A 115,343-nucleotide genomic window follows, 5' to 3' on the forward strand; every position below is an offset into this window, starting at 1 on the left:
TCTTTCGTGATATGAGGAGCTCCGAATTTTCTCTCGATTACAACATTACGACCTTTCGGGCCGAGGGTTACTTTTACTGCATCTGCCAACTCGTCAACGCCCTTTTTCAGTAAGTCGCGGGCTTCCATATTGAATTTTATCTCTTTTGCCATAACGATTTTTATTTAAATTTTGATTTACGATTTGAGATTAGAGGACAACCAAAACGTCCGTTTGATTCATTACTAAATATTTCTTATCATCGATGTGAAGTTCTGTTCCGGCGTATTTTCCGAATAAAACGGTATCGCCAACTTTAATTTCCATTGGTTCATCATGTTTTCCATTACCTGTTGCGATGACAACTCCTTTTTGTGGTTTCTCTTGTGCTGAATCCGGAATGATAATTCCAGATGCTGTCTTTGTTTCTGCCTCTACCGGCTCTACGATGATTTTGCTAAGAACAGTCTTTAGTGCCATAATTCTTATCGTTTAAAAGTTTATATTAATTATTTCGATTCGTTTTTAATTACGACAGGAAACTTGCATTTTCCGTGCCAAACAAAAAAATGTCAGCATGACTGACATACTGACATTTTTACTTTACGAGTTTTGTCGTTATAATGTTTCCTATTTTTCTTCCGGAGTGGTAGTTTTATTTTCTTCAGACGGATTTGACGTATTATTGTCTGTACTTCCCGTTGAAAAGTCGGGCATGGACTGTTGTATTGGAACGGCCATATTACCGATTTTTTCCTGAATGGCAGATTTACCTCCCTGTTCTTCTCTGGGGATAAGCATTGAGGCTGCAACACATAGAACCAACATGGCTCCTGCTAATGTCCAAGTCGCTTTCTCCAAAAAATCCGTTGTTTTTCTTACGCCCATAATTTGGTTTGAGGAAGCAAAAGTGGAAGATAACCCGCCTCCTTTTGAATTTTGCACCAAAACAATCAGTATAAGTAAAGCGCAAACAATAAAGATCAAAACAGAAATAGCTATGTACATGATGAATTCGTATTATTATTTATTATCTCTTTAATTTTTTCGATTTGGTTTGCAAAGTAAATACTTTTTTCCGGATATTTCAAACTTAATTTTAGATAAGTTGCGACAGCCTTGTCATATAGTTTTTGTTTCACGTATATTTTAGCTAACGTTTCTGAAAAGAAACTTTCGTTTTCTTCTATGGCAATCCCGGAGTTTTTACTCGTGTCTTCCGGGTCTTTCAGGATGGGCCTGTTCTTTTGCTCGGACCCTTCAGTGGGAAGATCCCGGTTTGTGTTTTTGTTTTTTGAGGGCTTTCTTAATACATGTGCAATCTCGCTTATCGGCAAGATTTCTTCATCGGGAAATTCGTTTTCGATTCGATAAGGTATCAGTAACGGTGTCGCGGACGACGAGGGATCTTTTTTCAGGTTGATCTCCTCCGTGTCTTTGATGAATTCAATGGCCATGTGGTTTTTTGCGTCAGACTCAAAAAAGGTAAATGCCATTTTTTCCTCTAAGGGGATCATATCATGCAGAAACCGGTAAAATTGTTTGTGATCAGGGATATAGATGGTGTTTTGCTTCAATTTTTCAGTGTAAGCGATTTGTCCTGAAACATGCAATAGTTTCAGGTATATCATCCGGGGAAGGGCGAAGTAAGGAAATTTTTCTATTAAGCTCTCCAATGCTTTTAGTTTTTCGTCTTCTGCCTCCTGCGAATGAATGAATCCGATTAGTTCGTTCAAATTCACCGATCTGTTAAATGTTACCAGTTGACAAATGCTTTATTGTATACGTCTTCGATAATTTCATCAACGATTTTTTTGATTAAATCGGCCTCGATAGCATCATAATCTTCATCGATACCGTAGTTTTGATAATGGGAAAACCGGGAATCGAAATTTGATTTGCCTGTTTCGTCCTTCGTGTTGGTATATTTTACCCGTATCTCAATGGTTAATCGGTTGGAGGCTGCCACTTCGTTGTTCTGTATCTCCATCGGACGTTGGGAGAACCCGACAATCTGCCCTTCGAAACGTACGTCTCCGTCATTGTTGGTTACTTCTGTCAGGTTGGTTCTGGAACGGAGGTAACTTTTCAATGCTTCTGTAAAATTTGATCCCAAATCCGGAGCGAACGCGGTTTTGTTCGAAAAATAATCGACGGAAAATGTTTTCACGTCGGGAGATATCTGGGCTCCGGTAAATGAATAGCTTACGCTCGCTAACTTGCAACCGCTAAAACCAATAGCCAATAATAATACAGGTATAATTTTTTTAATCATAAGCAGTTTATAAAACTTAGTGAACAAAAGTAATAAACTTTTCCAAGAATCAATTTTCGATATTGTATTCTTTCAATTTTCGATATAAGGTCCTTTCCGAGATACCGAGATCTTGTGCCGCTAATTTTCGTTTCCCGTGGTTCTTTTCCAGAGCCTTTATAATCATCTCTTTCTCTTTTTCTTCTAAGGAAAGAGATTCTTCAATAACAGCTTCGGTGTCTTCGATGTGTTCTTCCTCTTTAGGGAAAATTTTTGTAACGGACGGTTTCCCGAGTTCTGCCGGGGCCGTATCGTATAAATTCCGAAGAACAATAGAGGTCGAAGGTTTGATATCTGTTTTTTCTATCTGCTCTTTTTGCATGATGTCATACACGAGTTGCTTTAAATCATTCATGTCTTTTTTCATGTCGAAAAGAATTTTATAAAGAATCTCTCTTTCATTGGCAAAACTCTGATCGTTCTCCGGGAGGTTGGTAAGAGTCGGAAGGTTGTTACCCTGTTGGGGAAGATACTCTTTTAATGTTTGGGCATCCACGATTCTTTCCCGTTCCAGGATAGAGATCTGTTCGGTAATGTTTTTCAATTGCCTGACATTACCCGGCCAGGAGTAATTTTCCAATACGAAAGCGGCTTCCTCTGAAAGTTTAATCGCCGGCATGCGGTATTTCTCGGCAAAATCTGCCGCAAATTTGCGGAAAAGTAGGACAATATCTTCTTTACGTTCCCGAAGCGGGGGAATTTGAATAGGGATGGTGCTGATCCGATAATAGAGGTCTTCTCTGAATTTACCGTTTTTTACTGCCGAGGGGAGATCCACGTTGGTTGCCGCGATAACTCTCACGTCGGTTTTTTGCACTTTCGAAGAACCGACGCGAATGAACTCTCCGGCTTCGAGTACGCGTAACAATTTAGCTTGAGTGGATAGAGGCAATTCCCCTACTTCATCCAGAAAAATCGTTCCCCCGTTGCTTACTTCGAAATATCCCTTCCGGTCTGCCAACGCTCCCGTGAACGAGCCCTTTTCGTGTCCGAACAGTTCGGAATCGATAGTCCCTTCGGGGATAGCTCCGCAGTTTACTGCAATGTATTGAGCGTGTTTACGGCTACTGTAACTATGAATAATACGCGGGAAGATCTCTTTCCCCACTCCGCTTTCTCCCGTTATCATGACGGTGAAGTCCGTGGGGGCGACTTGTATAGCTTTTTCTATTGCCCTGTTTAATTTTAAATCGTTACCGATAATTTCGAATCGTTGCTTAATGGCTCTTATATCTTCCATTTTCCAATTTCTGTTTTAGAATTATGCCTATCTGCAAAATTAGCAGTTTTTACTGACATAATTACATTGTCAAAAATAGTTTTTATCATCTTTTCCGTTTAACGGATAACTTTGGAAAATGACTTACGTAAAAGTAAAAGTTTGAACTCGGTGACGTGGATAGAATATTTTATTAATCTGATTTTTTTTTGGAGTTAAATTTATATATTCGTGACAAATTAAAAGCACAGAAACAATGAGAAACACATTAATGATTGCGGCACTCTTGGCCTTTGTTTTGGCCGGATGCCAACCCAAGGTTCAAAATCTGAACGTTAAGCAGGATCATCTGTCTCATACGACAGGTGATTGGAGTATCGAAGTAAAGCATTCGGTTTTCTCCTCTTCGACTCCGGCCGTAAACAAGAGTTGTGAGGTTTTGAACGGAGAAATCCAGAAATGTTTAAACGGTTTGATCGATAGTTTGAAAGCAGATGCGACCGATTTTTTTAATACCTTTGTAACGGATACGACAAATCGTCCGGTATGGAGTTACGAGTTGGTTGCGGGCGATAGCGTATTCATGGCGACAGACGAATACGTGAGCGTTCTTTTAACGGTCTATACTTTTACGGGGGGAGCGCACGGAATGACTAACTTTTATGCCTTTAATTATGATGTGAAAAATCAAAAACTGCTGTCTCCGAAGGACATTGTAAATTATTCCAAGGAGAAAGCAATCAATACCCTGTTAAAAGCACATTTTAAAAATCCGGATGATTGTTTTACTACGGACCCGACATTGGATGCCGTAACGGTGATTAATTTTAATCGGAAGGAGTTGTGTTTTACTTATGCGCAATATGTATTAGGAGCTTATGCTTGCGGTGTGGCGCAAATAAATGTTCCCCGGACGGAGTTGAAAGGAGATTTATTCATTCATTAGCATATTGTAATTGTCTCTTTTTACCTTCAATCTCCCGTAAGAACCGAGATCGGGTAAAAAGAGACAATTTTATTCTGATGGGTTGAATTACTCCGACTTTATTCATATATTTGTGGAAAAGAGTGTGTAAGCGTGATTCCTGTAGATAAATATAGAAGTGATGAAGAACTTTTACAGCTGTATTGTAAGAGCGGGAAACTTATTTATCTAACCGATCTGTACAAGAGGTACATGCCTTTGGTGTACGGTGTCGCGTTAAAGTACCTCAAAAAGCCGGAGGATGCTCAAGATGCTGTCATGCAGTTGTTCGAAAATACGGTGGAAAAAGCTAAAAGTACGAAAATAGAAGTCTTTAAATCTTGGCTTTATACCTGTACGAGGAATTATTGTCTGATGGAGTTGCGAAAAAAAACATGGAATGTTTCTTTAAATTTAGATCATTCGTTTATGGATTTCTGTGAAGATTTGCATCTTGAATTCGATGGAGAGAATGAAGAGCGGGAAAAAGCGGTGCGGGAGTGTATGGAGGAGTTACCCGAAAAACAGAGAATTTGTATTAATCACTTCTTTTTTGATGAACTTTCCTATAAGGAAGTGGAGATGCGAACAGGATTCTCTTCTAAGAACGTGAAGAGTTTTATTCAGAACGGAAAACGGAATTTGAAGCTTTGTATAAATCGGAAAGGCTTGGGTTTCTATGACAGGGAGCAATGACATAAAAGAGTATCTTCGAAGTAATCGGAAAGGTCAGGCGGCTAATCGCCTGGAAAAAGATGCTTTGTCCGATCCTTTTTTGTATGAGGCGATGGAAGGATTGTCGCAGATTTCCGATCCTATGGATGGTTTGATACGTTTGGAACGGCAACTCGATGACCGGGCTTCGGTGGGGAATCACTTTAGGCAACGGGTATGGGGAATCGTTGCCGGAGTCATTGTCGTTACGGGTATTGCATTGTGTTTTTTATGGCCGGTCGACGAGACGGAACAGAATGTGATGTTGAGCAAGGGTGGCGAAAAGGCTGATGTCCCGGGGGGAAAAATAGAGAATCCTGTCGCGTTGTCGAGAAGTAGGAAGCCGGATTCTTTGGTAGAAAATGTAAAGCCGGTCATAATGGCCGATGCGGAAAGAGCAGATACGGTCAATACGGAGAAAGAAGATGAGAAGATGGATCGTGCCGTTGAGAATATCAGGGCAAAAGAAAGTAAAATGAAAAGGACTGTAATGGGGAGTTCGGTAAAAGTTGATTCCGGAATGCAGAAAACGAAAGGAGACTCTCTTATGGCAGAAAATGTCATCCGTTTTAATCGCTACGCGGAAAAGAATTTGAAATACCCGAAGGAAGAGGTAGAGGAAAATAAAACCGGAGAGGTCCGACTCTCTTTCGAGATTAATCAAAAAGGCGTACCTTCCCGTATACGGATAGCTGATGGTTTTTCTTATCCCGTGAATGATGAAATCATCCGTTTGCTCGTCGACGGTCCCCGGTGGAAAAAGGTCGATGGGATAGGAAGGGTGGAAGTGATTGTCCGTTTCGAATTAGGAAAAGAACGAAAGGATGATCGTGCTGTTTTACGTTTGGTAGACTTCGTTGAAAAATGAGCGGATGTCTTCTTCTATTTTCAGGATGGCCGGGTAAGCCCCAAAATGTAAATTTTTTTTCAATTGTTCGTCGATACTGTTTCTATAACCGAAAAGATTGATTTTTGAAATCTCTTTGCCGGATGATTCCCGGGCTGATCGTAAAATCTTTTTGCAGACCTCTTTGTGCAAAGAGTAGATCAGATCGTAAACATTATGTCCCCTGACGAAAAAATAGGTATTCTCCGGGACTAAGCCTAAGTTTTCGTATTTTTCCTTTAGCATATCGAGATCGGCTTTGGGATATTTACGGTGTAAATAATTTGTTTTCTGTCTGATACGTTGTTGTAGTTCTTGAAGCAGTCGTTGGGCGTTATGCCGGATGTCCGGATGGGGACCTCTCCACCGGGGAGTGATCAATTCGTTGAATTCGGAAATTGGAAAACGTTTGGGATCTGCAACGAGAAAATAGAGATGCCATAAGAAAAGTTCGTAAATAATACGGGAAAATGCCTTTATGAATCGGTCGAAATCAAAAATCGTATTGGGTAATGTGGTGATGCGTTGGCAAATTTCATTTAATCCCTTTCCGTAACAATGGTGGTTTTCGAAAGAATAAGTATAGGTTTGAAAGACAAAATGCTTTATGCTCATTTCCCGTTCTTGCAGTAAGTAGCGGTAGTCACTATCGATGCAGATAAAAAATTTGGGTCCTAAAAATTTCAGGTATTTCAAGCATTGAGTTACTCCTTTCGTTTCGTTTCCCCTTTCGTTTCGGGAGCCTGCGATGAAGTGAAAACGGTCCCGGGGACGAAAATGATTGAATATTTTACTCCAAAACAGGATATCATCTTTATCTTCAACATGTATGGCGGCTCGACAGCGTAACATTTGTGCATCCATCATAAAACGTTTGGCCGCATGATAATAATATTTCTCTTTATTAATATCGACAGTAGGGAACATGTAAATTAATGCTTTAGGTGGTTTTCCATGATTTTTATTGAGCGATCAGGTCCTCAATAAATACCAGTTTATCTCCCCATCCGTCGCCGAACAAGCTGGGCGAATGGGTAGACGTAATGATTTGACAACAGGGATTTAATTTTTGTATCTCTTCGAACAGCCGGTATTGCCATTCGATATGAAGGGAGATTTCCGGCTCGTCCATCAATAGCACGTAAGGTTGTCCGTCCATCAGGAAAACACGCAATAGAATAATCAATAGTTGCTTTTCTCCGGAAGAGAGTTTATGAAGGTGGATGGTCTCTTTGCCGTCTTTGAAGATCAGCTGATTGGTCATGGGATCGATCTCTATGGTCTTCCCCGTTCCTGCAAAAAGGTGGTTGACCGTGTCATAAAAATGCCGGATCCGGGTATTTATCTCTTCCGCTTGTTCGGGGAAATTGGTCGCTTTTAGCCGGTAATCCGAAAAAGAAGCATTATTCTCTCCTACGCTGTAAACAATCTCTTTCAATTCGCTTAATAACGGGCTATCTTCTTTTCCCATTTTTCGGCGGTCCTTCAATGGAACATCGAAGGTGCTTATTTTCATGTAGTTGAATCCGGATAATTTTTGTTTGATCTCGTTTGGCGTCGTTTGGCGATTGTAGAGAATGGCAATGTCGTCGATGATGATTTCCGCCTCGATATTGTAATTTCTCAGCCTCTTCACGTCTGCGGATAGTAATGCGTCCATTACGTTGAAAAAGGTAGTTTTCCCGCTACCGTTGATTCCGGTCAGAATGTTAACATCCGGATTGAGGTTTTCCCATCGGAAATTGTATTTCCCCCAGACATTCCGTATCTCGATTTTTTGAATTTTATTGGCTTTCATGACAAATGGCGATTAAAAATGAACTTTGCTCCCAATCATTATCAACAAAGGTAATAAAATTTATATTTTTGTGCTGCTTTGAGGGAGATTATCGTCTATATGTCGAGAATATAAATGTGTTAACAAGAAGAAAATGAAAGGGGTTTATACGATCGGATTACTTTTGGTGTCTAATATGTTTATGACTTTTGCCTGGTACGGACACTTGAAATTGCAAGAGACAAAAATAATTAGTCATTGGCCGCTTATCGGCGTAATCCTCTTTTCATGGGCGATTGCTTTTTTCGAGTATTGTGCTCAGGTTCCAGCCAACCGGATCGGTTTTGAAGGGAATGGCGGTCCTTTTTCGTTGATGCAGTTAAAGGTTATTCAAGAGGTAATCACATTGGCGATATTTATCCTTTTTTCTATGCTATTCTTCAAAGGTGTTACCTTTCAATGGAATCATTTGGCGGCCTGTATCTGTCTCGTTTTGGCCGTCTATTTCGTGTTTATGAAATAAATCACGGTATACGGGAAGGGTCTAAGGGGCCGGGCGCCGTTCTATCTATCGGGTTTTCGGCCTTGCCTGTTCAAACATGAAAAACTACTTGGTCAAATCGAAACAAATGGTTACATTTGGAAGCAGGGATCGAATTTCGCAGAAAAGAATGAAACTAAAGAGATTTTAATAACGTTTATTCTTGCTGAAAATAGGAGTTATGTTTTCAACGGAAATACAATATCAATTTAGAAAATTTTACCGGATAACAAAAACGATTTTGGAGGGAGCGGGGCGTGTCGTGTTGTTTATGGCTTCATTTGTGGCTATCTTTTTAGTCGTTTATAAATTCGGTTTTAAGGGAGCTTCGGCGTATCAGGAGGAGATTTATAGCATGTATAAGGGGATAACCAATCTCTTTTTTATTTTTCTTACCATCCGGTTCCTCCTTAATTTTAAATTGTTGCGGGAAGAAAAAGGCTTCTGGTTAGAGGTCTTTTTTTTGATTGTTTTACTTGGTTTGATTATTGCCGAATACCGGTTTTCGATCCCTGAGGTGATAACGCGGAATCCGGTACTGTATCGGTTGAATCGAATCGTAACCTATACGGTCGTTTTGATTCTGAGCACGATCTATCTTTCAAAAGAGTTCTTTGTCGTGCTCAAAAGTAATGTCCGTCCCGAAATGATGTTCGTTATCAGTTTTCTGATGTTGATTTTGATCGGGACCTTCTTGTTGAAACTACCCACGGCTACTTACGAGAAAATCAGTTTTATCGATGCCCTTTTTACGGCGACAAGTGCGGTGTGCGTAACGGGATTGACGGTACTTGATACGGCAAAAGTTTTTACCCCGACAGGGGATGTGATCCTTTTATTGTTGATTCAGTTAGGCGGGATCGGGGTGATGACGTTTACCAGTTTCTTCGCCATGTCCTTTTTGGGGAAAACGACGTTCCGGGATCAGTTAGCTCTTAAAAACTTGTTGAACGAATCTTCCCTGAATAATATTTTCAGAACCTTGTTTTACACGGTAACGACAACCTTACTGATAGAGGCTGTCGGGGTGTATATAGTCTATCTGCAAATTCAGGATGTGGAAGGAATTCAGGATAAGTTTTTCTTTTCCCTTTTCCATGCCGTTTCGGCATTTTGTAACGCTGGTTTTTCTACTTTGCCCGGAAATTTGTATGATCCTTTGGTTCGAAATGTTTATGGATTACAAGTTTGGTTAGGTCTTCTGATCGTTTTCGGCGGCCTGGGATTTCCTATATTGTTTAATTACGGAAGTTATTTTAAATATAAGATACGGTGTTTTTTAGTGTATTTGTTTCATGGAAAACGAAAAGTTGAGTATAGGGCTCATATCGTGAGCACCACTACTCGGATCGTGTTGCCGACAACCTTGGTCTTATTGGTGTTGGGAATGGTGTTCTTTTTGTTTTTTGAAGATGGTAATACCCTGGAAGGTCTATCCTGGCAAGGAAAGTTGGCTACCTCGTTTATGGCTTCCGTGACGACTCGAACGGCAGGATTTAATAATGTGGATATGGCTGCGTTACATCAGGCTACGATTTTTCTATTTATCTTATTGATGTGGATCGGAGCCTCTCCGATGTCTACGGGCGGGGGAATAAAAACGACTACCTTCGTTATCGCTTTAAAGAATGTTATCGCTATTCTCCGGGGAGAAGATAGGGTGGAGATCGGTAAGAGACAATTAACCCGTTTAAATGTGAATCGGGCTCAGGCGATTATCTTTTTGTCTTTGGCGTGGACGGCTTTGGCCGTTATGCTGCTTTCGATACTGGAACCTCAGGGGAGGTTCGTTCAAATCGTATTTGAAGTTTTTTCTGCTTTGGGAACGGTAGGGCTTTCGTTGAATTTTACCCCGGCTATGAGTGATGCGGGAAAAATAATCATTAGTCTCACGATGTTCGTGGGGCGGGTAGGATTGATCACGTTGTTATCGGGTGTTGTCAAGCAGCGGCAGGAGAAGTTGTACAGGTATGCGGACGATACGGTGATATTATAAGTATGAATGAAGTTAATGTTTGAATGATATGAAGTGCATTGTTATCGGTTTAGGACATTTTGGACTGGCTTTGTCACAGCGTTTGACGGCTTTGGGACATGAGGTGATCGGAGTTGACAACGATTTGAATAAAATCAATCAGTACAAGGACAGCATTACGACGACCATTGCCTTGGACGTCCGGAGCGAACAGGCTTTGGGATCTCTACCTTTGAAAGATGTGGATATCGTGTTTGTGGTCATCGGTAAGGATTTCGGTACCTCTTTGTACGTACTTGCCCTGTTGAAACAATTTGCAGTCAAGCGTATCGTTGCCAGAGCCATGTCGGAGGTTCACAAAACGATTATGGAGACGATGGGTATTACGGAGATTATCAATCCGGAGTGGGAATATGCCGATTTTTTTGCCCTGAAGGTAGAGTTGGCAACGACCATCGATTCTTACGTGGTCGATACCGATCACGTGATTATCGAATGGGAAGTTCCTGCCGGATTCGTCGGTCGTAAATTAGGCGATGTGGATTTCGAGCGGGAGTTCGGTTTGAAATTGATAACCCTGAAACGTTTGCAGGAAAAAGAGGATAAGCCTACGGTTCTTCCCGAGCTGCCAAGTGATCTGATACTTGAAAGAAGAGATATTCTGGTGCTTTTTGGATTGCACAAGAACTTCCGGAAGTTAGGAATTCAATTGCAATAAGTAATTTTTTAAGATATCCCCATTCCGGAACTCCTGTAAAAGAAAAGGATCTTTTTCGAACTCCTTTTTTACATTTTCCAGTTCCTTTTCCGTTTGTAAACCCGGAATAACGGTTGTCCGAAAAAGATACTCTATACCTGAAGCCCGAATGATACGAATAGACTCTTTTATTTTGTCCAGCAATTCGGAACTTATATTGGGGCTTATTTTCCGGTAGGCAGTTAGGTTTAACGCGGATTTTATGTCCATGGCAATTGCGTCGATCCGTTTCCCGGCAATAAGTTCTCGGAGAAGGTCGGGATTGCTCCCGTTCGTGTCCAATTTTATGTCGAACCCTAACTTTTTTATTTTTTGGACAAAAAGAATAAGGTCAGGTTGAAGGGTTGGTTCGCCTCCGGAGATAACAACTCCGTCCAACCATTGTCGGCGTTTGGACAGAAACGAAAATAGTTCCGCTTCCGTCCATTTTTGATTATTCGTAAAAAGTTCCGGTAGGACAAGGGAGGGATTGTGACAATAACCGCACCGGAAATTGCATCCCTGGGTAAATATAACGGCGGTCACTCTCCCTTCCCAATCGATCAGGCTCTGTTTAATCAATCCTCCGATTCGCATATCGCAATTTCTTCCGTGATACTGTTGTCAAAATGTTTCCGGTCGTCAAACTCGGCCCGTTTTCCGTTGTTCCATTGACTCACTGGACGCATGTAGCCGACGATCCTGCTGTATACTTCCGACTTCGCTCCGCATTGGGGGCAGGTAAAATGTTCTCCGGCTATGTAACCGTGGGAGGGACATATGCTGAAGGAAGGCGAGAGCGTGATATAGGGTAACCGGAATGCGGAAGTTACTTTCCGTATCATGTTTTTAGCGGCTTGGGCGGAAGTCCGGTGTTCCCCGGTAAAAACGTGGAAGACGGTTCCTCCGGTATAAAGGGTTTGAAGCTGATCCTGTTGTTCGAGTGCTTCGTACAGGTCTTCCGTAAAATGTACCGGTAAATGGGTGGAATTCGTGTAATAAGGTTGTGCTCCTTTTTCGAATTCTTTCCGGTTGGCCACGATAATGTCCGGATATGCGGCCGTGTCCAGTAAAGCAAAACGATAGGAGGTACTTTCTGCCGGAGTGGCTTCCAAATTATAGATGTTGCCGGTCTCCTCCTGAAATTCGGTTAAAATGTCCCGCATGAAAAGCATTGTTTTTTGAGCGAATTCTATTCCGTCCGAATGGGTGATAGGTACTCCTAAGAAGTTGAGGCAGCATTCGTTCATTCCGTTTATCCCGATGGTAGAGAAATGGTTTTTCCAGAAACAGTCGTAACGTTCGTGTACGTGTCTGAGGTAGTATTTGGAGTAGGGATAAAGTCCTTTTTCGGTATAACGTTCAATGACTTTTCGTTTGATCTCCAGGCTATCTTTAGCGATTTCCATCAAATAACGTAGACGTTGATAAAAGTTTTCTTCCGATACGGATTCATAACCTAAACGGGGCAGATTGATAGTAACGACACCCACGGACCCGGTAAGCGGGTTGGCAGCAAACAGTCCTCCTCCCCGTTTCATCAATTCCCGTTTATCCAAGCGTAAACGGCAGCACATGCTGCGGACATCGTCCGGTTTCATATCGGAATTCACGAAATTGGAAAAATAGGGAATCCCGTATTTGGCCGTCATCTCCCATATCCCTTCGTATTCGGGATTGTTCCAATCAAAATCCGGAGTGATATTGTAGGTCGGGATAGGGAAGGAGAAGAGACTGCCGGAAGCATCACCTTCGTACATTACTTCGGCAAATGCTTTATTCAGTAAAGTGACCTCCGCTTGGAAGTCGCCGTATACTTCTTCCTTGATTTCTCCGCCGTGAACAATCGGTTCGTTTTTTAAGAAATCCGGAACAGTTAGGTCCATGGTAATGTTGGTAAAAGGGGTTTGGAAGCCGACTCGTGTCGGTACGTTTAAGTTAAACAGAAACTCCTGTAAGCATTGTTTTATCTGTTTGTAATCCAATTGATCGTAGCGGATATAAGGGGCCAGGAAGGTATCGAAATTGGAGAAGGCCTGAGCCCCGGCGGCTTCTCCCTGCATGGTATAGAAAAAGTTGACAATTTGTCCTAAAGCTGTCCGGAAATGTTTGGCCGGTTTACTTTGGGCTTTTCCCTCAACTCCCCTGAAACCGACTGTTAGTAAGTCTTTCAGATCCCATCCGACACAATACACGCTTAAAAATCCGAGATCGTGAATATGAAGGGCCCCGCTTTTGTGAGCTTCGGATATTCTCTCCGGATAGAGATTGTTTAACCAGTAATTGGACGTGATCTGGGTGGAGATATGTTGGTTTAACCCTTGTAGAGAATAGGACGAATTGGCACTCTCTTTTACTTTCCAGTCGCTTAAAGTCAGGTAATCGTCCATCACTTCGATATTGGTAAGCAATACCTTGGAATTCCGGATCTGTTCATGTTGTTTCCGGTAAAGCAGATAAATTTTCAATAAATTGAAATCTCCGTGTTGCAAGAGTACCTGTTCAACCGTGTCCTGTACGATCTCCACGTGGGGAATGACTCCTTCCGGGGTGTCGGTTTTTAGAATTTCAATCACCTTGTTGCAGAGTTCGCGTGCTGTTTTACGATGAGGGTTTCCCGTTGCTCGCGTAGCTTTAAAAATCGCTTGTTCGATTTTTTCCGCTTTAAAATCGCAAATCTCCCCGTTGCGTTTTACAATTTTTGAAAAAGAGCTGTTTTCGTTCATTCTTAAAGGTTTTAGTAATGAATAAATAAATTTACTATAACCTTGGGTAAAATGAGAATAGTCCGATAGGCAAGCCTTCTCCTCGCTTTTCACCCGAAAGTTACGGATATATCGCAATCGGCAGGTCTTCTGACTCGCTATTTTCGACCTCCTTCCCATCGGTTACCCGACAGTGGATCTTTTGATCGAAAAACAAAAAAAGCTTACAGCTACGGGTATAGTCCCGGATTTTCACCGGATTCCCTATTAATCACAAACGTGAACCGAATGCATGACGAAAGTAAATAAAAATAAGATAGGATATATCGTAATTTTTGTTTTTAACAATAATTCTAAGTGAGATATATTGTTAATAAACTTATATTAAGTTGTTTGTGTGTATGAATAGGAAAATTTTGTATGATATTTATTTAATAAAGTTTTCATTTTTGGGAAACATTTTAGTCTGAATATTCTTTTTGGCAATCCTTGCAATGAGATCCCGGTGCTTCAAATTCCAACGTGGCATGAATAATGCCGATATGCTCCAATTCATGTTTCAAATCGCATTTTACGGTTTCCATTTGGGACATGTCATCGATGACGACGTGTACGGTAAGAGCGGTTTCGGTCGTGCTTAAAGCCCAGATATGCAAATGATGAAATCCTTTTACCCCGCGGGCAGAGGCAATGGTTTTTTCGACCTGTCTGTAATCGGTTCCGGCGGGAACCCCGTCTAAGGACAAGCGAATACTGTCTCGCAGCAATCCCCAAGTGGAATAAACGATGATGACGGCAATTCCGATCCCGATAAGCGGATCGATGATATTCCATCCCGTGTTGGCGATAATCAATCCGGAGACCAAAACACCGATGGAGACCAAGGCATCTGCTGCCATATGTAGATAAGCTCCTTTTACGTTCAGGTCCTTTTCTTTATCTTTCATAAACAGCCAGGCCGTGATCCCGTTGATGACTACTCCGACTCCGGCAACCCAGGCGACGGCGTCTCCGTCGACCGGCTGAGGATGGAATAGTTTGTTGATGCTTTCTCCCAAGATGAAGCCTACGGCAATCAACAGGATGACGGCATTTAAAAGGGAGGCTAAGACCGTGCTTTTTTTGTAGCCGTACGTGTATTTGGTATTGGCTTGTACGCGGGAAAGCCGGAAAGCCAGCATGGCCAATACAAGACTGAAGACATCGCTTAAGTTGTGTCCCGCATCCGAGAGTAATCCCAAAGAATTAAACCAGAATCCCGCAACGAATTCAACGACCACGAAAGCCGTGTTTAACGTGATCCCTATGATAAAAGCTTTATTTAGACTGGTGATTCTATGGTGGTGATGTTCGTGCGTATGTTCCATATCTTTTTGGTTATGCCAATAAAATTAAACTTAAAGCCATGATTCCCATTCCGGAGATAAGTCCGTAGATGGAGATGTGGTGTTCTCCGTATTCCCGGGCGGCAGGAAGTAATTCATCTATGGAAATAAAGACCATGATACCTGCGACGGCTGCGAAGATACATCCCATCAGGACGGGCGACATAAAGGGCATGAGTACTAAATAAGCCAGAAGAGCACCGGTCGGTTCCGCCAGGCCGGACAGAAGGGAATAACGAAATGCCTTTTTACGATCTCCGGTTGCATGGTAAATAGGAACAGAAACGGCAATACCTTCCGGGATATTGTGGATGGCGATAGCGACGGCTATTGCAATTCCTAAAGTCGGGCTTTCCACTGCAGCCGTGAAAGTAGCGATACCTTCCGGGAAGTTATGGATGCCGATGGCCAGGGCCGTCATCAGTCCCATGCGCATCAATTTTGTATCCTTGGGGGGAGGGGTATCCATACTTTCTACGGAACGAACTTCGTGAGGATTTTCAAAGGAAGGTACCAGACGATCGATGATACCGATCAATGACATTCCCGCGAAGAAGCAGAGGACCGTCATGGTCATACCGTATTTTGAACCTAACTCGGCCGTAAGGGAAGTTTCCGCCTGTTGGAAGATTTCCACGAAAGAGACGTATATCATTACTCCCGCGGAGAGTCCCAGCGAAAAGGAGAGAAAACGTTTGTTCGTGTGATGGGTGAAAAAAGCGATCAGGCTACCGATACCGGTTGCCAATCCTGCAAGTAAAGTCAATAATAACGGAATAAATAAACTTTCTTTCATGAATTCGATATTATCCGGGTTATACCCGATGTTTTCCGGAGATTTCGTTTGGTTTATTTTACAAAGATAGATTTTTTACGGGTATGAAAAAGCCTCGGTAAAGAAAATGAAAATTCATTTTTTGGGACATGGGATGGACGTTTTCGGAGTGCTGCAGAGGACCATCGTTTCTCGGGAAGGTTTAAGTTAGGGTAGGGATTTTAAAAGATCGGTCAATTCTTCGAACGAGTGTACGGGGATTTTTTCTCCCCCGGAGGGAAGAAAACTCATCTCCCGGGCCGTTTTTAGTTTTAATATCGGGTAAAGAGTGGAAGGGTAGGGATAGAAAAGGCATATGTAATGGTTTCTGTTTAAAACGTTGATCGCCCAATGTTTTAAGGTTTCGTCTTCCGCCTCGACGATGATATGGCGATCTCCCCGTATGGGCGGATAATAGTTTCCCTGGGTAAGGTCGAATTTTATTTTTTCCCGGTCGAATAGCGTATCCATGCTGTTATCGAAAATCAGGTCTTCCGTTACCCCGCAACGTAATCCTTCCGTTTTCGATAGCAACCATAGCCGATCCGCCAGAATAAGGGCTTGTTCTATATCATGGGTGGATAACAGAATCGTTTTTTGTTGTCGGTAAGCAAGGGTATGCAGGAGTTGCATGATCTCTATTCGGCTCGTTACGTCTAAAAAAGCGGTGGGTTCATCTAAAAGAATTACCGGACATTCCTGGACCAATGCTTTGGCTATCATCGTTTTTTGTCGTTCTCCGTCGGATAGTTCGGCAACGTAATTATTGAATTTGTTTTCTATCCCCACGGAACTCATAGCCTCTTCGATGATTTTGTGGTCACGTGCATGGAGTCGTCCGAAAAATCCGGTATGCGGTTGACGTCCTAAAGAGATTAATTCATAGACGGTCAATCCTCCGGCCTGTGTCCGGTCCGTGAGTACTACCCCTATTTTTCGGGAACGCTCTTTTTCCGAATAGTCGGATAAAGGTTTCCCTTCGAGTTGCACTTCTCCCGTTAATGGGGGTTGGAATGATGCGAGTGTACGTAAAAGCGTGGATTTACCGGCCCCGTTGGGTCCCAACAGACAAACTAATTCTCCTCTATGGAGTTCGAAAGAGAGGTGTTGCTGGATTGGATTCGTCTCTTTCCGGCCTTTCCTGTATCCGATGGTCAGGTCCCGCGACCGTACGATGGGATTATTTTGCATATTAGTTGAAGTATTGGATCTTGCGTTGTTTAATGATGACGTAAATGATCACGGGGGCTCCCAATACCGGCGTTACGGCATTTAACGGGATGATGCCCGATTCCCCCGGTAATACGCATATCAGATTACATAATAGGGCAATGGCCCCTCCCAGCAGCATGGTGTTCGGAAGGAGAGAATTATGGTTCGAGGTGCCCAACAGGAGTCGTGCGACATGAGGAACAGCTAAGCCGATAAAAGCGATAGGACCGCAAAAGGCCGTTGTGACTGCTGTTAATAGCCCGGTAGCGATCAGTAGCATATGACGGATACGGCGGATGTTTATACCTAAGTTCTCGGCATATCGAGTGCCTAACAGAAGGGCATTCAGGGGTTTTGTCAATGATAAGGAGAGGAGCAATCCGATGAGACAGGTAGCGGAGAAAAAGGGCAATTGTTCCATAGATACTCCGCCGAAATTTCCCATCCCCCATATAATATAAGAGTGTACCCCTTCCGCCGTGGCAAAAAAGTTCAACAGAGCAATGACGGAAGAAGCTATATAGCCGATCATAATACCGATAATTAACAACATGATATTGCTTTTCGTCAGTGTAGAGAAAAACAGAATCATTCCCATAACTACCATGGAACCGATAAAAGCTCCCAGAATGACGGAAAAAAAACCGGATAAGTTGAATGCGCCCGCTGAAATAATGCCTCCTCCCAATAACATGACAAGGGCGACTCCCAAGCTGGATCCGGTCGTAATTCCTAAGATGGAAGGGCCGGCTAAAGGATTGTTGAAGGCTGTTTGTAACATCAAACCGGAAGCCGCTAATGCCGCTCCGCATAATAGGGCCGTAATACATTGGGGAACGCGTGATTCCCAAATAATAAATCTCCAACTCGCTTTTTCGACTTCCTGTCCGCACAAGATGTCCCAAACGGCATCAACGGGTATATGGACGGAACCTATGATCAAATTACCATACAACAACACCAGGATGGTGCCTGTTAGTAATATTCCGAATTTTCGGCCGGGAGATGTCATGTGTGAGGTATTCATTCCGTCAGTTTTTGGAAATAATATGCTTGATAATCTTTCACTAATTCAGGATGAAAAATACTTATCAGGTCTTTTAATAATAATTCGGGGTGGAAGGGGGACTCCTCGTAAAAAGCGACCTTACCCGTGTTGCATCCGTACACGTTCTTCTCTTTGAAGGCTTTGAATTTGGCGTAGGGAGCGTAGTCCGATTTTAATTCGCGAAGAGTCTTGTCTGTTTGCTGATTGTATTTTATCAGCCAAAAATCGGCCTCGTGTCCCTGGTCGAAAACAACTTCGAAGGCCAGGGGAACAGATCCGCTCCGGGGGTCGTCGCTCCATAGATAGCGGGCGCCGGCATCCGAATACAGTTGTCCCATCGTGCTTTTTCCACCCGGCACGTACCAGGCCGATCCGCTTCTTAGTTCGCTGATAACGGAGGGTTTTGACGGTGCCGTCAAGGCCAATTGACATAATCGCTTATACTCTTTTGTTACCGCTGAAAAGAGAGAGTCTGCTGTTGCTGCCTGTCCGAATAGTAATCCGTAAAAGCGCATCCATTCCGCCCGTCCCAAGGGAGAGGTTTCCATGTAATCGGCACATTCGATGACCGGTACGTCCAATTTTTCAATTCGTCCGTAGCCGCCGCTATTTTCGAAAGGAGAGAGTAAAATGGCATCCGGGTGAATATCGATGATTTTTTCGATATCGGGATTCATGCTGCTTCCCAAATCGGCGATTTTCCCTGAGGAACATCCTTCTTGTATTTCCGGTATTTTGATATACTGGAGATCGCAAACGCCGACGATACTTGTTATTGAACCCAATTGCCGAAGCAGGCTGCAATGGACGGAAGAGTAGACGATCGCCTTAGACAACGGGATTTTCACTACGGTTCCTTCCGGGAGATGAGTCGGAACTTTTTTCTCTTTCGGAACCAAAATGTAAGTATGTAATATTTTAGTAGTATCCCAGGGATTACGCAGTTGGGCTATCGTGTAGTCTTCAATCGGGAACAGCACGAGATTCTCGGCGTGTTTCAGGGGGATCGGAGCCCCGGCTGCGTTTGAACCGGATGGTTGGTTTTTGCAGGAAAAACAAAGAAGAATAAGACCGACGAATAGGGTATGAATTTTCATAGATATAAAAATAGATAAATATAATGTGATTGTCCTGCCCGTTTTTTCAGGCAGGACTTTTCTATCAGGGTTTATCCCATAAGCCATTTTCCATATCTTGGTAAGTCGGATCGTATCCGTTGCCGGAAACCTTCCATTGGGCTGCTTCCAAAGAGGAGATGACGCCTTCTATTCCTTTAAATGAGGTCAACATCATGTTGTGTTGAATTTTAATACTGCCTACACTCTTCAAGGAACTGAAACCGTTTAGGTCGGTTATGTATTTGTTGCTGTAATAAGAGCTGAAACCGCATAAGGCAAACATGCCGCCCACGCTTTGCAGTTTGGGAGCCTGAACATCTGACATATTGCTTTGATAGTTTGCCGTGGTTATATTGAAATCACCTTTTACCGTTTCCAATACCGGGAGTGCTAAGATGTCGACGTTGACTCCTTCTGCTTTTAAACTTCCTAATTTTTTCAAAGCGGATAAATCGAGCGTGATCTTATTCTGAATTTGGATATCCAGCTTTCCGCCGATTTCCGTTAACCGGGGTAAATTAAAGCTTCCTGTAAGGCCGTAGACCAATAACGTGAAATCGCCGTTTACTTTTTCAATATCCAATGTCCTGTCCTGATCCGGTATATTGATGTAATACCTCAATCGGTCGACCTCTTTAATCCCTTTTATAAGGATATTGGATGTGGTGACATTGATATAGCCCGGGAAAATTTCTTTACCGGTTAAGGTCGCTTCATTTTTTATCCCTTCGAATTCCATTGAAGTAAGATTTTCCAAATTCGAAATATTTACATCTTTCAGGGCATCATTATTTTTGATAGCCAATCTGGGAACTCTTTTTAATGAGGAGAAATCGGAGAATGACTCAAAAGGCACGGAGTAAATAGTTAAGGTACCTCTTACCTCTTTAAGAGAGGAGAACCCGTTTAAGCGGGTAATCAACGGGAGTCTGTACATCCAAAAATCTCCTCCCACGTAAGAGAGCGCTTTCAATCCGTCTAAATTTTCCACTGCCGATAGGTTATCCAGAGTGAATTTTCCACCGATGAATTCCAGCGCTTTCAGTCCGTCCACGTTTGTGATCTTACTGATGTCGGAAAGATTCAACTCTCCGTCGACTCTTTTTAACGAGGATAGATCCAATTCGACCAAAGAACGATCGGAAGATAGATTCAATGCACCCCAAATCTTTTCCACCTTAGGTGCTGAAAGGGTTTCCAAGGTCGAGAGCGATCCCAAAGTAACACTTCCCCCAATATTGGTTAACTTGGGAAAGTTTATGGTTGCGATCTTACTCTGACTGCTTTCTACATATAACGTTTGGGCGATATCTTTTAATTGGGGGAGGTTTACCTCTTCCAGTCCGGTCCCTTTGTTGATGCGTATGGCCCCGACCGATTCTAAATTTTCCAATCCTTCTAAATTCGTCCCGCCGTATGTAGAGTTGATGATGAGGTCGTATTTTACTTTCCGAAGTTTGGCCAAGGGAGCCAGAGAGGTGACGGTTGCCTCGCCTTCTGCTTCTCCGATGGTCAGACTTCCGTTTACTTCATTTATGTCCTGTGCGGCGAAGGCTTCCAGGTCGGCTTGGGTTGCCAATACGACATTGCCTTCATGAGCGACGGATCTCTTCTCTACGACATAAGTATAGGTACGTTTACTCCCGTTATACGAAGTAACCGTAAACGTCTGTTTGATATTCCATGCCTGTACTTCCGAAAGGGACGGAGAGAGGGTAGCGTTTTCACTGGTCGTAATGGCGGCGGAAATGCCGTCGAAAGTAAAGTTTTCGGGAACGACCAGTTTGATGCTGTCCCCGTGAATTGTCGTGTGCAGTAAAGCTTCTCCTTGTTTCAGACGAAAGGAGGTTATATAGTTGTCTCCTCCCGTAAAATCACTTTCGTCGTCGCTACAACTCGTCACGAGAAGCGGGATAAACAAAAAGAAAAAAACTCTTTTTATAGATAACAGTTGCATATTCTTTTTCATTTACGAATTAAACTTCAATTTTGGTTGGGTTCTGTCCATTGGCCGTTTTGTAACATTTCGAGTGTCGGATTGTACTTGTTTTTCTCCGTTTTTAAACTGGAAATGCCCGGAATCGCCTGTTTTAAGCCTAAAAATGATACCAATGCTGCCTGACTGGTGATCTCGACCTCTTTTACGCTCGCAAGAGCAGAGAATCCGTCCAGATGGGTCAATGCCTTATTGGTATAATAACTGCTGCTCGTGTTCAGTGTCAGTTTATTACCAATGCTTATTAAAGCCGGCATTTCGATAGAGGCAAAAGAGTTGCTATAGTCGGCCGTTGAGATGGTCATGTCTCCGCCTACTGCTGTTAAGGCCGGTATTTTCAGGGCGAAGTTTTTGGAGAAATTGTTGATCTTCAAATTCGCTCCGACCTTTGTAAGCAAGGGTACTCCGAATTCGGTTAAGCTACTCAGGCTTGACTTTAAGGTAAAATTTCCGGATACCTCTGTCAGATGCGGGAATTTTAGTGTCTTAAGCGAACTTGTATTTGCAGTAAGATCCCCGTTGATTTTGGTTATGCCTTGGGCGTCGATGTTGTATAAGGCATATCCGTTTAAATCCAAGCCTCCGATCTCTTCTATACCTTCCAATAAGGGAAAGAGATTATCTGTTTGGGAGATAGAGGAGGTGCATTCCAGACGAAGGATACCGTTGAATACCTTGTCTCCGATTACTTTAGCGGTGGCTAATGTTTTGTTCAACAGGTTGAGCGTCGCGATGTCCAAGCCTTTGATATGGATCTCGGTTATATGATTCAGATTGGATAACTTTAGTTCGTTGATTTTCTTTAAAGTTGCCGGGGCTTCGAATTTTTCAAAATGGGTTATGGACTGAATCGTGAATATGCCTCCGATCGATGCCAGAGCCGGGAACCCGTCTAAATTTTCCAGGTGGGACAAGCTTTCGAGGGTTAGGTTACCGGTTATTTCGCGGAGGAGAGGAAATTTGCATGTAAGAATGGAGTTATTTCTTAATTTGATCTCTGCAACCTGTTCCAGTACGGGCATCTCCAGTTCGAGGATTTGACAATACCTGATATCCAGTGTCCCGGAAATCTCTTTTAAAGCGGGAGTGTTTAATATCTTAAGCATGGACTTGGAAGTATTGGCAAAAATAGACATTCCTCCGCACTTTTCTAAAGCGGGTAGATCGATCCGCTCCACCTTTTCCAGTTTTTCGATGGAGAAGTTGTCTCCGATTCGGACTAAATTAGGGAAATAGATAGTCGGAATCAAAGAGAGAGAACCTGAAGAGGTATAGGTCAGGCCTCCTTCTATTTCCTCCAACGCGGGGAACTCTGTTTGAGCTAAATTTCCTGAAACATTCAAATGACGTCCGATACGGTTTAACTTGGGACACACGATTTGTTCTACCTTCGCGTGATTTACCGTAAAGTCTTTTCCCACGGAAATCAGGTGCGGAAACTCTATCAGTTCGAGGTTCTTGCCTGCCTGGATCGAGACTCCTCCCACTTTCTCCAAATTCTCTAATCCTAACAGATCTTTTCCGGTATACCGGTCATTGACGATCAAATCGTATCGTATCTCCCGAAGGTTATGTAACGGAACTAAAGAGGTGATCGAGTCTTCGCCGGAAGTCGATGCAATGATCAGATTTCCGTTGATTGCCGTGATTCCGTTTGTTTCGAATGCATTTACCTCCTCTTGTGTCGTGAGTTGTATGCTTCCTTCCAGTACGGATTGTTCTTTTTTTACCAGATAGTAATAGACTCTTTGTTCTCCGTTCGAAGCATTGACTTTAAAAAGCATTTGTTCGTCCCATTTGTCGATCTCTTCCGGGGAGGGTGTAATACGTGCCCGTTCGCTCAAAGTCAGTTCTGCTTTGGCTCCTTCCAGTGAAAGAGCCGCGGGGGCTGTGATGATGATACTGTCGTTGATCAATTCTGCCTTTAAAGAGGTACTGCCCTGTGTCAAAATAAAAGAGGTGATGTAATTATCCATTCCGTTAAAGGGATCGTCCTTGTCGTTACATCCCGTGATTCCGAGTACGGCAAAGAGCATGAAAATCGACCCTGTTATATTCCATTTTTTCATATTCATGATCATTTATTCTTTAAGTGATAATCGTAGGCTGCACAACACTCGGTGGAAAGTTCTCCGATGTTTTCCGCTTTGGAACTTATTCCGGTTTGTACCATGACAAAATCGATGTATTTTAGTTTTATAGGGGTTCCGTCGCGTTGAACGGCATTACCGATGTCGAAACAATCCTTATTTGTTCCGTAGTTATCCACGTATCCCCATTCGTAATCCCGATTATACCAGATTCCTCCGACATTCTCGGTAAGGGGAGCCAGTTTGGTACCATATAGGGTATAGCTGTTCCCTTGGATAAACATCGGAAAATAATAGTCCTGGGAGTGGTAGCTATTGATATCCACACTTCCGGTTTTTCCCTCATTGTCGACCCAAATCACGTTGGTGCGAGTTTCCTTGGGCTTGTAGTAGGTAATGGCGTATTGACGGGTAGTCTGTTCCGGGATAGCACTTCCTTTCAATTCGTACCATGTATCGTTCGGCAATCCGTCTCCGTTTTCATCCTGCATGACCCATACGATAGCCGGTTCGGAATTACCGGAAAAAGCATTTCCATTAATTTCTAAATCATATTCGCCTTCTTTGTTCTCCACGCTATGGTCGAAGCCCATGACGATGTATCCCCCGTAAGCCCCGAGGAAGGTGTAACTCTCGTTGGTAAGTATGGAACGGGCATCGTTTAAAGCTTGGGTGAAAGTAGAACCGATCTGGTATGAATTGAATTGATTCGGTGCGGGGATATATTCGAAAATGTCGGTTATCTTTGCGGAACTTGAGGCGGTGATCGTCCGACGATGGGTCTCTTCCGGTTCCGTACAGGTAATATCGGCTTCTGCAAATACTGTTTTTCCCCCCTCTTTTACAGATACTTTAAGGCGATAGGTTTTCTGTTGCGTAGGTTCAAAAGTGAAAAATACCGATTTTTCGTTTTGTACGGTTCCGTCCACGCTCCATTCATAAACGGCGTTGGGGGAAATACCGAATGTGGTCGGAGATAAAACTAATTTTCTCCCTTGAGGAACTGTAAATTTGGGAATCCGGTTATCCGTGGGAATCCGGTAACGGCCGTCGCTAAAGATCAATTGTGCTTCTATGACGGATAAGACCATCACTTTATTGATGTAAACGGCCTCTCCGTCTTCATTTTTTACGGTCAAAGCCAATTGGTATTCTCCTGCTTCGGGTTGATTGAAGATGAGTACGCTGTCCGTACCGGATACTTTTCCGTCTACTCGCCAGAGATAACTGGCACCTTCACTGTTCTCTACCGCGGGAGCTATCGGATAATCGATCCCGGCAAACGGGGCAAGGGAACCGTTGATGGAGACCACGGGAAGGGCTTTCTCAACGACGGAGATTTTTACCTGTTTTTCTATACTTCCGTTATCCGCATCCAATCGAAAGTTAACAAAGCTCTCGCCGATTTGCTTGCCGAAGAACAGGAATGTCGTATCGGTGGAGACGATCTCACCGTTTATCTTCCAGGAATAGACAGGATTTACGGCATCTTTTATTTTTGCTTTTAACGTGATCTCTTTACCGATTTTGACTTTATATTCTCCACTTCCGTTATTGAAAGTCACGTCAGGAGAACCGATATGTACCTTATCGTCGTCGGAACAGGATTGAAGGGTTCCGAGGAAAAGGCCCCATAACAAGATGATAAGTAAGAATTTGTTTTTTTTCATAATGAGCGATTTTTTATTTTAAATCTTTCAATGGTTTTGTGGTAAAAACAAGGTGTGCCGGAATATCTCCTGTGGTCACTTCCCATTTTTTCTTTCCGTCCGGGGTGAAACAATAAAGAGTGCCCGGGGTGACATAGCCTTTGGCATCAGAAATGTATATCTCTCTGGTTCTCGGATCTACGGCCAAAGAGTAGGGGACCTCTATCGATAGTTCCGTTCCGTCCTTGATAAAGTTTCTGGTTACGATACGTTTTGTTTTGGTATTGTATATGGCGTAGGTGACCGTGTTCTTTTCGGTGATTTTGCTGTATTCCGTGCTGTAGGCGTAAAGCGAATCCCCGCAAAGGTATAGCTCGCTTGCCGGGAAATTCAGAACGTCGGTGACGATGTCTTTTCTCGGATCGATGACATAGGTGTTGGAGTGTATGTTTTTATAGTCTCCCCGGGAGGTAACATAGATATTGGCATTCCGGTCGATTTTCATCCGGTGGAGGTTGATGGCTACCGGAATTTTTTTAATCTCTTTAAAACTGTTCAGGTCGATGACCGATACCGTATTGTCGTAGTTGGGAACGCGATACCCTCCGGAGTTGGCTGCGTATAGTTTATTTCCGGCAATAACCATCTCTTCCGGTTGATACCCCACGGAACAGGAGTCGAGTATTTGCAGGGTAGCCGTATCCACTTTGGCTACATACCCTAACCGGGCGTTGGGATCTATTTCTATTTTTCCGGCATAAGAGCTGACATAAGCGTATCCTTTGTCGAATACGATGTATCGGCAATTCGGAATAGAAATTGTTCCGATATGCTTGGCCGTATTGACATCCATGACTTCCACCAGATTGGAGGCATTGATAACTGCGTATAATTTGTTTCCGTAAATTTGAATGTCGTTTCCTACGTCTCCGAGTTCTTTGACAACCGAAGGATTTCTTTCCGGAAAGATATTTTTATGGTATTTTCCGGTCGTGTAGTCGAAGTAGTCCAAAGTGGCTTTATTGCTGCCCATATTTCCTTCGTTCAACAGAAAGAATCCCTTAATGGGACCGGAGACCGAATCGCTCGGCGCTACTTGGGTGATAACCGAAGAGATGATCTCTTCATCATCGTTCCGGCAGGAAGAGAATATAAAGCTTCCTACCAGAAAGAGTATACCTACATGAATTTTTAGTTTGATCATACTTTAAAAGATTAAAGGTTTATTTGTATCAGATTTCTATATTGATCGTAAACTTTACGTTGGTACCCGGCATGGGATAACACTCCACGACCTCGTATTGTTGATTCAGCAGGTTATTGATTTCTGCCGTCAATCGGATTTTTGCCTTCTTCCACAGAAATGTCTTGGAAGCCGAAAGGTCGTTTGTATACCACTCTTTGGCTTTGTTTTCAGGAATATTGGCGCTCGATTCGTAACGTTTTCCGGTATAGATGAAGCTGTAGTTCAAATCCCAGCTTTTATAACTGCCGTTCAGGATTGCGGATCCGCCATGCCAGGGAATATAGGGGATCTGATCTCCGTAAAAAGGACTTCCCGGTTTACTGAAATCCTGAGCCTTCTGGTAGGTATAGTTTATTCGGGTATCGAGCAACCAATGACGTTTGAAATTCCAATGCGATTGTAAGGCAACATCCACTCCTCGAATTTCGACCTCTCCCAAATTGATCATTGTCCAGCGAAATTGGTTGGAGGTCGGAATGGCGATGATTTTATCGGTTACTTCGTTATAGTAGCCGTCGACTTGAATTTCTAAACTTTTTAGTGCCGAAGAGGTAAACTGGCGGGCATAGGTGATACCGAAATCGTATTGGATCGTGTATTCCGGAGCCAGATTTTTGTTCCCGATAAAGGTATAATACAGATCATTCAGGGTGGGCATCCTGAATATTCGTTTGTAAAATGCCCTGAAATTCAAATCTTTTTCCTCCCAGGGTTGCCAGGAAAGGACAATGGTGGGGGTATACTTTTGTTTACTGTCTGCAGCTGCATTTGTAACGCGAGTTTTATCATTGACGAAGGTACCCAGTAGACTTGCCTGTATGTTCAAACGCTGGAAATTAATAGCCGTAGCCAGTGCGATTAAGCCCGTGTAACGGGTAGGATAGACAAAATCGACGAGGTCTGCATTCAATTTATTCCATTGGAAATCGGCAGATAAATTTAGATTCCATCCGGGAAGAACGTTGAACAGGTTGGCGGAAGAAAGATATACCTCTTGTTGGCGATAGTGGTTGTTTACATACATCGTAGAAGCGTCCAAGCGGGGATCGGAAAGATAATGCAGGTAATCGTAAGCGTATTTGCCGTTGATAAGCATGCTGTAACGGTTGAAGTACTTTTTAAAGGAGCCTTGTAGAAAAAAATTGGAATCCCATTGTCGATCCTGATTTTTAAATTTCCCGGGCTCTTCACGTACCGAGGCTCCGGGATATCCTCTTTCCGAATGATAGAAATAAGTTTTTGCTTTCCATTCTCCCTCTTTGAGCTTGCCGAAAAGACCGTATTCTGCTCGAATGGCGTATACATCCCCGTTCTTACGTATTTCAGTGGTATCGTAACCGTTTTTCTTCCGGTAACTGAATTTGTATTTTCCGTTGGTATACATGTATTCTGCGCTTAATGAACCGTCGATATTTTTACCGAGTCGGTTTTCCAGCAGAAAGGAGGGATTGGCCAACCCGAAGGAACCGGTCTTAAAGGTAAATTTGGCATTGTATTTTTTCTCCGGATTGAATCGGGGGATCCTGGAGACCATATAAATGGATCCGGCTGAACCGAAGTCTTTGGCCGATTGGAAAATGGCGCTTCGTTGTCCGTTGTATAATGAAATGGACTCCATATTGTCCAACGAAAAACGTCCTAAATCGATAATTCCGTTTTGGGCATTTCCCAACTCGATCCCGTCATAGAAAACTCCGACGTGTTGAGTACCCATACTCCGGATATTAACGGTTTTCAACCCTCCGATTCCCCCGTAATCTTTAATTTGTACTCCGGAAAAATAGCGTAAAGCATCAGCGACAGAGTGGACGCTTAATTTTTGTAAAGTAGCTCCGGATAAAATTTGGACGGGAATGATCTCTTTTTGTATCTGCTTGGCGGAAACAACGGCTTCCTTTATATGATACATTTTAGTTGTGTCCTGCTGTTGGGCATAAATTCCCGGTGTCATCAACAACCATAAATTCAGAGCTATAAGATGCGAATAATTCATTTTTAGCTGTCATTAAAGTAATAAACAGCCTTCTGGAGAATATCCTGCGGTACAAATAACGAAGTTACTCTTTTGTCGTAAAGAATAAATCGGATAATGTTCACGTTTATATCCAAGCTCTACTCCCAGAAAGCTTCAGATTATAACGATATTGGCAGGTCTTCTGACTTACTCCGTTTTCAAACGCCCTTCCCATTTCGTGTCGAAACAGTGGATGTGAGTATTGTTCGAAAATTTCGGTGGAGCTTACAGCAGCGGGTCTGTTCAGGATTCTCACCTGATTCCCTTTTCACCACCTTCCGTAAAACGAAAGGTGACACCAAAATCGATTGTTTAATCGGGTGCAAAATTAGATAGTATTTAGTAATAAACAAATAAAATGTGCAATTAAAAATTCGATTTCGAAAATACAGGAATATTGCCTGTCTGAATAAAGGCTGTTACAATGATGGATAGGTATGGTAGAATAATGTACTTACAGTCGATTCACTGAAAGATGGGAGCATTATCGGACAATCGTCCGGGGAAGATAACAATGGTTAATCAGGAAAAGGAGTTAAGTAGGCTTGTCAAGTTGGTCGTGAATAATTTGACGGCCATAGCCAATAATATGATACCGAAAAATTTACGTAATACGTACACTCCTCCTTTTCCGATCAAACGTTCCACCAAAGAGACGTTTTTTAATACGATATAAACTACTGCCATGTTTAAAATAATGGCTATGATGATGTTAACGACATGACATTCCGCACGGAGAGATAAGGTCGTCGTGAGAGCTCCAGCTCCCGCAACCAAAGGAAAGACCACGGGAACGATGGTTGCGGAACCTCCCGGACCATTATTGCGGAAAACCTCGATATTAAAAGTCATTTCGATCGCTAATACAAAAAGTACCAAAGCTCCGGCTATGGCGAAGGAAGAGATATCGATATTGAATAGTTTTAATAGGGCGTCGCCGGCAAAGAGAAACGTGATAAAAATAGCTAAAGAAATTCCGGTTGCTTTTTCCGCATTGACCTTATTCCCGCTACTATTTAGATTCATGATTATAGGAGCGGAACCGGTGATATCGATCACGGCAAACAATACCATAAAGGCCGTAAAAATCTCTTTAATACTAAAATTTAATTCCATGTCGCAAAAATATAAAAAAGCAACATATTAAAAAAGAACAAAAGGTATTGTCTGTAGAATAAATAAGACAATACCTTTTTGTATATGTGCTTCCTGTATTATTCTTCCCGGATAGCCGTGATTCCGGGGAGCTTTTTGCCCTCGATATATTCGAGCAATGCACCACCTCCCGTAGAGACGTAGCTGACTTTGTCGGCTAAACCGAATTGGTTGATGGCTGCGACCGAGTCTCCTCCGCCGATAAGCGAGAAGGCCCCTTTTTCGGTTGCTTTCACGATGGCTTCGGCGATGGCTTTTGTTCCTTCGGCAAATTTGGGGATCTCAAACACGCCTACGGGACCGTTCCAAAGAATGGTTTTTGAATTTTCGATGATTTTTGCAAATTCCTTTCGGGTTTCCGGGCCGATGTCCAAACCTTCCCAGCCGTCCGGGATATTCATGGGGTCTACAATTTGAGTGTGGGCGTCCTGACTGAAAGCGTCGGCGGCTAATGTTTGGTTGGAAAGCACTAAATTAACCCCCTTTTCTTTGGCGATTTTTAGGATATCGAGGGCTAAATCCAGTTTATCTTCTTCGCAAATCGAATTTCCGATATGACCACCCAATGCTTTTTTAAAAGTATAAGTCATACCACCGCCCAAAATCAGGTTATCCACCTTGTCCATCAGATTCATGATGATATCGATTTTAGAGGATACTTTCGAACCTCCCATGATGGCTGTAAAAGGACGGGTCGGATTGTGCATTACTTTATCCACGCTTTCTAATTCTCCTTTCATGACATAACCGAAAAGTTTGTCGTTCGGGAAAAATTCGGCGATCACGGCAGTAGAGGCATGGGCCCGGTGGGCGGTTCCGAAGGCGTCGTTGATCCATACGTCTCCTAAAGAGGCCAGTTCTTTGGCAAATTGTTTGTCCCCTTTTTCTTCCTCTTTGTGGAAACGAAGGTTTTCCAATAGAAGTACTTCTCCCGGTTTTAAATCGGCTGCCATCTTTTGGGCTTGTTCTCCGACACAATCTTCCGCGAATTTAACAGGGGTATGCAATAACTCCTCTAAGTGCTTTTGAATGTGTTTCAAAGAAAACTTATCCTCCGGTCCGTTTTTCGGACGTCCCAAATGAGACATGAGAATAACAGAACCTCCTTTTTCCAATACTTTTTTTATCGTTGGAATGGCAGCCCGCATGCGGGTATCATCTGTAATTTCGAATTTGTCATTCATAGGTACGTTAAAGTCGACTCGAATTAACGCCCTTTTGTTTTTAAAATTGTAATTGTCAATCGTCTGCATATTATTTATGTTTAGATATATTCTTACGTAATTGTCATGATAAAGGTATGTATAAAATGAATTTAAACAAAGAAAAAAAGTGAAAAGGCTATCGGGGAGTCGGTTTGTCGGGAAATGAGAGAGAAAATTTGTAGGTCTCGAAAAAAATGCAGACTTTAGCTATTCATACGATACATCAGATGGATAAACATGAATTTTTTATGAAAAAGGCTTTGGAAGAAGCCTATATTGCTCAGTCGGAAGGGGAGATCCCCGTGGGAGCGATTGTTGTTTGCAAGGATAAAATTATTGCCAGGGCCCATAATCAAACCGAGAGATTGAATGATGTGACGGCTCATGCGGAAATGTTGGCGATTACATCGGCAACCGCTTCGTTAGGAGGAAAATATTTAAATGACTGTACGCTTTACGTGACGATGGAACCATGTACTATGTGCGGGGGGGCTTTAGCGTGGGCTCAGTTGGGAGAGTTAGTGTATGGAGCATCGGACCCGCACCGGGGATACGCAAGGCTGACTCCCCCTATACTTCACCCGAAGACCAAAGTGGTAGCCGGAGTGTTGGGCGAAGCATGCGCCGATTTACTGAAGGCATTTTTTGTTCGTAAACGTGATTAATTCTTTCCCGCATTGTATATGCGATGGAGTTTTTATACATTTGAGACTCGAAAAAGAAAACGACGAATCCTTTTAGGCTGGGATTCGGTTTTGAAACAGGTAAAAAAAAATAGATGGCTGGATTTGATATAAGAAGCGGGAATGTTCCTGAAAGTGAGAAAGAGTTGGAGAAGGCGTTACGCCCCTTGACCTTTCGTGATTTCCAGGGACAAAAAAAGATTGTGGATAATTTAGAGATTTTTGTACAGGCGGCCAAAATGAGAGACGAGTCGTTGGATCATGTCTTATTACATGGGCCTCCCGGGTTGGGAAAGACAACTTTATCTGCCATTATTGCCAATGAGTTGGGAGTAGGAATAAAGATTACCTCCGGACCGGTGCTGGATAAGCCGGGCGATTTAGCCGGCTTACTGACTAATTTGGAAACGAACGATGTCCTTTTTATTGACGAGATTCATCGGTTGAGCCCTATCGTGGAAGAGTATCTCTATTCGGCCATGGAGGATTTTAAAATCGATATTATGATCGATAAAGGACCGGCTGCCCGTTCCGTACAAATACAATTGAATCCTTTTACCTTGATAGGAGCCACTACCCGTAGCGGTTTACTGACGGCCCCTTTGCGTGCTCGCTTTGGTATTAACAGTCATTTGGAATATTACGACCTGGATATTTTGACGGGAATTATCGAACGTTCCGCTTCTATCCTGAACGTGAAGATAACAAGCCAGGCTTCGAAAGAGATTGCTTCGAGAAGCCGAGGGACACCCCGTATCGCGAATGCCCTGTTGAGGAGAGTACGCGATTTTGCGATGGTAAAAGGAAATGGTGTTATCGATCATGAGATCACTCAATATGCTCTTGAAGCTTTGAATATCGATAAATTCGGTTTGGATGAGATGGATAATAAAATTCTGCTGACCATTATCGATAAGTTTAAGGGAGGTCCTGTCGGATTGACAACCATAGCTACTGCCGTAAGTGAAGACCCCGGCACGTTAGAAGAGGTCTATGAACCTTTTCTGATTAAAGAGGGGTTTCTGAAAAGAACTCCCCGGGGACGCGAAGTGACGGATCTGGCCTATAAACACCTAAAAAAGGACCAGGTAAAGAATGATCAACCTACGCTTTTTTAGACAATTAGCCATGCAAACGTTATATGGTTAAATTGTGTTAATAGTAGGAAATGTTAAAATTGAATTGTTAAATTTGTGGTATGAGAAAACAACAGATTATCATATTGGGTGTTGTGTTTGGTCTCTCGTTATTTGGATTAATTCTGCTTCAGACAAGCTATTTTCAGACCGCCTTTGAAGTAAAAAAAGAGCAGTTTGATTATACCGTCAATAAAGTGATGGATGAGGTTGTTGATTATATCCGGGGAAAAGTGAAGATGAATCGCATTGCAGAGGGGAACAATCTGTTGAAAAGTTCAGAGGATGGTGTAGAAGATACTCGAATGTACGTGGATCCGAAGCGGAAAATCGCTTCTAAGAACGATCCTAATTTGATGTTTAGTTCTGTACTGAGTTTGATTGATGATGACTCGGATGTGCAGGATGTCAGTGATTTTGTAGGTCGTAAGGTAACCAAAGATAATTTATCGACCTCTCTTGCAAAATTGCAACAGCAGATTAAGGAACGTTTGGGAAAGGATTACGTGCTGGTCGTAGAGGAGGGGAATAAACCGGAACGAATGATAGAGGGCAGGATGGATGTGAATGATTTGTACGGTTTTATCGGAAATGCTCTGATCGATAACGGTATTCGTAGCTCGTTTGAGTTCGGGATAAAAGAGAATGGAAAGTTCGTGTTGGCCTCTAAAAACTTTTTAAGCCAACAGGATCGATATTGGGATAAGAGAATTTTCCCGGGTGAAAAAGGAGGAACGGTACTGTATTTGAGGTTTCCTGATTTGGCAGGAGATGCGGCGAGTTCTTTGTGGATGTTGTTACCCAGTATATTGATCACATTCGCTTTGTTGTTTTGTTCTGTATTCTGTTTAGTGGTTATTATTCGTCAGAAAAAACTATCGGTAATAAAGAATGACTTTATTAACAATATGACTCATGAATTTAAAACCCCGATAGCGACGATCTCTTTGGCTTCACAGATGTTGAAGGACGGAGCTGTAACGAATACGCCGGAAACCATTGACCGGGTCGCTACCATTATTCGGGACGAGAGTAAACGTTTGACTTATCAGGTGGAACGGGTATTGCAAACCGCTCTTTTTACGGAAACGAGGATGAAGTTAAAATTGAAAAAGATCAATATAAATGACATTATAGAAGATTTGTTACCTAAATTTATCTTGCGGGTGGAGGATAAAGGAGGTAAAATGTTCGGTCACCTGGAGGCTGAAAATGACGAAGTATTGGCCGATGAGGTTCATATAACGAACGTCATTTCTAATCTGGTTGACAATGCTATTAAGTATTGTATCCGGGCTCCGGAGATCTCAATCTATACGCGAAATAGGAATCATGAGATTGTTATTAGTGTGATTGATAATGGCATAGGAATTGCTAAGAAAGATCAAAAATTGATCTTTGAACGTTTTTATCGCGTGTCGACAGGAAATTTGCATGACGTGAAAGGTTTTGGGCTGGGCCTTTCGTACGTGAAAAAGATCGTGGAAGCACACGGAGGAAACATTGACGTGGAAAGTTCCCCGGATAAAGGGAGCTGTTTTGACATTATTTTACCATTAACATCAAAAAAACAAAAGGTAAAGAGAACCTTATTTTTCTAATTTCGTATATTTTTTCAGAGAATTTAAAACGATATAGAGAATTATTTAAAACAACATAGCTATGGATGAGAAAATTAAAATTTTATTAGCAGAGGATGACACAAACCTCGGCATGCTGCTTAAAGAGTATTTAAGAGCTAAAGGTTTTGACACCGTTTTATGCGAGGATGGAGAAGTCGCTTACGAGACTTTTTTAAATCAACCTTTCGATATTTGTATATTTGACGTGATGATGCCGAAGAAAGACGGTTTCACTTTGGCAAAAGACGTACGACAAATTAATAGCGAGATTCCAATCATTTTCTTGACGGCAAAAACGATGAAAGAAGATGTGTTGGAAGGATTCAAATTAGGAGCTGACGATTACATGAGTAAACCTTTCAGCATGGAAGAGTTGCTTTTGAGAATCGAGGCCGTATTGAGAAGATCGACCGGTCTGAAACCGGAAGATGAGCAAGAGATCTTTAAGATCGGTAAGTTGACGTTCAACTCTAAGAAGCAAACTTTGTTTGATGGAGAAGAGGAGCAAAAACTGACCACGAAAGAATCGGAATTACTTCGTTTGTTATGCTTGAATGTAAATAAAGTATTGGAGAGAAACTTTGCTTTGAAGAACATTTGGGCGGATGACAACTATTTCAATGCAAGAAGTATGGATGTTTATATCACCAAATTACGTAAACACTTGAAGAAAGATCCTTCTGTGGAAATTATCAATGTTCACGGAAAAGGATATAAATTGATCCTTTGATGTCTGATAAATGAATAAAACGGGTCTCGTTTTCGGGACCCGTTTTTTATGGTGTTTATTTTACCGGAATCTTATCTATTCTCCGTTGATGTCTTCCGCCTTCGAAGGCTGTCGATAAGAAGGTGTCGATCACGTTTTGAGCCTCTTCGTAGGCTATGAAACGAGCCGGAATACTGCAAACATTGGCATTGTTGTGTTGACGCGCCAAAGCTGCCAATTCCATATTCCAGCATAGGGCACAACGGATTCCCTGGTGCTTGTTTACTGTCATGGAGATACCGTTTCCGCTTCCGCACAGGACAATTCCTTTTTCGTATTCTCCGGATTCCACGCTGACGGCCAACGGGTGTGCCGTGTCCGGGTAATCCATACTTTCGGAAGAGTGAGTCCCGAAATCTTTCACTTCATGTCCCTCCTCCCGAAGGTATTTAACTAATCTCTCCTTGTACTCGTAACCTGCATGGTCACATGCTATTGCTATTTTCATACGATAAATTAAAATTTCCGTTTAACGGATGATTATACGTTATATTTTTTGCAAAGGTAAGAAACATTTAGACTTCTGTGATCAAGAGATGATGTGAATTAATCACTTAATCGGGTAATCGTTTCGAACTACCGTACGATTAGAGTCTGCACATATCTACCGGTTTTTCTTTTTGAGCGTCTGTTACGGCAAGGGTGGTCATGTATACGATATCCCGTACGCTGCACCCCATTTGCAGAATATGTACCGGCTTTTTCAATCCTAAGAGTACCGGGCCGATGATTTCGTTGCTTCCTAATTCCTGTAATATGCCCAAAGCGATACTTCCGGAACTCAGGTTGGGGAAAATGATCGTGTTTACATCTTTATCCGCTAATGGCGAGAACGGATATCGCTTTTTTCTTAACTCTTTATTGAAAGCAACGGAAGCTGACATTTCTCCGTCCACGATGATTTCCGGGTATTTTCGATGTAAAACTTCGATGGCTTCTTGTATTTGTGCCGGACTTCCCAAGTGGTATTCTCCGAAATTGGAGTAAGAGGCTACGGCAATAATAGGTTCTACGTTAAATTGTTTCACGGCCTCGTAGGTGAGGACGGTGACGGATTCTAACGTATCGGCAGAAGGATGGCTGTTAACGGTGGTATCCGCCAAAAAGTAAGTTCCTTTTTTATGGGTAACGATATGCATCCCCACGGCGTATTTGCAACATTCCCGTAAACCGATGATGTCTTTGGCAGCCCGTAGTACATGGCGATAATCGGAGTGAATGCCGGATATCAGTCCGTCCCCGTCTCCGGATTCGACCATCATCAATCCGATAAAATTCGAATTATGCATTAATTCTTCGGCCTGTTCGGCGGTGATCCCTTTTCTTTGCCTCAGCTTATAATAAGCTTGCGTGTATTCTCTTATCTTCTCTTTTTCTACGGCCGGATCGAAAATCGTTAATTCGTCGATCTTCAGATGAAGCTGTTTTTTTAAATTCTCAATTTCGGTTGTATTTCCGATAAGAATAGGATGTGCTATTTTTTCCGTAACGATTTCCTGTATGGCCAATAGTACTTTTATATCAGCACCTTCTGCAAAGACAATACGTTTGGGATCTGTTTTGGCTTTTCCCGTCATGCGTCGCATAAGGCGGTCATCCTCTCCGATTCTTTTCTCGAGTTGTTCCTGATAGGCTTCCCAATCGGTAATTGTCTTGCGGGCGATTCCGGATGTTATGGCAGCCCGGGCTACGGCCGGAGCAATACGACTGATCAAACGGACGTCTAAGGCTTTTGGAATGATATAATTCCGGCCGAATGCGATGGAAGGATCGTTATAGGCCATCTTAACCTTTTCCGGTACGGGTTCTTTGGTTAATCGGGCTAAAGCATAAACGGCCGCCAATTTCATCTCCTCGTTTATTCCTTTGGCTTGAACGTCTAATGCCCCTCGGAAAATGTAAGGGAAACCCAATACGTTATTAATTTGATTGGGATAATCCGAACGACCTGTCGCGAAAATAATGTCCGGACGACTATGTATGGCTTTCTCGTAAGAGATTTCAGGATTGGGGTTGGCCAAAGCAAAAACGATAGGGTCATTACCCATGCTTTGAATCATTTCTTCTGTCAAAATGTCGGCCACGGATAAACCTAAAAATAAATCCGCTCCGACTAAGGCTTCCTGTAAAGTTTGTAGAGGCGTGTCTGTAGCGAACTCTTGTTTTTCACTGTTTAAATCTTTTCTATCGTTTCGGATAACGCCTTTACTGTCACACATGATCAAATGCTCTTTCTTCACTCCCAATGTCAAATAAAGACGGGCACAAGAAATAGCAGCCGCTCCGGCACCGTTAACAACGACTTTTATCTCCTCGATCTTTTTGCCGTTAAGTTCCAAGGCGTTTAATAGTCCGGCTGCCGATATGATAGCGGTTCCATGCTGATCGTCATGCATAACGGGAATGTCTAATTCTTCCTTTAAACGTCGCTCTATTTCAAAGCATTCGGGAGCTTTGATGTCTTCTAAATTTATTCCGCCGAAAGTCGGAGCTATGGTTTTAACCGTTTCGACGAACTTATCCACTTCTTTCGTGTCGACCTCGATATCGAAAACATCTATGTCTGCAAAAATTTTAAATAAAAGTCCTTTTCCTTCCATTACGGGTTTACCGGATAGAGCTCCGATGTCTCCTAAACCTAAAACGGCTGTTCCGTTGGAGATGACGGCGACTAAATTGCTTTTGGCCGTGTATTTGTACGCTTCCGTCTGATTTTTTTGAATTTCGAGACAAGGCTCCGCTACTCCCGGGGAGTAAGCCAATGATAAATCGTGTTGGGTACTATGTGGTTTTGTCGGGATGACCTCGATCTTTCCGGGACGTCCTGTCGCGTGATATTGTAAAGCTTGTGTTTTTTCAATAGAATCCATAATCTAACTTATTTGTATAAATGTAAAATTATCCGGATTTGTTTTAAACGACAAATAGAATGTGTTAATGAAATGTTAAAGTCAAAATATTAACGCAGGTTAAAAGAGGTTATTATTAATTTAGCCTAACTAAAATAGGTAGAATAGATAATGATGAAATTTGGGTTAATAGTTGTATTGTTGGTGTCATTCATATCTTGTACCAGAAATCAAAGGGTTGTTGTTGATTTTAATCTTGTTGGAACTAACGAACATCGATTCGTATTATCCGTCGATACTACAGAATACAGGGTTGACGTGGATGATAAGGGACACGGTCGTATCGTGTTAAACGAGTTGGGGTATGGTGTGTTGAAGTACGGGAAGGATCGGATTCCTTTATTTTTCGAAAGTGGAAAATCGTTGTCGATTTTTATTTACGGGAATAAGGTTCGTCAAAACGTTCGTTTTGAGGGGGATGGGGCTGCCAAGAATATTTATCTGAATAGCAGAAGATTTCAGGAAGGATCTCTTGACTATGCTTTGGGGGAGAGAGATTTTTTAAATCAGTTGAAAGATCATATCACCAGCCAATGTGAACATTTGGATTCCATGTCTTTTGATCCGGAATTTACGAAAATGGAGCGAGAGAGGATAAAATTTACGACCTATACCGTTTTGGAAAATTATCCTTTATACCATGCCTGGAGTACCGGAAACAAAGATTTCCTACCCGATACGGCTTATATGGATTGTATTAGGGCTTTGATTCGGGAAGATGAAAAATTAATGACATTGAAGGAGTATAAAGAAGGGATGGCTTCTTTGGTCTCTTTGATCAGTACCTATCGTATTCAGGAGTTTGATGCTTATAAACGGGTTATGGCTCAATTTGATTACGTGAAAAAAAATTTGAAGAATAAGGTATTGATAGAGTATTTGATTGATCGTTTTGCTTACAATTATTTAGTCGGTTCCGGTATTGACGAACATACGGAAGAGATAGTCGCTGTTTATGATTATTATGTTAAAGATTCTGCTCTTAGGAAACATTTTTATGATTTTTATAACCGATGCGCCCGGATTGTAAAAGGGTGTCCCGCTTTGGATTTTACCTATACGGATCAAAATGGAAATATCGTTCGTTCCCTTGATTTTAGAGGGAAATACCTTTTATTGAACGTATGGGCGACCTGGGGAGCGCCTTGTCGGATTGAAAGTGTGGCATGGGATAAGTTGGTAGAAAAATTCAAAGGTAAAAAAATAGCTTTTGTTTCTATATCCTGTGATAAAGATAGAGGAACTTGGGAACGCTTTTTAAAGGAGAAACACACGTGTGATATTGAGCTCCATATGGGAGAAAATCGGGAATTGATGGATTTTTATTTGATTCGCGGAATCCCTCGTTTTATTTTAATCGATCCGGAAGGAAATATCGTGGATTCTGATTTTTTGCGTCCGACCAATCCCGAAACGGAAACGTATCTGAAACAACTTTTTTAATTTACAATCTACCGTCGTCCATCTTTTTTTCATTCAATAAACCACCTAATCTCGGAATCTTTTTAATCTGCAATCGTCCATCTCTAAATCCCTCAATCGTCATATCTCTCAATCATCATGATTTACTGAACCAAGGGATGACCTCTTCATTTTTTAAAATGTGAATGATGGTTTTCCCGTCGGCCGTATAGTTCGGATGTGTACAGGCAAAAAGACTATCGAAAAGGTCGTTCATCTCTTGTTTGTTCAATATTGTATCGTAGTTTAAGGCTGCGGCTTTTGCCAATGAAAGTGCGATCCGGTCCTGCATTTTTTCGCGTATGGAACCTTCCGTATTTTTGTAGTGTTCGATTAAGTTAATCAGGACCTCTTTGCCCCGTGCATGTGAAAGATCGGGAGGTGTCGTGTAAACGGCATAACAATTTTTGCCGAATTCGCCTAATTCGAATCCTAATACGTTCAAGTCGTTGAGAATCTCTTTTACCAGCAAGAAGTCATCTGCTGATAGTTCCAACGTTTCCGGAAAAAGACTCTTCTGGCCGCATACTTTCTGTTGTATCAACGATTCGCGATAGCGTTCGAAGAGTACCCGCTCATGGGCTCTTTTCTGATCTATGAACATCAGTCCCGAATGAACCGGGGTAACGATATAACGGCCTTTCATTTGGATAAAAGAGATCACTCCCTCGTGCTCTTCCTGCTTGACGGCCATTTCCGGAATTTCTGTTTGTATGACCTCTTCTTTTTCTTCTAATCCTTGAAAAAGGGCATCCCAATTAGCCGGTACCCGTTCTTTTTTTGCTTGCTCACGCGTATATTCTTTGGGAGAAGAAGCGGGGCGCTCGAAATCGGAATCCTCTTTTGAAATGGAGGTTGCATAATTGAACGGATTGTAATGGGGGTTGTAACTTACTTTCGGTACTTTGGGGATGATAGGTGTCGTTTCCGGTGAAAAATCGACTTTTCCCTCCGTGTCGAAATCGATTGTAGGGGTAATGTTGAATTTTCCCAAAGCCTCTTTTACACAAGCTAAGATGATTTGAAAAATAGCGTTTTCATCCTGGAATTTTATTTCTGTTTTTGTCGGATGGATGTTGATATCGATCATGGAGGGATCTATCGTGAAATAGAGAAAATAGGAGGGAATCGTATCCGGGCTGATTAAACCGGAGTAAGCTTCTAACACTGCTTTGTGGAAATAGTTGTGTTTCATGAAGCGGTTGTTCACGAAAAAATACTGTTCCCCGTAACTCTTTCTGGAGTGTTGTGGAGCACACACGAAACCGTTGATCGTGATAAAACCGGTTTCACAACCCACCGTGATTAACTTGGGATTTATAGTTTTACCGAATGCGTTGACCAAGCGTTGCCGTAATCCGGAGATGGGGAAATTGTAAATCTCATTCCCGTTATTGACTAAAGAGAATGCGATATGCGGAGCGGTAAGGGCTATCCGTAAAAATTCGGTTGTAATGTTTCGTAGCTCCGTGGTGTCCGATTTTAAAAATTTGCGGCGGGCGGGAATGTTGTAAAATAAGTTTTTCACGGAAAGATTGGTTCCCCTGTTGCAATTGATGCTCTCCTGGTTCTTTAGTTCGGAATCGGCAATAAAAAGATAAGTACCCAATTCCTCCTCTTCTTTTTTCGTTTTTAGTTCCACTTCGGATACGGAGGCAATGGAAGCCAAGGCTTCTCCCCGGAATCCCATGGTCCGGATATTGAACAGATCCGTTGCGGTTTTGATTTTGGACGTAGCGTGACGTTCGAATGCCATGCGGGCATCTCTTGGTGACATTCCGCTACCGTCGTCAATGACTTGAATAAGCGCTTTTCCTACATTTTTCAAAATAACCTGAATTTGTGTAGCTCCGGCATCGATGGCGTTTTCCATTAGTTCTTTAACCACGGAAGCCGGACGTTGTACAACCTCTCCGGCAGCAATTTGATTGGCCACGGAATCAGGTAAGAGTTGAATAATATCGGACATAAATTTCGTTTGTTTTTAGTACTAAAATAGTTTGAGAATCAAGTCGAGTTTGTATGTAGCCAAATAAAATATGACCAGTAGAATAACGATCAGGATCAAAAACAGCCGTAAAGAATAGCTCATTGACTTGGCAGGCCTGTTGGCTTTCCTGCGGGCGTATTCCCGTTGAAAACCGGCCCTTACGTCAGGGATATACTCTTCACCGTCTTCTTTTAGACCGAGTTCGGCCCTCATCCTTTTCTCTCGCTCTTTTCTTGCTTCTGCTTCCGGATCCCAATAGCGGGGTTTGAGCTCGAAGCGTTTAGGTTTCGGTTGATTAAAAAATCCCATAATCCATTTAATTTACGGTTTCTTTTTTCGATGATTTACCAAAGTTTTTTGCTATCCAACGGGGAACAATAAAAACGCCTACAAACAGATAAGGATAATAACTAATCAGACGCCATAAGATCGCCATCGCGATAGCGACTCCCGCGTTCGGAAGAAATTCCCCCAAATACTTCGAAAAGACGAATTCGGCGAAACCGCTTCCCCCGGGAGTGGGACTCACCAACATCATGATCCACATCACGAGTTGTCTCGCGAAGATAAGAAAATGTTGAGCCCAGTCATAACGCCCGAACCAAAAAGCGACTAAGATGGCATTTACCACCCAATACCTGGCTGTCCATGAGCAAAAGGTAGCTCCGAAAGTCTTTAACCAGAAACCGAAAGGCATTCTTCGCAATTCAATGGAGTTGCGGATGATATCGCTTCCGGCTTCGTTGGCATCGTGTCTCCATTTTCGTAATATTCTCCATTTGAAAAGCTTCATGATCAGAAACTTCAGACCTCTTGGGTTTTTAAATAGCCCGTAGCTTAAAATGATCAAATAAGCTAATTTGATACCATAACCGATAACGGCAAAGAGAATCAAACTGTCTGCAACGGTTTTGGTCGTATCCGGCATGTACCATAGAGCCTGGTGGTTGACGAATAGCAGAATCAACGGAAACATGATGATGAAATACAATTCGTCTAAAAAGGAGGTAGCCATGACCATGGCCGAACTTTTCCCTACGCCTATTCCCTCTTTATGCACGAATAGAATAGCCAAACTTGTTCCTCCGATAGCTGAAGGGGTAACAGCCGAGGTAAACTCCCATAAGAAAATAATCCGTATGGCTTGGATCCATTTCAATCGGCCGCCCGAAAGTACGCGAATTCGGATTACGTAACCCAGATCCCGAATGATCATACACAAAAAAGCCACGAAAAGCCAGAAAATCGTACTCCAGGTGAAAGTGATCACATCGAAAGCTTTCGGGTCAAATTCCTTGTATAACATATAAGAGACAACAGCTAACCCGATAATGATCGGATATATAATTTTATACGGGCTTATTTTTTTCGTTAACTGTTTATTCTCTTCCGGATTTTCTTTTGCCATAATCAACGTTTTGTCGAGGCTAAATTACTAAAAAAAGTCCAACGGCGTATTATGATTTTTATATTTCCCCTCGAGATTCTAAATTTTTATATAGCACTTAGGTAGCACTTAGGGACGGGGTAAAAGTGCTATTTGGGAAATTTCGTTTTTTTTCTTAAATTTAATATATAGTTAAATTTCATTGCTTATGCCCAGACAGGCTCGTCAACGTTCGGTTTCAGGTATTTACCATGTTATTCAACGCGGTATAGACCAAATTATGATTTTTCGAGACGATGACGATCGCCAGAAATTTTTAGACCTTTTAAAAATAGAGGCCGGTATATCTTTTAAGATATATTGCTATTGTTTGATGGATAATCACATACATTTTATTGTAGAGAGCAACAAGCTTAGTTTTCATGTTCATCGTATTGCTTCGCTCTATGCCACGTGGTTCAATGGTAAATATGGACGTCGAGGTTATCTTTTTCAAGATCGTTTTAAAAGTGAAGTAATAGAAGAAGAGGGGTATTTATTGCGGTGTTTCAAATATATTCTGAATAATCCGGTAAAAGCGGGAATGAGCAGGAGTGTTGCAGATTATAAATGGAGTAGCTATCGTTTGTGTTTTAATAAAGATAATTCTTTTGTTGAGACAAATTTCTTAAGTCTTTTTTTTGATAGTGAAGTGGATATACAAACTTATCTGCGAGAAGGGGAGCAAGAAGAGTGTATGGATATTGATCAAAATTATTTATTGAATGACGGTGAGGTGCAAGTGTTGATAGAAGAAAAACTAAATGGCAAGAAGTTGACGGAATTTTCTGTTGTAGAACAAAAACGAATCTTGCGAGAGGTAAAACAAAATCCGGGTGTAAGGAATCGTCAGCTTGCTCGAATTACAGGGATAGGTTTTAATATTATTCGACGTTTGTAAATAACACATGAGTCCCATCTCTAAGGGCATATAAAAAAATAACAGCCTGCATATCAGACTGTTATTGGTTAACGGGTGGAGAATAACGGATTCTATACTTCTTTGTAATATATTACCCGTTAATGTGTTATTATTTTTCGGGATTTTCGAATCTTTTCATTTTGGTGGGGAAATTGTTTTGCTTGTTATATTATTAATAAGGTTAAAAGTATTTTATCTATATGTTTATTTTTTTGTCCTTTTCCATTTTTCTGTTGTTTATATTTTTGGTTTATGTTGAACTCTATATATTTAATCTACTATGAAACGATTATTGGCATTGTCTATTTGTGTATCCTATTTTATCATTCTTGAAGCATTTGCGCTTGTTGCGATGATTGTTTGTGTTCCTTTCTGTTTTTCCAGTAAATCGCCAGATGCGTTTTGCTTTATTAGAAATTTGTTTTTCAAACATTCTATCATTGTTATGAAATACTTCTATCCCAAGACATATCAAGCTGAAAAAGAGCAAGCCAAAGCCTTTTATGAAAACAAACTATATTTATAATATTAGGTTAATAATTAGTTTTCATTGTTCCGAAAATCCGCTTTCTTGAATAAGTTTGAGTATTTCATCCTCTCTTAATATTTTGGCGTCTTTCCCTGCATCAATTAGTTCCTGCATTTTTTTTAGTTTAACAGGACCACAGTCCGACCCTGCGCATAGTATGTTTGTATATTTTCCTATACTTCGATCAATATCAGCTCCTAGTTCTTTTAATACTATACCTAGTTCATCCCTATTGGGCCAACGTTCATAGTTCCCCGAAATGACCACCTTTTTCTTGTAAAATGGATTATTTTTATTTTGGACATTTTCAAATTCAGGGAATAATAATTCTCGTTGTATGGGGCTATGATTTTCTTTAAATTCTGCGATAGTTTGTTGTGATGATTTTATTGACTGGATGACATCAAAAGGGAAAGTTCCTTCTATTATACGCAAATATATTTCAGCACATCCTTTGGCATCTGATAGTGCATTATGATGAGCTAATGAAATGTTACAGGCCTTGCATAATATATCTAGGCTTGCATTACAATAAGTTTGTGTGTCTATCCATGAAATATTTATATTTTCTGTGATATTATAGTAAGACATTGCTTGTTCTAAACAATGTTTATCAGTATGTGTAGCTCCGTGTGCAATAATAGTATTGTTGATAATTCGTTTTCTAATCTCGGGCCAAATATTTATAAATGATGGTGAATCTTTTGTGTCTGTAGGAAAAATGCCATGAATTATTGAATTCCATTTGAAATATTCATTATTTGGAGGTTGGATAAGTGTGTAATATGTATCAACAATCTTTTTGTTTTTTACGCATGCAATACCTACTGCACAGACGGTTCCTTTATTTGGTGTTGCGTGTTCAAAATCGATGGCTACAAAATCAAATTTATTTTCTTTGTCAGACTCGGGTAGGCTATTTTTTGAAATAGAGTCTAACTGTTTTTCGATTCTTCTTTGTATTTCTGTCAGTAATACAGCTAGACATCCAACCTCTTCGTCAGAACAATATTCAATATTTCTTCTTCGTTGAAAATATTTATTTAGGTCTGTAAAATCTTTACAAGAAGTAACTTGTTTTTCATCAACATTCGGTTTTAGTTGTAAATATCTATTTGTACATTCTTGTCCTAAATTGTCGATTAAATTTTTAATTGTGATCTTCCAAGACTCAACAGATTCTAAGTATAATTTTTCCCATTTAGAGACTCTCTTTAATTCTTTCTCCAGCAATTTTTTTAGATTTGTTAATTCTGGATTGGAAGTTATAAAAAACTCATATTCAATTATCTTTTTTGTTTCTCCGCTCCATGGTCTTTCTTTTTCCGGGGTGAAGAAATAAGCTAATTTATAGGTAGAATACTCGATGAAATCAGAAGTCATGATTTTATTTATTAATATTTAGGTCTCATTTTTCCGAAAATCCGCTTGCAGCGGCATGCATTGCACCGTCGTCCCGGGGGACATCCTCGCTCTTTACTTTTTTCGATAAACTTTCAATAGTTCGCTGTTGGGAAGTTACTGTATCGATTAGTTGACTCATTTTTTCCCATACATCTGTTGGTAGAGTTATATATGTATAATTCTCTTGATGTAACTCTATTTTATTTGTACTATTATTACTAATATTTGTAATATAGGTATTAACAATATCTCCATAAATTTCTTTTAATTTTTTGAGCATATTAGGTGATATATCCTCTTTATTATTTGCTATTCTTGAGATATATCCTTGCTTACATCCTAATATAGAAGCTAATTCAACCTGTGTTATTTTTAAATCCTTTATAAGTCTCTTTATGTCAATCATTTGGAAAAACAATCAAAAATATTTGTAATAATATTTGTTTTATTAGTTATATATTCCTTATATTTGTCTTGCTAAACTTTTAGCAAGTTAGTATAAAGTAATAATATAAACAACAGTAAAAAGTATGAAAAATGAAGAATTGAAAAAGATTAAACAATGGCTTCCCCGGGGGTATGCCCGTAGGATCTTCACGGAAACAGGCATTAGTTTCATGACAATATACGCCACGATGAACGGTAAATCAAATAACAAGAGAGTTCTCGATGCCGCTATTGCTATTGCTAAAGAAGAGAAAGTTAAGGCCGAAAAAGCTAAAAAAGAAGTATCAACCCTTTAATTAACCAAAAATCCCGCTTATGGTCTGGACAACTTTCAGCGGGATTAAAATCTTACATTATGGAAACAAATTTACGACAATTTGGCCAAAGTGCCAATCTTCCGGCTGGAATATTCTCCGGAACGGAATTATTTGCCCGGAACGGGCAAATATATGCGATGTACAACGGTACTCGAATTAAGTTTGAAGATTTACCCGGTATGGAAAAACGAAATTTTATACAAATGTATCTCGAGGATAAAGAAGGTCAAGACTTTATCCGGACACAATTTGGAATAATCGGTTTTGAGTCGGGATTTAAACAATGGTTGTTTTGTAAATTCGGAAGCTTGGATGGAGATCCGGATCTTGTTAATGGGAAAATTACTCCGGACACGTTTAATTCTGCTTGCTTGAAAACTTATTGCCCGGGGCGAGGAAAGATTTGCAGCAAGGCTATCGGGTTGAAAAGTTACGAGGTTGAAACTATTCGTGAACTTAAAACCGGCAAGACAGCAAAGGAGGTTGCGTCTAAACTTAATGTTTCTGAGGCCGCTGTGAAGAGTAGAATCGAGAAGTTGAAAGATCGCTATAATGTTACAAATATTGTCGCCCTAATCGCGATGCTTGCGGAATTAGGTGTGTGATTGTTCTGTGTTTTGTTGATCCGGGGAAAAATTATTCTTCCCCGGTAAATGGGAAGAATCCTGGACGGTAAAGTGTAAAGGATGGGCTATTCCGGAAAAGCTAACAGAAGCATCCTGAGGGTTCGAATCCCTCTCTTCCCTCAGTTCCCTAACTTAAAAAAGAAAATTATGACAATAAAGAAATTAAAAGATCTGATTGATGAAAAATGTCGATATCGAGTTGCTGATTTCGAGATCGCTCAAGTAAAAGCGGCCCAGACTGGCTTGCGTGTTATTTTTTCTTCTTTTATATACCATGAACCTACACCATTTATTTGGAAGGTGATTGGTGTTGTACAACGGCCCAATCGAGATCGATTGAGAGTAGAATGGGATTTTGAAGGTCGCGCTACAATTGCCGGAGAACGAACACCAGAATTTGATTTAAAACTTTGTGTGTTATGACAATGTTGACCGGAAGACGTTATGGTGAAACACTCGTTGCATTTTTCACCATGTTACAACTCATGGATAGATATATATTATCGAAAGATAATGAAGGCTATTATCTTAATGTTAAATTACATGGTCATTCGTCGGTCATTCGGGCGAGTAATTTACATGTGTTATATGTCGAGCTTGGAAAATGGCTCGTAAACTTACCTAAAAATTACTGGAATCAAAAAAAATGATCTTATGACTCTATTAGACACTATTATAGTAATGATTGCTTTTTTGGATGTGCTAATGTGTTTAATGCTCCTCGTTTCCTGCATGGTAAAAAAACACTAATTGAAAACGATTTGAAACGATGATTGAAGTATGAAAAATGATAAAATACAATATCTAAAAACACAATTTATGAAAGAGTGGAACTCAACGAGAATAAAGGTATTCGATGAATTATCTGATAATCAATCAATATTCTGTTGTTGTGGAAAATTAGCGTCCGGGCTCCATGAATCTAATTGTAGAAAATTTAACGCCAAAGTTGATGCCGAGACTGCATATAGACTTAGAGAAAAATTAACTAAGAAAACGATTTGAGTATGGTAACAATAACAGTAAAAGATAGCGAATCCAATCAGGAAATGATTTTAAGAATCAGCAATGATAATGACGAAACTGCAACTGTAAATGTGAAATTTAATCCTCCATTGGAAACAGAAAAAGAAGAATATTCTGAATTATGGAATACAATGGCATGTAGAGTAATTAATGTTATTAAAGAAGATTAAAAACGATTTGAAATAATGGAGAAGAAAATAATACGTGTGTTTCCCCGCCGTACGAATGCTACCCCTGATGATGAAAGTGTACGGATCGCCACGACTCCGGGCTTATGGGAAGAAGCGGACGAAGTACATATTTCGGTCGCTTTTACATGGGATTTACGCTGGGCAGAATGGGCGGAGAAACAATGGAGATCGGTAGCCCCGGTTAAAATTGGCGGACCCGCTTTCAACTCGCCGGGTGGTTATTTTGTTCCGGGGATGTACATGAAAAAAGGTTACGTGATAACTTCTCGTGGTTGCCCGAATCGTTGTTGGTTCTGTGCAGTACCCAAACGAGAGGGATACGCATTGAGAGAACTTCCGGTGACAGATGGCTGGATCGTGACAGATGATAACTTATTAGCGTGTTCCGATCGGCACATTAAAGAAGTGTTTGATATGCTAAAACGGCAACCGGATCGTCCGCAATTCGTGGGAGGATTGGAAGCTAAAATACTAACCTCGGAACGAGCGAAACAATTAAAAGAACTGCGTCCAGAAAGCCTGTTTTTTGCGTACGATACTCCCGACGATCTTGAACCGCTTAGGCAAGCGGGTAAATACCTATTCGATGCGGGTTTTACAAAAGCCAGTCATGAATTAAGATGTTATGTCCTGATTGGATATAAAGGCGATTCCTTCGAGAAAGCAGAGAAAAGATTGCGAGAGACTTGGGATGCCGGGTTTATGCCTTTCGCAATGCTATACCGAGATTTTAAAGGCGAAGTATCAACGAAATGGAAGCAATTTCAACGGGAGTGGGCTAATCCAATTATAGTAGCAAGCAATTTGAAAATCAATTAGAAAACGATATGAACAAAAGAAAATATACAACAAATCTATATATAGAAATAGAGGATTACATTGCTTTCATTCGAGCATTACGTTGTTATCCATCGTACAAACTTGCTTGTATTAAAATGTGTTACAGTGAATGTCGTGATCGGATATATCGTCATTTTGGGTTCATTCGAGTCACTATCGAATTTGAAATAGAAACGTGTAACTATGGTATTTGTATGTTTCATTTTGGGATGACATTTCAACGAGAACGAAATAAACTAAAATTAATTGGTTGCTAACTAATTAAAAACAATTTGGAGCGTGGATGCAAAGAAATACAAGCGAAGAAGTAATATCCTATACCGATTACGGAGAAAGAATATTCGGTGTGATACAAGAGAAATGACTATTTATTTCCCGTACGGAAAGAACCCGTTTGAGATATTACAAATCCGGCAACTTCTATCTGAATTTAATTTCGTTGTACAACATTATATTCCTGATAATAATGAGAATTAAACATGCAATCCCGTGTCACGGTTGTTTTCTTATCGTGCAACCTGCCCGGGGAGATTATAGAAAACGATGTTTCTTGGTAAATAGCGAGAAGGGAGAGTTGTACGAGTTGGAGGATCCAGAGACGGGAGAAATAAGTAAAGCTATACTGTTAGACTATTACACGTATGCTGTCTCTAAAATTCCTGATTCTATATGTTATCTTGCCTACGGCATGGGAAGTAAAGTTATAGTGCCTGCTTTGCAAGAACGTTTCCCGGTGTTAAGAGACAACCACGAGGTTGAAGTTTTAATTCTAAAGAGAATAGATTAAAAATTTAAACGATGCAGATCAAAGAAATTATCGATCGGATAAATGATGATATTGTCGAGGTTTTAAGTCATTATGTCGAATTAAAGAAAAATGGACATAATTATTTGGGTTTATGTCCGTTTCATCCTGAAAAAACCCCCTCGTTTACCGTTACTCCGGCGAAGGGGAAGTTTAAATGTTTCGGGTGTGGTGAAGGCGGAGATGTTATTGACTTTATTAAGAAACATGAAGGAGTTGAATTTCTGGAAGCCGTTAAAATCGCGGCGGCAAAATTGGGAATCGATTTCTCCTGGAAAGAGGATAAGGATTTTAACGAGCGGGAGTATAAGCACCAGGAAGCTTTGCATATTGTTTGTAATTCCGCTTTAGAATATTTTAAAGAGTGTCTTTTAAAATCTACCGAGGCCCGAAAATACATTGAGGATAGAGGTTTTTCGATTGACAATGATTTTGATCTTGGTTACGCTCCTGCCGGTAATCGATTTTTAGCCTGGGCGAGAGAAAAAGGGTTGAATACCGAATTATTGCTTGAAGCAGATTTGATAAAAAAAGCAGATGATGGACATTTGTACGATACCTTCAGGGATCGTGTAATGTTTCCGATCTTTTCCGCCACGGGTAAACCGATAGCGTTTTCCGGAAGGGTATTAAAAAAGGACAGTAAAAGTCCCAAATATATAAATTCATCCGAATCTCCTATTTACAAAAAAGGAGATACTCTTTTAGGGTTAAATTTTGCTCGTCGCTATATTAAGAATGAAAATAGGGTCTATCTTGTCGAGGGTAATTTTGACGTGTTGAGAATGTACTCGATAGGTGTTCCTAATACCGTTGCTCCTTGCGGAACGGCTTTAACAGACGAACAAATAAATGTCTTATCTCGTTATACAAGAAGTGTAACACTACTTTACGACGGTGATGAAGCCGGGTTAAAAGCCACGGTGAAAAATGCCGAGGCTCTAATTAAAAAAAAGCTGAATGTTGATGTTATTCTTCTTCCAGAAAAAGAGGATCCAGATTCTTATTTCACCTTGTTAGAAAAATTTGAAAAATACAAGGATGAAAATGCCATTGATTACATCGTGTGGAAAGTAAAGCAAAACCAGGGGAAATGTAGGAATCCCCAGTTCAAGTCTGAATTTATGAAAGAAGTTGCCTTCCTGGTTGCGCAGTACGAGGAAACGAGTATTCACGAGGTGTATATAGATTCTTTTACCGAATACGTTAAACCTCGAAAGGCTTGGCAGGATGCTGTTGCTCGATGGTTAAAAGATAAGTCCCCGTCAGAAAAAAGTAGTCTGATTCCTAAAAATATATCGCTTGGAGATTATCAAGAGCATGGCTTTTATATCGATTCTAATTGTTATCATTTTGCTGACACGAAAGGGAAACCTCGCAAGCAGAGTAATTTTATATTAGTGCCTTTATTTCACATCGAAAGCACAATAAACGCTAAACGGACATATGAAGTCGTGAACGAGGACGGGATCCGGAAAGTTATAGAAATTGCACAGAAGGATTTAAACATGATTTCCTCTTTTCGATTAAAAATCGAAAGCTTGGGAAATTTTTGGTGGAATGGTTCTGATTCAGATTTAAATAAACTAAAAATTTGGTTATACAAAAACACTGAAAGTTGCATCGAGATAACGCAATTAGGTTGGCAAGAACAGGGATTTTTTGCCTGGGGAAACGGTATATTTGCCGGTAACGAGTTTAAACCGGTTAACGATATCGGTATTGTAAAACACGAGGGTAAATCCTACTATCTTCCGGCTTTCTCTCGCATCTACGAGAAAGAAAAGAAGTTATTCACGTTTGAGCGGAATTTTATACATTTAGAGGGGAACATAACGCTAAAAGAATACATGAAAAAATTTGTTGATGTTCACGGGGATAACGGGAAGGTCGCCTTTTGTTTTTACCTTGCTTGCCTGTTTCGTGATATTATTGTAAATAAATTTCGTGTGTTTCCTTTGCTGAACATGTTCGGGCCAAAAGGATCTGGTAAATCAGGATGCGCGGAGTCGCTCGCGCAAATGTTTGGAGTCTTGGGAGAAACTCCGAATTTATTCACGGCCACGAAAGCTGCTCTTGGCGATCATGTCGCCGCTGCCGCTAATGCCTTGTGTGTCGTTGATGAATATAGAAACGACATGGAAGTAGAAAAACGGGAATTTTTAAAAGGTATTTGGGGCGGATCCGGGCGAACCCGGATTAACATGGATAAAGATAAAAAGCGGGAAACGACAGCAGTGGATCAGGGTGTTGTCGTCTGCGGGCAACAAATGGCGGATGCAGATACGGCTCTTTTAACTCGGTTTATTTTCCTTGGCTTCATGAATGACACTCACACCCCGGAAGAGAAAAAGAGATATCAGGAATTAAAAGAGATAGAGAAGCGGGGGATAACGCATTTGACTAATCGTATATTAAAGTTACGCACTTGTTTCATGGATGGTTATTCGGCCGCTCTTAAAAAAACACAGGCGAAAATGGAAGCAATAATGAAAGGCCGTGATATCATGGACCGGATTTTTAACAACTGGATGATGGTTCTTGCCGCTTATACTGCCCTGGAAGATTACCTTGAATTACCCTGGTCATGGGATGAATTAATTGAAAAAGCTTGTGATTTAATGATAGTACAGGGAAAGGAAAGTGAACAAAATGATGATCTCGGAAAATTCTGGAGAGTAATTCAATTCCTCGCTTCTTCTAATTACATTTTCGAGGGAGGGGATTACAAGTTTGTTTACGAGAAAAAGATTAAGCGTATTTATAGCGAGGGTGACTCGTGGAAAAAGGAAGACATTTCATTCAGTGAACCCAAAGAGCTTATTTATTTAAACACGAGTCGAATATTCTCTTTTTATAGAGAAAGAGTGTTAAAAGAGGGGGAGAAGCCGTTACCAGAATCGACAATTCAGAGCTATTTAAAAAACACGAAAGCGTTCATTTGCGATACAAAGAAGGTATATTTTAATCGAGTTGATCCAAAGACAGGGATTCAAGAATTAGACGAGAATAAAAAGAAAAAATACACGAGCACTTCTGCTTTCGTGTTCGACTACTCTCTTTTACCTTTATCAATTCGGAATGAGACGAAAAACGAGGGCACGATAGAGACAGAAAATATAACAACTACTGACGAACCACAACAAAAACTACCTTTTTAAATTCAGCCCGTCTAAACATAGACGGGCTTTTAAATTCCCGGTATCGATAGATGCCGGACCTTTTTTGCTGCATGGCAGCACCAACGTTTATCCTTTTGCTATGCAAAAGGATTCCTTTTTAATTATAATCACAAATGTCGTCGGAATCCCCCCTTCCACCCCCCCTTAAAAAAATACCTTTTAGGCAAATGGAAGCATTACAAACCTTGCGAATAATTATAACACGTTATAATTTTCTTGTATTCGCTTACTTTATTTACTTTACTTACTTTATTTCGTTATATGTTATTGTAACTACGGAACTTACACCACGATAATGATGACATATTTACTTACTTTATCTTACTTTACTTACTTTATCTAATACTTATATAGTAAGTAAATAAAATAATCGAGTAAGACATTTGCTGTATAATATACTTAATATCAATTACATATGTAAATAAAGTAAGTAAAGTAAGTAAAGTAGGCAAAATATAGAGTATACATTTATATCGTGGATAATTTTCTCGAAAAAAATAGCTCATAAATTTTTATAATTGGATAAAATTCAGTAACTTATTTATAGTTTTGATTATCATTTGTTTAAATATTATTACGTACAAAAGTATAATCGTACGAAAAAAACGGAGTTTTTGGTAAGGATTAATTGTTGCAAATGGTACTCTTTAAACAGGTAAATTGTATTAAGTCCTTCGTTATTTCGGCAATATTTAGTATATTTATATCATAAAATCAGATAGTTATGAGTAATGTTATCCTAACTTTAAATTTAAAACCCTACCTCGAGGATTTTTGTCGTCACGAGCTAAAAACGGACAAAGAAGGTAATATTATCTTGTCGAGACATAGTGATATCGGGAAAATGATATTCTCGCATATACTGACTTCCGGATCCGCCCCGGCTAAACCGGTGTTGGATCACCCGGTTAAATTCTTGCTTCTCACGAACGCTTATAATACTGCTTTTATAAAATATCGTTTTTGTTTTGTCGACAAATGGGGCGAGCAAAAGATAAACGATTATCTCGAGGCTGAATTTCGGCAGAGGATACGTCTTATTTTCGAGGCTGGCTACTCCCGAAAATGTAGCCAGAAGGAAATCATAGAAGCGATAATGGAGGAGTATAATATCAAAAATTGTGCTTTGAATTACGAGACAATTAAAAAATCTGACTATCGAAACCAGAAAAAAGTTCGTAAAGCGTTATATGATGTTATTAAATCTATTGTATACTAAGTAATTATAAAATATTTCACGCTTTTTGCTTGTTTGTTTAGTAAAAAGCGTGAAAGAGCGATTAAAAAATACGGGATGAAAAATTTTTCAATAATAAAAAGCATCGAGGTTGCTCTTTTAAGGAATTGCAAATTACCAGACTATAAATTTTCCACTATTGCTCGAGAAAATATATTACGCCCTGGTTATCGTTTCATTAACATACCGGGGATAAAAAAAGAATCTTCATCTTTTGTTGAAACGGAAAAAGAGAGTGAAGGTGGTTTTTATTTCGAGAAAAGTGTTAAGCTTGATATATCAAAACTTCGTCCGGAAGTCTCCTCCTTGTTAGATCAGGTAAGTAATAACAAGTTAGTTGCTGTTATCACGGACGGGAACAATATTTCTCATCTTGTATTCCCAGTCAAGCGAATTATTAAAAGAACAATCCCGGGAACGGTTAAAAAAGCAAATGTTACGTCTATTGAATTTTCCGGTAAAAGCATGTATGAATCTCCTTTTGTTATTTAATATATCGTCCTTTCAATTCGATCTTTCTTGTCGTAGTATTGTTTATTGATAATCAATAAAAAACGTAACAATACTATGAATAAATCTTATTACAAGATACAATACAAATCCGAGATAGAGGCAGATGTTTTAATTTACGGGGTGATCGGTGATAGTTGGTTCGAGGAATCGATAACGGCAAAAAGATTTGTTTCGGAATTTAAAGAACTCGAGAAAACGTGTTCAAGGGTTAATATTCATATTAATTCCCCGGGTGGAAGTGTTTTTGACGGTCTCGCGATATTCAATGCAATTCAACAATCGAAAGTTCAAATACATACCTACAATGATGGTTTAGCTGCATCGATGGGGGCAATTATCCTATTGTCCGGGGGTACGGTTCATTCCGCCAAAAACGCTCTTGTTATGTTACACTCCCCGATGGGGGGCGTGTATGGAACCGAGAAGGATATACAAAACTATCTTTCCGTGCTGGAAAAGGTTAAAGGGTCGCTTGTTTCTTGTATTAGTTCTAAATCTGGGGCAAAGCCGGAAGATATCGAGAAAAAATATTTTGACTTTGCCGACCATTGGCTTACGGCGGAAGAGGCAAAGAACGAGGGTTTTATCGACGAGATAGAGAGTAACGAGGCTAAAGTTCCGGAAAATGTCTCGAGCATGTCTTACACGGACATCGTTAACGAGTTTGATTCCCTCATGCGTTCTCCACGTCGTGTAAACATCCTAAGCTGGTTTAATAATCTATTTGATAAGAAAGAAAACGAGATGAATTTAAGTGAGTTAATAAAGGTGTGTAACCTCGATAGCAATTCGACCGAAGCGGATGTGATTGCTTTTGTACAAACACTCGTGTCTAATTCAACAGAATTGGAGACGGTTAGAAATGATCTGGAAACGGAACGTGATTCCCATGCTGAAACAAAAAATCAGTTGGATGAAGCTAAAAAACAGATTGAGAATCTGAAAAATGCCCCGGGGGATGAAACTATTGACGTGACAAAGAAAACGGACGATGATAGTTCACGGGTGACATCTGACCGGTTAAGTAAAGACGATATCGAACTTTTTAAAAACATTTGATTTATGCCTAACACGATTACTGAAAAACTTGTTGGTTCCGCGGAGAAATACCGGAAACAGCTTTTACAGCTCCCCGCGATAGGGGTCAGCGACGCCCTAATCCACATGACTCCTCGCCCGGGAGTTAGTCACAAGGAAACTACCGGTTGGATGACGGGAGATTTTGAACTTCGCCCGTATACTGGCGAAAAAAACGCGGGGAAAAATATTGGTTTGGATGCTCGTACCATTGAAACGTTTCTTGGTTCTTGTGTCGAGGAATTTGACCCGAACATTCTTCGTGATACTATTTACGCGCAACTTTACGCTAAAGGTGGGAAAATCGAAGATGCCGAGATTCACAAGGGGATCCTGATGAAAATCATGAAAACTTTATTGAAAAAATTGAATAAAAATCTTTTTTCTGCGGTTCGAAAAGATTCAGGGACGACGACTTCCGACCTGTTTAATGGTTTTGATACTATTACAAAAAAAGAGATCACGGCAGGAAATATTGCGGCGGCAAAAGGAAATTACAAGGAAATAGAGATTGTTACCGCGCAAAATGCTGTTGACATTCTAAAATCTGTTTACCGTGCTGCATCTGATGAGCTTAGAAACGAGGAGAGTAAATTGTTTATCCCGCAGACCGTTTACGATGCTTATTGTGATGATTACCAAACAACTGTTGGGGCTGCTCCTTATAATAAAGCGTTTGAAAAAACATTTTTGGAAGGTTCGCAAAACATGTGCGAGTTAGTACCTCTTGTATCTAAAAAAGGATCTGACTATTTCCAATTGACAACGAAAGATAACATGTTATACGGGTACGGTAATGGTGTCGAGAAAGAAACTGTACGTGTTCGAGAGGGAGATAACCCGTTTTTGTTGCAGTTTGTTGCCGCTATGTTTTTCGGTGTAGAGTACGAATACATCGGGGAAGAGAAATTGTTGATTGCAGAACAAAAAGCTCCGGTAAATACCGGCGCGTAAGAAAGGAGGTATATATGTCTTTTTATGCGGATTTAGTTTGGGAACAAGGAAAAAAGAATCTTCCAGGGTTGAAAAGCGTGGCTTACTTTATTAATAAAAGTAAAATTACAGCGTGGCCTGTTCTGGAGGATAGTGAAAATGCTGCCGGGTGTAGCACGTACAAGGGTGATTTTACCCTGTTGGAGGCTGCAAAATGGAATAAAGTTGATGTAATCCAGCGAAAGAACTCGCTGACTTCCGAGCCCCAGGGGGAGAGGGAGTCCACGACGGTTTTAAATAAACTTAGCGTTAAACATGCCGGAACCGACGAGGAAGCTATCTCCTTGCAACGCTATGGAAACCGGGAAGATCTCGTTTGGCTAATTCAGGATATGAATAGTAAAGATAAATTCCGTGTAGTCGGTAGCGAGATCTTTGACACGATCACGAAAATTTCGCTAAATCTCGGGTCCGAGGCGACAAGCGAGAAAGCCACGACAATTGAGGTCGAGGCAACGGATGAATGTTTGCCATTTTATACCGGTAAGATTGTGACGGCTGACGGGGATATTAATGCCCCGGTTGCACCACCTTCCGGGGGAGCGTAAATGATTATATTTTAAATTAAAAGCCTGTCATGAGCGTGACAGGCTTTCGTCCTTTAATACGATTCTCCTCCTTTTTAATTTTAAAATAAAAATGGTCAGAAAAAAAGAAGAAGTACCGGAAAATATCTTACCGGAGATTTCCGGGAACCGGAAGAAAGATTTGCAGTCTTTTTTAAAGAAAAAGAATGTCGAGTTCGGTATACAACTTTTAAAGCATTACGTTCCCCGTAATCGCCGTTTGATAGCGTATTGCGAGACAAGTAAAGACAAGAAATACATTACAGAAAATTTAAAAGCGATATTGATATGAAAACAATACAAGAATGGTTTTATACCGGTAAGGATTACGAGGAAGGACTTCTACTACTCGCCCGATTCTCTAAAAATAGAGTTTTATTGCAAAATCTATCCCGTAAAAAAATGCAATTAAAGCTCGAGTACGAGCTTAATAAAATTGCCGGGATAAATAAACAATCGGAAGTTAAAGAACCCGTTAAAACGAATTATTCTACTATTCCCCGGTTATTAACTTCCCGAATTGATCCGAAGGATTTACCAGAACATTTACGCGTGTTATGGGAAGAAACCGCCGAGAAGTATCGCTTAAGCAGGGGAATTCATGAACAATTAAAATTAATGACAGCCGCCGGACTGCGTACACCGCTTATAGAACAGTTAGAAAATTACCGCAAAGAAATTCGAGCGAATTGGAATGTTATCGACGCGTGGGTATCTGAACAAAACGAGGGAGTACAACCAGTAAAAATAGACGAGAAGCGAATTAGTGCTAATCGAAAATATCTAAGTGAAGGAAAAAAGGCAGTAATGACTTTATTCGGTGCGATTCGAGCGAAGAAACTTGAAGCAATGCAACGTCGGATTAACGAGTTGCTTTCTGCCGGTGAAAATTTTGCCCCAGAAAATCAAAAAGAACTTGAAGCTTTAGGATTAGTTTTCAATGTCTAAACAAGATACGTTAGGGCTTTTACATGATAATATGTTCCGTAAAGATGAATCTTTAACGGAAAAGCAAAAAGAAATGATACGGCGGTATGAGACTGCCTTTACTTTTTGGTTAGATAAACCGTGGATTTCAGATAAAGAAGTGCGGAATTTTTTAATGAGTCATTACGGGATATCTATGTCACAAGCCTATGTTGATATTAAGAACTTGCAATTTTTATTTGGTAAGGTTCGTAACGCCAGTAAAGAATGGTATCGATACATGGCTAACGAATTAATTAAAGAAGCGGTAAGTGAACTTGAAGATACGGATGGGGATCCGGAACTCGTTGGTTCGGCAGTATTTATCGCGAGAACAAAAATTGCCGCGGCAGAAGCTTTGGTAAAAATTAATCGCCTTAATAAGATTGATGCCGATCCTTTCGATTGGGAGCAGATTAAATTACCTGAATTTGAGCCGACAAATGATCCTGTTGAAGCGGGGATATTAACTGGAACAACACGTGCTGAATTATCCGAAAAGATTCGAAAGATGGAGGAAAAATACTCCACGCAAATTGAGATAAATGATATACCCTATGAAGATGTCTCCGGAGATTAAAAAGCAATATTTTAATACCCCTCAAATGGAGTGTATGTATATAGCCGCGAACACATCGGTTGTAGTTGGAGGACGACGCTTGGGAAAAAGCCATGGATTTGGGGCTCCTTTTATTCTTCGCAACATGAAATATATGTCAGGTAGCACGGGAGGTGTCGTGGGGACTTCATACCAACAATTATTAACTCGGACTTTACCTGGAACATTAAATGCCCTTCGACAATGGAATATACAGAGGGATGTACATTATTTCATTGGTCGTAAACCTCCTGCTTCTGCAAATTTTAAAGAACCTGCTTTACCGCCAGCTTCATACGATAATTCGATCGTGTTCTGGAATGGAACTTTATTAAAATTAATTTCTCAGGATCGTCCGGGTACTTCTAATTCCTTAACATTGGACTGGGGGTATTTTGATGAAGCAAAATTTTTAGATTACGATAAATTAAAGGATGAAACCTTCCAGGCAATGGGGGGGTATTCTCCTCGATTCCGTGATTGCCCCTGGTATCGCTCAAAATTGATAATCTCGGATATGCCTACGACCAAAAAAGGTTCTTGGTTTTTGGCATATAAAAATATGATGGACGAGGAATTAATTGATACGATACAATATCTTGTTGTTGAAAAATTCCGGTTGCAAACAAAAGTAAAAACAGAAGGATGGACAGATTCATTACAACGTTATTATAAGTATATAATTAAGGAGATGGCCCGCCTTCGTTCTGTTGCTGTTTTATATCGTGAATGGTCTTCTATTCAAAATTTGGCATTATTGGGAGAGAAATATATTCGCGACTTAAAGCGAGATCTTCCACCGATGGTGTTTTTGACGTCAATAATGTCAAAACGTGTGACGAAATTATTAGGCGGCTTTTATTCTAATCTTGGTGAAAAGCATTACTATACTTATTTTAATAATTCATACTTGGATAATTGTAATTTTGATTTTAATAAATTGCAGGATGAAAATTGTTTGCAGGATGGAGATTTAAATTTTAATAGACCGATTTGTATAGCTTTTGATTATAACGCTAATATCAATTGGCTTGTTTGCGGGCAAGATATTGACATGACAATGCGTACTCTTAAATCCTTCTATGTGAAATATGAACGGAAGCTTAGAGAAGTTGTACAGGATTTTTGTAATTATTATAGATTTCATGCCACCCGTGAGGTTGTATATTATTTTGATAGTACGGCGATCGGGAATAATTACGCGGTTAATGCTGATGATTTTGCGTCTACGGTTCAGGATGAATTTCAAAAACAAGGTTGGACTGTTTATCCTGTTTACATTGGTCAACCAATGTCTCATCGGGAAAAGCATAAGATTATAAATGAAGCTTTTACAGGTCAAGGAAATTATCTTTATCCTCAAATAAACAAACCGCATAATGAAGCCCTTGTTCTGGCAATGGAACAAGCGGGAGTTCGGATTGGAACCCGAGGTTTTGAAAAAGATAAATCCGGGGAAAAATACGCCGAAACCGAAGAAGATCTTTTGCAGTACCGTACTGATGGAACCGACGCTTGGGACACTCTTTTTATCGGCATGAACAAATTCCCGCATCAATCTGGATCTATGTTTGGGCTTGTCTCTGTTTTGTCGTAATTGCTATAAATACAATGTGCTACGGGTATTTATATCCGTTTTTTTTGTTTCAGATTTTAATGTTTTTCAGTTTTTAAAATTCTATATCGCTAATAGCTATTATGTTATTGTTAAAAATATCCCACATTTTTCCATTTTTCAGGCTCCCGACCCCGCACCGCCCTAAGCTTGCTTTTGGTAATCGAGGGGTATGTTTTTACGCTATATGATATGGCTTTTGTTTGATAATCATATGATTACCTGATGCGTTTAGATGGTAATCGAGATTGTTTTCTTGTCCTTTCAATTTGTCGTGTTACTATTTACCTTGCTATAAAAATATATTATGATATCTATTTATAACGTAAGGTTAATTCTCGAGAGTAAAAAGGAAGTTGATCTTAAATACTGGGATAAAGAAGGGAATATTGTGGAAGCAAATGGTGTCGTGTGTACTTCGAGTTACAAGGAAAATAACACGTTTAATCTTTTGCACGTTATTTCCAAGGAGGTACGAACTATCCGTGCATGGAATATTTTTGAATTTAACGGGGTGGAGGTTATGCTATGAATAATAATGTTTTTATTTTGGAAGTAAGTAGCGATATCGCCGCAATAGTTAATGAAGCGTCGACGGCGGATCTTTTTGATAAGGAAGCAAAGGAACCTGTTGTAATAAAAGGATCATCGAGAGGTTACGTGGAGTGGGGGAATGATAATAATTTGCCTTTACTCATCCGGGACAAAGTGTTCGACAGTGATGTTATGAGCCCTAACATGCTGTTTAATATTTTGACTTGTTACGGGCGTGGGGTAAAGGTTCTTGATAAGGATGGTAATAAGATTACTGACGAAAAAATAAAAACGTTTTTTAAGCGGAACCGGTTAGTTCCGTTGATGTGGGAAGCTATCACGGATCTTAAGTTTTGGAATTTTGCCGTTATCGTGTTGATTTTAGATAGAGAGGGGACTAACGTTGTACAAGTCGTGCATAAGGAGGCAATGTTTATTCGTTTCGAGACGTGTAATCCCAAAACGGGGAAAATTGAAAAAGTATTGTACGCTAATTGGGATGATAACGAGAATAGTAAAGATCCAGAGATTATTGATTTGTTAGATATTCGAGATCCATGGGGAGATCTCATGATAAGATTAGGACGTTTACCGAATTCAGAGGGAAAATTTGTTAAGGGAGACTGTAAGAAATTTGCCTTTCTTGTAAAAATTCCGAGCCCGGGTAACAAGTATTACCCGTTTGCATACTGGATGTCGACTTTACGTTCGGGGTGGTACGACCTTAGCGTTATGGTCCCGCGGGTAAAAAAGGCGCACATGCGTTCAGGCATGAAAATTCGCTATCACGTCGAAATTGATAAAGAATTTTGGAATTATCTTTATCAAAGTGAAGGTATAACCGATCCGGAGGAAAAACAAAATCGCCGAAAGAAAGAAATTGAAAGCATAAAAAATTTTCTTTCTGGATTAGAAACAGGAGATAAAGTCTGGTTTTCAGGGTATTATATTGATCCTAATAGGGTCGAGCATCACATGGTTAAGATAACGGTTATTGACACGAAAAAAGAGGGAGGAGATTGGATCGAGGATGCAGAGGAAGCGGCAAATTTCTTGTGTTACGCGCAGGGGGTGCATCCTCACTTGAATGGGGCTACCCCTGGCAAAAATAAAGGATCTCAGTCGGGATCTGATAAACGCGAACTGTTTACCATGAAACAAGCGATTGAAAAACCCGTGCGGGACTTGTTGCTTGAACCCTTACAACTTGTCGCGGACGTGAATAAATGGGATATTAGCTTTGAAATTCCCGACATCATGCTCACTACTTTAGACCAGGGGACGGATGCCAAAGAAGTTTCACGAAATAATAACGAAAATGATATTACAGAGTAAAGAACAGTTTGTAAAGTATGTTCCCACGGCGGTGGCTTCGGCGTGGGAAGACCTGATAACTTATGTTGAAGCTTCTGAAAGGTGGCTTAGAACAGAGGTACTTGGTAACGTGTTATATCTTGAAATACATGATACCCCCGGAAAACATGGTGATCTTTTAGACACGTGCATGAAAATAATTAGCCTTGATGCTTACCGACGTGCTATCCCTTTCCTTGATCTTGTTCAGAATGCCAATGGTTTTGCTGTCGTGAGTTCTGATAATCTTGCTCCCGCGTCTCGAGATCGTGTAAACAGGTTAATAGAGGCAACGATAAAAGAAAGAGATGAAGAGATAGAAGTTTTAATATCGTACTTGGAAGACACTACAAGTTATCATGACGCCTGGAAAGGTTCTAAGGCGTTTTCAGTACTTAGCGATTGTCTAATCACCACGGCGAAAGAATTAAAATTACTTTGTAACTGGTACGGGACCAGAACGGACTTTTTAAAATTAAAACCTGATCTCTTGCTTCGATCTTATACCGACATCGGAAAATGGATTGGTCGGGAATACATAGATGAACTTGTAGAACAACAGAGAGACGGCGATCTCACGTCAGATAATAAAACTGTAATCAATTTTTTGAAAGTAGTCTTGGCTAACTTTGTAGTAGGGGATCCAGTTAACGCTAATCGCTCGCTCGAGGATGTAATCACGTTTCTTGATAAAAATGTCTCTAAATACCCGACATACGGGAATAGTGTCGAGTATAAAGTCCGTCACGCTGAAAAATTTGAAAATAGTACTGGTAACCCGTTTTTTATCCTTGGAGGAATATGAAAACGATAAATTTAACGATCCCGAGAAGTTGGGATAAACTAACACCGTCGCAACTTGTTTTTATTTCTTCCTTGTTTCTACAAGGATTAACAAAACAGGCTTTTTTACTTAAAGCGTTTATATGTCTCGCAGGTTTAAAAATTCTCCCGGGGCGTTTCGGAACAAAGTATAACCCATCTTATTTGTTTGCACGTGGGAAAAATAAATTTTCATTGCGATTAGGACAAATCATTTATTTTAGTAAAGATTGCGAGTTTCTTTTACGGGAAAGAGATAGGTTCAATCCCGTGCCGGCGATCGGGGGAAGAAAAGCCCGATCTGTTTTAATGCACGACGCGAACTTTTCAGAGTTTATATCCGCTCTCGTGTATTATAATCAGGTTAATAAATTACCGGATGATCGAGTTACTTTACTAAAATTATGTGCTGTAATGTACCCTGATCGAAGCTGGGACCCAGATAACATTAAGATAGATTGTTTTAAAGAAGAGACTAATGAAACATGCTACACGTCATATCTTTGGTTTGGCTTCGTTTTAAATCGTGTGGCCTCGGAATGCCCGGATCTATTTCGCGCGGGGGAAAATAATTCGGAACCGGTATCACTTCGGGACAACGTGCACGCGATGTATAACCTTGTAACGGGAGGGGATATAACTAAAGAAAAGGAAGTAGCGAAACTTCCCGTGTGGCGAGTGCTATGTGACATGAACGATAAAGCCAGAAACATTAAGGAAATGAATGAAAAACTTAATAGCAATGGAATTTGATATTGTTGATTATCTTGGAAAGCTTAAAAATGAATTGAAGGCATTAGATTCTTTTGAATTTTGTCGGGTTTCGGATGTAAAATTAATGGAGGAAGTTCTACAATCTTACAAGCGTGCATCTTCTTTTTTTGTCGTTTTGGACAATCAAGACGGGATATTGTTTCAGGGTGACGGGGCTGGATGGTTTGAACGACGTCCGGTTACTATTTTTTTGTTAAGCAAATTGGGAAAGTGGCCGGATATGGATGGTCGAGGTCGTAGTTTATATATAGTTAGATTACTCTACAAAAGTATAGTGTCCAGACTTATTAGAGACGCGGAAATGCTCGAGTCTTTGCAATACCTTAATGTTGAGAATATTCCTTTCGATGAAGTTCCAGGTGATTTTTGTGGTGGAATGGCCGGTTTATTCTTCACGTTCACGATAGATATTCCTGTAAGTCTTGCATACGATGAAACAGAGTGGAGGTAATTTCGTGGAATCGCTCGAGGCGTGGAGTGATATAACCATGAAGGTATTATTACAACGTCTCGACGTGCTCGGTTTTAGTCTTGCCTCGGAACACCTTATTGATTCTCTTAAAAGGGGCAGATTAACCCTTAATGATAAAGGTAATGAGATTTATAATATAACAATGTCTTTTAATCTTTACGGTCGCTTTGTTGATATGGGTGTTGGTCGGGGTTTTTATAAAGGTAATAGCGGGAATGTTGAGTCTAACCGTTCAAGTAAAGAATGGTTGTCTCGTTACTGGTGGGCACAAATGCATAGATTAAAAGAAATCACGCGAGATAAGTTTACAAGTGAAGCATCCGTTGCAATCCTCGATGAGTTGGATAAAATTTCCGGTGGAACTAAGACGCAAAAGGGATTTTATTATGCCGTGCAGCAATCTAAACGTAACGCTCGTAATTATGCCCGTCGTCGATCAATGCCGGGTCGGTGGACTAATAATCATAAAACTTGGAAACCATTTTAAAATTTTCTTTGTAAAATAGTTGTAGGTAATAAATTTATTACCTATATTTGTATGTATAAAAATTAAGAATATGCCTACATTATTTATATTGTTTGGATTAAGATTCTTTTTCTGGTCCCGGGAACATCGCCCAATTCACGTGCATGTTGAAAACTCGGACGGGATAGCAAAATTTCAGATCGATCCGGAAGTGATTTTGATCGAGAACAAGGGGATTAAGAATAAGGACATAAAGATAGCGGAAGCTATAATCGAGGAAAACAGAGAAATTATTATAGAACGTTGGAAAGAGTTTATCGGGGAATAATTCCGGTTCTGTTTCCGTAAAATTTTAGGTTATGGAAATAAAAAAACTTTGGTTTAAAGATGAATATATTTGGATCCGTAATGAGAGTGGAGAAGATTTAAAGCAATCTCTCAAGTGGTACCCTCGTTTGGTTAATGCCACGGCCGAGCAAAGGGCCAATTATAAATTGTCTGCAATGGGTATACATTGGCCGGAACTGGACGAGGACATAAGTTTCGAGAGTTTTTTATTTGATGTCCCAGTTGAGGAACCTGTTAACCGCCTGGGAAGAGTTTTTAAATCTATTCCGGAACTGAATATTTCTAAAATCGCTCGTCGGATTGGTATAAGTCAAAGTATCCTGTCCGCTTATATTAACGGGATAAAAAAGCCATCGAAAGAGCGTGAGGAAAAAATAATAAAGGCTCTACACGATTTGGGGGAAGAATTAAAAGCAGTATGAAAAAATATATAATGGTTTTTGTTATTGCCTGCGTGTCTGTGGCTGTTTCGGTAATTGTAGATTCTGTGCCGGGAGGGATCTTGTTATTATTGTACCTTTTCATTGGCGTGATAGGGTTAGTTTGTATTTACAAATTGCTAAAAAACATACTTTCTTGAACGTCTTGTTTAATGTTAATGATACCCGGGCAATTAGCCCGGTTTTTTTGTGTCCTTTCAAATTTTTTGATCGACTGGTAACTTGCTGAAAAATACAGTTATGGCAAGGAATACCGAACAAACAAAAATAGAAGTCCTCCTTGATGGCCGTCAGGCATCGGATCAACTGAAAGATCTTTCTAAACAGTCAGCCGCTTTACGATTAGAATTAAAAAGGGCTTTCGATGCCAACGATGCTAAGAAAGTTGCAAATACGGAATGGGAATTGAGTAAACTCGATTCACGAATGAAGCTATTACGTAAAGAGTCTGTTAACGTTAAGGCTGTTTTGGATAATCTCTCCGGGGCGACAATGACGGAGCTAAGGCAAGCGATCTCGTCAGTTAATTCACGGCTTAACGGTAAAGCGATAAAGAAGAACTCGATGGAATGGAATGAGCTTGTAGGGATCAAGCGAAAACTTGCTTCACAAGAAAAACAATTACGGGCGGAGATATCCGGTACTGATTCCGTTTTACGTAAAAGTAGTGGAATCTTAAATCAACATAATATTTTGCTTGGTGTAGTTGGTGCAACCCTATTTAAAATACAAGGTGAAGCTCGTAAATCTTTACAGAGCTATAATAATTTTGAGGATAGTTTTCAAAATCTTTCGGCTCTTACCGGGCTAACGGGTGATTCACTTGAATATCTTAAACAACAGGCAAAAGATACTTCTACCGCAACCCTCGAGGGTGGCGTGAGGATTCGCCAGGGGGCCACGAATATCCTCGACGCTTACACGATGATCGGTAGCCAGAGACCCGAATTACTTAAAAATAAAGAGGCGTTGCATGAGGTAACGGTAGAGGCAATTATATTATCCGAGGCGGCAAAGATGGACATTCAACCGGCAGCGCAAGCCCTTACTAATTCTCTTAACCAGTTTAACGCGGAATCTTCCGACGCTCGTCGATATATAAATGTTCTTGCGGCTGGTTCCCAGGCCGGGGCAGGAAATATTAATTACCTTTCGCAGGCAATTGAAAAATCCGGAACTACCGCTAAGCTAATGGGGTTGAATTTTGAAGAACTTGTCGCGTTGATTGAAACGGCAGCCCCGAATTTTAAAGAAGCGGCGGTCGCGGGTAACAGTCTCGATAAAGTAATGCTCGAGATGAAGGCTAAACAAATCGGTTACCGTGACGGAATTTTTGATGTTAACGTGGCCCTGGATGAATTGATCGATCGTTTCAATACTGGTGAAACGTCTGTTGATATTTTCGGGAAGGAACACGCTAAAATGGTAGAGGTCCTTGTTGCTGGCCGGGCGAAATATGCAGAATATTTGCAAGCTGTTTCCGGCACGAATAAAGCCATAGAGCAGGCAGCAACGAATACTGACACGAATAAAGTTAAAACGCAACAATATCTCAACGAGTTGGAAAAGGTTCGTATCGAGATAGGGGAGAAACTTACCCCCGGTATCGGATTGTTAACGCGTGGCGGGACGTCTTTACTTCGTGTATTTGGCGCGTTGGTTGATATTGCTAATAATTACGGGATTTCGCTTGGTGCTCTTGTTGTTACTATTACGATTTTACTCGCTAAAACAAAAATTCTTAACGCTCTTGATTTGGCTCGTAACGCGATTGGAAAAGATTCCGTTCTTGTTGGAAAGGCTAAAATTTTAGGAATGAACGCTCAAATTGCGGCGTTGAAATTACAAACGATTTTCACGGGATCTGCCACAATGGCGGAAAAGAGACATATTGTTGCTATCGAACAAAAAATCGTGGCGATGAAAGCCGCTAACGCCACTATTGCCAAAACGCCATGGGGTCTTATCGCTACTGGTGCGGCGTTGGCGATTGGTTTTATAGTCGATCTCGTGAAAAACACGAATAATTTAACTGAAAGCCAGAAGCGATTATCCGATATAAATAAGCAATATACTGATACGCTAAGGGAACAAACCGGGCAAATGGAGATGTTATTTACCAAACTTAAAACGACAAATTCCGGCACGGAGGAAAGGATAAAATTAGTTGATCGTCTTGCCGAGATTATACCCGATGTTATAGATAAACAAAAGCTATATAACGCCAGTTTACAGGATATAAAACAAACGGAAAAGGAATACCGTTCGGAGCTCGAGAAACGGATTAGGCTGCAAGAAAAAGAAGCACAATTTACCGATCTGGTGAAACAACAAATGGATATAGAGGATGCTCTTGTTAAAGCCAAAGCAAGATTAGATGCTTCCCGGAAGAAAAATGATGAAATTATAAACGGTTTTGATTCTTCCCCTGACGCTCGTGTCAACGCGTTAAAAGCTGTCGGTAAAGTAGAAGAAGAGGTTAGTATGTTAGAAACGCGATTAGAAGAAATAAAAAAATTAAAAGATAATATAGATATATCCTCCTCCCCGGATTATTCCGGACCAATTTTATTACCTGGAGTGAAAATCGAAAATAACAATTGGCGTGATGAAATGGAAAAAGATATCCTCGAGGAGTTAAAGAAAACCGAACGGTTAAAGAAAGAAAACGAGAAAAGATTAAAAGACCAAAAGGAGTTTCGGGAAAAAGTATTATTCGAGGCTAAAACAGCGTTGGAGCAGGAAGATATTCTTTACGAGAAACGCCTTAAAGATGCTGGTCTCGCCAGTAAAAAAGAGATCGAATTGGAAAGTAAGGATGCTTTAGTATTACAGGCTCTTTACAAAGAGCATCAGGCTAATATTTATAAAATAAAGACCGAGACAGAAACAAAAATAATGCAGGAGCGACAAAAAGCAATAGATAAGGAAATACAAGACCTTAAGGATACTAACGCTCGCGAGCTGTCCGAACTGCATATAAAGCATAACGAGGAATTATCCGCGGAGAATTTAAACACGTCGGAAAAAGCTAAATTGAAAAAGAAACATCGCGAGGAAGAATTAAAGCTTTCTGCCGAGCATGCCAGAAAATTAATTACTCTTATGCAAGGGATGTTAGATGGTAGTAATGTTGTAAATCTTGATTTAGCAGATAAAGTTTTTTCCCCTGGCGAACGTAAAAAACTCGAGAAGGCAATTTTAGAAGCAAAAGAGACTTTGTCGAAATTGAAAATTGGTGATGAAAAAAAGGATGTTGCAATATTAAAGTCCTCCCCCGTTGATGTTTTAGGTATGACTCCAGAGAAATGGGACCTTTTATTCCAAAATTTACGTGATGGGAAATTTGGCGTTGATGAAATTGGAGTTTCCGTTCAGGCTTTAACGAACTTGTGGGGAGTATATAATAATTACATGGTTGCCTCTGAACAACGACAATTAAAAGATTTTGAAAAGAGTTCGAAAAAGAAACGTGCAACTCTTGATAAACAATTAGATGCCGGGCAGATTAGTCAAGAACAATATAATGCTCGGGTTTCTGAACTTGATGCGGAACTTGATGCTAAAAAAGCCGAAATAGAAAATAAACAAGCGAAGCGACAGAAAGAGATGGCGATTGTTAACGTTATAACAAACACGGCGTTAGCAATAATGAAGATTTGGGCAGATGTACCTAAGTTTGATTTCGGTGCGACGACAATGGCATTAACTGCTCTTGTTACAGCTTTGGGAGCGGCGCAAATCGCTACTATCGCCGCTACTCCCCTTCCCGGCGCGGAAAAGGGTGGCTATATAGATGTTGTAAGATCCCAGGACGGGAAGCGTTTCCGGGCAAAAGATAACCCGGATAATCGGGGGTTTGTTGATTCTCCTACTGTTCTTGTTGGAGAATCTGGACGGGAATTTGTCGTGAGTAATGATGCCGTGATGAATCCTACCGTGAAACCGATTCTGGATGTTATTGATACCGCGCAGCGAAGCGGGAATGTTGATAAACTGGACCTTACTCGTTACTTGATTGTTCCCGGGCGATCCCGGGGAGGAACGGTTGTGGATTCTTCTGATTCATCCGCCGTGTTGTCCGCAGATCCGAGATTTATTGAATTACTGGATGAAAATATACGGATGATGAAAATTCTCGCGAACAAAGAAATAATTTTTAAATGGTATGGTTCCGGAGGCTTCAAAGAGAAGTTTGATAAATCGAACATGTACGATAAAAATACAAGTGTAGGAAGATGAATTTACGTGTTATAATTTCGGACTTGGATGTAGCCTTGCCAATCGACGTGGAGTTGGTTTTAAAATTTCAAAACACTCTACTGGAAGATCGCAACGACGATGTAACGTACCCGTTCACGATCCCGTTAAAGGCGAATAAAAATGTATTCGGGAATATCGATCGAATCGTTCAAAATTCCTTTGATACTGAGTTGCCAGCTGTCGTGCTATTTGGTCCTTACGAATTACTAAGAGGATTCGCGACAATAACAGATATAACATCGAAAGAGGTCGAATTGTATATCAGTACCGCTAAGATGTCGTTTTGGCGAAAAGCAACTAATATAATGGTCCGTGATTGTAATATAGGTTCCGAGGATTTCGCGAACGAGACCGAGGCGGTAATGGCTATGAACAAATCCTTGCAGGGAGAGAAAAATTACGTTACCTGTCCACTCCTCGATGAAAACTTTACTGAAACAACGTTGCTACCGCCTGCCGAGGCATTATTCCAGAAAGTATTTAATCCTTATGATATTAACACGAAACAATTTGCATTCGTCATGAATGGTAAAACGTGCGTGTATCTCCCGTTTATGCGTTTAAAGTTTGTTATTGAAGAACTAATAAAGTGGTTCGGCTATAAAATAGGGAAAAACTGCCTTAACGCTATCGAGGGATTTAACGATATTCTTATTGTTAACCGTTCAGGGATGGTTAGTAAGCCCCGATTATTTAATTTCCGGCATTGTTTACCCTATATTCCCGTGAAAGACTTTTTTGCAGATATAGAGAAAAAATTTAATCTTGTCTTCTGGGTAGATGTAAACCGGAAAGAGATATCGATAGAGAATTTTAATAGCATCTTAACAGGCGAACCTTTTTCTATTCTTGTCGAGAATGGTGTTGATAAAAAATTTGATGATGATAATAAAACGGGTTACAGGTTTAAAGATAAAGACGTTTCGGATTCGACACTCGATAGTATTAAAAGTTCGCTTGAATGGGAGGTCGGGGAAGGTGATTTTAAGCAAATTGATTGCATTTCTACTCCTGTTAATACCGTGCATGACGGAATTAATCGAGGAGCGAACCAGAACAATATCGCGGTTATAAATTATAGTAACGTGAACGTTGACCCGCTTTTTGATAAAAGTGTTGTTTCGGAATTCCGTCTCGCGGTATATCGAGGTTATTATAAAAGAAATGGTTTGCCGGCAAGCACGGAGCCGTACATGTCTCCCGAGCCGGAATGGGATGGATCTACCCCTATAAATTTAACGTGGGTAAGAGGACTTTCTACCTTATACCGGGATAAGGTCAATTTTCTCGTGAAAAGTCAGATGTTGCACGAGATTAAAGTGCAAAGGAAAATCGAGTACATAAGAAGCGTTAAGAATATACTTTGTCGTGCGGTGGTAATCGCTGGACAAAAATATGTAACGAAAGAGGTCGAGATAAAACTTGGCAAAGATAATATCGTGGAGTTCATATATCGTGGATATCCCTTGTAGTTTGTCCTTTATAATCGTGTGTTCGTCTATTACTTTTCTGAAAAATTGAGGCATGAAAATAATACAGCAACCGGAATCACTAAGCTTGTCAGGAAACGTTAAGGATTTTATTCTTTCGGAAGTAACCGGAAGTGTTGAATTTGTTTTAACGTGCGATGCTGTCGAAATTTTGAGGGAAAACTACGAACCTATTGCCGGGAGAGTTGAGATCCCCGTGAAGCTGGTAATTGATGAATTATTGAAAATCTCCATCCCGGATTTTGACTCTGTTATTTACGAGCAAACGAGGGCGGTTAAAACATTTTCGGCGAGAATCGATACACAAATTATAACTTTTACAGTCGTGAAAGGAGGATTTTCTGCGTTGGAATCAACCCCCGTTTTCTTTAAGACTAATTTTTTAACCTGGCAACCACAACAAAAATTTATAATTTCCAATCAGCCGGAATTTTTATCGTATTATACTCAGGAAACCGGGAACCTGAAAATAAAAGGTTACTTCTCGGATAAGGCATTCGAGATTCATACAATTATTTTGGAATCCGCTAAACTTTACGCTTTTAATCTTAATTGGGATATCGTAAACGGTTATTTTTCCAAACAAGTATTGTATTACGACGTTTGGGTAGAAAATCCGGATGGAAACCGGTTAAGTTATATACAACGTTACGTGCTCTCTCCTTTCCATGATAATCAGCAAATTTATTTGTTCGAGAACACTATCGGTGGAATTGATACGGTTTTGTTTTCCGGGTTATTTTCTTCCTCTTTGAAAACGGAAGGTAATCTAAGCACGATAAAAGATGAGACGACGGATAGCGATATAGATATGTCTTGCGTCTACATGCAAAACACGGGATTTTTGCCTTCTAAAGATTACGCCGAGTGGCTACGTGATTTTTTTGTTTCTCCGCAACGATTCCACGTGACGGATTCAGCACGACGAATTTTTATAGAAGAATCGGAAAATAAATTTGAAACGGATAATTTGAATACTTACGAGTTCGAATTCCGATACGCTAAAGAGACAAAATATAATAATATCGTTCGGAACCGGGAATCTCTTCCTGAACTGTTAGAATTTCCCGTTGTTGACGAACTTTTTTTTTTAGCTCCCCGGCTGACCGAGTTTCCTCTTGCTGCGATAGCTGACGATCTTATATTACCAGTTCAGTATGCTTTTGAAAATGCTTGGCGTCGAATTTCCGTCGACGCAATAACTCGGTATGTTTTAGGGTATACTATTGATAATATAGAGACAATAATCGACCTAACAAACTATTGGCAAAAAACAGAACTTGTCCGGGAAGATTTGTATTTAAAATTTCTTGATCGTAAAATTTTTGCTGGATACGCGGATGAAGCTGAAAACGCTGAAAAATGGGCTGATCACTTCTTTGAAGATTACATAAATCAGCCTTTACGCACAACAGATGATGTTTTGTTTAACTCTATTTCTGTAAAAGAGTATTGTAGTTCGGAGAATTACGCGTCTGGATTGTTGGGTACAGGTTATATGTTTGATAGTAGAGGATACGGGGAAGTAACAAGACTCGACGTGCGTGAATACCTGTATGTACCCGAGATTATAAAAAATAAAGTTTCCGTTGTCGCGGATGAATTTTGGTTTACCGGTGGTGGTGTCGTGGACACTATCGAATGTACCGGAATGGACCGCTATAAAATTAGTCTTAAACAGGAAAAGGAGGTTCCAGAAATCCCGTGGAAAGAAGGTGATATTTTACGAGGTATATTTAGCTTGGAAACAGGTTTTTCAACTGTTTACTATACCGTTGAAAAAATCGAGGATAAACATGTATTTATCCATGCCGAGAACGCGCCGGAATTTTTTTCATACTTAACGGACTCGTTGTCTAACTATCTTTTAACGGAAGACGGAGCCTATTTGATGGTTAACACCGGTGGATATCCGGACCGATTTTTAACTCTCGCGCGGCAGGGAAACGTTTCGGATCCGGACCGACAAGGAAGTATTTATGTCGATAGTATAAACAAGTATATTAGAGTTCTCGACGGGGTTTCCACCACGACGATAAACTTCGAGAATATTCGTGTGCAGTTGGGAGATCTCTCCGGGCTTGTTTCACCGGTGTTGGGAAAACTAAACGGATTCGGTTTGTACTCGTCGAATGTTTACCTTATCGGAGATTTCATGCTCCGGAACGGCAAAAGTGTGGCGACCGAATTTAATAACGTATCAGAAACCCTTGTTTCTATTTCAACCCGGCTGACCGATACAGAAGCAGCAATCGAAAATACAGTGTCTAAGACCGTGTACGATGCTTATACCCAGTCTACAAGTACCTTGTTATCTCAAATTACGCAGCGAATAACGGATGTAGAAGCAAGTATAGAAAGTACGGTGTCTAAAACTGTCTTTGACGCTTACAAGCAAAGCACAAGCACTTTATTATCGCAAATCACGCAACGAGTAACGGATGTAGAGGCAAGCATAGAAAGTACTGTATCCAAAACGGTTTTTGACGCTTACACGCAGTCCACAAGCACGTTATTGTCCCAGATCACGCAAAAAGTAAATAATAATACCGCGGAACTCGAGTTAACCGTGAAAGCGGACAATGTTATCGCGTCGATAAATGCCTCTGTTGAAAAGGATGGGACATCGGCTTTACGGCTTAAAGGGGATAAAATTGAACTGAACGGGAATACAGTGATGAAAAATAAGTCTGGTTCCGTGATTGACTTTTTGGGAAGTGATAATGATGTCATAAACATAAACGATGGTTTTTTCAGGATAGATAAAAATGGAATGATCTATACTTCCGGGGGCTTTTTTTACGGTTCTGTATCGGAACTTTTCAAGAAAATAGAAACTGAAAATCCTGTCGAAAACCTGGACTTCTCTACTGGATTTAATTTTTCCGGGCAAGCTGCTTACAACGCGTATAAAACTTACGTGCTTCCTGACGATGTAAAGTATCAAGGAGTTAGAGCATCCGTGTTTAATACAGGTGATAGCCGGATGTCCGGGTACATTTATATTAAAATTAAGAATGATAATAACTTTATCTTTCCTTCTGGTGGGTATGATAAAACAGTGAAAACCGTAAAATTAAATTTTACACGGCTACTCGAGTTAAAAGCCGTTCTGGGAAATAATAATACACTGAAATGGTATATACTTAATCACTCGGACTTTACTTACGATTCTCAAGATAATTCAGTGTATTCTAAAGATTTTTGATATGAGTAATTTAATAAATGATAAAGTAGAAAAAAGAGAGGTAAAGATTAGTGATTTACCGCTTGTCTCGAGTTTAGTCGGGTTATCCACGATCGGTGTCGACGCGCAAAATCGCACCGTCCGGGTCGGGTTAGAGTTTATAAAAGCTTCTTCCGATGCCGCTCTCGCGGCCGCGGAACGGTTAAACACCCTATCGGACAACCCGATGAAAATTATAAACGATTTTTGGTATCGTTACAACGAACTGACAGGAAAATACGAGAATACTGGAATGAAAGCTAAAGGCGATCCGGTCCCAGTCGTCGATAGCTTAATTTCTACTTCCACAGTCGACGCTCTTAGTGCTAACCAGGGCCGGGCTTTGAAAAGCCTTGTCGACACCCTTCGAACGGATTTAAACGACTATTTGCCTCTTTCGGCAGGGAATGGTAAACCTCTTACCGGTAAATTATACGCTAATGGAGGAGTGAAATTATCCGTTAAAGGGGTTAGTCTCACAGGAGTAAATTCAACAGGGAGAGAGGAGGCGTTAATATATATTTCATCTACTGATGATGTGGTTGTCGGAGATCAACGTGACAATTTGGTATTACATTCAGTAGCTTCCGATCTTATACACAGAAGAGGCGCATCAGCGGAATACAAGATATGGGATGCATATAACCTTTCGAGTCCAGCTACCACGACGGATTTGAATAGTTATATACCGAGATCTGCTCAGGGTGTTACAACAAGTTTATTAAACTTACAAGGGGGTATATACAGGGGAGGAGCCTCGATGGATGGGGAGTTCGGGTACGCTTGTAATATGCTATTAAGATTTGATTCTGGCGGTACGAATTGGTACACGGGAGGTATTCTATCAATATCAACAGGAGGGGAGCTTAGAGTTGCCGGGGTGAGTAACGGAACATTGAGTGTGTGGCGGGATGTGGCGATGCAAGGAATGTCAAATAATTTCTTGCATAGTGGCAACGAGGTTACCTTTATATCACAAGCGGCAGCTCTCCCCGGCGTGTGGTTGAATTATCGAGGATGTGCGGGTGGAATAACGGATTATTTGCTGGGATCGGGTAAGGCAGACGGTTCATACGCAAATTTAAAAGTTAAAAACCTTTACACGTCGGAGAGTATTTACATACCTAATGGACAAAAACTTAAGTCTTATAGTTCAGAAGGAAATATTGTAGATATGGCATACGTAGCTCCCGGTTCAAATGTCCTGGTCCTTGGACATTTAAGTACCCCCGGGGTCTTAATTAGATCCACTAACACAGATATATACCACGCTCGGAATGTAGGTGGCACTGCGACCAATTACAAAATCTGGGATGCATATAATTTATCCTCTCCCGTTACTGGTTCCGGTGGAGTCGCGGGGCAATTAGCCAAATGGTCAGCAGCTACTGCCCTGTCTGGTGGAATAGCGTACAGTTCTGGAAACGTGGCGTCAACGGTAGTGGCCAGGGACGGTAACGGAGCGTTTGCCGCTACTTCTATTAGTGTTACAAACCTAAATGCAACAAACCTTGGCACGGGAGGTAACGCCACGACAATTCATGTCGGTTTAATACCGAGGGCTGTTAATACATGTTATATAGGTTCAGCGGATCGGCCGTTCGCGCAAATGTACTCGGCACATTTCAACGGACATTTGGCAGGATCAGCAGACTTTTGTTGCGACAAAAGAGTAGAGGTAGTTACCGCTATACCTTCCACGACACTCGCTAATACCGTGTATTTTTTAACATAATAGGCAATGGCAGGAATTAGTATAACAGATAGTAGTAATGTTCTAAAAACATTAAAGGATTGTAAGATTACAGATGCGAATAACGTGTTAAAACAAGTCCGGGAAATTTGGGCCACGGACGCGAATAACGTTAAACGTCTCGTTTGGCAAAGAGAGGTAAAAAGAAGTTTCGTGTTGTACTGGGATCCCCGGTCAACGATATCGCAGCAAGAAGAAGAGCAAATAATCGGGACAAACCTGACTGGAACACTTAAAAGCGATCCGGTTACCGTAAATAATTTTCTTGTTATAGCGAAGATGAATCAGTTTGCCGGGTCTTCAGTTAAAGAGTTTATGAACAACCCGTGGGGCGAGATAAAAACTCTTGTACTCCGTTCGAAACTCGATTATTCATTGCTATATGATCTTGTTATTGGTCTATCTTTCGGCCCGATGGCAGATGGTCGAAAAATTCTGGAAGTCCGTGCTGGAGGATCCGGGATCGAAACTATCGAGGGCGTTTCTGACCTGACAAACTACAACTGGCCCGATTCCACGACTGTGCCTATCTACATGCTTATCGGGCACATGGACGAACCGAGCGACGAGGCTGCAAGACTTGTATTAAACTCTTCGTACGCCACCGGCGTGATATAATTATAAACGTTAGAATATTTATTATTAACAACTTAGAAATTAAAATTATGGCAACAACAGCAATTACAACGAAAGTTAATGGTTTGGAGTCAGTTAGCATTAACGTTGAGGCGCAAAATGCCTCGATTAAACTTAAGGGAATATTCTCTCTTAATAGCCAAAAAGTAGTTATTTCTGGCAACGGGGAATTTAGGAAAGTGGACGATGATAGCCACGTCGGAAATTTTAACAAGAATGTTAATCGTTTCGGCTACACGGATATAGAAGAAAACTACCTGAACGATTGCGCGAATCTACTAAAAGCCACGATCACGGACATCGAGGTGAAAGCAGAAGCCGGAAGTATAACTATCTAAAACTTATTATTATGGCAAAGGAAAAGACGATTAAGGGAGTGACAAAGTTGAAAAGATTTGAAGTTTTGAACCTGAACGAGGTTTTGAGTAGTAACAAGATAAGCAAGTTGAGTAAAGAAAGTGCTTTTGCCTTGTTAGACATGAAGATCGAGTTAAACAAGCACGTTAACGAGATTAACGAGGCGCAGCGTCTCGCGGCAAATCAGCTTCGTCCGGCAGATTTGAAGGAAGGAGAAAAAAATGAAATTCTCGAAAAAGAATGGAACGACAAATTCCGTGACTTCGCGGAAAAACATCTTAACGAGGAAATAGATGTTAAGCTACAAAAGATTAGCAAAGAACAGTTGCTCGAATTTGTTAAAGAAAATGATTTGAGCCTCGATAGGATTAATGTTTTGCAGTTAATAGTAGAATGAAAGTAGATACAGAGGTACATTTAAATACCTCTGTATCTCTAAAATTTAAATCTATGGAAATAAAGATTTTTTATAATAGTTTTATAGCGAAGCTGTTATTACTATTTTCTACTTGTAGCACGATAATGCTCTTCGGTTCTGTCTTTACGAAAGAATCAGAGTTAAATAATGAAGAAAAGACACATGAATCGATTCATGTCGTGCAGTATTTAGAATGTTTTATACTTGGGACATTGCTTTTATTTGTATTGCTATACTTAGGAGCATCGATATGGTTTATCCTGTTACCGATTATTTGTTATTACATTTTATATCTAATGGAGTGGCTTGTTTCTTTCATCCACCACCTTTTTAGTAAGAGGAAAAAGGATTTTGTAAAAGCTAACGGTAAAGCCTATTGGAGTTCGGCAATGGAAATGGAAGCGTACGATAATCAGAACAATCCTCTTTACCTAAAGACACGAAAGTTTTTCGCATTCGTTAGGTATTACGGAAAAATATAGGATTTTAAGGAGGTGTGAAATGGAAAATTTTAAGGCGTTAGTTGTTAGTGTTATCGCCGGATTGATGGCGTATCTTAATCCAATTTCAGGAGATTTAGTATCGATGTTGACAGTATTTATGCTAAATTTCTTTTTTGGATTATTGGCTGCAATTTTTGTAAATGATGAGAAGTTTAAATTTAAAAAAGCGTGGAAGTGTGTTAAAGAGGCCACTATATTTTTTGTTTTGGTTGTGGCAATATTTTTTATCGGTGAGAAAAAAGGAAATATGGATGGTGCGATACAGTGTGTTAGTTTCGTTACTTATTCTGTTTTCTATTTTTATGGAGTGAACATGCTGCGAAATATAAAGTTGCTGTTTCCCCAGAGCCGCACTATTGCTTTTTTATACGATGTATTGAGCATTGAGTTTGCAAAAAAAATTCCGGGATTGAGTAACTATTTGGGCAAAGAAATTAAAAATGAATCGAAGTGAAATAATAAAGGAACTTAAAGAGTTCTTTGACGTGCGGGAGCTTGTTTGCCCGCATTGTCACAAAAAATTTGGCGATAATAGCTGGCAATTTATAGACACGGAGCTATTACATACCCTCCTAATTGTCCGGCGGGATATACTGAAAGTTCCTATTTATGTTAATAATTATGACTCCGGCGGCTCTTTCTCTCAACGAGGGCTGCGTTGTAATATTTGCCAGATTGTTGAGGATAAAACGAGCAAGGGAGAAGTGTATTTGTCTGCGCACGTTAACGGGTCCGGAGTTGACTTTACGGCTAAAGGAATGACCGCGGAGGAAGCACGAACAATAATAGCCACTAATGTACATTTGTTGCCTTTCCCAATACGATTGGAAAAAGGCGTGAGCTGGATACATTTAGATATCTACGATTATTTGAATGGAAAAAAGATAAATTACTTTTAATATGACGAAATATCTATTGTTTATAATAGTTATTCTTACCGGTTCTCTGGTAATATCTGTAAGGAGTTGTCATGGAATTCGGGAGGACCGGAATAGACTATCCGATAATCAACGAACATTATTGTCTAATGTAGAATATTATCGTACAAAAGATAGCCTTTCCGCCGCTTCCGTCGAGAGACTAACGTTATCAAACCGGGAGTTTACTCGTTATTGCGATGATTTAGAGAAGCAGGTTACGGACCTAAATTTGAAAGTAAGACGATTGCAATCTGTTAGTCAGACGGCAATAGAAACAAAGTATGTTATAAAGACTGTTACTCGTGATAGTATTATTCCAGGGCGGATGGATACGCTGAGATGTATCGATTTTAGGAACGATTATCTTACACTTTCCGGTTGTGTGGATCGGGAGTCCTTTTGCGGGACGATTGAAAGTAGAGACACTCTTGTACAGATCGTTCATCGTGTACCTCGAAAATTTTTATTCATTCGTTGGGGAACGAAAGCAATTCGCCAAGAAGTTATTAGCAAGAATCCTTATAGTAAGATCACTTATTCAAGGTATATTGAATTGAGAAAGTAGTTTAAATACGTTTATTCTTTATAGATCATTATATTGTAGCGGGCGTTTTTCAATGGAAATGTATAAACGCTCCTTTCTCGTTTGTCACTTCTCATGTTTTTGTAATAATATTATTATGATAGATTATGTTATGATAATAAATATTATACATGTATAATACATTGATATAAGAAATAATTATTATATATTTACACAAATATTATTTTTTATAATAATATTTATTCAAATAACCATTTTACTAACCTCTAAAATTAAAAATCATGAAAAAAACAATTCAACTAGTAGTATTAACGTTGGTTCTCCTGATCGGGGGAATATCAACGAACGTGGCTTCAGGTGAAGTGATTTACCGGACTCAGACATGCACGGAAGGGGAAACTTTTTATGTTAGTTTCGCGGGTATTTTTGACGGGGAAATGGATGATGTTTCGCTTTATCACGATTTTGGGAACGGACCGGAATTAGTGGGCTTAGGTGTGGTAAGCGCTTATGGATACATAGGGGTGACTATGGAAGATCAAGGAGTATACTGGTTTGGGTGTCATTTTGTGGAAGAGGGGATTCTTCGTTTTGAATACAGGCTTTGCGTGATATTAACGGTGGTGAAGCCGGTGGCACAATGGGTGAATGGTTCGAAAAAGAATGCTCGCCCGGGATCACTGGTTTGTATCCAGGAGAAAAGCTTGGTTTGGAGATCTAAAATGTTAGTACTGGCATAAATAAAATTTTAAATTAAACATGAGTACACGTGATATTTTCCCGGTGGTTATACACGAGATAAAACAACAAAGCCGGAGCTGGATCTTTCGTTTTTTCGCCCTGTTCTCGTTAGTCGGGATCGTGTCGTGTCATGTTTACTGGCAGGGGCCGGGCGGTGAGAACTGGAAGATGATGGCCTTGCCTTGCTCCATGCCTTTGGTGAACGCTTACCTGTATAGTGTTGTGCAGTCGTTGTTCCTGGCGGTAATGATGGCGGAAATTCCCCGCCGGTTAAGTAGGCCGGGAGCCCTGGAGAGTTTACAGGCTCGCCCGGCAGGTAACACGGCTTTCTACTGGGGGATCGTTACCGGTAACCTCGTTCTTTTCGGCCTGGTTAACGTGACGGTGATTTTACTTTCTATCTTTCTGGTTAATTTGACGAGTCTTGCCCCGGTGGGCTGGGGTTATTACCTGTTTTACCTGTTGACGTTGAACCTTCCCTCGTGGTTGCTCGTGGCTGGATTCTCTTTATGGGTAAGTAGCGCCACGGGTTCCCGTTATCTCGCTATCACTCTTGCCGTGGCGTGGTTGATCGGTAGCTTGTTCTGGTTGCCTTACTTCCAGCACGGGACTCTCGATTACACGGGCAGTGGCGTTCCCAATTTATTCTCGTGGCTGGTGGGACACGTGAATCTTTCCCGTTACTTGTTGCATCGTTCGATTTACACGCTGGTCGGCCTGGGCTTTTTGGCGTGGGGAGTAAAATACATGAGGCGCTTGCCCAACCGGTCGAGTACCCGGAATCTTCATGCCTCGGGCGGGATCTTGCTCGTTTTGGCGGGCCTCGGTTGTGGCGTTTTGCTCGAGTACTCTCACTACCGGGACCGGTCGGTTCGATCGGAATACCGTTCGAGTTTCGAGCGTAACTGGCGGGAGGTGACCTGCCGGGTAAGGAGACACGATATCCGGTTGCGTCAAACGGGCAAGGGGTTGAAAGCGGAGAGCGACCTGCTGGTTTATAACCCCGGGAAACGGGATTTGAATCGAATCGTCTTGTTTTTGAACCCCGGTTTGCGTGTCTTGTCGGTTAAATCCGGGGATAACGCCTTGTCTCACGATCGTGACGGGCAATTTGTTTTGATCGATCGATCTTTGGCCCCGGGGGACACACTATCCTTGCGGCTGGCGTACGAGGGAAAGATCGATGACCGTTATTGTGACTTGCACCTTTCGAGCGAGGAACACGAGGACGTTTTTCACGGGGATCGTTTTTTCCCGACGGGTCGTCGGGGGGCTTTCGTCGAGCATAATTTTCTCCTGTTAACCCCCGCATGCACGTGGTACCCGGTGGCCATTCCCCCGGTGAATCCCTTTATGCCGTTAGCGACGGGCCGGGATTTCACCCTTTTCACGTTGATCGTGGAAAATCCCTCGCAACAAACGATTCTCTCGCAGGGCGTTCCCGAGCGGCTGAAAAACGGTATTCGTTTTACCAGCCGAAACCCGTTAAACGGTATCTCGTTATACGGTGCTAACGTTAAAAACTATAACTTGCCGGTGGATAAAACTTTCGGTTTCCATGTTAATTTGACCGGGTGGGGAGAAAGGTTGAAAATGATTTTCTCGGGCACGAGTTGCGATGCTTTCTCCAGGTTGTGTAAAAATCCCCCGGTGTACTGGTACGATTACAGGAACTTCCTGTCGATGTCGTGGTATGAACCGGGGTGGCCTTATCTTTACTTGTCGGAAGTGCCGGTTTCTTTTCATCTGTCCTCTCACGAGGGGAAATCCTCGGGTGGACTTGTAGAACCGGGAATGGTCTTTTTTCACGAGCGGGGATTCGACCTGGACATGACCGGCGTGATGAAGGCCGGTAAGGTTAAGACCGGGGAAGACTTTTTGTCAGCATGTGATGACCTGCATAGCCGGTTGATTAACGGTGTAATCAGGCAGCGGGGGAGTCATCCCTTGTTGAACCTCGGCCGGCAAAAAGTGAAAGTCACTTACGTGGCGGATAGTCCCGTGAGAACACTTGGCGCTGATAGAAATGCCTGGGTTTACTCTTTAAAATACCCGTTCATGGGTAAAGTGTTTGAAAGGTTAGGGGGACAAACACGTGTTATGAATAAAAGCCAGAGTATATCCGGGATGATTTTTGCCGGTCAAAAATCGTTTCACGATTATTTCACCGGTCGAACCTTGCTGGATTTTTTATCGGACTCGGGTTCGGAGAGGGGTATCAGGAACCAGGTGTTTTACATGAAGACGCAGGATCTTTTGATCAGGTTGACGTTGCGTGTTCCCGAGAGGGAATTGCGGTATTGTTTAGATAGCTTGTATCGACACGCTCGTGGCGAGATGGATTATGACTCGCTGCTGGAGAGGTGGGGGACTCGCTGGGGATTTGACATGAATCGTCTTGTCGAGGATTGGATGGCGACCAGGCACGAGCAATATTTTAAAATGAGGGACGAGGTGGTGCTTTACGATCCCGTTACCGGGCTTTCCAAACTCGAGGGAAAGATCATGAACGCCGGTAAGACGGGAGGCGTGGTCTCCATCGAGTACGGTAGCGTCGCCGAGATAGATCGTGTCAGCTGTTATATAGAGCCTGGGGAGGTGAAATCGTTCTCGTTCGTGGTGAGGGGGGACTCTTTTCACTTGAATACCTGGTTATCGACGAATCGGCCAAATTTTTTCCGTTTTCCCGCGAGGAAGAACCGTGAGTGTAGAGAACCCTGGGAACTTGGCGGGGAATGGCGCACGATCCCGGTAGAAGAATTTCTGGCGAGCGAGAACGAGAACGAGCTCGTGGTGGATGACCAGGATGCCGGTTTCGAGCTGGTGGATGGGAATTTGACGTGGTTTCAAAAATGGTTCCGTAAGGCACCCCGCGTGCGGAATTTCCAGGATGGAGAGACCTCTCGCTGGGAACAGGTGATCACGATGGAGGCGGAGGGAGACTCGATCCGGGGCTGTTACTGCATTGGCGGTGGAGAGGGTAAATCTACAGCCACGTGGCGGGTGAATCTCCCGGGGGCGGGACGTTACCGGGTAGTGGCTAAGGTGTATAAAAAGCTTCTTGTTCCCGGGTTCGCTCCCCCGGGAGGAGTGGTTAATCACTACACGGTTTTCCACGGGGATAAGAAAGAGGAAGTGGCGGTGGATCTGGATATCGCGATACCCAAGCGCGTGGGCTCCCCTGGCTGGGCCTCTCTTGGCGAGTATGATTTCCCGGCGGGGGAGGCAAGGGTGGTACTTTCCGACAAAGACCTCCAAAAACGAAAAGACGTGGCGATCGTGGCTGACGCGGTGAAGTGGATAAAAATAGACTAAGCGATAAATTAGGGTTCATGCCTGTTTCTCGAAATTTGGGAAAGGATCCGGGAAATTGTTCCGGATCTTTTCGTTTGTCTGCCCCCTGTATTTTCGAATGTATTGAAAGGTACTATTGATGTCCGCGTGTCCTAAATGCGCTTGTAGGTCCTTGATTGTAACTTCTCCTTTATCGAGTAAGAATCCGGCTCCCGTGTGCTTAAGGCTGTATAGCTTGTAATCCTTGCTTAATCCTAATTCGTCTCGTATCTCGTTAAATCTAACTCGTAACGAATTAATACCGATTTGCCGTGTGCCGGGTTCCCTGTTTCTTGAAAATATGAAATAATCTCGATTTACAGCTTGTAATTTGTACATGCGTGTAATTATATTGTAGAATTGTTCAGGAATGGCTATAATTCGCTCACGCGAGTTTTTCGCGTAACATGCTTTTATCGTTATCGTTTTTGCCCAGAAATTTATGTGTTTCACTTGTAATGTACGTAATTCTAACCCGGGGCGAATCGCGCAAAAATATTGCATCAAGCATGCAAGATACAATTGTTTATCTTTTTTTTCGATCGTTTGTAATAGCACTTCGAGGTCAGGGGGAAGAATGGGAGAAGGGGCGTTATCTTTTGTTTTTTCCCCTAACGGGATGTTGTATACCGGGGACTTGTAAATTCTTTTTTTCTCTATCATGGAATTGAAGAACATGGACAAGATAATCTTGTAATTATTCACGGATCGTTTATCGAGTTGTTTTTTTTCTATAAGTTCCTGAAAGAATTTTAGTATCACTTTATTGTCAATTGCCGTTATATCATTTTCATCGAGTTTATTTTTTATAATAAACCCGTGAAATACTCGCATTCTTGATTGATACGTTTGATAAGATTTCTTTTTTAAAGATAGTTTTCTCTCTGCCAGGAAGTCTGATAACAATCTTCTGATCGTGTTGTTAGATTTTCTTTTTTTACTGTAAGATTGATTTTCATGCTGATAGTTAATTTCATCCTCGTACACGGATTCCGGATCTTTCCAGGGAAGCCATCCTGCTTTTAATTTTCGTGTTATTTCCCGGATTAATTTATCGGCATGTTTCTTTTTTTGCATTATAGTCCCCTCGGAAAATCCTTTTTCAATTTTCTGTGGAACAAGTTTTCCCGTTTCGGGGTTCCGGACCGAGTAATAAATATACCATCTGCCTTTTGGCGTTTTTCTTAATTGGGGTTTTGTCGCGATTTTCTTTTCCATAAGATTAACTTTTAAAATTCCCCAACTTTAAAAAGAAAAATTATGGTCTCGAAAATTATACAATCCCACTCGAAAATATAACAGTCTGATTGTCAGACTGTTACGTGAGTATTGTGGAGAATAACGGAATCGAACCGTCGACCTTTTGACTGCCAGTCAAACGCTCTAGCCAACTGAGCTAATTCCCCGTTTGCGGTGCAAATATAGATAAAAATCCGGAAATATGAAATTTAAGGCGAGAAGAATTTTTTATTAAAAATGCGTAGCTTCCGTTTTGATCTACAACAATCAATGATTAATACAAATTTTTCAGATTTCAATAATACTACTGGCGGAAGAAGAAAGGTTAAATATAGTTACTGTATTACAGTGCCTTAAATGGTGTTTGTGTTTTCTCTTGTTTTTCGTAGTTACAGGTGTTATAATCTTTTCTCGTGGAAATGGGGGAGGGTAAGATTGAGGTATGATCGAGTATGCAGGTGATAGAGTTTTATCGTTGGAGAAAATTTCCCCGAATTTTCGTGGCTATCGGGTCTGGTATGAATGATTTACAGGTATAATGGTAGAGTAATTGAGATGCAAAATTGTCATATATTTTATTTTTGTAAATGTAAGTTGTATATTTGCTCCAAAGAGTTTAATGATGGCGTGTATTAAGGGCAAAAATGGAACAATGGATTATGTGTGGATTTTTGAGCAATACTATCGGGGATTGGCTTATTTTGCGTACCGCTTGTTGAAGGATAGAGAGGCGGGAGAGGATGTGGTTCAGGATGTTTTCGTAATGTTGTTTGAGAAAGGAGTTCCTTTTGAAAAATCCGGTGTGTTAAAATCTTTTCTTTATATTACCGTTCGAAATCGTTGTTTGGATTATCTGAAACATCAAAAAGTGGTAGAGAAACACCAGGCCGATTCGCTTTTAGTCGGTAAAGAGCCGTCTCACGATTCGATATGGGCAGCTCTTGTTGAGTCCGAGACTTTATCCATCGTAAAAGAGGCAATCGATCAATTACCTTGCGAATGTGCAAAGGTTATGCATTTGGTTCTTTTAGAGTATAATAGTATCGAGATAGCTGAAAAATTGGATGTAGAACCCAGTACCGTCCGGGCTCAAAAGCAACGGGGGCTTTTATTACTGAAAAAATATATTCCGCAACATCTTTTTGTTTTCGTGTTCGGAGGTATGATTTGAAAATAGCTATCGGAGATTCGATGACGGAGTCTCTCGACTGTAAAATTTCTTTCATGCCATCCATTTTTGACGGATAGCACTTTAACCCCGTCCCCGGGTGCTATCGTTCAATGTTGAATGTTAAAATTGAAATTCTTTTAGTCACTTATCGGAATATAATCGTTTTGTATATAAAATAGCAAAATATGCAAAACTTGAAAAAATATTACAGTTTGGCACAAAAGATCGCTCGCGGTCTGTTGAACGGAGAGAGTAAGTGGAGGGAGGAGATGGAAGAGGAGGCCGGATTACGGGAAGAGTTGGAATGGCGTTTTTCTCCGGATGAGTTACGGAAGGGACTGGAAATTTTCCGGGAGATCGATGAGGTGGGGGCAATCGTGCGGATAAAGGATCGGTTGAAAAGGAATCGTTTACGAAGGTGGAGTATGGTCGGGGTGAAAGTGGCTGCTGTGCTTGCTTGTGGATTTTTTGTTGTTTTGTGGATGAATGAGGAGCGGGAGCCGGAGCAGAGAGAGCTATGGACAGCCGAGAAATTGAAGACCCCTTATTTGCTTGTCGGGGAGAGCAAGAAAATAGATTTGTTCGATTCCTTAACCATCGTGCAACGAGGAGTTGTGGTTGAAAATAGGGCCGGGGGAAAGTTGTGTTATCGAAGCGCATCGGTTCGAGGCACGGAAGAACCGATTGTAAATAAATTGGTGGTACCGAAAGGATGCGAGTATTACGTGGAGTTGTCGGACGGAACGAAGGTGTGGTTAAATGCCGCGAGTGAGTTGTCCTATCCGGTTTCTTTCAATGCGGTCGAACGGGATGTCGAATTGAGGGGGGAGGCTTACTTTGAAGTAACGAAATCCGAGGTTCCCTTTGTCGTGAAAACCGGAAATATGGATGTCCGGGTTTTGGGAACGGCCTTTAATGTTATGGCCTATGCGGACGAATCGGATGTGGAAGTGACGTTGGAGGAGGGGAGCGTACGAATCCATGCCGATGATAAAGAAGCTCTGTTATCTCCCGGTCAGCAGGCCGTGTTTGAGAAAACGGATTCCATTTTACAGGTAAAGAAGGTAGATACGGAAATTTATACCGGTTGGCGTTCGGGAGAATTCCTGTTCGAGGGAGAGTCTCTGGAAAGGGTGGGGCGTAAGCTTGCTCGGTGGTATGACATGGAGATCGTCGTGGATAGTGTGTTGCGCCATAGATCGTTGAACGGTTCGTTAAAACGTTACGAATCGATCCGAGAATTTCTCGATGTATTGGAGTTGACCAATGAGGTGAAGGTAAATTATCGGGAAGATCGAGTGGAAATTTTATCCAAAAAAAAGTGAGGTAATCGAAAAAATCGGGAGATCTGACCATCCCCCGATTTTTATAGGTTATACCTATATATGTTGTTTAACCCAATTCACAAATTTATGAAAAAAAATCGATTTTCTCCTTTTGGGAGAAGAATTAAGGGATTTTTATCATCTAAACAGATGATGATTATGTTCTTCGGTATGGTGATTTCGTTGCATTCGGGTATGGTTTCGGCACAGAAAGTGACGATCGACGTGAAAAAGGCCTCTTTGGTTTCCGTTTTGGAGGAGATCAAACGCCAGACGGGCTATCGTTATCTTTTCGTGGGGGATCAGGTTCGGGAGGTAAACGATATCACGCTTTCCATGAAAGATCAACCGGTGGAGACCGTTTTGGACTCTTGTCTACGGAATACGATCTGGACCTATGCCATTTCCGATAAGACGATCGTCCTTTCTTTAAGGGCGGGTACGGCGGTAAGTAAATCCAGGCAACCCGTTAAAAATGAGGTGGTGGGAATCGTGAAGGATAAAAAGGGGGTCCCCATGATCGGGGTAACGGTAAAACTTGTAAACACGACGCTGGGGATCTCGACGAATAGTAAAGGTTTTTTTAAGTTGCTTTTGCCGGTAAAGAGCGGAACGTTAGAGTGTTCGTTTATCGGCTATAAGACGCAGAAAGTGGAGTTTACCGAGAAACCGGATACGCTTCGGATCGTAATGACCGAGGACGTGACCGGATTGGACGAGGTACAGGTAATCGCTTACGGGGAGCAGAAGAAGCGTACTGTCATCAGTGCTATCTCTTCCGTGAAAGCCGATGACATCAAGGAGTTGCCCACGCATAGTTTGGAAAGCTTGTTGCAAGGACATATGGCCGGGGTGGAGGTAAACAATCTTTCGGGTGCTCCCGGGGGTGGAGGTTCTATCGTGGCTATCCGGGGATATAACTCGTTTTTCGTGGAAGGAGAAGGTGGAGACCGAGCGTATGGATCTCCTCTTTACGTGGTGGATGGGGTACCAATACAATCGTTTACTTCTCCGATCACGGGAACCAATATGCTCTCTAATTTGGACCCTTCGATGATCGAATCGGTAGAGGTCTTGAAAGATGCGGCTTCAGCAGCGATATACGGCTCCCGGGCCGGAAACGGGGTGATTTTGATTACCACGAAAAAGGGGCGTGTCGGACAGGCGAAGTTCACGGCTAATGTCTCCTATTCGGCTTCGTGGATACCGGAGACTCCCGTGCAGAGCGGCGGTCAATTGGAGCGTTGGCATAATATCCGAGGACTCCGGAATACGATTATTCCTTATCAGGGGAGTGACGGGCACTGGAAGATTCCGACCTCTTACGAGGAAGTGTGGGGTTTTAGAGGAAGCGAATTGAATCAACCGGTTTATGACTGGTTTTGGGGAAATGCTTCTGAAGCCAATCATAGTCAGCGATTGCAGGATAGTTTGAATGTTTTTTACAATAACTCCACGGATTGGTGGAAATATGCTTATCGTACGGCCAAGGTTTATAACGCCAATTTGCAGGCCAGCGGGGGATCGGAAGCCATTCGTTATATGATCGGTGCGGGATATTATAAGGAGGAGGGAATTATGTATGGTAGTGATTTCCAGAGAATAAACGTGATGACGAATCTTTCGGTTAACCCTTCAAAACGGATAAGATTGGATAATTCGTTCTCGCTCTCTTATAGCGATCGAAGTCGGGGAGGAGATAGAACCGGGGCTAAAGTGGAAGGAGTTACAATAAATCCCATGTTTGCCTCGACTCTTCATCCCGGTGAATCTTATATAAAAAAGGAGTTACTTAAAAAATTGAACAGTGTTATACAGAAAAATCATAGTTATGCGGCTCGTTATAACTTGGTATTGGATTATGAAGTTTTACGAAATCTGCATTTGCGTTTGTCGGGAGGGCTCGATTATAACCAGAATAATTTAAATCATTTTGAGCCGAGTACTTTTGACTCTTATCATCATTGGTCGAAATCAGAGGGACAAATCGGGCGAAGTATTTCTTTATTGAATGAAAACCTGTTGAATTATACTTTTTCGATCAAACAGGTTCATAATTTCGATATTTTATTGGGATTGTCTTTTCAAAAAGATCAATCTTATGGTAATGGCGGGTCCGCTCGAAAAGGGCCGAATGATTATGTACATTATGTACAGGGAACGTGGGGTGGTGAAGATGGAGTGGTAAACGTGGCGGACCCCAATAGTAATCAGGAGATATTTCAATCTGCTTTTATCTATACTTCCGATTTTGAAGAAGAACGGATGAATAGCTATTTTGGGCGGTTGACCTATAATTTCAAGGAGAAATACATGCTGGAGGCGACTATTCGTCGGGACGGATCGTCGGTTTTCGGAGAGAAAGTACGTTGGGCTACTTTTCCTTCGGTTGCGGTAGGCTGGGCTTTTTCGGGGGAACCTTGGATGAAAGGGTTGTACTGGTTGAGTTTCGGTAAGATTCGGGCCAGTTGGGGTAAGTCCGGTCAAAAGTTTAGGCAGCGTTATTTGGCTCACGGGTTGATGGCTTCGAGCGATAACATGTTTTTAGGAAACGGGGGAATTGTTCCGGACCGAAAGGGCGGATTGATCAATCGAAAATTGACGTGGGAAGAGACTGATCAGTACGATGTTGGATTGGATGTCAGTCTATTGGATTACCGTATCCGGTTGACTTGCGATTATTATTACCGTTACACGAAGGGACAATTGAATCAAGTGGATCTTCCCGGTAATATCTATTTTCATGGTTTTCAATGGCAAAATGCCCTGGCGGTATCCAATGAGGGACTTGAAGTGGAATTAACGGCCGATATTTTTAGGGAGAGTGCTGTGAAGTGGCGGATGAAATTTAATGCTTCCCGAAATTGGAATCGTTTTAGGAAAAGTCATGACGGATGGGATTTTTCAGGAAATGTATTAGGAAAACCTTTGTACCGGATGAAAGTGTATAAGACTGACGGATTCTTTAATGCCATGGAGGAAATTCCTTACTCTTACACGGAGGCCGACGGAATGCCCAAACCATTGAATTCGGGAAATTACAAGATCTTTTTCCCGGGGACTCGTAAAATCGTCGATTTAAACGGAGACGGGAAGATTGATGAGAAGGACAAATATTATGCGGCCAGCCCGCTTCCCGTGGCGCATGGCGGTTTTATCAACGAGATCACGTGGAAACAGTTCGATTTGAATGTAGTCTTTACCTATTCTTTAGGGCGGCATATCATCAATGCTTATAGTCGATTAAATGTTCAGCCTTCGGAAAAGGAAGGGCCAATTATGGGAGATGTTCGTGAATTCAATTCCTGGACTTTTCCGGGAGGAGGATCTTATGATTTTCCTCATATGCAAATGTATAACGGACTCGCGGGACAATTCAACGGAACAAACGATTGTGATATCGAAAAAGTGCATATGATTCGTTTAAAACAGCTGACCTTGGGATACAATCTACACGATAAAATAGCTAAAAAGGCCGGACTTGCGGGAGTACGTTTGTTCTTAACAATGGAAAATCTGTTTTTACTGACGAATTATTCCGGATTGGATCCGGAAATTGTAAATATTACGAGCGGTATAGATTTCTTAAGTTCTTACCCGCTTCCTCGGAAATTTACAGTCGGTTTGACTATTAACTTTTAAAACGGATGACTATGAAAAATATATGTATTATACTGCTTTTTTTACCGTTTTTTTCCTGTAACGACTGGTTGACGGTCGAATCGGAAAAATCGGTGACCTATATCAATTATTTTAAAAGCGAGCAGGATTTGGAAAACATAATGATTTCCATATTTGGAAATGAGAAAAAGATATTTGCTCCTTTCTATACGAATCATTTAGATATAAGTGGCTTGTTGTGTGACGAGGGAGGGGATTACGAGGGATTTAGAACATTGAATCCTGAAGAGTTTTTCGGTGGAAATATGGATAACTGGGCTATTCATTATAGTGCAATCTACTTGGCTAATATGATGGAAGAAAATCGATTCCGTTTCGAGCATATTTCAGAAGAACGAGCTGATTACTGGATTGCCCAAGCCAATTTTGCCAAGGCTTTGTTTTATTTTGACGTGGTCCGGCAATGGGGGGAAGCTCCTTTGGCTCCGGGGACGGAATCTACGGATGCTTTTGGTAAGAGTTCAATTACTATCCTTTTAGAAGAGGTGATTCGTTGTGCGAATATTGCTTTAAAGCTTCCGACGTATGAAAAGTTAACGGATGCTAACGGTAGTGTGGTAACTTCCAGGCAATATGCCAGTTTGGGTACGGTTCACACTCTTTTGGCCAATATTTATGCCTATATGGGAGGAATATCCGGAGATAGAAAATACTGGGAGGAGGCTGAGAAACATGCCTCTTTGGTTATCGATGGAAAGGTTGGGTATTATGATTTGGAACCGGATATTCTCGCTTTGAAAAACAATACATTGGGTGCCGGACGGAAAAGTGTCGAAACAATTTTTAGCATAGAGATCAACGACCGGGACGAAGGACGTTTCTGGAGTGCTATGTTCGAGTGCCGTTATCCCGGTTTATTGCTATTGGATTACCCGTATACAACGACTAATCCGGAGAATATAGAGTCAAATTATCGTAAACCTACCGTGTATGTCTCTACGATTGAAGATCTCTACGAAAGAGGGGATCAAAGATTGAAGGAATATTGGTATAAGTTGGGAGAAGTCGGTTATTGGCAACCTACTGATTGGGATGATGATGGAATCGTAATCGATTCGACTTGGAAAATTTCCGATTATGCCTTTTTAGATAAATGGAACAAGGAAATTCGGAGTGTAAATCCTGCAGTAATAGAAGGGGGAGATGCTCCCTTGTTGGCAATGGACGGAAACCGGGTGGTTTGGAGATTGGCCGATTTAATATTGCTTCGGGCAGAGTGTCGGGCTCGTTTGGGAATGGAAACAGCGGTAAATGATTTGAATCGTATTCGTAATCGGGCCGGCTTGAATGATTACTCGGGATCAACCGATCCGGAAGCACTTCGAAAAGAGATTTTCCATGAGAGGGAAAGAGAGTTATTTGGTGAGGGAGTACGTTATTACGATATTGTGAGGAACGGTTATTTCCGGGAACAATTGTCTTGGGCTTATGCCGCGTTAACCGATGAAGAGGTTAAAGACGGGGCGTTGTATCTTCCCGTACCGAGAAATGCGTTTGATAAGAATCCATTAATGAAACAAAATATCTATTGGTCATGGCGTCAGAAATAAAAAATATAGGTAAAAGTATAGCGATCGTAATGGCAGTGGTTTTCGCTTCCTGCACGAAATACGGTTATATCGACGGAGGTACGGCGAACGGAATCCACGATTGTACGATGTGGGAGTATTTTCAAACGGATAGTTATAATTGGGATTCGACGATTATCATGATCGAGCATGCCGGATTAAAGTCTCTTTTCGACGGGACAGGAGAACATAAACAGATCACTTTTTTCGGATTAACCAGTCCGAGTATTCGACGTTATCTGTTGGAAAACGGTTACGATCGGGTGACTGATATTCCGGAGGGGAAATGTAAGGATATTTTGCAAAAATTGGTTGTTCCCCGACGTTTGATATTAAAAAATATTCCTTTCGGTAATCGCGTAAATAGAGGAGGAGCCGAGTTTACAGAATATGACGGGATGACGTGTCCTGCACTTCGGGGAGAGTTGTTTTTATGGACGTTCCGGCAGACATACGAAGGGGTACAACAGGCGGGAGCCGTAGTATTGAATTTAGCCAGCCGAAACGTGCAAGGAGCAAGAAACGAAGTGATTGCTTCATCGGATATTCAGACAACCACGGGAGTGGTTCACTCGCTTAATTATGATTTTAAGTTTAGAAACTTTTAAAATAAGGTACGATGAAAAAAATAGTATACTTATTGGTTTGGGCCGGAATGTTTGTCATGACAGCCTGTAATGATATGGAAGTCGGGTTTCTGGTTGCAGATACCGCTGCCTACCAAAAAGATTCTTTAAGTTTGTATAATATGCAAAAAAGGCTTCAGGAGCTGACGACTCTACAGAATCAGTTTTATGAACAGGCAGGACCTTTAATGGAAGAAAGAGATTATTGGAAAGAGCAAGCGCAGGAAAAACGATATGAATTGTGGGATTTCGACGATTACGAGATTGCTCCGGTTGAAGAAGCATTGGAGGCGACGACGGATCCGGATCAACGTGCGGAGCTTCAAGAACTGTTAGACGAATTGTATGAGAAACGAGAGATAATAAGGAAGGAATGGCAAGATTTGCAGAATAAATCTACTGATCTCGATAGAAAAATTCGGCAAATCGCTATCGATATGGGAATCGGTTCGGAAAGGGAGTTGAATAATAAGATATCGAAACTGAAAAACACGATGGAGTATAAAATTCCCTGGGTGACTCCGCCGATGGAATCGGTTTTCGGGACAGAGCCGTTGATTTATTCCATCGTCGAGGTGAAAAACGAAAATCCGGCCAACGCTGAACTTTTCCGGAAAAGCCTGACCATTATCGGTGGTGGCCGAATGTATGTGGATCAGAACGTGCAAGCTCCCCCGGGACGTTATGTTGTTTCTGTCATGATTAAAAATGAGGGATACTCGAAAGTTTTGAAAGATGTCTTTACGTTTATTATCGAGGAAGGGGATGAGATTGACGATTAACCAGGTGATTGTAGATTAAGTGATTGAGAAAGTCAGGCACGGGTGTTTTATTCGAAAATGATTCTTAATTATAATTCGTAGATGCTTGTTCGCGGGGATTTATGGTTGGCGATGGAAGAGATTCTATCGCGAATCATAAAACCGTGAAATGATTCTGGGATTAAGGGATTAAAGTGATTCAGTGATTAGAAAGATTGCCGATTTTAGATTAAAAGGATTAAGTGATTCACTAATTGGGTGATTCAGGTAAGGAAAATCGCTTTTTTGACTTTTGATTGGAAATAAACGGATAGCGTGAGCTTATGAAAAGGACAATAAAAATTATCGGTAGTGTATGGATCATTTGTGGCTTGGTAATGATTTTAAGTGCAGGTGGTGAAAAGCGATATAACGTTTCTCAATCCAATGAAGATCTGATGCCTTCTTGCAAATACTCGTGTGATGTATATAAAATTCTTTTTTTAAATCAGGATTCTTTGGTTATACAATATGTTCCTAAAAGAGGAGAAGTTATGATAGGAGGAGGTCCTGTTACATATAAACGAATAATCAATTGATGATTAATGGATTAAATGATTAGGCGAATAAGCGAAAAAGTCACATAATTATATAATTTCAGAATCACTGAATTTTTCAATCTACAATTTAAAATTTACAATTATTACATATTAATTATTATGAAAAAAATAGTATTTATCAGCGTGTTCCTGATGGGAATACTGGGGAGCTTATCGGCTCAGATGGTGATATTCGAAGGGAGTTTCGATGAGGCCATGAAGAAAGCTAAAGAGGAGAAAAAGGATTTGTTCGTGGATTTTTACGCGGATTGGTGCGGACCTTGTAAGATGATGGCGGAGCAGGTTTTTACCCGGCCGGAAGTCGGGGAGTATTTTAATTCTCGTTTTATCTGCGTGAAGGTGAACGTGGACGCGAAAGAGAACAAGGAGCTTGCTAAAAGATACAACGTGACGGCCTTGCCGACGATGGTTTTCGTCGGCCGGGACGGTAAGGAGATGCGAAGGATAACGGGGACCAAAGATCCGGCATCGTTTGTCAAAGAGGCCCGAATTGCCAAAGGAGAAGCCCTGAGTTTCGAACAGTTGTACGAACAATACAAGAAGAAAAAAAAGGATGTCCAGCTTTCTCGACAACTATTGTTGGAAGCTCCCACTTTTGTTTCGGCGCAACAAGGGTATGACCAGCAAAAATGGATTGCTCGTGTCGATAATCTCTATGCGGAGTACATGAAAAATAATAAATTGGACCACATGATTACCGAACCGGATTTCATGATCCTGACCATGTATCATGCCCAAACGGGTAAAAAAGACCCGGTTTTCGATTTCGTGGCTGCTAATTTCGATCAATATGCAAAAGTCGTGGGAAAAGAGGTAGTGGCGGGTTACCTGATGGGGTTAAATAACTCTTATATCATCCGATTGTGTAAAAAGGGGGATCTTTCTTATAAAGACCGTTTGGCACGCGTGAACGGAGATTTACAAAAAGTATATGCCGGAATCTCTTTCGGCTCTCTTTCCGTACAGGATGCCGTTACCTTGTTGGCCGACGCTACCTACAGTCTGTATCGGCGGGATGAAGACGCTTTTTTTAAAAATATGAATAAATATTTTGCAGGGAAAGGCGATCAGGCGGATGTGAACGATTACACGCAACCCTTGGAAGACCTGTTCACGGCTTACGAGGGCAAATTGTCGGAAAACGCGTATTCGAAATGTATTCCCTGGATCGGGAAAGCTCTTGAAAAGAAAATGGATTCGGGTTTGCGTACCCGTTTATTGATCATGATGGGACAGTGTTTCCAGCATACCGGTCAAACCGATAAGGCCAAGCAATCCTTTAACCAGGCTTTTCTGACCAGTACGCAGATCGAGAACAAGATGATGATGAAACAATTGCAACAAGTGATTAAGCAAAGCTTAGAAAATTTATGAATAGATGGATATTATTTGTGTTACTTCCTTTCTTCTGGGAGGGGAGTTTTGCCCGGGATACGTCAGACGTATTTCGGCACGGGAAATTAAAGAACGGTTTGACCTACTACGTGCGGCACTCGGTTGCCCAACGGGGACGTGCCGATTTTTACCTCGTGCAGAACGTGGGTGCCTTGTTGGAGAATGATGACCAGAACGGTTTGGCTCATTTTCTGGAACACATGGCTTTTAACGGAAGCCGGAGTTTTAAAGAGGGGATTCCCCGTTTTTTGGAAAGAAGAGGGGTAAAACATTTTAATGCCGAAACAGGACAAGACGAAACGGTGTATTATATTAACTCGGTACCGACAAAAGACAAGCTTTTAGTGGATTCCTGTTTGTTGGTATTGAAAGACTGGTCGGGTTTTCTTTTACTCGATCCGAAGGAGATCGACAAGGAACGGGGAGTGATTTTCGAGGAACGGCGTTCCCGGCGGGATATGAACGCCCGGCTAAAGGAACAGACGGATCTTTACGCGTATAACGGCAGTCGCTATGCCACCCGGAATGTTATCGGGACGGTAGAGGTGCTGGAAAGTTTTACCCCGATAGAGTTGAAAGCTTATTACCATGATTTTTATCGCCCGGACTTACAGGCCGTGATCGTTATCGGAGACGTGGAGCCGGCCCGGATAGAGCGAGAGATACACCGTCTTTTCGATCCCATTCCGAAACGGGTCGATCCGAAGCCGAGGCCGGTTTTTGAAATACCGGATAACCCGGAACCTTTGTACGCGAAAGCTTTCGATAAAGAGTTGACCTCTCCCGATATGGTATTGAGCCGAAGGATGAGAAGGGTTCCCCCGGTATCGTTGAAAGAGATGATGAAAAATAATTTGATCGAAAGGTTTTACAATGATATCGTGGTGGGACAATTAGACGCCTATATCAATACGCAAAACTCGTTGTTCCTGTTGACGGCCGTCGATCACGGACGGTTGGTCCGGAATTACAACAGGTGGAGAATCTACGTACAGGCTTACCCGCACAAAGAACGGGAGGCGTTGACGCAATTGATGGAGGAGATCGAGCGGATTCATCGTTTTTCTTTGACCGATAAAGAGTTGAAAAAGCGGATCGATGCTTACCTTCCGGGATTGGAGGAGACGGAGAAAAACAAGGATAAGTTGCCTAATGCGGCTTATGTGACTATTTACCAGAATAATTTTCTGGAAGGGAATCCCATCTCGAGCGTGGAGGAAGATATCTCTCTTTCCCGGGAGATTTTATCGGAATTGACGGCAAAGGATTTGCAGGATTGGGTAGCATCCTGGTATACGGACGATCGGAATTGGGTGTTCGTGATGCGGGGTAACGATCCGGCTTATGATTTTCCGAGTAAGGACGAGGTTAAACAAATCATGGAAAATGCCCGAAAGGCGGATATCAAACCTTTGGACTTCGAGGTGACAGCTGTTCCCTTGCTGGATTTCGAGGTGAAGGGCGGCGAGATCGTGAAAGAGAAAAAGATCAAAAAGTTGGATGCCGAGGAGTGGACGCTTTCCAACGGGTGTAAAGTGTATTATAAATTTTCGGATACCGACGGGCCGAAGGTGAGTCTTATGGGAGAAAGTCCCGGGGGAAAATCGCTGCTTCCGGCCGAAGATTTACCTTCCGCATCGGCTCTCTCTTCCTTGATGATGCGTTCCGGTTTGTATAAACACGATGTCCGGATGATGCAGGCCATATTGAAGGGACACCAGATTCGTCCCGATATTCGTCTGGGAGAGACCTCGGAAGGAGTGAGCGGGTATTGCGACAACAACGAGGCGGAAATGCTTTTCCAGATCGTTTACCTCTTGTTTGAAAAACCCCGTTTTAACCGGGATGATTTCGATAAGTTCGTTTACCTGAACAAAATGGATTATGAGAATACCCCCCGTACCGCGGAAGACACGATTTCCGAGGCGATGACGAAGCTTCGGTTAAAGGATTCACCCCGGTTATGGAAAAGGAATGATCAGTATTACGATGCTATGGATTTCGATAAGATGGTGGCCATTTATCACGATCGTTTCCGGGATGCTTCCGATTTTCGTTTTTACCTGACCGGAAATATCGGGCGGGAAGAGGCTCGAAAATTGGTGAAACAATACTTGGGAGCTCTTCCTTCCGTCTACCGTAAAGAGCAGCCGGTGAAGTACGATTTGCGAAAGAGCGGTTCGATGACGGAGACGATCGAGGCACATATTCCGGATGATAAATATATCGTGAATATCGAGTACACGAACAAGTTGAAATTAAAACCGGGAGAGGAGCTTTGTATAGATATTATCCGTGAAATCCTTTCCAATCGTTACCGGGATATTATCCGTGAAGACGAGGGAGGAGCTTATGGAGTGGAGGTGAGTGCATCTTATCTTTCCTACCCCAAGCCTTATCAGTTTATAGGTATTGATTTTCAAACCAGTACGGAAAAAGGCGATCGGATGCGGGCTATCGTCCATGAGCAAATTCAACGGTTGGTACAGGAGGGGATGAGTGAGGAAGAGGTGGAGGATATCGTGATGATGATGAAAAAAGGTCGTGCCCGGATGCTGAAGAACAGGGGTAATGCTCACTGGATGGAAGCCCTGCGTTATTACGTGGAAACGGGTAAGGATATCGATTCGCCGGCTTATTTCGAGAAACCGATTGAAAAGATCGATGCCAAGGAAGTGCAGGCGGTTGCCAAAAAGTTTTTCGATACCGCCGAATGTGCGGATATCGTGATTAAATCTGATCATTGACGATTTAAAATTGTAGATTGACAATTAAATAACACATTGCACCCGTCCCGTGGGTTATTGATTAAATGAAAGGCGAATAGATTTGAGAATTTATTTATGATTAACACTCTGATCTTACGATCTTTAAAATCATATTTTTTAAATTTACAATCGTCAATCTACAATGGTCAATTCTTTTTGAGTTTGCTTTGGATCGGATAGTGGTCTGAGAATTTGACGGTATCTCGGAGGTAAGAGACGGTTTCGAACGAGGAGGAGTGGAGGATATGGTCGATACGGAAGGAGGGAAATTCTCCGATATAGGTGTTGCCTAATCCTCTTCCTTTTTCGACAAAACTGTCTTGCATGTCGTCGTCTAAAGTGCTGTAAGTATAGGAGAGAGGAGTATCGTTGAAATCTCCGCACAGGATGACGGGATAGGAGGATCGGTTCATGTGTTTCTTGATGATCTCGGCTTGCCGGGCTCTGTTTTTGTTGGCGGCAATCAACAGGGAAACGATAGAGTGTACCTCTTCGGACAGAGCTTGTCCTTTCCCTTCCGATAGCTTTTGCAGGAGTTTGCGGTCTTTGTCTCCTAACCGGTAAGACTCCAAATGAACGCAATATACGCGTACGGTATCGTTTGAAACGGCAATGTCCGCGTAAATGCAGGCGGCCATATATTTTTTATCGAAATCGATAAAACCCGTGTTTAATAAAGGAGTACGGGATAAGATGGCGATATCTTTTTGATGGTAATAGTAGGGATAGGTAGAGAATCTTGCAAAAATTCCTTTTTGTTGAGGCACCTCCTGAAGGCATACGAGGTTCCCCGGGAATCGATTGATGTACTCTTCCAGTTGTTGGGGTGTCTCTTTTTGTTTGGACCAGCCGTATATATCCATTTGCCGGACATTATAGGAGAGGATCGAGATATCGTATGGTGTATTTCCGGATATCGGACCGTTCATCCCGTAATAGGTTCTCATGAAAGGATACCCTGCGGCTAAAACGAACAGGATAAGCCATGCCGTTTTTTTCCAGCGTGCAATCCAATACAGGAGTAGAATCAAATTGACGATCAGGAGATAGTGATAGGCTAACCCTATGAGGGAGGAGAGATAACAGGTGTTCGGGTTTACGTAGGGAGAAGTATAACTCCCCAATAGGCCTAAAATAGCGGTCCACGTGATGATTCTGATAAAGGTATCGATGATTCGTTTCAACCTGATTTGTTTTATGGGTTTAATTTCTTCCCGATTTGAACAAAATTTCTTTCTCCTCTTTTGTCAAGCTTTCATATCCCGATTTGGAAATCTTGTCTAAAATATCGTTGATCCGGTCGTCTTTTTGTTTTTTGTATTCGTTGTACTCCCTGTCATTCATATCCGATGCCTTCTTTTTATACTTTACCCGCATCTTTTTACGGGAGATAAATAGTTTTCCGATCTTTTCAAAGAAGTTGACGATACCGCTTGCAATATCCCGGTTTTTTCGAATGCCTGACGTGAAAAGATAACCGAAAAGAGCTCCGCCCAAGTGGGCGATATGTCCACCCGCATTTCCCGAAGGTATGCTGATGATATCGATTGCTGCCGTGAAAAGGGCCAAATGGATTAATTTTACCGGGCCGACCAGGAATATATAGATCCGGTGGTTCGGCAGGTAGGTACAAACGGCAAAGACGATGGCCATGATAGAAGCCGAGGCCCCTATGGCCCATGAAAAATAGCGTTCCGTGGCAAAAGCCGGGAAGATCGCATAGGCCGCCATATAGATGATAGCCCCTGATATTCCGCCGAGAATATATACTCCCGTCAGTTTTCGTTCCGAAAAATAGTTTAAAAAAATCCCTCCGAACCAGTAGAGCCATAACATGTTGAACAGCAGATGAAAGAATCCGAACTGTGTAAACATATAGGTAATGATGGTCCAGGGAGTGTACAGAAGATTGTAAGGATAAGCGGGAACTCCCACGTAGGGCAATAAAAATTCGTCTATCCCCCGATAGCCGGCCAATATAAAGAATACGGCTGCTAACTTGATGACAATGAAAACCGCAATATTGATGTATATCAGTCGGCTAAGGGTCGTTCCTTGTCTGAAAGAGCGTTTTATTCCGCTCCATATTCCTTCAGAGAAAGGGGTATTACCATATGGGTTATAATATGCGGCCATAATCGATCAATAAAAACGTTTACTGTGTTTACGCCAATAACGTATCATGAAGAAACCGAACAGCATACCTCCCAGGTGGGCGAAATGGGCCACGTTGTCTCCCACTTGATTTTGAATGCCTAAATACAACTCGGCGGCTCCATAAAAGAGAACGAAATATTTAGCCTTAATCGGTATCGGAATGAACATAATGAACAATTCCGTGTTGGGAAACAGCATGCCGAAAGCTAACAAGATTCCGAAAACGGCTCCTGAAGCTCCGATCATCGGAATGTTGACGTATCCCTGTATGACGTTTTGATAGATGGCCTCTGCCGTTTTAATATACTCCTGGGAATTCGGATGGTTGGTCCAACCGTCGATAAAGGCGACTAAGTCGTTCGGAATGCCTCCCAGATGAGTTCGTAAAAATTCTGCTAATAAGCCGGGGTCCGGTGTATTTTGAAAAGCATAGAACTCCTCCTGCATGTTGTGGTAACCGTACCAGCTGACCAATGAATAGAGTAGTGCCGCTCCGATACCGGTGACCATGTAGTATATGACAAAACGTTTGCTTCCCCACACCGATTCAAGAATGCGTCCGAACATGAATACGGCGAACATATTGAAGAATATATGCGTTAGCCCTTCTTGGGTAAACATGTGGGTAATGTATTGGTAGAAAGCGAAGTGCTTGGATTCCGGAAGGTGTAATCCTAAAATATTGACCCAATCGATACCGGAGCGTTTTCCCATGAGGTTGATCAGTAGAAAAATGATCACATTGATGATGATGATCGCTTTTACCGCCGGGGTAATATTGGAAAGTGGACGATAATTACTCATTTTTGTTCGGTTTAGTATTTTGTTTGTTTACCGGTTTATGCTGTCTGTTTTCCACTTTGTTTACCGGTTTGTTTCCGTTGGAACGGTTTGTTTCCGCCCGGTTGTTATTTTTTTGTACGTTTTTCCGGTTATTTCTGTTTTTGGAATAGTTCTTTTTAGGTTGTTTCTTTTCGTCAAAGCGGTTTAAACTCTCTTCTCCTACTCCATCCGTGTATTTGATATCTTCCGGTCGCTTTTCATTCGTATCTAAAGCTTTAGGTGGAATAAAACCTCTTTTGTTCATGGCGATAATCTCTTTCACCCGTTCCACGGGGAGTTTGATTAAAGCTCCTTTTCCCTCTTTATCATAGGTATAAGACATGGAACGTCCGAATATGTCGGTTTTTTGATGATAGAGCATGCCTTCGCCGGTATTCAGCCAAACATTGGAGGAAGGAAAATCTTTTTGCTCGTCGATGTAAGCATCCACTTCGTAGTTAAGGCAGCATTTTAACTTGCCGCATTGGCCTGCCAATTTTTGCGGGTTCAGGGAGATATCCTGATAACGTGCCGCGGAAGTAGACACCGATATGAAGTTGGTGATAAAGGTCGAGCAACAAAGTTTTCGTCCGCACGAACCGATGCCGCCAATGCGCCCTGCTTCTTGGCGTGCTCCGATTTGTTTCATTTCGATACGGATGTGAAAAGTTTCGGCCAGTACTTTAATCAATTTCCGGAAATCCACCCGGTCTCCGGCAATGTAATAGAAGATAGCCTTTGTTTTATCTCCCTGGTATTCGACATCTCCGATTTTCATGTCCAAATTAAGGTCTGCAGCAATCTTGCGGGATTTAATCATGGTATCATACTCGAGGGCGATAGCCTGTTGCCATTTTTCGATATCGTGCGGTTTGGCTTTCCGATACACTTTTTTCAGCGGATTTCGTTCCAGATCTACCCGTTTCAATCGCATCTGTTCCCGGACCAGTTCTCCTGTCAGGGAGACGATACCGATGTCGTGCCCTAATGCAGCTTCTACGGCAACAATATCTCCGATAGTGAGATTCAGGTTGCTGTTGTTCAGGTAAAAACCTTTTCTCGTGTTTTTAAAGCGAACTTCGACGATATCGGAAGTACTACAACCCTCCGGGATATCTTGCATCCAGTTGTATTCCGTCAATTTACCGGCAAGCAGACGATGGTCTATTACCGGAACGATAGGATAGGGCTGTTTATTTTGGTTTTCGGGATTTTCCCGGATCTCTTCGTTTATTTCTTCACTCATACGTTAAGACTAAAAGTTAAAAATTAAAAGCTAAAAGTTACGACTGAAAATCAGGCTGTTTTCCGTTTTCACTTTTCTGGTCAACCTATGCGTGCGGTTGACCTATGGACGGATATTTTGCATTACCTTAATGCAAAGATCCGTGAATATGATTTTCCCGTTTCCGTTGCGGATGATGTCGCTGTAAGCTCTTTCAAACTCTTCGTAAAGCGGGATTACGTTGCCTTCATGTACATAAGGAGAAAATTTTACGGAAAAATCTTTCTCCCGTTTGGTCATGTATACTATATTTTCGAGCTCAAAGTTTCTGACAAAGTTTTCACGTATCATACGGATGCAATGAGTTAGAAAACCTTTTTGCCGCTCTCTTCCCAGGGCTGCCAATTCGTTGACGAATTCGTTAACCGTTAGCATCTTCCTCTCCCAGCACAAGCGCATCATTTGAATGAATTTTTCCTGGTTATAAACGGACTCTTCCGTCTCTTCGAGGATTTTAAGGGCCTTTAGCCAGCTTCCGGAGGCCACGTGGGCGACTTCGTTCGCGGAATCGGGAGACAGGCTTTGCTGGCGGATCAACTGTTTGGCAATCTCTTCTTGTCCGAGAGGAGGAATATGAACACGTTGTGTCCTGGATAAAATGGTATTGATAATCTCTTCCGGGTGTTCCGAGACTAACAGGAAAAGAGTTCTCGGGTAAGGCTCTTCTAAAATTTTGAGTAGTTTGTTAGAGCATTCCGGTTTCATTTTTTCCGGTAGCCATATGATCATTACCTTGTAATCCGATTCAAAGGGTTTTAGTGCCAGTTTCCTCAGGATATTCCCACTCTCTTCCGTGTAGATCATGGCTTGTGCGTTCTCGTCGGCTCCCATCGCCGATAGCCAGTTCTCCAAATCTATGTAAGAATTGTTCAGTAGTACATTTCGCCATTCGTTGAGATATTCATCGCTAACGGGAAGTTTGATTTTTGTGGATTTTACCACGGGGAAAACGAAATGCAGATCCGGATGAATTAATTTTTGCATCTTTTTGCAAGCCGGGCAAACCCCACAAGCTTCCTCGTGCTTATCGCCCGTGCAAAAAAGATATTGGGTAAAAGCCAGGGCCAGGGCCAGACTACCGGAGCCTGTTTCTCCGGTAAATAGCTGGGCGTGACTCACTCTTCCCGATTGCAGGGTGGCGAGCAGTCGCTGCTTTATCTCTTCATGGCCGATGACTTCTTTAAAAAACACGTTTTAATTTTTAAATTTAATGATTTAGATTCCAGCCGTACAAGACTTTTTTAATTTAAGACCGGGCTTTCTCGATCAGCCAAGCGGATAATCTGAAATCATTGAATGATGTTATTTAATTTTCCGTTTTCAGTCGAATGTTCAGTTCTTTCAGCTGTTCTTCCGAAATTTCAGAAGGGGAGTCAATCATAACGTCTCTTCCTGAATTGTTTTTCGGGAAAGCGATCACGTCCCGAATCGAATCCAAACCGGCAAACATGGAAACCAAGCGATCGAATCCGAAAGCAATTCCGCCGTGAGGAGGGGCTCCGTATTTGAAGGCACCTATTAGGAATCCGAATTGAGCTTGTGCGGCTTCGTGCGTGAATCCGAGACAATCGAACATTTTGGACTGGAGATTGGAATCATGGATACGGATAGAACCTCCTCCTACTTCCACTCCGTTAATGACCATATCGTAAGCATTGGCCCGGACCTTTCCCGGATCGGAATCCATTAAAGGAATATCTTCCGGTTTGGGAGAGGTGAAGGGATGGTGCATGGCATAGAAACGTTGTGTTTCTTCGTCCCATTCCAATAAGGGAAAATCCACTACCCATAAAGGTTTGAATACGTTTTTATCCCGCAGTCCCAAACGGTTTCCCATCTCTAAGCGTAATTCGCTTAATTGGGGTAAGGTCTTCTTCTTGGGACCTACCAGGATAAGAAGTAAATCGCCCGGTTGGGCTTTACAAGCTTCTGCCCATCGTTTTAAATCGGTCTCGTCGTAGAATTTATCCACGGAAGATTTCAGGGTTCCGTCCTCGTTATATTTCACGTAAACCAAACCTTTGGCCCCGATTTGAGAACGTTTCACGAAATCCGTCAGCTCGTCGATCTGCTTCCGCGTATAATGAGCGCATCGAGGGGCGCAAATGGCTCCTATGTATTCGGCATCGTCAAATACGGCAAAGTTTTTTCCTTTGGCGATAGCCGTCAAGTCGACAAACTTCATGTCGAAACGGATATCGGGTTTGTCACATCCGTAATATTCCATGGCGTCCGCCCAAGTCATTCGGGGGATTGCCGGGATATCGACGTTTCGTATTTCTTTGAACAGATGACGGACCAGCCCTTCAAATAGCTCTAATACGTCTTCCTGTTCGACAAAAGACATTTCGCAGTCGATCTGGGTAAATTCCGGCTGGCGGTCCGCCCGTAAATCTTCGTCCCGAAAACATTTTACGATCTGGAAATAACGATCGAATCCGGAAACCATCAATAATTGCTTGAAAGTCTGTGGACTTTGCGGTAGAGCGTAGAATTGTCCCGGGTTCATCCGTGAAGGGACGACAAAGTCGCGGGCTCCTTCCGGAGTACTTTTGATCAGAACGGGAGTTTCTACTTCTATAAAATCCCGGTTACTCAGGTAATTGCGTACAATCTGTGCCATCCGATGTCTCAATTCCAGGTTTTTCCGAACAACAGGCCGGCGTAAATCCATATAACGGTATTTCATCCGTATGTCGTCTCCCCCGTCGGTTTGGTCTTCGATGGTGAAAGGAGGAGTTTCAGAAGTACTCAATATATGGAGTTCTTTAATCAGGATCTCGATTTCTCCGGTAGGAATCTTGGTGTTTTTACTGGCTCTTTCAACCACGGTGCCTTTTACTTGAATCACGTATTCCCTTCCTAATTTTTCCGTTATTTTTTTGATCTCGTCAGGAGCGGATTCTTCCACGACTAACTGGGTAATACCGTAACGGTCTCTCAAGTCCACGAATGACATGGCACCTAACCGTCTTACCTTTTGAACCCAACCACTGAGACAAACGCTTTCATTCACGTTTTCTATTCGTAGTTGTCCACAAGTATGTGTTCTGTACATAGTTTTACTATTAAATATTCGGATTCGGAGCTACTCCTAAGTCCTCTTTTGTTTTTATATGACTTTGTTTATAGGATACAATTCGCCTATTTAACAATTTGCGAAAATAATAAGAATTTATCAGTTTCCGGTGCTAATCTCGCAAAAAATCAGCATATGTAGTCAACGGATTTGAAATAGACGTTCGGGGTTTTCCGACGGATCGGATGCGGGTATTCTCTTTCGGATGAATTTTCCATAAAACGACACCTTCATTTCCTGTATTTTGATTTTTATGTATTGATTCTTTTGTTAAAATGCCAAATGCTCCATTTATGTATGTTATTTTTTCGGATATGAATAAACAAATTTTTATCTTTGAAACCTTATTATATGGATTGAAAGGCAGAGATGAATTATGTTGATGTGATTATTTTGCTTCCTTTGATATATGGAGCATATAAAGGTTTTACTTCCGGATTGATCGTGGAGATGTCGACGTTGTTCGCGTTGATTTTAGGCGTGTTCATATCTTTAAAGTACGGAAGCGTTACGGAATCTTTTTTGAAAGATTTTATCGATATTCCTGTTTCTTACTCTTATTACGTCGCTTTTGCGGTAACTTTTCTATTGGTAGTTATCGTTATTCATTTGTTGGGAAAGTTATTGACCAAATTAGTCGATATGGTCTCTTTGGGGCTTTTCAACAAATTGTTCGGAATTTTGTTAGGCATGATGAAAGCTGCTATTGTAGTATGTGTCATCTTGTTTGTTGTCAATGCATTAGACTCTAAATATGATTTTATTCCTGCAAAAACCAAGAATCAGAGCCTGTTGTATTATCCTTTTGTTAATTTTGCAAATGGGGTCTATCGGAGTGCTGTAAATTAATTGTCAAAATCCTATAAATTGAGAATCGATGAATTTTGTTGAAGAATTAAAATGGCGGGGTATGATTCATAATATCATGCCGGGAACAGAGGAGCAACTGGCGAAAGAGCAGACGACGGCTTACGTGGGTATTGATCCCACGGCAGACTCGTTGCACGTGGGGCACTTGGTGTCGGTTATGATGATGAAACATCTTCAAATGGCGGGTCATAAACCTATTTTTCTGATAGGAGGGGCTACCGGAATGATAGGGGATCCGAGCGGTAAGTCTTTGGAAAGAAATTTATTGGACGAGACAACCGTGCAGAAAAATATGGATGGGATCAGGGCGCAGTTGTCGAAGTTCATCGATTTTAATTCCGATGCACCGAATGCCGCGATCATGGTGAATAATTATGATTGGATGAAAAATTTCACCTTTCTTGATTTTATCCGGGAGGTTGGAAAACATATTACGGTGAATTATATGATGGCTAAAGATTCGGTAAAGAAGCGATTGAGTGCCGATTCGACACAGGGCTTATCTTTTACCGAGTTTACGTATCAGTTGGTACAAGGATATGACTTTCTGCATTTACGTCGTCATTATAATTGTCTTCTGCAGATGGGAGGGTCGGATCAATGGGGAAATATTACGACAGGGGGGGAATTGATACGCCGGAAAGACGGTGCGGAGGCTTATGGTTTGACCTGGCCTTTGATGACAAAAAGTGATGGTAAAAAATTCGGAAAAACGGAATCCGGCAATATCTGGTTGGATCCTAAACGAACCTCTCCTTATAAGTTTTACCAGTTCTGGTTGAATGCCACGGATGAGGACGCCGAGAAATACATTAAGATTTTTACGATCCTTCCTCCGGCCGAAATAGATGCTTTGATCGTCGAACATCATGATGCCCCGCATCTGAGAAAATTGCAGAAGGTTCTGGCAAGGGAGATAACCTGTCTGATTCATAGTCCGGAAGCTTACGAGGCTGCCGTGGAAGCCTCCCAGATTTTGTTCGGAAACGCAACTTCGGATGCGTTGAAACGTTTGGATGAAGATACTTTGTTGGCAGTTTTCGAAGGTGTGCCTCAGTATGATATTTTGCGTTCCGATTTGGAAGCGGGGATCTCTATCGTGGATTTATTGGCCGATAAAACGTCGATTATGTCTTCCAAGGGAGAAGCACGCCGTGCATTGAAATCAAATGCGATCAGTTTGAATAAGGAGAAGGTAACGGATCAGGAATTGATCGTGAATGCGGAATACCTCATCGATGATAAATTTATTTTATTGCAGAGCGGTAAAAAGAATTATTTCTTGCTGAATGTCAAGTAATAAAAGCGACCGAAAGGTCGCTTCTTTATTTTAAATCGGAAGAATTCAGTGATTTTGTGATTGATAATTCAGCGATTAAAGGATTGCATTCGAATCACCTAATTTTTCAATCTTCTAATCCACACATTCTTTGTAGATTTTAAATTGTAGATGATGAAACGAACGCTGTTTTTTAATTTACAATCTACAATCGTCCATCTTTTTTTATCATCCAATCACTAAATCACCTAATCACAGAATCTTTTTAATCTCTAATCTTTTAATCTTCAATTATCGTGTCTTGATACAGAAAGTCGTTGAACGGGAAACGGGCCGAATGGATTTCTTTTGCGATGTTGTACAATTTTTCTTTTAACTCCTCGATGTTTTCCTTGTTTTTGGCCGATATGTATACGGTTTCTCCCCCTTGTTTGGCCATCCACATTTGTTTGAGATGATCAAGGCTGTAATTTTCCCGTTCGATAGGGGTCAGGTCGTCTTCCTCTTTAGGTACAAAGGTAAATGCATCTATCTTATTGAAAATCGTAATCGTCGGTTTCGGATTCTCGATCAGTTCAGCCAACGTTTCGTTAACAACCCGGATTTGATCTTCGAATTGCGGGTGGGAGATATCTACAACGTGCAGGATCACATCGGCTTCCCGTACCTCGTCTAAGGTCGATTTGAAGGATTCCACCAAATGATGAGGCAGTTTGCGGATAAAACCGACGGTGTCGGCTAATAGAAGCGGTACGTTTTTGATGGCGATTTTTCGTACGGTCGTATCCAATGTCGCGAATAGTTTGTTTTCCGCGAACACTTCCGACTTGCTCAATAAATTCATCAGAGTAGATTTACCCACGTTGGTGTACCCGACAAGAGCTACCCGCACTAATTTCCCCCTGTTTTTACGTTGGGTAATCATCTGTTTGTCTATTTTGTCGAGTTGCTCTTTCAGGCGGGAGATCTTATCCCGAATGATCCTTCGGTCCGTTTCGATTTCCGTTTCTCCGGGACCTCGTAAACCGATACCTCCCTTTTGCCGTTCCAGGTGGGTCCACATTCCCGTTAAACGAGGCAGGAGGTATTGGTATTGTGCGAGTTCGACCTGGGCTTTTGCCTCTGCGGTTCGGGCTCTTTTGGCGAATATGTCTAAGATCAGATTGGTCCGGTCGAGCACCTTTCTTCCTTTCAGTTCCCGTTCTATATTGCGAAGTTGGGTAGGAGTCAATTCGTCATCGAAGATAATCAAATCGATGTCGTTTTCTTCTACATAATTTTTGATCTCTTCCAATTTCCCTTTACCGATAAAGGTCGCTGTTACCGGTTTGTCTAAATTTTGTGTGAAAACTTTCACGGTTTCGGCTCCGGCCGTTTCGGCCAGGAAGGCTAATTCGTTTAAATATTCACACATGGTATCGTAGCTGATATTTTCTGATTGTAGGGCTACACCCACAAGAATTGCTTTTTCTGCTTTTTTTTCCGTATAAAAATAATTCCCCATAATAGCGATAAATAAGGGGCTGACGATCACGACAGCCCCTTGTTATAATTCAAAAATCTTTTATTATTGATTCTTCAATTGGAAATTGATGGGTACAGTAAAGGAAACTTTTACTGGTACTCCTCTCTGCTTCCCTGCTTTCCATTTGGGCATGGATTTGATGACGCGAACGGCTTCCTGGTCAAGAGACGAGTCTACTCCACGAACCACTTTTATGTCACCAACAGTTCCGTCTTTTCCAACTACGAATTGAACGATTACTTTACCTTGTACTCCGTTCTCCTGGGCAATCATCGGATACTTCACATGCTTGTTAATCCATTTTGTGATATCTCCTCCCGGAAAAACCGGCATGTCTTCCACGGTTACGAAGACATCGTCTTCTCCCGTTGCATCGGGATCGTACTCTCCGTCATAATCGTAATTTTGGACCTCTCTGTTCTCTACGTCAGCTTCAACGTCTTCAATTTCCAGTTGCTCCTCAATATCCGTATCATCTTCAACAATATCGATCAAGTCCGTTAATTTCGGGGCTGGAGGAGGTGGAGGAGGCGGTTTCAACATTTGTTGCGTAATTGGAATGACCTCTTCTTCCATTGTCGGCTCTGCCACGGTCATAAATTCTTCTTCAACGTTAGTGCTTACTTTCCATTCGAAAGCTAAGAATAAGATGGCCAAGGCAGCAACCAAACCGATCTCGAAGAAAATACCTTTTCTTCTTTCAAGGTCTGCTTTCGGTGATTTCTTTACTTCCATTTTATTAGTTTAAATATGTGCTTACTATTATTCCACTTTTCGTTCGTAAAGATAAGCAATATGGAGAGAAATAGCAACTTTTTTTCGAATAAAATGTTAAACGAAAAACGAATCTCTTTTAAAATCTTGTTAATGTGCAAGTAGAAGGCTGAAATAAGAAGAAGTAAAAAGGGCAGCCTATTAAGACTGCCTCTTTTCGGGATGTTCGTATTGTATGTAAATCACTGTATGTATCTTATTCTTGTGTAAGTCGCTTTTTAATTTTTTGCTCTTCTATTTAAATGTTATTCAAACGTTAATTTGATGATGTAAAAGTAGAATATAAAAATGAGAAAAACAATTTTTCAAGGGATAAATGTGAATATTTTCTTAATTTTTTCACGACGCAAGCTTAAATTAACGTTAATTATGTATTCCCGGCGCTTCGAAATCTAAAAACGGACCTTAAAGGATAGAAATTCGGGTAAGTTTTTTACATTTGTATCATGCTCGAGGTTTTTTATATTTACATGCCGTCAACCGTAAGGTATGAGAAGGTTTCTCCCGGATTGAAAAAATGGATATCCGAAGAAACTTATCGGGAAATTGTCGTTTATAAAAACGAACGAGTAAAATTGTTCCGGTCGGCAGGAGAGGCTTTGGTGCGTTATGTATTGAAAACGTATTGGCATATCGCTCCTTTTTCCTATCGAATCTTGAGACAGAAAAAAGGGAAGCCTTATTTGGAAGGAGTTCCGAATCTTTTTTTTAATATTTCTCATTCCGGAGATTATTTGGTATGTGCTTTTTCCGATCAGGCCGTGGGGATCGATATAGAGAAGAGGCAAAAGGCTCGAATGGAGGTGGCTTCTCGTTTTTTTCATCCTTTGGAGGTAGAGCGATTGAAATCTGTATGGGCAGAGAAAAAGGATAGACTGTTTTATGATTTTTGGTCCGTAAAGGAGAGTTTTCTGAAATATACGGGAGCTGGTTTAACGCGTCCGATGAGCAGTTTTTTGGTCGCCTTTGAGGAGGATGGTATTTTTTTGCATGAAGAAAACAGGAAATTACCTTTAGAGGTGAGCGAATGTCCGATTGATCATCGATATTCTTGTTTTGTTTGTAGCGAGCAAAACGTATTACCTCGCGTTCGGGAATGTTCAATTTCGATATTTCAGCTTTAAATAGAGACCGTTATACTCCTTTCTATTTAAAGCTGAAATAAAAATTGTATTATAATAATTGCTGTTTGTTCAGGTATTCTGCTATTTGAACGGCATTGGTCGCTGCTCCTTTTCGCAGGTTGTCCGAAACGACCCAGAGGTTAAGGCTGTTTTCCCGGGAGAAATCCCGTCGGATCCGTCCCACGAAGACCTCGTCTTTTTCATTTGCGGTAAGTGCCATCGGGTAAATATTTTGCGACGGATCATCCTGTACGACCACTCCAGGAGTTTGTGACAGTAAATTTCGAATGTCATCTAAGTTGTAATCGCGTTCGAATTCTATGTTTATACTCTCGGAATGTCCACCCGTCACGGGAACACGGACGGCGGTGGCTGTTACTTTTATAGAGTCGTCGTTTAAGATTTTGCAGGTTTCATTTACCAGTTTCATCTCCTCTTTCGTGTAACCGTTTTCTGTAAAAGAGTCGCAATGGGGTAAGCAGTTTCGGTCGATAGGATGGGCATAGGCTTTTTTCACCTCTTTACCTTCCCGTTCACCCTCGAGTTGTGTGATTCCTTTTAAGCCGCTTCCGGTAACGGATTGGTAAGTGGATACAACCATTCGTTTGATTTTGTATTTTTTGTGGAGAGGTGCTATAGCCATGAGCATTTGTATGGTGGAACAGTTCGGATTGGCAATAATTTTATCGTCTCTGGTTAATGTATCGGCATTGATTTCGGGAATGATTAATTTTTTAGCGGGATCCATTCTCCAAGCCGAAGAGTTGTCTATGACGGTGGTCCCTGCTGCTGCAAATTGAGGAGCCCATGTTAAAGAGGTTTCCCCTCCGGCTGAAAAAATAGCTACTTGAGGTTTCATTTGTATAGCCTCTCGCGTGCCTACTACTTTATATGTTCGGTTTTTAAATGTGATCTCTCTGCCCACGGAGCTTTCGCTGGCCACGGGAATTAATTCGGTTACGGGGAAATTTCTCTCTTCCAAAACTTGCAACATCTTTCTTCCGACAAGACCTGTTGCTCCTACTACTGCTACTTTCATATTTTTCAGTTTTTTGCAATCGATATATTGGGATTGCAGAATTTATAATTAATGGTATTAAAAACAACGACAAATGTATGATAATTTTAATTGCAATCGTCAATCATTTTAATCATCCAATCACTAAATCACCTAATATCAATATTTATTTAATATCATGGTTTAGCTTCATTTTTTGAATGTAATCCTTGTCTTGCTTTTTCATTCCTACGAGGTAGTAGTTGACGGGCTTGTCGTGGTCGTTCAGGTACATGCGGGGACGGCGTTTGAATCCCGGATTGACTAAAGATAAGTCCGGTCTGAAGTAGGCCGTGCGGATGTCTGCCAAATCCAGTAATGTGTGGAAAATGGCATTTGTAGAGACCGGAGCATCGGCATGTGCAAGGGCTTGGGTGTAATGTTCCGGTTTTAATGTTTTGTAAGACTCGGAAAACCACAGGAAGAAAGGAATGTGTATTTGATAAATGGTAGGGATGGGAGAGGCATGAAGAAATTTTTTCCGGCAGTCATCCAGTAGATCTTCTCCGTGGTCCGGAGAGTACAATAGGGCTGATTCTGCCTGATTTTCATTCAACAATTGGATAATGTCGGCCAGAAAACCGTCGGTATAACGAATACTATTGTCGTAAGCATTGATCAGTTGTTGTTTGTATTTGTATTCGATTCCCGAGGTGTTATCCGGAGAGTAAACGGCAAATTCTGCCGGATACCGTTCCCGGTAGTTGAAATGTGATCCGTAGGTATGGAGTACGATAAAAAGGTTGTCGGACAAGGAATCGATGCATTGCTTAATCAAAGGGATTAGGGCTTGATCGTAATTATTTTCGGTGATTAGTCCTCCTTCTAACGGTAATCGGATTGTTTTGTAGATGTCCGCTTCCGAAGCGAAATAGTCCGTGAAAGAACGGTTGGGAATCTGATTGGAAAAAAAGACGGTTTTAAAACCGACTTCTTTGAAAGCGGTAATAATACTTTTTTGGGTATAAAGAGCCTCGTAATGTTCCGCGTCGGCGGCAGAAAGGATTAAGGGTACACTTTTGTGCGTGGTGTTGGATTGGGTAAGGGCATCTTTATACAATATTAAGTTTTCCGTCGTTTTTAGACGGGGATTGGTTTCCCTTTCGTATCCCCATAAACTCCAATTCTTGGCGCGGGAAGCTTCTCCGATAACGAGTATATAGATTTCTCTCTTTTCGGAAACCAGCGAATCCCGAGTGGCATGAAAGGTGAACTCTTTAGACGTTTTTGGGTAGAGTTCACTACGGTGCCATTTATGAACGGCATATCCTAAATTGTAAAATATATTGGCAGGATAGATATCCGTTTTTATTTCGTAGCTGTTGTCCCGTGATTTCTCAAAAACGATACCTCCGGATGTAAGGACGAGTAAAGCCGCTCCCCCTATGATCATGTGTCGGCGAAATGCCGCGGGATAGATTACTTTATAATGTACCGACATAGAAGCGAGAACGATGGTCGGAATATAAAGGACACAGACCAGGATTATAGCCGGCCACAAACTGTTTAGCAGCTCGCCTGCTTCGGATGCGTTGGTCGTTGGTAAATTCAAAAACATATCAACGGCAATAACGGATTCTCCGAAAAGGTAAAACAAGACCATTTGAAAGGCGTGGAATATCAATAGGGGGATTAGGATGAGTTGGATCAGTCCGGCCTTTTTGAGCAGGGAAAACACGATAAGGTATACTCCTAAAGGAGCAAGGATAAGAATGATCCTTCCTAATCCCGAAAGAGGTTCCGTGAAGATTAAGAAGCAGTTCGGTATCATGTTCAGGATGATGAAAAACCAAAAAACTGCTTTGGGTTTTTTCGTGAAATCGGAAATAAAATTAAAAAGCTTCATTGATATTGAAGTAGAATGCGTTCTGTCCTTTGCCGAAACCATAATCTAATCTTACGTTAACTCTGTTTTTAAATTCCCAGCGATATCCCAATCCGTAGGAGGGAAGGGTTTGACTCCATTTGAATTTGTCCGTTTTCGGAAAAACATTTCCGGCTCCACCCCAAACGACAATGCCATGTCGGTTGTAGATTTTTTGCCGGAGTTCCACCTGGGTCTGAACCATATCGTTGTCTCTGTATTGTCCTTCGTAATATCCGCGCATCCGGTAGGGGCCTCCTAATAGGGCAACCATACTCCACGGGGTATCTCCGTAATTGAAAATACCTTGTATCTCCGAAGCAAGGATACCTCCTTTCCATAGCTTATGGTAATAACGGAGTTCTACGCTCGTTCTATTGAAATCATAG

Annotated in this window: 102 protein-coding genes, 2 tRNA genes and 2 riboswitches (2 of these 106 only partly in view); of the genes, 62 read left to right on the forward strand and 42 right to left on the reverse strand. The window is 41.4% G+C overall.

What is annotated here, in order from left to right; translation table 11 throughout:
• The 6 genes from groL to DMB45_RS04445 all read right to left on the reverse strand — a co-directional run.
• Positions 1 to 152 carry the 5' portion of a chaperonin GroEL gene (gene groL / locus DMB45_RS04420; RefSeq protein ID WP_041503343.1) on the reverse strand. The gene continues 1,480 nt to the left of window position 1, outside the view, so the window shows 152 of its 1,632 coding nt (coding positions 1-152); the start codon lies at positions 150 to 152; the stop codon falls past the left edge of the window.
• A 37-nt stretch (positions 153 to 189) separates the two neighbouring features.
• Positions 190 to 459: a co-chaperone GroES gene (locus tag DMB45_RS04425; protein WP_041503344.1), complete on the reverse strand. Its 270-nt coding sequence runs from the start codon at positions 457 to 459 to the stop codon at positions 190 to 192.
• A gap of 150 nt (positions 460 to 609) precedes the next feature.
• Positions 610 to 987, reverse strand: coding sequence for a preprotein translocase subunit SecG (secG, locus tag DMB45_RS04430; RefSeq protein WP_041503345.1), 378 nt, complete (start codon positions 985 to 987; stop codon positions 610 to 612).
• Positions 978 to 1,715, reverse strand: a complete 738-nt coding sequence (locus tag DMB45_RS04435) for a hypothetical protein (RefSeq protein ID WP_146216416.1) — start codon at positions 1,713 to 1,715, stop codon at positions 978 to 980. Before DMB45_RS04435 ends, secG begins: the two co-directional genes overlap by 10 nt.
• A gap of 20 nt (positions 1,716 to 1,735) precedes the next feature.
• Positions 1,736 to 2,254, reverse strand: a complete 519-nt coding sequence (locus DMB45_RS04440; RefSeq protein ID WP_041503502.1) for an LptE family protein — start codon at positions 2,252 to 2,254, stop codon at positions 1,736 to 1,738.
• Positions 2,255 to 2,303: 49 nt separating this feature from the next.
• Positions 2,304 to 3,533, reverse strand: coding sequence for a sigma-54 interaction domain-containing protein (locus tag DMB45_RS04445; RefSeq protein ID WP_041503346.1), 1,230 nt, complete (start codon positions 3,531 to 3,533; stop codon positions 2,304 to 2,306).
• A 235-nt stretch (positions 3,534 to 3,768) separates the two neighbouring features.
• Here DMB45_RS04445 and DMB45_RS04450 point away from each other — a divergent pair, with 235 nt between their 5' ends.
• From DMB45_RS04450 to DMB45_RS04460, 3 genes are all read left to right on the forward strand, one after another.
• Positions 3,769 to 4,458, forward strand: coding sequence for a DUF4163 domain-containing protein (locus DMB45_RS04450; RefSeq protein WP_082032901.1), 690 nt, complete (start codon positions 3,769 to 3,771; stop codon positions 4,456 to 4,458).
• 132 nt (positions 4,459 to 4,590) lie between these two features.
• Positions 4,591 to 5,172, forward strand: coding sequence for an RNA polymerase sigma factor (locus tag DMB45_RS04455; RefSeq protein ID WP_235375062.1), 582 nt, complete (start codon positions 4,591 to 4,593; stop codon positions 5,170 to 5,172).
• Complete coding sequence (locus DMB45_RS04460; protein WP_110688488.1) at positions 5,156 to 6,058, forward strand: energy transducer TonB; 903 nt, start codon at positions 5,156 to 5,158, stop codon at positions 6,056 to 6,058. Before DMB45_RS04455 ends, DMB45_RS04460 begins: the two co-directional genes overlap by 17 nt.
• Here the strand turns inward: DMB45_RS04460 and DMB45_RS04465 are convergent.
• Together DMB45_RS04465 and DMB45_RS04470 are read right to left on the reverse strand one after the other, a co-directional pair.
• The gene (locus DMB45_RS04465; RefSeq protein ID WP_041503349.1) at positions 6,029 to 7,003 is read right to left on the reverse strand and encodes a DUF4435 domain-containing protein; all 975 of its coding nucleotides are present in this window, start codon (positions 7,001 to 7,003) and stop codon (positions 6,029 to 6,031) included. The two genes, DMB45_RS04460 and DMB45_RS04465, sit on opposite strands and share 30 nt — an antisense overlap.
• Before the next feature lie 34 nt (positions 7,004 to 7,037).
• Positions 7,038 to 7,874: an AAA family ATPase gene (locus DMB45_RS04470; RefSeq protein WP_110688489.1), complete on the reverse strand. Its 837-nt coding sequence runs from the start codon at positions 7,872 to 7,874 to the stop codon at positions 7,038 to 7,040.
• A gap of 133 nt (positions 7,875 to 8,007) precedes the next feature.
• On the opposite strand from DMB45_RS04470, the gene DMB45_RS04475 reads away from it, so the two are divergent.
• From DMB45_RS04475 to DMB45_RS04485, 3 genes are all read left to right on the forward strand, one after another.
• Positions 8,008 to 8,376, forward strand: coding sequence for a DMT family protein (locus DMB45_RS04475; protein WP_041503351.1), 369 nt, complete (start codon positions 8,008 to 8,010; stop codon positions 8,374 to 8,376).
• A gap of 199 nt (positions 8,377 to 8,575) precedes the next feature.
• On the forward strand, positions 8,576 to 10,390 hold the full coding sequence (locus DMB45_RS04480; protein ID WP_041505207.1) for a TrkH family potassium uptake protein: 1,815 nt from the start codon (positions 8,576 to 8,578) through the stop codon (positions 10,388 to 10,390).
• A 28-nt stretch (positions 10,391 to 10,418) separates the two neighbouring features.
• Positions 10,419 to 11,087, forward strand: coding sequence for a potassium channel family protein (locus DMB45_RS04485; RefSeq protein ID WP_041503353.1), 669 nt, complete (start codon positions 10,419 to 10,421; stop codon positions 11,085 to 11,087).
• Here the strand turns inward: DMB45_RS04485 and DMB45_RS04490 are convergent.
• The 14 genes from DMB45_RS04490 to DMB45_RS04555 all read right to left on the reverse strand — a co-directional run bounded on the left by DMB45_RS04490 (position 11,067) and on the right by DMB45_RS04555 (position 30,790).
• Entirely contained in the window at positions 11,067 to 11,702 is a 636-nt protein-coding gene (locus DMB45_RS04490) for an anaerobic ribonucleoside-triphosphate reductase activating protein (RefSeq protein ID WP_041503354.1), read from the reverse strand. The genes DMB45_RS04485 and DMB45_RS04490 overlap by 21 nt on opposite strands.
• Positions 11,684 to 13,831: a ribonucleoside triphosphate reductase gene (locus tag DMB45_RS04495; protein ID WP_110688490.1), complete on the reverse strand. Its 2,148-nt coding sequence runs from the start codon at positions 13,829 to 13,831 to the stop codon at positions 11,684 to 11,686. Before DMB45_RS04495 ends, DMB45_RS04490 begins: the two co-directional genes overlap by 19 nt.
• A 102-nt stretch (positions 13,832 to 13,933) precedes the next feature.
• Positions 13,934 to 14,114: riboswitch (cobalamin riboswitch) on the reverse strand.
• Positions 14,115 to 14,271: 157 nt separating this feature from the next.
• On the reverse strand, positions 14,272 to 15,177 hold the full coding sequence (locus DMB45_RS04500; RefSeq protein WP_041505206.1) for a cation diffusion facilitator family transporter: 906 nt from the start codon (positions 15,175 to 15,177) through the stop codon (positions 14,272 to 14,274).
• Between the two features lie 10 nt (positions 15,178 to 15,187).
• Positions 15,188 to 15,991, reverse strand: coding sequence for a zinc transporter ZupT (gene zupT / locus DMB45_RS04505; protein ID WP_059027020.1), 804 nt, complete (start codon positions 15,989 to 15,991; stop codon positions 15,188 to 15,190).
• A 186-nt stretch (positions 15,992 to 16,177) separates the two neighbouring features.
• Positions 16,178 to 17,200 carry an ABC transporter ATP-binding protein gene (locus tag DMB45_RS04510; protein ID WP_110688491.1) on the reverse strand — a complete coding sequence of 341 codons (1,023 nt, stop codon included), beginning with the start codon at positions 17,198 to 17,200 and terminating at the stop codon, positions 16,178 to 16,180.
• Position 17,201: 1 nt separating this feature from the next.
• On the reverse strand, positions 17,202 to 18,248 hold the full coding sequence (locus tag DMB45_RS04515; protein ID WP_394341851.1) for an iron chelate uptake ABC transporter family permease subunit: 1,047 nt from the start codon (positions 18,246 to 18,248) through the stop codon (positions 17,202 to 17,204).
• Positions 18,245 to 19,366 carry an ABC transporter substrate-binding protein gene (locus DMB45_RS04520; RefSeq protein ID WP_041505320.1) on the reverse strand — a complete coding sequence of 374 codons (1,122 nt, stop codon included), beginning with the start codon at positions 19,364 to 19,366 and terminating at the stop codon, positions 18,245 to 18,247. The genes DMB45_RS04515 and DMB45_RS04520 overlap by 4 nt, the downstream gene beginning before the upstream one ends.
• Positions 19,367 to 19,430: 64 nt before the next feature.
• Positions 19,431 to 21,356 (reverse strand): hypothetical protein, encoded by a 1,926-nt coding sequence (locus tag DMB45_RS04525; protein WP_041505205.1) that lies wholly within the window; start codon positions 21,354 to 21,356, stop codon positions 19,431 to 19,433.
• Between the two features lie 14 nt (positions 21,357 to 21,370).
• On the reverse strand, positions 21,371 to 23,452 hold the full coding sequence (locus DMB45_RS04530; protein ID WP_146216417.1) for a hypothetical protein: 2,082 nt from the start codon (positions 23,450 to 23,452) through the stop codon (positions 21,371 to 21,373).
• Between the two features lie 8 nt (positions 23,453 to 23,460).
• Positions 23,461 to 25,143 carry a PKD-like domain-containing protein gene (locus tag DMB45_RS04535; protein WP_041505203.1) on the reverse strand — a complete coding sequence of 561 codons (1,683 nt, stop codon included), beginning with the start codon at positions 25,141 to 25,143 and terminating at the stop codon, positions 23,461 to 23,463.
• A 13-nt stretch (positions 25,144 to 25,156) separates the two neighbouring features.
• Positions 25,157 to 26,326: a YncE family protein gene (locus DMB45_RS04540; protein ID WP_041505202.1), complete on the reverse strand. Its 1,170-nt coding sequence runs from the start codon at positions 26,324 to 26,326 to the stop codon at positions 25,157 to 25,159.
• A gap of 28 nt (positions 26,327 to 26,354) precedes the next feature.
• A complete protein-coding gene (locus DMB45_RS04545) occupies positions 26,355 to 28,319 on the reverse strand; it encodes a TonB-dependent receptor (RefSeq protein WP_394341853.1) in 1,965 nt (654 codons plus the stop codon).
• A gap of 178 nt (positions 28,320 to 28,497) precedes the next feature.
• Positions 28,498 to 28,700: riboswitch (cobalamin riboswitch) on the reverse strand.
• A 204-nt stretch (positions 28,701 to 28,904) separates the two neighbouring features.
• Positions 28,905 to 29,498 carry a MarC family protein gene (locus tag DMB45_RS04550; RefSeq protein ID WP_041505200.1) on the reverse strand — a complete coding sequence of 198 codons (594 nt, stop codon included), beginning with the start codon at positions 29,496 to 29,498 and terminating at the stop codon, positions 28,905 to 28,907.
• A gap of 98 nt (positions 29,499 to 29,596) precedes the next feature.
• Positions 29,597 to 30,790, reverse strand: coding sequence for a phosphoglycerate kinase (locus DMB45_RS04555; RefSeq protein WP_041505199.1), 1,194 nt, complete (start codon positions 30,788 to 30,790; stop codon positions 29,597 to 29,599).
• Between the two features lie 179 nt (positions 30,791 to 30,969).
• Between DMB45_RS04555 and DMB45_RS04560 the strand changes: the two genes are divergently transcribed.
• The 4 genes from DMB45_RS04560 (at position 30,970) to rprY (ending at position 34,913) form a co-directional block, all read left to right on the forward strand.
• Positions 30,970 to 31,407 carry a nucleoside deaminase gene (locus DMB45_RS04560; protein ID WP_041505319.1) on the forward strand — a complete coding sequence of 146 codons (438 nt, stop codon included), beginning with the start codon at positions 30,970 to 30,972 and terminating at the stop codon, positions 31,405 to 31,407.
• 113 nt (positions 31,408 to 31,520) lie between these two features.
• A complete protein-coding gene (gene ruvB, locus DMB45_RS04565) occupies positions 31,521 to 32,543 on the forward strand; it encodes a Holliday junction branch migration DNA helicase RuvB (RefSeq protein ID WP_041505198.1) in 1,023 nt (340 codons plus the stop codon).
• 80 nt (positions 32,544 to 32,623) lie between these two features.
• The gene (locus tag DMB45_RS04570) at positions 32,624 to 34,162 is read left to right on the forward strand and encodes a sensor histidine kinase (RefSeq protein WP_041505197.1); all 1,539 of its coding nucleotides are present in this window, start codon (positions 32,624 to 32,626) and stop codon (positions 34,160 to 34,162) included.
• A 61-nt stretch (positions 34,163 to 34,223) separates the two neighbouring features.
• Positions 34,224 to 34,913: a response regulator transcription factor RprY gene (rprY, locus tag DMB45_RS04575; protein ID WP_041503374.1), complete on the forward strand. Its 690-nt coding sequence runs from the start codon at positions 34,224 to 34,226 to the stop codon at positions 34,911 to 34,913.
• 55 nt (positions 34,914 to 34,968) lie between these two features.
• Here rprY and rpiB read toward each other — a convergent pair whose 3' ends face one another.
• Positions 34,969 to 35,400: a ribose 5-phosphate isomerase B gene (gene rpiB, locus DMB45_RS04580; protein WP_041503375.1), complete on the reverse strand. Its 432-nt coding sequence runs from the start codon at positions 35,398 to 35,400 to the stop codon at positions 34,969 to 34,971.
• A 139-nt stretch (positions 35,401 to 35,539) separates the two neighbouring features.
• The gene (locus DMB45_RS04585; protein WP_041505196.1) at positions 35,540 to 37,822 is read right to left on the reverse strand and encodes an NADP-dependent malic enzyme; all 2,283 of its coding nucleotides are present in this window, start codon (positions 37,820 to 37,822) and stop codon (positions 35,540 to 35,542) included.
• A 150-nt stretch (positions 37,823 to 37,972) separates the two neighbouring features.
• On the opposite strand from DMB45_RS04585, the gene DMB45_RS04590 reads away from it, so the two are divergent.
• Positions 37,973 to 39,304, forward strand: a complete 1,332-nt coding sequence (locus DMB45_RS04590) for a TlpA family protein disulfide reductase (protein WP_041505195.1) — start codon at positions 37,973 to 37,975, stop codon at positions 39,302 to 39,304.
• 115 nt (positions 39,305 to 39,419) lie between these two features.
• Here the strand turns inward: DMB45_RS04590 and mutL are convergent, their stop codons facing one another.
• The 3 genes from mutL to DMB45_RS04605 are packed head-to-tail and all read right to left on the reverse strand — an operon-like array spanning position 39,420 to position 42,720.
• The gene (mutL, locus tag DMB45_RS04595; protein WP_110688493.1) at positions 39,420 to 41,291 is read right to left on the reverse strand and encodes a DNA mismatch repair endonuclease MutL; all 1,872 of its coding nucleotides are present in this window, start codon (positions 41,289 to 41,291) and stop codon (positions 39,420 to 39,422) included.
• Positions 41,292 to 41,312: 21 nt separating this feature from the next.
• Positions 41,313 to 41,621 carry a hypothetical protein gene (locus DMB45_RS04600; RefSeq protein WP_041503379.1) on the reverse strand — a complete coding sequence of 103 codons (309 nt, stop codon included), beginning with the start codon at positions 41,619 to 41,621 and terminating at the stop codon, positions 41,313 to 41,315.
• Positions 41,622 to 41,628: 7 nt separating this feature from the next.
• Positions 41,629 to 42,720, reverse strand: coding sequence for a lysylphosphatidylglycerol synthase transmembrane domain-containing protein (locus tag DMB45_RS04605; protein ID WP_041505193.1), 1,092 nt, complete (start codon positions 42,718 to 42,720; stop codon positions 41,629 to 41,631).
• Positions 42,721 to 42,907: 187 nt separating this feature from the next.
• Here DMB45_RS04605 and DMB45_RS04610 point away from each other — a divergent pair, with 187 nt between their 5' ends.
• Together DMB45_RS04610 and DMB45_RS04615 are read left to right on the forward strand one after the other, a co-directional pair.
• Positions 42,908 to 43,639 (forward strand): transposase, encoded by a 732-nt coding sequence (locus tag DMB45_RS04610; protein WP_041505192.1) that lies wholly within the window; start codon positions 42,908 to 42,910, stop codon positions 43,637 to 43,639.
• A 301-nt stretch (positions 43,640 to 43,940) separates the two neighbouring features.
• Positions 43,941 to 44,186, forward strand: coding sequence for a hypothetical protein (locus DMB45_RS04615; protein ID WP_041503382.1), 246 nt, complete (start codon positions 43,941 to 43,943; stop codon positions 44,184 to 44,186).
• A gap of 21 nt (positions 44,187 to 44,207) precedes the next feature.
• On the opposite strand, the gene DMB45_RS04620 is transcribed toward DMB45_RS04615, so the two are convergent.
• Both DMB45_RS04620 and DMB45_RS04625 read right to left on the reverse strand, forming a co-directional pair.
• The gene (locus DMB45_RS04620; RefSeq protein WP_052634576.1) at positions 44,208 to 45,572 is read right to left on the reverse strand and encodes an exonuclease domain-containing protein; all 1,365 of its coding nucleotides are present in this window, start codon (positions 45,570 to 45,572) and stop codon (positions 44,208 to 44,210) included.
• A gap of 25 nt (positions 45,573 to 45,597) precedes the next feature.
• Positions 45,598 to 45,999, reverse strand: a complete 402-nt coding sequence (locus DMB45_RS04625) for a helix-turn-helix domain-containing protein (protein ID WP_041503383.1) — start codon at positions 45,997 to 45,999, stop codon at positions 45,598 to 45,600.
• A gap of 124 nt (positions 46,000 to 46,123) precedes the next feature.
• Between DMB45_RS04625 and DMB45_RS04630 the strand changes: the two genes are divergently transcribed.
• The 37 genes from DMB45_RS04630 (at position 46,124) to DMB45_RS04825 (ending at position 83,967) form a co-directional block, all read left to right on the forward strand.
• Positions 46,124 to 46,336 carry a hypothetical protein gene (locus DMB45_RS04630; RefSeq protein ID WP_041503384.1) on the forward strand — a complete coding sequence of 71 codons (213 nt, stop codon included), beginning with the start codon at positions 46,124 to 46,126 and terminating at the stop codon, positions 46,334 to 46,336.
• Between the two features lie 59 nt (positions 46,337 to 46,395).
• Positions 46,396 to 46,962 (forward strand): helix-turn-helix transcriptional regulator, encoded by a 567-nt coding sequence (locus tag DMB45_RS04635; protein ID WP_110688494.1) that lies wholly within the window; start codon positions 46,396 to 46,398, stop codon positions 46,960 to 46,962.
• A gap of 50 nt (positions 46,963 to 47,012) precedes the next feature.
• Positions 47,013 to 47,103 (forward strand) — tRNA-OTHER (locus DMB45_RS14690).
• A gap of 27 nt (positions 47,104 to 47,130) precedes the next feature.
• A complete protein-coding gene (locus DMB45_RS04640) occupies positions 47,131 to 47,406 on the forward strand; it encodes a hypothetical protein (RefSeq protein WP_146216418.1) in 276 nt (91 codons plus the stop codon).
• A gap of 584 nt (positions 47,407 to 47,990) precedes the next feature.
• Positions 47,991 to 48,179 carry a hypothetical protein gene (locus DMB45_RS04655; RefSeq protein WP_110688497.1) on the forward strand — a complete coding sequence of 63 codons (189 nt, stop codon included), beginning with the start codon at positions 47,991 to 47,993 and terminating at the stop codon, positions 48,177 to 48,179.
• Positions 48,180 to 48,194: 15 nt separating this feature from the next.
• Positions 48,195 to 49,019, forward strand: a complete 825-nt coding sequence (locus DMB45_RS04660) for a radical SAM protein (protein WP_110688498.1) — start codon at positions 48,195 to 48,197, stop codon at positions 49,017 to 49,019.
• Positions 49,020 to 49,506: 487 nt separating this feature from the next.
• On the forward strand, positions 49,507 to 49,827 hold the full coding sequence (locus DMB45_RS04670) for a hypothetical protein (protein ID WP_041503391.1): 321 nt from the start codon (positions 49,507 to 49,509) through the stop codon (positions 49,825 to 49,827).
• 11 nt (positions 49,828 to 49,838) lie between these two features.
• Positions 49,839 to 53,006 carry a DNA primase gene (gene dnaG / locus DMB45_RS04675; RefSeq protein WP_110688499.1) on the forward strand — a complete coding sequence of 1,056 codons (3,168 nt, stop codon included), beginning with the start codon at positions 49,839 to 49,841 and terminating at the stop codon, positions 53,004 to 53,006.
• A 745-nt stretch (positions 53,007 to 53,751) separates the two neighbouring features.
• Entirely contained in the window at positions 53,752 to 54,246 is a 495-nt protein-coding gene (locus DMB45_RS04680; protein WP_041503392.1) for a hypothetical protein, read from the forward strand.
• A gap of 75 nt (positions 54,247 to 54,321) precedes the next feature.
• Positions 54,322 to 54,756, forward strand: a complete 435-nt coding sequence (locus DMB45_RS04685) for a hypothetical protein (RefSeq protein WP_041503393.1) — start codon at positions 54,322 to 54,324, stop codon at positions 54,754 to 54,756.
• 75 nt (positions 54,757 to 54,831) lie between these two features.
• Complete coding sequence (locus tag DMB45_RS04690; RefSeq protein WP_052634580.1) at positions 54,832 to 55,836, forward strand: head maturation protease, ClpP-related; 1,005 nt, start codon at positions 54,832 to 54,834, stop codon at positions 55,834 to 55,836.
• Between the two features lie 3 nt (positions 55,837 to 55,839).
• Positions 55,840 to 56,808 (forward strand): hypothetical protein, encoded by a 969-nt coding sequence (locus DMB45_RS04695; RefSeq protein WP_041503394.1) that lies wholly within the window; start codon positions 55,840 to 55,842, stop codon positions 56,806 to 56,808.
• Between the two features lie 14 nt (positions 56,809 to 56,822).
• Positions 56,823 to 57,395 (forward strand): hypothetical protein, encoded by a 573-nt coding sequence (locus DMB45_RS04700; protein ID WP_052634582.1) that lies wholly within the window; start codon positions 56,823 to 56,825, stop codon positions 57,393 to 57,395.
• A gap of 91 nt (positions 57,396 to 57,486) precedes the next feature.
• Positions 57,487 to 57,705 carry a hypothetical protein gene (locus DMB45_RS04705; RefSeq protein WP_041503395.1) on the forward strand — a complete coding sequence of 73 codons (219 nt, stop codon included), beginning with the start codon at positions 57,487 to 57,489 and terminating at the stop codon, positions 57,703 to 57,705.
• Positions 57,702 to 58,361, forward strand: a complete 660-nt coding sequence (locus tag DMB45_RS04710; protein ID WP_041503396.1) for a hypothetical protein — start codon at positions 57,702 to 57,704, stop codon at positions 58,359 to 58,361. Before DMB45_RS04705 ends, DMB45_RS04710 begins: the two co-directional genes overlap by 4 nt.
• The gene (locus tag DMB45_RS04715; protein ID WP_041503397.1) at positions 58,354 to 58,959 is read left to right on the forward strand and encodes a TPM domain-containing protein; all 606 of its coding nucleotides are present in this window, start codon (positions 58,354 to 58,356) and stop codon (positions 58,957 to 58,959) included. The genes DMB45_RS04710 and DMB45_RS04715 overlap by 8 nt, the downstream gene beginning before the upstream one ends.
• Entirely contained in the window at positions 58,937 to 60,574 is a 1,638-nt protein-coding gene (locus DMB45_RS04720) for a hypothetical protein (RefSeq protein ID WP_052634584.1), read from the forward strand. The genes DMB45_RS04715 and DMB45_RS04720 overlap by 23 nt, the downstream gene beginning before the upstream one ends.
• Positions 60,575 to 60,899: 325 nt before the next feature.
• Positions 60,900 to 61,124, forward strand: a complete 225-nt coding sequence (locus tag DMB45_RS04725; protein WP_041503398.1) for a hypothetical protein — start codon at positions 60,900 to 60,902, stop codon at positions 61,122 to 61,124.
• Complete coding sequence (locus DMB45_RS04730; protein WP_052634586.1) at positions 61,121 to 62,461, forward strand: hypothetical protein; 1,341 nt, start codon at positions 61,121 to 61,123, stop codon at positions 62,459 to 62,461. Before DMB45_RS04725 ends, DMB45_RS04730 begins: the two co-directional genes overlap by 4 nt.
• Complete coding sequence (locus DMB45_RS04735; RefSeq protein WP_041503399.1) at positions 62,445 to 63,284, forward strand: DUF6712 family protein; 840 nt, start codon at positions 62,445 to 62,447, stop codon at positions 63,282 to 63,284. Before DMB45_RS04730 ends, DMB45_RS04735 begins: the two co-directional genes overlap by 17 nt.
• Positions 63,281 to 64,054 (forward strand): hypothetical protein, encoded by a 774-nt coding sequence (locus DMB45_RS04740; RefSeq protein WP_110688502.1) that lies wholly within the window; start codon positions 63,281 to 63,283, stop codon positions 64,052 to 64,054. Before DMB45_RS04735 ends, DMB45_RS04740 begins: the two co-directional genes overlap by 4 nt.
• On the forward strand, positions 64,044 to 64,526 hold the full coding sequence (locus DMB45_RS04745; RefSeq protein ID WP_110688503.1) for a hypothetical protein: 483 nt from the start codon (positions 64,044 to 64,046) through the stop codon (positions 64,524 to 64,526). Before DMB45_RS04740 ends, DMB45_RS04745 begins: the two co-directional genes overlap by 11 nt.
• The gene (locus DMB45_RS04750) at positions 64,507 to 65,034 is read left to right on the forward strand and encodes a hypothetical protein (protein WP_110688504.1); all 528 of its coding nucleotides are present in this window, start codon (positions 64,507 to 64,509) and stop codon (positions 65,032 to 65,034) included. Before DMB45_RS04745 ends, DMB45_RS04750 begins: the two co-directional genes overlap by 20 nt.
• Positions 65,035 to 65,104: 70 nt before the next feature.
• Complete coding sequence (locus DMB45_RS04755; RefSeq protein ID WP_110688505.1) at positions 65,105 to 65,341, forward strand: DUF4160 domain-containing protein; 237 nt, start codon at positions 65,105 to 65,107, stop codon at positions 65,339 to 65,341.
• Positions 65,342 to 65,372: 31 nt separating this feature from the next.
• Positions 65,373 to 65,783 carry a DUF2442 domain-containing protein gene (locus DMB45_RS04760; protein WP_041503404.1) on the forward strand — a complete coding sequence of 137 codons (411 nt, stop codon included), beginning with the start codon at positions 65,373 to 65,375 and terminating at the stop codon, positions 65,781 to 65,783.
• Between the two features lie 258 nt (positions 65,784 to 66,041).
• Complete coding sequence (locus DMB45_RS04765) at positions 66,042 to 70,043, forward strand: phage tail tape measure protein (protein WP_110688506.1); 4,002 nt, start codon at positions 66,042 to 66,044, stop codon at positions 70,041 to 70,043.
• On the forward strand, positions 70,040 to 71,536 hold the full coding sequence (locus DMB45_RS04770) for a hypothetical protein (RefSeq protein WP_041503406.1): 1,497 nt from the start codon (positions 70,040 to 70,042) through the stop codon (positions 71,534 to 71,536). Before DMB45_RS04765 ends, DMB45_RS04770 begins: the two co-directional genes overlap by 4 nt.
• Positions 71,537 to 71,588: 52 nt before the next feature.
• A complete protein-coding gene (locus DMB45_RS04775) occupies positions 71,589 to 74,762 on the forward strand; it encodes a hypothetical protein (protein WP_110688507.1) in 3,174 nt (1,057 codons plus the stop codon).
• 1 nt (position 74,763) lies between these two features.
• Entirely contained in the window at positions 74,764 to 76,515 is a 1,752-nt protein-coding gene (locus DMB45_RS04780) for a hypothetical protein (protein WP_110688508.1), read from the forward strand.
• 6 nt (positions 76,516 to 76,521) lie between these two features.
• Positions 76,522 to 77,151, forward strand: a complete 630-nt coding sequence (locus DMB45_RS04785) for a hypothetical protein (protein ID WP_041503409.1) — start codon at positions 76,522 to 76,524, stop codon at positions 77,149 to 77,151.
• Between the two features lie 47 nt (positions 77,152 to 77,198).
• The gene (locus tag DMB45_RS04790) at positions 77,199 to 77,507 is read left to right on the forward strand and encodes a hypothetical protein (RefSeq protein WP_041503410.1); all 309 of its coding nucleotides are present in this window, start codon (positions 77,199 to 77,201) and stop codon (positions 77,505 to 77,507) included.
• An 11-nt stretch (positions 77,508 to 77,518) separates the two neighbouring features.
• Positions 77,519 to 77,923, forward strand: coding sequence for a hypothetical protein (locus DMB45_RS04795; RefSeq protein ID WP_041503411.1), 405 nt, complete (start codon positions 77,519 to 77,521; stop codon positions 77,921 to 77,923).
• 522 nt (positions 77,924 to 78,445) lie between these two features.
• Positions 78,446 to 78,901: a hypothetical protein gene (locus tag DMB45_RS04805; RefSeq protein ID WP_041503412.1), complete on the forward strand. Its 456-nt coding sequence runs from the start codon at positions 78,446 to 78,448 to the stop codon at positions 78,899 to 78,901.
• Positions 78,888 to 79,346 (forward strand): hypothetical protein, encoded by a 459-nt coding sequence (locus DMB45_RS04810; RefSeq protein WP_052634589.1) that lies wholly within the window; start codon positions 78,888 to 78,890, stop codon positions 79,344 to 79,346. Before DMB45_RS04805 ends, DMB45_RS04810 begins: the two co-directional genes overlap by 14 nt.
• A 1-nt stretch (position 79,347) precedes the next feature.
• Positions 79,348 to 79,932 carry a DUF6549 family protein gene (locus tag DMB45_RS04815; protein WP_041503413.1) on the forward strand — a complete coding sequence of 195 codons (585 nt, stop codon included), beginning with the start codon at positions 79,348 to 79,350 and terminating at the stop codon, positions 79,930 to 79,932.
• Positions 79,933 to 80,192: 260 nt separating this feature from the next.
• Complete coding sequence (locus DMB45_RS04820) at positions 80,193 to 80,651, forward strand: hypothetical protein (protein WP_041503414.1); 459 nt, start codon at positions 80,193 to 80,195, stop codon at positions 80,649 to 80,651.
• 19 nt (positions 80,652 to 80,670) lie between these two features.
• Positions 80,671 to 83,967, forward strand: a complete 3,297-nt coding sequence (locus DMB45_RS04825; protein ID WP_110688509.1) for a golvesin C-terminal-like domain-containing protein — start codon at positions 80,671 to 80,673, stop codon at positions 83,965 to 83,967.
• Between the two features lie 15 nt (positions 83,968 to 83,982).
• Here DMB45_RS04825 and DMB45_RS04830 read toward each other — a convergent pair whose 3' ends face one another.
• Together DMB45_RS04830 and DMB45_RS04835 are read right to left on the reverse strand one after the other, a co-directional pair.
• Positions 83,983 to 85,203 carry a tyrosine-type recombinase/integrase gene (locus DMB45_RS04830; protein ID WP_110688510.1) on the reverse strand — a complete coding sequence of 407 codons (1,221 nt, stop codon included), beginning with the start codon at positions 85,201 to 85,203 and terminating at the stop codon, positions 83,983 to 83,985.
• Positions 85,204 to 85,317: 114 nt separating this feature from the next.
• Positions 85,318 to 85,391 (reverse strand) — tRNA-Ala (locus DMB45_RS04835).
• A 485-nt stretch (positions 85,392 to 85,876) separates the two neighbouring features.
• Between DMB45_RS04835 and DMB45_RS04840 the strand changes: the two genes are divergently transcribed.
• The 9 genes from DMB45_RS04840 to DMB45_RS04880 all read left to right on the forward strand — a co-directional run bounded on the left by DMB45_RS04840 (position 85,877) and on the right by DMB45_RS04880 (position 99,097).
• Positions 85,877 to 86,395 (forward strand): sigma-70 family RNA polymerase sigma factor, encoded by a 519-nt coding sequence (locus DMB45_RS04840; RefSeq protein WP_041505191.1) that lies wholly within the window; start codon positions 85,877 to 85,879, stop codon positions 86,393 to 86,395.
• Between the two features lie 185 nt (positions 86,396 to 86,580).
• On the forward strand, positions 86,581 to 87,720 hold the full coding sequence (locus DMB45_RS04845; RefSeq protein ID WP_041505190.1) for a FecR family protein: 1,140 nt from the start codon (positions 86,581 to 86,583) through the stop codon (positions 87,718 to 87,720).
• A 150-nt stretch (positions 87,721 to 87,870) separates the two neighbouring features.
• On the forward strand, positions 87,871 to 91,362 hold the full coding sequence (locus DMB45_RS04850; protein ID WP_110688533.1) for a SusC/RagA family TonB-linked outer membrane protein: 3,492 nt from the start codon (positions 87,871 to 87,873) through the stop codon (positions 91,360 to 91,362).
• Between the two features lie 11 nt (positions 91,363 to 91,373).
• A complete protein-coding gene (locus DMB45_RS04855) occupies positions 91,374 to 92,951 on the forward strand; it encodes a RagB/SusD family nutrient uptake outer membrane protein (RefSeq protein WP_041505188.1) in 1,578 nt (525 codons plus the stop codon).
• On the forward strand, positions 92,936 to 93,577 hold the full coding sequence (locus DMB45_RS04860) for a hypothetical protein (protein ID WP_052634592.1): 642 nt from the start codon (positions 92,936 to 92,938) through the stop codon (positions 93,575 to 93,577). Before DMB45_RS04855 ends, DMB45_RS04860 begins: the two co-directional genes overlap by 16 nt.
• A gap of 11 nt (positions 93,578 to 93,588) precedes the next feature.
• Positions 93,589 to 94,377, forward strand: a complete 789-nt coding sequence (locus tag DMB45_RS04865) for a hypothetical protein (RefSeq protein WP_052649398.1) — start codon at positions 93,589 to 93,591, stop codon at positions 94,375 to 94,377.
• Between the two features lie 302 nt (positions 94,378 to 94,679).
• Positions 94,680 to 94,934, forward strand: a complete 255-nt coding sequence (locus tag DMB45_RS04870; RefSeq protein ID WP_041505187.1) for a hypothetical protein — start codon at positions 94,680 to 94,682, stop codon at positions 94,932 to 94,934.
• A 120-nt stretch (positions 94,935 to 95,054) separates the two neighbouring features.
• Positions 95,055 to 96,329: a thioredoxin family protein gene (locus tag DMB45_RS04875; RefSeq protein ID WP_041505186.1), complete on the forward strand. Its 1,275-nt coding sequence runs from the start codon at positions 95,055 to 95,057 to the stop codon at positions 96,327 to 96,329.
• Complete coding sequence (locus tag DMB45_RS04880) at positions 96,326 to 99,097, forward strand: M16 family metallopeptidase (protein WP_110688511.1); 2,772 nt, start codon at positions 96,326 to 96,328, stop codon at positions 99,095 to 99,097. The genes DMB45_RS04875 and DMB45_RS04880 overlap by 4 nt, the downstream gene beginning before the upstream one ends.
• Positions 99,098 to 99,264: 167 nt before the next feature.
• Here the strand turns inward: DMB45_RS04880 and DMB45_RS04885 are convergent, their stop codons facing one another.
• From DMB45_RS04885 to aspS, 6 genes are all read right to left on the reverse strand, one after another.
• On the reverse strand, positions 99,265 to 100,302 hold the full coding sequence (locus DMB45_RS04885) for an endonuclease/exonuclease/phosphatase family protein (RefSeq protein ID WP_041505184.1): 1,038 nt from the start codon (positions 100,300 to 100,302) through the stop codon (positions 99,265 to 99,267).
• Between the two features lie 19 nt (positions 100,303 to 100,321).
• Positions 100,322 to 101,254, reverse strand: coding sequence for a rhomboid family protein (locus DMB45_RS04890; RefSeq protein WP_052649397.1), 933 nt, complete (start codon positions 101,252 to 101,254; stop codon positions 100,322 to 100,324).
• A 6-nt stretch (positions 101,255 to 101,260) separates the two neighbouring features.
• A complete protein-coding gene (locus DMB45_RS04895) occupies positions 101,261 to 102,079 on the reverse strand; it encodes a rhomboid family intramembrane serine protease (protein WP_041505183.1) in 819 nt (272 codons plus the stop codon).
• A complete protein-coding gene (locus DMB45_RS04900; RefSeq protein ID WP_082027530.1) occupies positions 102,072 to 103,343 on the reverse strand; it encodes a PSP1 domain-containing protein in 1,272 nt (423 codons plus the stop codon). Before DMB45_RS04900 ends, DMB45_RS04895 begins: the two co-directional genes overlap by 8 nt.
• A gap of 102 nt (positions 103,344 to 103,445) precedes the next feature.
• Positions 103,446 to 104,573 carry a DNA polymerase III subunit gene (locus DMB45_RS04905; RefSeq protein WP_110688512.1) on the reverse strand — a complete coding sequence of 376 codons (1,128 nt, stop codon included), beginning with the start codon at positions 104,571 to 104,573 and terminating at the stop codon, positions 103,446 to 103,448.
• 115 nt (positions 104,574 to 104,688) lie between these two features.
• Positions 104,689 to 106,440, reverse strand: a complete 1,752-nt coding sequence (gene aspS / locus DMB45_RS04910) for an aspartate--tRNA ligase (RefSeq protein WP_110688513.1) — start codon at positions 106,438 to 106,440, stop codon at positions 104,689 to 104,691.
• A 390-nt stretch (positions 106,441 to 106,830) separates the two neighbouring features.
• On the opposite strand from aspS, the gene DMB45_RS04915 reads away from it, so the two are divergent.
• Positions 106,831 to 107,310, forward strand: coding sequence for a CvpA family protein (locus tag DMB45_RS04915; protein ID WP_059027088.1), 480 nt, complete (start codon positions 106,831 to 106,833; stop codon positions 107,308 to 107,310).
• Between the two features lie 28 nt (positions 107,311 to 107,338).
• Complete coding sequence (tyrS, locus tag DMB45_RS04920; RefSeq protein ID WP_041503428.1) at positions 107,339 to 108,631, forward strand: tyrosine--tRNA ligase; 1,293 nt, start codon at positions 107,339 to 107,341, stop codon at positions 108,629 to 108,631.
• Between the two features lie 259 nt (positions 108,632 to 108,890).
• Here tyrS and hflX read toward each other — a convergent pair whose 3' ends face one another.
• Both hflX and DMB45_RS04930 read right to left on the reverse strand, forming a co-directional pair.
• Positions 108,891 to 110,114: a GTPase HflX gene (gene hflX / locus DMB45_RS04925; RefSeq protein WP_041503520.1), complete on the reverse strand. Its 1,224-nt coding sequence runs from the start codon at positions 110,112 to 110,114 to the stop codon at positions 108,891 to 108,893.
• A 63-nt stretch (positions 110,115 to 110,177) separates the two neighbouring features.
• Positions 110,178 to 110,870: an energy transducer TonB gene (locus DMB45_RS04930; RefSeq protein WP_041503429.1), complete on the reverse strand. Its 693-nt coding sequence runs from the start codon at positions 110,868 to 110,870 to the stop codon at positions 110,178 to 110,180.
• Between the two features lie 485 nt (positions 110,871 to 111,355).
• On the opposite strand from DMB45_RS04930, the gene DMB45_RS04935 reads away from it, so the two are divergent.
• Entirely contained in the window at positions 111,356 to 112,033 is a 678-nt protein-coding gene (locus tag DMB45_RS04935; protein ID WP_052634600.1) for a 4'-phosphopantetheinyl transferase family protein, read from the forward strand.
• 49 nt (positions 112,034 to 112,082) lie between these two features.
• Here the strand turns inward: DMB45_RS04935 and DMB45_RS04940 are convergent, their stop codons facing one another.
• The 3 genes from DMB45_RS04940 to DMB45_RS04950 all read right to left on the reverse strand — a co-directional run.
• Positions 112,083 to 113,072, reverse strand: coding sequence for an aspartate-semialdehyde dehydrogenase (locus DMB45_RS04940; protein WP_041503430.1), 990 nt, complete (start codon positions 113,070 to 113,072; stop codon positions 112,083 to 112,085).
• 145 nt (positions 113,073 to 113,217) lie between these two features.
• A complete protein-coding gene (locus tag DMB45_RS04945) occupies positions 113,218 to 114,936 on the reverse strand; it encodes a lipid A phosphoethanolamine transferase (protein WP_052634601.1) in 1,719 nt (572 codons plus the stop codon).
• Positions 114,923 to 115,343, reverse strand: the end of a protein-coding gene (locus DMB45_RS04950; protein ID WP_041503431.1) for a BamA/TamA family outer membrane protein. The gene runs 755 nt beyond the window's last position; the window shows 421 of its 1,176 coding nt (coding positions 756-1,176); its start codon lies off the right edge, out of view — the gene reads right to left on this strand; the stop codon is at positions 114,923 to 114,925. Before DMB45_RS04950 ends, DMB45_RS04945 begins: the two co-directional genes overlap by 14 nt.

Source organism: Sanguibacteroides justesenii, assembly GCF_003204205.1.
In the GTDB taxonomy this organism is placed as follows: domain Bacteria; phylum Bacteroidota; class Bacteroidia; order Bacteroidales; family Marinifilaceae; genus Gabonibacter; species Gabonibacter massiliensis.

What these genes read in the sequence shown, in the direction of transcription:
- DMB45_RS04870 (WP_041505187.1), top strand. Translation starts at nt 94,680, where the DNA reads ATGAAAAGGACAATAAAAATTATCGGTAGTGTATGGATCATTTGTGGC.
- DMB45_RS04725 (WP_041503398.1), top strand. Translation starts at nt 60,900, where the DNA reads ATGATATCTATTTATAACGTAAGGTTAATTCTCGAGAGTAAAAAGGAA.
- DMB45_RS04445 (WP_041503346.1), bottom strand. Translation starts at nt 3,533, where the DNA reads ATGGAAGATATAAGAGCCATTAAGCAACGATTCGAAATTATCGGTAAC.
- DMB45_RS04440 (WP_041503502.1), bottom strand. Translation starts at nt 2,254, where the DNA reads ATGATTAAAAAAATTATACCTGTATTATTATTGGCTATTGGTTTTAGC.
- DMB45_RS04740 (WP_110688502.1), top strand. Translation starts at nt 63,281, where the DNA reads ATGAAAACGATAAATTTAACGATCCCGAGAAGTTGGGATAAACTAACA.
- DMB45_RS04475 (WP_041503351.1), top strand. Translation starts at nt 8,008, where the DNA reads ATGAAAGGGGTTTATACGATCGGATTACTTTTGGTGTCTAATATGTTT.
- DMB45_RS04525 (WP_041505205.1), bottom strand. Translation starts at nt 21,356, where the DNA reads ATGAAAAAGAATATGCAACTGTTATCTATAAAAAGAGTTTTTTTCTTT.
- DMB45_RS04660 (WP_110688498.1), top strand. Translation starts at nt 48,195, where the DNA reads ATGGAGAAGAAAATAATACGTGTGTTTCCCCGCCGTACGAATGCTACC.
- DMB45_RS04490 (WP_041503354.1), bottom strand. Translation starts at nt 11,702, where the DNA reads ATGCGAATCGGAGGATTGATTAAACAGAGCCTGATCGATTGGGAAGGG.
- DMB45_RS04825 (WP_110688509.1), top strand. Translation starts at nt 80,671, where the DNA reads ATGAGTACACGTGATATTTTCCCGGTGGTTATACACGAGATAAAACAA.
- DMB45_RS04930 (WP_041503429.1), bottom strand. Translation starts at nt 110,870, where the DNA reads ATGGAAGTAAAGAAATCACCGAAAGCAGACCTTGAAAGAAGAAAAGGT.
- rprY (WP_041503374.1), top strand. Translation starts at nt 34,224, where the DNA reads ATGGATGAGAAAATTAAAATTTTATTAGCAGAGGATGACACAAACCTC.
- DMB45_RS04785 (WP_041503409.1), top strand. Translation starts at nt 76,522, where the DNA reads ATGGCAGGAATTAGTATAACAGATAGTAGTAATGTTCTAAAAACATTA.
- DMB45_RS04600 (WP_041503379.1), bottom strand. Translation starts at nt 41,621, where the DNA reads ATGGGATTTTTTAATCAACCGAAACCTAAACGCTTCGAGCTCAAACCC.
- DMB45_RS04690 (WP_052634580.1), top strand. Translation starts at nt 54,832, where the DNA reads ATGAATAAATCTTATTACAAGATACAATACAAATCCGAGATAGAGGCA.
- DMB45_RS04730 (WP_052634586.1), top strand. Translation starts at nt 61,121, where the DNA reads ATGAATAATAATGTTTTTATTTTGGAAGTAAGTAGCGATATCGCCGCA.
- DMB45_RS04485 (WP_041503353.1), top strand. Translation starts at nt 10,419, where the DNA reads ATGAAGTGCATTGTTATCGGTTTAGGACATTTTGGACTGGCTTTGTCA.
- DMB45_RS04750 (WP_110688504.1), top strand. Translation starts at nt 64,507, where the DNA reads ATGAAACAGAGTGGAGGTAATTTCGTGGAATCGCTCGAGGCGTGGAGT.
- DMB45_RS04635 (WP_110688494.1), top strand. Translation starts at nt 46,396, where the DNA reads ATGGAAACAAATTTACGACAATTTGGCCAAAGTGCCAATCTTCCGGCT.
- DMB45_RS04705 (WP_041503395.1), top strand. Translation starts at nt 57,487, where the DNA reads ATGGTCAGAAAAAAAGAAGAAGTACCGGAAAATATCTTACCGGAGATT.
- DMB45_RS04685 (WP_041503393.1), top strand. Translation starts at nt 54,322, where the DNA reads ATGAAAAATTTTTCAATAATAAAAAGCATCGAGGTTGCTCTTTTAAGG.
- DMB45_RS04940 (WP_041503430.1), bottom strand. Translation starts at nt 113,072, where the DNA reads ATGAAAGTAGCAGTAGTAGGAGCAACAGGTCTTGTCGGAAGAAAGATG.
- DMB45_RS04470 (WP_110688489.1), bottom strand. Translation starts at nt 7,874, where the DNA reads ATGAAAGCCAATAAAATTCAAAAAATCGAGATACGGAATGTCTGGGGG.
- DMB45_RS04460 (WP_110688488.1), top strand. Translation starts at nt 5,156, where the DNA reads ATGACAGGGAGCAATGACATAAAAGAGTATCTTCGAAGTAATCGGAAA.
- hflX (WP_041503520.1), bottom strand. Translation starts at nt 110,114, where the DNA reads ATGGGGAATTATTTTTATACGGAAAAAAAAGCAGAAAAAGCAATTCTT.
- mutL (WP_110688493.1), bottom strand. Translation starts at nt 41,291, where the DNA reads ATGTCCGATATTATTCAACTCTTACCTGATTCCGTGGCCAATCAAATT.
- DMB45_RS04700 (WP_052634582.1), top strand. Translation starts at nt 56,823, where the DNA reads ATGTCTTTTTATGCGGATTTAGTTTGGGAACAAGGAAAAAAGAATCTT.
- DMB45_RS04615 (WP_041503382.1), top strand. Translation starts at nt 43,941, where the DNA reads ATGAAACGATTATTGGCATTGTCTATTTGTGTATCCTATTTTATCATT.
- DMB45_RS04480 (WP_041505207.1), top strand. Translation starts at nt 8,576, where the DNA reads ATGTTTTCAACGGAAATACAATATCAATTTAGAAAATTTTACCGGATA.
- DMB45_RS04450 (WP_082032901.1), top strand. Translation starts at nt 3,769, where the DNA reads ATGAGAAACACATTAATGATTGCGGCACTCTTGGCCTTTGTTTTGGCC.
- DMB45_RS04735 (WP_041503399.1), top strand. Translation starts at nt 62,445, where the DNA reads ATGATATTACAGAGTAAAGAACAGTTTGTAAAGTATGTTCCCACGGCG.
- DMB45_RS04710 (WP_041503396.1), top strand. Translation starts at nt 57,702, where the DNA reads ATGAAAACAATACAAGAATGGTTTTATACCGGTAAGGATTACGAGGAA.
- DMB45_RS04755 (WP_110688505.1), top strand. Translation starts at nt 65,105, where the DNA reads ATGCCTACATTATTTATATTGTTTGGATTAAGATTCTTTTTCTGGTCC.
- DMB45_RS04810 (WP_052634589.1), top strand. Translation starts at nt 78,888, where the DNA reads ATGAATCGAAGTGAAATAATAAAGGAACTTAAAGAGTTCTTTGACGTG.
- DMB45_RS04745 (WP_110688503.1), top strand. Translation starts at nt 64,044, where the DNA reads ATGGAATTTGATATTGTTGATTATCTTGGAAAGCTTAAAAATGAATTG.
- DMB45_RS04540 (WP_041505202.1), bottom strand. Translation starts at nt 26,326, where the DNA reads ATGATCAAACTAAAAATTCATGTAGGTATACTCTTTCTGGTAGGAAGC.
- zupT (WP_059027020.1), bottom strand. Translation starts at nt 15,991, where the DNA reads ATGAAAGAAAGTTTATTTATTCCGTTATTATTGACTTTACTTGCAGGA.
- DMB45_RS04680 (WP_041503392.1), top strand. Translation starts at nt 53,752, where the DNA reads ATGAGTAATGTTATCCTAACTTTAAATTTAAAACCCTACCTCGAGGAT.
- ruvB (WP_041505198.1), top strand. Translation starts at nt 31,521, where the DNA reads ATGGCTGGATTTGATATAAGAAGCGGGAATGTTCCTGAAAGTGAGAAA.
- DMB45_RS04840 (WP_041505191.1), top strand. Translation starts at nt 85,877, where the DNA reads ATGGATTATGTGTGGATTTTTGAGCAATACTATCGGGGATTGGCTTAT.
- DMB45_RS04820 (WP_041503414.1), top strand. Translation starts at nt 80,193, where the DNA reads ATGAAAAAAACAATTCAACTAGTAGTATTAACGTTGGTTCTCCTGATC.
- DMB45_RS04715 (WP_041503397.1), top strand. Translation starts at nt 58,354, where the DNA reads ATGTCTAAACAAGATACGTTAGGGCTTTTACATGATAATATGTTCCGT.
- DMB45_RS04695 (WP_041503394.1), top strand. Translation starts at nt 55,840, where the DNA reads ATGCCTAACACGATTACTGAAAAACTTGTTGGTTCCGCGGAGAAATAC.
- DMB45_RS04850 (WP_110688533.1), top strand. Translation starts at nt 87,871, where the DNA reads ATGATGATTATGTTCTTCGGTATGGTGATTTCGTTGCATTCGGGTATG.
- DMB45_RS04845 (WP_041505190.1), top strand. Translation starts at nt 86,581, where the DNA reads ATGCAAAACTTGAAAAAATATTACAGTTTGGCACAAAAGATCGCTCGC.
- DMB45_RS04465 (WP_041503349.1), bottom strand. Translation starts at nt 7,003, where the DNA reads ATGTTCCCTACTGTCGATATTAATAAAGAGAAATATTATTATCATGCG.
- DMB45_RS04515 (WP_394341851.1), bottom strand. Translation starts at nt 18,248, where the DNA reads ATGAATACCTCACACATGACATCTCCCGGCCGAAAATTCGGAATATTA.
- DMB45_RS04795 (WP_041503411.1), top strand. Translation starts at nt 77,519, where the DNA reads ATGGCAAAGGAAAAGACGATTAAGGGAGTGACAAAGTTGAAAAGATTT.
- DMB45_RS04945 (WP_052634601.1), bottom strand. Translation starts at nt 114,936, where the DNA reads ATGAAGCTTTTTAATTTTATTTCCGATTTCACGAAAAAACCCAAAGCA.
- DMB45_RS04935 (WP_052634600.1), top strand. Translation starts at nt 111,356, where the DNA reads ATGCTCGAGGTTTTTTATATTTACATGCCGTCAACCGTAAGGTATGAG.
- DMB45_RS04610 (WP_041505192.1), top strand. Translation starts at nt 42,908, where the DNA reads ATGCCCAGACAGGCTCGTCAACGTTCGGTTTCAGGTATTTACCATGTT.
- DMB45_RS04670 (WP_041503391.1), top strand. Translation starts at nt 49,507, where the DNA reads ATGAGAATTAAACATGCAATCCCGTGTCACGGTTGTTTTCTTATCGTG.
- DMB45_RS04855 (WP_041505188.1), top strand. Translation starts at nt 91,374, where the DNA reads ATGAAAAATATATGTATTATACTGCTTTTTTTACCGTTTTTTTCCTGT.
- DMB45_RS04780 (WP_110688508.1), top strand. Translation starts at nt 74,764, where the DNA reads ATGAGTAATTTAATAAATGATAAAGTAGAAAAAAGAGAGGTAAAGATT.
- DMB45_RS04640 (WP_146216418.1), top strand. Translation starts at nt 47,131, where the DNA reads ATGACAATAAAGAAATTAAAAGATCTGATTGATGAAAAATGTCGATAT.
- DMB45_RS04500 (WP_041505206.1), bottom strand. Translation starts at nt 15,177, where the DNA reads ATGGAACATACGCACGAACATCACCACCATAGAATCACCAGTCTAAAT.
- DMB45_RS04550 (WP_041505200.1), bottom strand. Translation starts at nt 29,498, where the DNA reads ATGGAATTAAATTTTAGTATTAAAGAGATTTTTACGGCCTTTATGGTA.
- DMB45_RS04530 (WP_146216417.1), bottom strand. Translation starts at nt 23,452, where the DNA reads ATGAAAAAATGGAATATAACAGGGTCGATTTTCATGCTCTTTGCCGTA.
- DMB45_RS04625 (WP_041503383.1), bottom strand. Translation starts at nt 45,999, where the DNA reads ATGATTGACATAAAGAGACTTATAAAGGATTTAAAAATAACACAGGTT.
- DMB45_RS04555 (WP_041505199.1), bottom strand. Translation starts at nt 30,790, where the DNA reads ATGCAGACGATTGACAATTACAATTTTAAAAACAAAAGGGCGTTAATT.
- aspS (WP_110688513.1), bottom strand. Translation starts at nt 106,440, where the DNA reads ATGTACAGAACACATACTTGTGGACAACTACGAATAGAAAACGTGAAT.
- DMB45_RS04865 (WP_052649398.1), top strand. Translation starts at nt 93,589, where the DNA reads ATGAAAAAAATAGTATACTTATTGGTTTGGGCCGGAATGTTTGTCATG.
- DMB45_RS04915 (WP_059027088.1), top strand. Translation starts at nt 106,831, where the DNA reads ATGAATTATGTTGATGTGATTATTTTGCTTCCTTTGATATATGGAGCA.
- DMB45_RS04760 (WP_041503404.1), top strand. Translation starts at nt 65,373, where the DNA reads ATGGAAATAAAAAAACTTTGGTTTAAAGATGAATATATTTGGATCCGT.
- DMB45_RS04890 (WP_052649397.1), bottom strand. Translation starts at nt 101,254, where the DNA reads ATGGCCGCATATTATAACCCATATGGTAATACCCCTTTCTCTGAAGGA.
- DMB45_RS04895 (WP_041505183.1), bottom strand. Translation starts at nt 102,079, where the DNA reads ATGAGTAATTATCGTCCACTTTCCAATATTACCCCGGCGGTAAAAGCG.
- DMB45_RS04545 (WP_394341853.1), bottom strand. Translation starts at nt 28,319, where the DNA reads ATGACACCGGGAATTTATGCCCAACAGCAGGACACAACTAAAATGTAT.
- DMB45_RS04830 (WP_110688510.1), bottom strand. Translation starts at nt 85,203, where the DNA reads ATGGAAAAGAAAATCGCGACAAAACCCCAATTAAGAAAAACGCCAAAA.
- DMB45_RS04535 (WP_041505203.1), bottom strand. Translation starts at nt 25,143, where the DNA reads ATGAAAAAAAACAAATTCTTACTTATCATCTTGTTATGGGGCCTTTTC.
- DMB45_RS04510 (WP_110688491.1), bottom strand. Translation starts at nt 17,200, where the DNA reads ATGCAAAATAATCCCATCGTACGGTCGCGGGACCTGACCATCGGATAC.
- DMB45_RS04770 (WP_041503406.1), top strand. Translation starts at nt 70,040, where the DNA reads ATGAATTTACGTGTTATAATTTCGGACTTGGATGTAGCCTTGCCAATC.
- DMB45_RS04590 (WP_041505195.1), top strand. Translation starts at nt 37,973, where the DNA reads ATGATGAAATTTGGGTTAATAGTTGTATTGTTGGTGTCATTCATATCT.
- DMB45_RS04765 (WP_110688506.1), top strand. Translation starts at nt 66,042, where the DNA reads ATGGCAAGGAATACCGAACAAACAAAAATAGAAGTCCTCCTTGATGGC.
- DMB45_RS04900 (WP_082027530.1), bottom strand. Translation starts at nt 103,343, where the DNA reads ATGAGTGAAGAAATAAACGAAGAGATCCGGGAAAATCCCGAAAACCAA.
- DMB45_RS04560 (WP_041505319.1), top strand. Translation starts at nt 30,970, where the DNA reads ATGGATAAACATGAATTTTTTATGAAAAAGGCTTTGGAAGAAGCCTAT.
- DMB45_RS04775 (WP_110688507.1), top strand. Translation starts at nt 71,589, where the DNA reads ATGAAAATAATACAGCAACCGGAATCACTAAGCTTGTCAGGAAACGTT.
- DMB45_RS04860 (WP_052634592.1), top strand. Translation starts at nt 92,936, where the DNA reads ATGGCGTCAGAAATAAAAAATATAGGTAAAAGTATAGCGATCGTAATG.
- DMB45_RS04620 (WP_052634576.1), bottom strand. Translation starts at nt 45,572, where the DNA reads ATGACTTCTGATTTCATCGAGTATTCTACCTATAAATTAGCTTATTTC.
- DMB45_RS04720 (WP_052634584.1), top strand. Translation starts at nt 58,937, where the DNA reads ATGAAGATGTCTCCGGAGATTAAAAAGCAATATTTTAATACCCCTCAA.
- DMB45_RS04520 (WP_041505320.1), bottom strand. Translation starts at nt 19,366, where the DNA reads ATGAAAATTCATACCCTATTCGTCGGTCTTATTCTTCTTTGTTTTTCC.
- DMB45_RS04655 (WP_110688497.1), top strand. Translation starts at nt 47,991, where the DNA reads ATGGTAACAATAACAGTAAAAGATAGCGAATCCAATCAGGAAATGATT.
- DMB45_RS04570 (WP_041505197.1), top strand. Translation starts at nt 32,624, where the DNA reads ATGAGAAAACAACAGATTATCATATTGGGTGTTGTGTTTGGTCTCTCG.
- DMB45_RS04495 (WP_110688490.1), bottom strand. Translation starts at nt 13,831, where the DNA reads ATGAACGAAAACAGCTCTTTTTCAAAAATTGTAAAACGCAACGGGGAG.
- dnaG (WP_110688499.1), top strand. Translation starts at nt 49,839, where the DNA reads ATGCAGATCAAAGAAATTATCGATCGGATAAATGATGATATTGTCGAG.
- tyrS (WP_041503428.1), top strand. Translation starts at nt 107,339, where the DNA reads ATGAATTTTGTTGAAGAATTAAAATGGCGGGGTATGATTCATAATATC.
- DMB45_RS04630 (WP_041503384.1), top strand. Translation starts at nt 46,124, where the DNA reads ATGAAAAATGAAGAATTGAAAAAGATTAAACAATGGCTTCCCCGGGGG.
- DMB45_RS04805 (WP_041503412.1), top strand. Translation starts at nt 78,446, where the DNA reads ATGGAAAATTTTAAGGCGTTAGTTGTTAGTGTTATCGCCGGATTGATG.
- secG (WP_041503345.1), bottom strand. Translation starts at nt 987, where the DNA reads ATGTACATAGCTATTTCTGTTTTGATCTTTATTGTTTGCGCTTTACTT.
- DMB45_RS04815 (WP_041503413.1), top strand. Translation starts at nt 79,348, where the DNA reads ATGACGAAATATCTATTGTTTATAATAGTTATTCTTACCGGTTCTCTG.
- DMB45_RS04425 (WP_041503344.1), bottom strand. Translation starts at nt 459, where the DNA reads ATGGCACTAAAGACTGTTCTTAGCAAAATCATCGTAGAGCCGGTAGAG.
- rpiB (WP_041503375.1), bottom strand. Translation starts at nt 35,400, where the DNA reads ATGAAAATAGCAATAGCATGTGACCATGCAGGTTACGAGTACAAGGAG.
- DMB45_RS04790 (WP_041503410.1), top strand. Translation starts at nt 77,199, where the DNA reads ATGGCAACAACAGCAATTACAACGAAAGTTAATGGTTTGGAGTCAGTT.
- DMB45_RS04585 (WP_041505196.1), bottom strand. Translation starts at nt 37,822, where the DNA reads ATGGATTCTATTGAAAAAACACAAGCTTTACAATATCACGCGACAGGA.
- DMB45_RS04875 (WP_041505186.1), top strand. Translation starts at nt 95,055, where the DNA reads ATGAAAAAAATAGTATTTATCAGCGTGTTCCTGATGGGAATACTGGGG.
- DMB45_RS04880 (WP_110688511.1), top strand. Translation starts at nt 96,326, where the DNA reads ATGAATAGATGGATATTATTTGTGTTACTTCCTTTCTTCTGGGAGGGG.
- DMB45_RS04605 (WP_041505193.1), bottom strand. Translation starts at nt 42,720, where the DNA reads ATGGCAAAAGAAAATCCGGAAGAGAATAAACAGTTAACGAAAAAAATA.